The sequence below is a fragment of the Micromonospora sp. NPDC005305 genome, assembly GCF_040607315.1.
In the GTDB taxonomy this organism is placed as follows: Bacteria; Actinomycetota; Actinomycetes; order Mycobacteriales; family Micromonosporaceae; genus Micromonospora.
Window position 1 is genome coordinate 281623 of record NZ_JBEXGL010000006.1, and the last position, 92654, is coordinate 374276.

A 92654-nucleotide genomic window follows, 5' to 3' on the forward strand; every position below is an offset into this window, starting at 1 on the left:
TACGCGCGGTGGGCGCGGGCGCTGCGGCTGCCCGGCGTGCGCGGCCTGGTCGTCGGCCGCGCGCTGCTCTACCCGCCCGACGACGATGTGGCCGCCGCCGTGGACCTGGCCGGCTCGCTGCTGCCCACCGGGCAGGACGCGTGAGGACCCCGGACGCCCACCTGCCCTGGGGCGGTGTGGCCCGGGGACCGTGGGCGCTGGAGGTCACCCCCGAGCGGGCCGGCTGGACCTACGCCGGGCTGCGGGTGCTCACCCTGCCCGCCGGCGGCGAGGCCAGCTTCGCCACCGGCGACGAGGAGATGCTGGTGCTGCCGCTGGCCGGCGCCGCCACCGTGCACTGCGACGGGCTGCGCCTCGCCCTGACCGGCCGGACGTCGGTGTTCGCCGCGGTTACCGACTTCGCCTACCTGCCCCGCGACGCCGAGGTGACGATCCGCGGCGCGGGACGCTTCGCGTTGCCGTCGGCGCGGGCCACCCGCCGGCTGTCGCCCCGCTACGGCGCGGCCCGGGACGTGCCGGTGGAACTGCGCGGCGCCGGCCCGGCCAGCCGGCAGGTCAACAACTTCTGCGCCCCGGACGCCTTCGACTGCGACCGGCTGGTCGCCGTGGAGGTGCTCACGCCCGGCGGCAACTGGTCGTCGTACCCGCCGCACAAGCACGAGCAGGAGCGGGCGTACGGCGACGGGCGGGTCGAGGCGGCGCTGGAGGAGGTCTACTACTTCGAGGTGGCAGGCGCGGCGCCCGGCGAGGGGCCGGTGGGCTACCAGCGGGTCTACGGCACCGACGACCGGCCCATCGACGTGCTGGCCGAGGTGCGCACCGGCGACGTGGTGCTCGTCCCGTACGGCTACCACGGGCCGTCGATGGCCGCACCGGGCTACGACCTCTACTACCTCAACGTGCTGGCCGGACCCGGGGCCGCCCGGACCATGGCCTGTGTGGACGATCCCCGGCACGGCTGGATCCGGGGCAGCTGGGCCGGCCAGCCGGTGGACCCGCGGCTGCCGCTGACCCGGCCCGGAACGAAAGAGGCGTGATGCCCAGGTTGACGGTGGCGCAGGCGGTCGTGGCGTTCCTGGCCCGGCAGTTCTCCGAGCGCGACGGGCGGCGGCAACGACTGGTCCCGGCCTGCTTCGGCATCTTCGGCCACGGCAACGTCGCCGGGCTCGGCGAGGCGCTGGCCACCGCCGGCGCCGACCTGCCGTACCACCTGTGCCGCACCGAGCAGGGCATGGTGCACACGGCCGCGGCGTACGCCCGGATGACCGACCGGCTCAGCACCCTGGCCTGCACCACCTCCATCGGCCCCGGCGCCACGAACCTGGTCACCGGCGCCGCCGGCGCCACCATCAACCGGCTGCCGGTGCTGCTGCTGCCCGGCGACATCTTCGCCACCCGGGTCGCCAACCCGGTGCTCCAGGAGCTGGAGGACCCGCGCTCCTACGACGTCAGCGTCACCGACGCGCTGCGGCCGGTCTCCCGCTACTGGGACCGGATCAACCGGCCGGAACAGCTGCCCGCCGCGCTGCTGGCCGCCATGCGGGTGCTGACCGACCCGGCGGACACCGGCGCCGTCACCCTCGCCCTGCCGCAGGACGTGCAGGCCGAGGCGTACGACTGGCCCGACGAGCTGTTCGCCGAACGGGTCTGGCACGTGCCGCGCCCCCGCGCCGACGAGACCGCGCTGGCCCGGGCGGCCGGGATCGTGCGGGCGGCCCGCCGGCCACTGCTGGTGGCCGGCGGTGGGGTGATCTACAGCGGGGCGACCGGGGCGCTGCGCCGGTTCGCCGAGGAACACGGGGTGCCGGTCGCCGAGTCCCAGGCCGGCGCCGGCGCGCTGCGGCACGACCACCCGCTCGCCCTCGGCGCGGTCGGGGTCACCGGCACCACCGCCGCCAACGAGATCGCGGCCGGCGCGGACGTGGTCATCGGGGTGGGCACCCGCTACAGCGACTTCACCACCGCCTCCGGCACCCTGTTCGGCGACGGCACGCGCTTCGTCAACCTCAACGTCACCCGCTTCGACGCGGCGAAACTGTCCGGCACGCAGATCGTCGGCGACGCCCGGGAGAGCCTCACCGCCCTCGGCGGGGCCTGCGCCGGCTGGACCACCGAGCCCGCGTACCGCGAGTCGGTGGCCCGGCTGCGCGAGCGGTGGACGGCCATCGCGGACCGCGCCCGGCACGCCGACCCGGACGCCCGGCCCACCCAGACCGCGGTGATCGGCGCGGTCAACGACGCCGCCGGCCCGCGCGGCGTGGTGGTGTGCGCCGCCGGGTCGATGCCCGGCGACCTGCACCGGCTGTGGCGCAGCGCGGATCCGAAGAGCTACCACGTCGAGTACGGCTACTCCTGCATGGGCTACGAGATCCCTGGCGGGATCGGGGTGAAGCTGGCCGCGCCGGAGCGCGAGGTGTTCGTGCTGGTCGGCGACGGCTCCTACCTCATGCTGCCCAGCGAACTGGCCACCGCGGTCGCCGAGGGCGTCAAGCTGGTCGTGGTGCTGGTCGACAACTCCGGCTTCGCCTCGATCGGCCGGCTGTCCGAGAGCGTCGGCGCGCACCGGCTCGGCACCGCCTACACCGACCGGGGCGGGGAGCCACTGCCCGTCGACCTCGGCGCCAACGCGGCCAGCCTCGGCGCCGACCTGATCCGGGTGTCCACCATGGCGCAGCTCCGGGCGGCGCTGGCGACGGCGAAGGCGGCCACCCGGACCACGGTGGTGCACGTGCGGACCGACCGGTTCGAGGCCGGACCGGACGCCGGCGCCTGGTGGGACGTGCCGGTCGCCGAGGTCTCGACCACGGTGGAGGGGCGGGCCGCCCGGGCGGCGTACGAGGCGGGGCGCAAGACCCGGCGCACCCACCTGCGGCCCGCCTGACCGGTTTCCTCGTTCTTCCGGTCCCGGGCCTGTCACGATGGGCCCCTGACCGGACATGGGATGGACGTGAGCTCTGGGAACGAGCATGAAGACCACTTCCGACAGGTCTACACCGCCGACTTCGAGCCGCTGCTGGCGTACGCCCTGCGGCGCGTCGCGCACCCCGAGGACGCGGCCGACGTCGTCGCCGAGACCTTTCTGATCGCCTGGCGTCGAAGACACGACCTGCCCGCCGGCGGCGAGGCCCGGCTCTGGCTGTACGGCGTCGCCCGCCGCGTGCTCGCCAACCACCACCGCGGCGGCGTACGCCGGCAGCGGCTGGGGGAGCGGCTCCGCCAACGGATCACCGCGGCGGTCGGCGCCGACCCGGGCAGTGAGGTGCCCGAACGGCTCGCCGTCCGGGCCGCGCTGGCCCGGCTCGGCGAGCTGGACCGGGAGGTGCTGCTGCTCACGGTCTGGGAGGGACTCGAACCGCGCGAGGCGGCCGAGGTCCTCCGGGTGAGCCCGGCCGCGGTCCGTACCCGCCTGTCGCGGGCGCGGGCCAGGCTCCGCGAACTCGTCGGTGACGACCTCGGCCCACCCGGACATGTACTCGACGTCCTGACCGCACCCGCCCCGAAGGAGGGCAGATGACCGAGGAGCACCTCGACCGGATGGTCCGCGACGCCGATCCCTACCGACCCGATGTCATCGGGCACCTCGACGGGGCGAAGCAGGCTCTCCTGGAGGAGATCATGTCCGAACCGACGCCCGACCGCGTCGTCGACGCACCGCAGCCACGCTCCCGGGCGCGGCGCGCCCTGGTTCGCCGCTTCGCCGGCCCGCTGACCGCGGCCGCGGCGCTCATCGGTGTCCTCGCCGTGTCCACCATGCTGCGGGACCGCCCGGACGACCGTCAGGCCGCCCCGACGGAGACCGCCGGGCCGGCCACCTCCGTCGTCTACTCCCCCGTGGCGTTGAAGGCCGCCGAGGAGAACCCGCGGCTGCTGATCGACGAGCCCGGTTGGAAGGTGACCAACGTCTGGGGGTTCGCCAAGCAGCAGGGCTCCATCGCGTTCCGCAACGGCGGACGGCACGTGGAGATGAACTGGTACCCGGCGGCCCAGTACGACGGCTACCACGCCGACCGGCTCCACGTCAGCCCACCGGAAGCGGTGAAGGTGGACGGCTGGCAGGGTGACCTGTTCCGCTACAGCGGCAAGGACTTCGCCGTCATGCTGCGACCCCGCGACGGTGTCTTCGTCGAACTCCGCGCCGAGGGCGGGAACCGCACCCAGTTCGACCGGATCCTCACCCACGTCGTCCGCGTCGACGTGCGCACCTGGCTGGCCGCGCTCCCGCCGGAGATCGTCACACCGGCCCGGGTGGACGAGCAGGCCGCGAAGGTGCTCGCCGACGTGCCCCTGCCGCCGAACTTCGACCGGGCCGCGCTGGCCGACGTCGGCACCAACGACGCCTACCAGTTCGGCGCCCAGGTGACGTCCCGGGTCGGCTGCGCCTGGATCGCCGAGTGGCAGCGCGCGAAGCGGGCCGGCGACGACGCCGCGCTCCGGCGGGCCGCCGACGCGCTGCGCAGCAGCCACAACTGGAAGGTGCTGCACGAGATGAACGACGAGGGCGACTGGCCGGAGGCGTTCTGGGAGACCGCGGACAAGGTTGCCGCCGGAGACCTGCCGCGCGGCTACGACCAGGGGTTGGGCTGCGACTGATCGCCTCGTGTCCCGGCCGTGCCGGCGCTCCCACGGGGGGAGCGCCGGCACGGCGGCCCGTAGGGTGGTGCCGTGATCACCTGCGTCGTGCACTACACCATCGACCCCGGACAGATCGAGGCGTTCGAACGCTTCGCCCGCGAGTGGATGCGCCTGGTGGCCAAGCACGGCGGCGTGCACCACGGCTACTTCCTGCCCGCCGAGGGAGCCAGCGACCGGGCCGAGGCGCTGTTCAGCTTCGAGAGCCTGGCGGCGTACGAGCGCTACCGGGCACGGTTCGGCGTCGACCCGGAGTTCGTGGCGGCCGACCGCATCCGCGACGACTCCGGCTGCGTCCTGCGCTACGAGCGCACCTTCATGCGCCCACTCCTGCCGACCGACTGAGCGTGGGCTCCCCGCCGCAGTCTGGTTCTTGTGCAGCCCCTGCCCGGTGGGTCACCGGTTGGCGGCCCGGGCCTCCGGTTTGATCCACCCGAAGGTGCGCTCCACGGCGCGCTGCCAGTTCTCCCGTTCCTCGGCGCGGATCGCCTCGTCCAGTTCCGGTTCCCAGCGGGCGGCCAGGTGCCAGTTGCTGCGCAGCCCCTCCAGGTCGGCCCAGTAGCCGACCGCGAGTCCGGCGGCGTACGCGGCGCCGAGCGAGACCGTCTCGGCGACCATGGGGCGCACCACCGGGACGCCGAGCACGTCGGCGACGAACTGCATGAGCAGGTTGTTGGCGGTCATCCCGCCGTCCACCCGCAGCGCCGTCAGATCCAGTCCGGAGTCGGCGTTCATCGCCTCGACCACCTCGCGGGTCTGCCAGCCGGTGGCCTCCAGCACCGCCCGGGCCAGGTGCCCCTTCGTGATGTACGAGGTGAGCCCGACGATCACGCCCCGCGCCTCGCTGCGCCAGTGCGGCGCGAACAGCCCGGAGAAGGCCGGCACGATGTAGCAGCCGCCGTTGTCGTCGACGGTGCGGGCGAGGGTCTCGATCTCCGGCGCGGTGGTGATGAGGTCGAGCTGGTCGCGGAACCACTGCACCAGGGAGCCGGTGATCGCGATGGAGCCTTCGAGGGCGTAGACGGCCGGCCTGCCGGCGATCTGGTAGCCCACGGTGGTGAGCAGCCCGTGGTCGGAGTGCACCGGCTCCTCGCCGGTGTTGAGCAGCAGGAAGCTGCCGGTGCCGTAGGTGCACTTGGCGTCGCCGGGCGCGAAGCAGGTCTGGCCGAACAGGGCGGCCTGCTGGTCGCCGAGCGCGGCGGCGATCCGCACGCCGGGCAGGACGGTTGTCGCGGTGCCGTAGACCTCCGACGAGGAACGGATCTCGGGCAGCATGGCGGCCGGGATGCCGAAGAAGGCCAGCGAGTCGGGGTGCCAGCGGAGCGTACGCAGGTCCATCAGCATGGTGCGGCTGGCGTTGGTCACGTCGGTCAGGTGCAGAGCGCCGTCCGGGCCGCCCGTGAGGTTCCAGATCAGCCAGCTCTCCATGGTGCCGAAGAGCACCTCGCCCCGCTCCGCCCGCTCCGGCAGGCCGGGGGTGTGGTCGAGCAGCCAGCGCAGCTTCGGCGCCGAGAAGTACGTGGTGAGCGGCAGGCCGCAGCGCTCCCGCAGGCCGTCGGCGCCGGCCGCCTCGGACAGCGTCTCCACCAGCGCGTCGGTGCGGGTGTCCTGCCAGATGATGGCGGGCGCCACCGGCACACCGGTGCGGCGGTCCCAGACCACGATGGTCTCCCGCTGGTTGGCGATGCCGATGGCGGCGATCTGGTCGACGCCGATGCCGGCCTCGACGAGGGCCCGGGGCACCACCTTGCCGACGTTGCGCCAGATCTCCAGGGCGTCGTGCTCCACCCAGCCCGGGCGGGGGAAGTGCTGCTGGTGCTCCCGCTGGGCCACGGAGACGAGGTTGCCGCGGCGGTCGAACACGATGCAGCGGGTCGAGGTGGTGCCCTGGTCGATGGAGACGACGTAGCTGTCGGTCATGTCCTCGTCCTCTCTGGCTCGGGGGTGGCGGTGCAGCCTGGACGGATCACCAGCGGGCGGCCCCGAGATCGCGGGACACCGCCCGGGCGGCGTCCCGGACGTACGCGACGAGCGCGGGCCGGGGGTGGCTCTTGCCGTCGCAGACCCGGTCGACCGGGCCGGAGAGCCCGATCGCGCCCACGACGAGGCCGCCGTAGCCGCGGATGGGCGCGGCGATGCCGGCCTCGCCGAGGGTCATCTCCTCGATCTCGGCGCCCCAGCCGTTGTCCCGGATCTCGGTCAGCGCGCGGGACAGGGTCCGCGCGGTGACCAGGGTGCGGCGGGTGTACGGCTCGGGTTCGCCCTGCAGGACGGCGTTGGCAGCGCCGACGTCGTAGGCGAGCAGGACCTTCCCGAGCGCGGTGGCGTGCGGGGGCAGCAGGGACCCGACGTCGAGCGTCTGCAGGGTGTCGTCGGGCCGGAAGACGTGGTGGACCACCAGCACCTTGCCGTCCAGCAGGGTGCCGATGCGGACGGACTCGCCGCTGCGCGCGGCCAGCGGGTCGGCCCAGTTGATGGAGCGGGAGCGCAGTTCGTTGACGTCGAGGTAGCTGGTGCCGAGGTGCAGCAGCGCCGCCCCGAGCTGGTACTTGCCGGAGGTCTTGTCCTGCTCCACGAAGCCGACGTCCTGAAGGGTCCGGACGATGCCGTGCGCGGTGCCCTTGGGCAGGTCGAGGGAACGGGCGATCTCCCCGATGCCGAGCCGGCCGGAACTGCTGGCCAGCAGGCGGAGAATCGCCGCGGCACGCGCGATGGACTGCACCTGACCCGGCATGGGGCGGAATGCTAGCCGCGTTCCACCAGTCGCAACAGTGTTCGACAATGTCGACCGGGGTTCGTTGACCCGACCTCGCGGCGCTCTCTACGGTTCAGCCACTCCCACCGCTTCTGGAGGCACCAGATGACGCAACGAGCAAAGGTTCCCGGACTTCTCGGTGAGTTGGCCGCCGAGTTCGCCGGCACCGCGATCCTCATCCTGTTCGGCGTGGGCGTGGTCGCCCAGGTGGCCGCCGCCGGCACCGGCGAGTTCGACAGCATCGCCTGGGCGTGGGGCCTCGGCGTCACGCTCGGCGTGTACGTGGCGGGCCGGATCAGCGGCGCCCACCTCAACCCGGCGGTCACCGTCGCCCTGGCCGTGTTCAAGGGCTTCTCCTGGCGCAAGGTGATGCCGTACGCGCTGGCCCAGACCGCCGGCGCGTTCGTTGCGGCCCTGATCATCCGCTGGAACTACAGCGAGGCGCTGTCCCGCTTCGACCCGGGCCTCACGGTCAAGAGCCAGGGCGTCTTCTCCACCCTGCCGGGCGCCGGCGTCAGCGAGTGGGGCGCCCTGCGCGACCAGATCATCGGTACGGCGATCCTGCTGTTCCTGATCCTGGCGGTCACCGACGCGCGCAACTCGCTGCCCGGCGGCAACCTCGCCCCGCTGATCGTCGGCCTGATCGTGGTGGCGATCGGGATGGCCTTCGCCGCCAACGCCGGCTACGCCATCAACCCCGCCCGCGACTTCGGCCCCCGCCTCGCCTCCTTCCTGACCGGCTACGAGACAGCGTTCCGGGATGCCGGCGGCTACCCGTACTTCTGGGTGCCGATCGTCGGGCCGCTCGTCGGCGGTGTGGTCGGCGCCGGTCTCTACGAGCTGATCGTCGGCCGGTTCCTGCCCGACGAGGACGCCCCGGAGCCGGGCGCCCTGGCCACCGAGGCCGCGCCGGGAGAGGCCGAGCTTTCCCGAGTCTGATCCGCCGACCCCGTATTTCCCGTACCGGAAGGAGACCCCCGCATGGCTGACTTCGTCGGCGCCGTGGACCAGGGCACCACCAGCACCCGATTCATGATCTTCGACCACGGTGGCAACGAGGTCGGCCGCCACCAGCTCGAACACCAGCAGATCCTGCCGCGGGCGGGCTGGGTCGAGCACAACCCCCTGGAGATCTGGGAACGGACCCAGACGGTGATCCAGACCGCGATGAACGAGCACGGCCTGGCCGGCCCCGACCTCGCCGCGCTCGGCATCACCAACCAGCGCGAGACCACGGTGGTGTGGAACCGCCGGACCGGCCGGCCCTACTACAACGCGATCGTCTGGCAGGACACCCGCACCGACCGGATCGCCTCTGCCCTTGAACGCGAGGGCAAGGGGGACGTCATCCGGCGCAGGGCGGGCCTGCCGCCGGCGACGTACTTCTCCGCCGGGAAGATCCAGTGGATCCTGGAGAACGTCGACGGGGTCCGGGAGGCGGCCGAGCGTGGCGACGCCGTCTTCGGCAACACCGACACCTGGCTGCTGTGGAACCTGACCGGCGGCACGGAGGGCGGTGTGCACGTCACCGACCCCACCAACGCCAGCCGCACGATGCTCATGAACCTGGAGACGCTCGACTGGGACGACGAGCTGCTGTCGTTCTTCGGCATCCCGCGGGCCATGCTGCCGGAGATCCGGCCGTCCTCCGACCCGCGCTCGTACGGCAGCACCGTGCCGCACGGGCCGTTCAGCAGCCCCGTCCGGATCACCGGCGACCTGGGCGACCAGCAGGCCGCCACGGTCGGGCAGGTCTGCTTCGCGCCGGGCGAGGCGAAGAACACGTACGGCACCGGCAACTTCATGCTGCTCAATACCGGCACCGACATCGTGCGGTCCAAGGCCGGGCTGCTCACCACGGTCTGCTACCAGTTCGGCGACGACGCGCCGGTGTACGCGCTGGAGGGCTCGATCGCGGTCACCGGCTCGGCCGTGCAGTGGCTGCGTGACCAGCTCAAGATCATCAGCACCGCCGCGCAGAGCGAGATCCTGGCCCGCCAGGTCGAGGACAACGGCGGCGTGTACTTCGTTCCGGCGTTCTCCGGCCTGTTCGCCCCGTACTGGCGCTCCGACGCTCGCGGCGCGATCGTCGGCCTGTCCCGATTCAACACCGACGCGCACATCGCCCGGGCCACCCTGGAGTCGATCTGCTACCAGAGCCGGGACGTGGCCGAGGCCATGGAACAGGACTCCGGGGTGCACCTGGAGTGCCTGAAGGTCGACGGCGGCGTCACCGTCAACGACCTCTGCATGCAGCTCCAGGCGGACATCCTCGGGGTGCCGGTCAGCCGGCCGGTGGTCGCCGAGACCACGGCCCTGGGCGCGGCCTACGCGGCCGGGCTCGCCGTCGGGTTCTGGAAGAGCACCGACGAACTGCGCGAGAACTGGAACGAGAGCCGGCGCTGGCAGCCGACCTGGTCGCCGGAGCAGCGCGAGACCGGCTACGCCCGGTGGAAGAAGGCGGTCGGCCGCACCCTCGACTGGGTCGACGTCGACTGAGCCGTATCCCTGTCCCACCCCCAGGATCCGGGCGGCCGGCGCCCCCTCGCCGGCCGCCCACCCCGTGCAGAAAGAGAAGACGGATGCATTCCGCGACACTGTCACCGGCCGCCCGCGAGCGGTCCCTGGCCGCGCTCGGCGGCGGCCAGGAACTGGACGTCCTGGTGATCGGCGGCGGCGTCACCGGCGCCGGCTGCGCGCTCGACGCCGTCACCCGCGGCCTGTCGGTCGGGCTCGTCGAGGCCGGCGACTGGGCCAGCGGCACGTCGAGCCGGTCCAGCAAGCTCATCCACGGCGGCCTGCGCTACCTGGAGATGCTCGACTTCGGGCTGGTCCGGGAGGCGCTGCGCGAGCGCGGGCTGCTCCTGCAGCGGCTCGCCCCGCACCTGGTCCGCCCGGTGCCGTTCCTCTACCCGCTGCGGCACCGCGGCTGGGAGCGGCTGTACGCGGGAGCCGGCGTCCTGCTCTACGACACCATGAGCCTCTCGGGCAGTCACGCGCGCGGCGTGCCGGCCCACCGGCACCTGACCCGCCGGGGCGCGCTGCGCGCCTGCCCGTCCCTGCGGCCCGAGGCGATGGTCGGCGCCCTCCAGTACTACGACGCCCAGGTCGACGACGCCCGGCTGGTGACCTTCCTGGTCCGCACCGCCGCCGCGTACGGGGCGCATCCGCTGTCGCGGGCGCGGGTGGTGGGTTTCCTCCGCGAGGGCGCCCGCGTCACCGGGGCACGGGTGCACGACCTGGAGACCGACCGGGTGTTGGAGGTGCGCGCCCGGCAGGTCGTCAACGCCACCGGCGTGTGGACCGACGACAGCCAGGCACTCGTGGGCGAGCGGGGCCAGGTCCAGGTCCGGGCCTCCAAGGGCATCCACCTGGTCGTTCCGCGGGACCGGATCCGGTCCCGGACCGGCCTGATCCTGCGTACCGACACCAGTGTGCTGTTCGTGATCCCGTGGGGCCGGCACTGGCTGATCGGCACCACCGACACCGACTGGGACCTGGACAAGGCGCATCCGGCGGCGACCAGCCGGGACATCGACTACCTGCTGGGGCACGTCAACCAGGTGCTGGCCACCCCGCTGACCCGCGACGACGTCGAGGGGGTGTACGCCGGACTGCGCCCGCTGCTGTCCGGGGAGTCCGACGCCACGGCGAAGCTGTCCCGCGAGCACGCCGTGCTCAGCCCGACGCCCGGGCTGGTGATGGTGGCCGGCGGCAAGTACACGACGTACCGGGTCATGGCACGCGACGCGGTCGACGAGGCCGTGCGCGGCCTCGGCGGCGGGGTTCCCGCCTCGTGCACCGACCGGGTGCCGTTGCTCGGCGCGGAGGGCCACGTCGCGCGATGGAACCAGCGACGCCGGCTGGCGCAGCAGTTCGGCCTGCACACCGAGCGCGTCGAGCACCTGTTGCACCGCTACGGCGCCGCCGTTGACGAGGTGCTGGAGCTGCTGCGGGAGGACCCGACGCTCGGCCGGCCGCTCGACGGCGCGGAGGACTACCTGCGGGTGGAGATCGCCTACGCGGCCTCCGCCGAGGGAGCGCTGCACCTGGAGGACGCGCTGACCCGGCGTACCCACATCTCGATCGAGAGCTTCGACGGGGGGCTGACGGCGGCCCGGCCGGCGGCGGAGCTGATGGCTCCGGTCCTCGGTTGGGACGAGCAGCGGGTCGACCGGGAGGTGGCGCACTACCTGGACCGGGTCCGGGCCGAGCGGGCCGCGCACGAGCAGCCCGACGACACGGCGGCCGACGCGGCCCGGCTGGGCGCCCCCGAGGTGGTGCAGCAGGCGGCCGTGGCGGTCTGACCGGTCAGCTCAGCGCGATGGTGACGGTGGCGGTCAGCCCGTCGGCGCGGCGGCGCAGGCTCAGCGAGTCGGCCAGGTGGTCCGCCAGCCAGAGGCCCCGGCCGCCCGCCGCGTCCCCGGCGACCTGCCGGATCGGCGGCGCGTCGACGCCCGCGCCATGATCGATGACGTCGCAGAGCAGGAGGTGGCCCTGCCGCCGCAGGTGCAGGTGGCCCGTGCCGCCGCCGTGGCGTACGGCGTTGGTGGCCAGCTCGTGGACGGCCAGGACGAAGTCTTCGGCGGGCTCGCCGGTCAGCCCCGTCGCCGCGACAGCCGCGGCGACGGCATGCCGCAGCTCGGTGATGCTGGCCATGGTGAAGGCCCGGGCCAGCAGCGACGACGCCTCACGTCGCGTATGCCCGGCCCCCGTGGAATTGATGTCGGCCGGCGGTCCCGAACCGCCCATGGGAAAGAGGCTACCCGCATTCCGATTTTCCGCCCGCGACGCCCCGGCCTCGCCCGCCTACCCCGGTGTGCCGGCGGGCTCCGGCGGAATCCGCAGCACGAGCAGGGCGATGTCGTCGTCGCTGCTGGCGGCGAAGCGGGCCAGCAACTCGTCGCAGAGCTGCTCGGCGGTCGACCCGTGCCGGCCCGTGAGGCTCCGCACCAGCTCCGCCAACCCGTCGTCGATGATCGCGTCGCGCCGGTCGATCAGGCCGTCGGTGTACAGGACGACGGCGCTGCCGGGCGCGAGGGTGACCCGGTGGTCGGCGCGCGCGACGCCGGCCTGGACGCCCAGCAGCATCTCCGGCGGCGTGCGCAGCAGGGTCGCGGTCCCGTCGGGGGCGACCAGGACCGGCGGCGGGTGTCCGGCGTTGGACCACGACAGCGTGTGTACGCCGCTGCGGGCCTGCTCCTCGTCCTGCTCCAGCCGGGCCAGGACCGCGGTCGTCAACGCGCTCACGCCCAGGCCCCGCGTCGTCGCCTCCAGGCCCTCGAGCACCCCGCCCGGCGGCTTCCCCACCGTGTACGCGACGCCACGGAGCACGTTGCGGATCTGCGCCATGGCCGCGGCGGCCTGCTGGTCGTGGCCCGCCACGTCCCCGATGACCAGGGTGAGGGAGCCGTCGGGCAGCAGGAACGAGTCGTACCAGTCACCGCCGATCCGCGCGCGTTCCGCCGCCGGCTGGTAGCGGACCGCCACCTCGGTCCCGGGCGGCTGGGCGGGTGGGGTCAGCAGGCTGCGTTGCAGCCGCTCGGACAGGTCCCGTTCGAGGATCGCGACCCGCCGCTCGGCCTGGCGCGCCTGGGCCCGCTGCAGCGCCTGCGCCACCGTCGCGCCCAGCAGCCGCACGAACCCCACGTAGCCGTCGTCGAGGGGCAGGTGCTGGCTCAGCCGTGCCACCAGGACCGTCTCCGCGGACGGTGCCAGGCCCGGCAGGCGCATCCGCATCACGGGGACGTCGGCCATCGTCTCCAGCGCGAAGTCCCCGTCGCGGAGGATCGTCGACGGCAGCGCGGGCAGCGGTGGGCGACCGGCGTCGCCGGCGGCGTCCAGGACCAGGATGTCGACGTCCGGCAGGTCCTGCGGATCGGTGCGCAGCACCCGCAGCGCCAGGTCGAGGATCTCCGCCGGGTCCTCGATGCCGCTGAGGGCGTCGCTGAGCCCGACCAGCATGATCAGCCGCCGCTGGGACAGCACCTGCGTGGTGGTCTCCGTCGCGATGTCGATCACGCCCTCGGCCCGGCCGTCCGGATCGCGGACCGCGGAGTAGGAGAACGTGAAGAAGCACTCCTCGGGAAAGCCGCGCCGGTCCATGAGCAGCCGCATGTCCCGCGTCCAGGTTGCGCGCCCGGTCGACCGCACCGAGCGGAGCATCGGCCCGATGACGTCCCAGATCTCGGCGAACACCCGCGCCGCGGGGGCGCCGAGCGCGGCCGGATGCTTCTGCCCGATCAACTCGACGTAGGCCTGGTTGTAGACCATGACGAACTCCGGTCCCCAGAACAGCGTCACGGGGAACCGGGAGTGCAGGGTGAGGTCGACGGCCGCGCGCAGTGTCGGACTCCAGTCGCGCACCGGGCCCAGTGACGTGGATGCCCAGTCCACCGCGCGGTACGCCGTGCGCAGCGTCCCTGCCGGCGCGAACAGTTCATCCACCGCCCGACCATAGCCGCACCGTCGCGCCCCGGTCGGCCGCCGGGCTCAGGGGGTGCCCGAGCCCACGGCATCGTCCGGGCGGAGTTGCCGCTCGGGCGCCGGGCCGGCCCCGATCGGCTCGTCGCCGGTCGGGGACGGTCGGCGGTGCAGGCGGGCGAGCCCGGCGGCGACCGTGCCGAGGGCGATCGTGGCCGCGGCGCACAGCAGCAGCGTGTGACGGGCGCCGATCGTGGCTGTCAGCGGGCCGCCGAGCATGGTGCCCAGCGGCACCGCCAGCACGATCACCGCGCCGTAGGCGGCCAGGGCCTGCGGGAGCCTCGCGCCGGTGGTGCTGCGTTGGAGCAGCGCCATCGACGTGGACGTGTAGGGAGCCCAGAGGAGGCCGGCCAGGGCGAAGGCCGGCAGCGAGAGGCCGACGGGCGCGTCCAGGCCGAGCGGCAGCATGGCGGCGCCGAACCCGACGACGATGCCGATGGTGGTGGGCCACAGCGGCCAGCGGCGCAGGTGACCGGTGACGAGACCGCCGAGGAGGGAGCCGGCGCCGAAAGCCGTGTAGTAGAGACCGAGGGTCGTCGCGGAGCCGTGCAGCTCCTCGGTGACCACGACGGGCATGGCCACGTAGAACGGGCCGAAGAGGAGGAAGAACCCGAACGTCAGGGCCAGCAGGCCGCGCAGGGTCCGGTGCTGGCGGATGACGCCGAGGCCGGCCGTGCGGGACGGGACCGCCTCCGTCGGGTCCGCGCGCGTGCCGCGGGGGAGGGCGAGGCGGTAGGTGAGGGCCAGCACGGCGAAGGTGAGCGCGTCGAGCGCGATGACCCAGACCGGACCGGCCGCGCCGATCAGGATGCCCGCCAGCGGGGGCCCGACGATGGTGGCGGCCTGCCCCATGATGCCGAGCACCGCGTTGGCCGGCAGGTGATCCCGTTCGGGCAGGAGTTCGGCGATCAGCGCGTAGCGTCCGGCGGAGCCCCACGAGTGCAGCAGCGAGGACGCGGCGAGCAGGGCCACGTACAGGCCGATGGTGAGCGTCCCGGCAAGGTGGGCGGCGGGGATCGCCGCGAGCGCGCCGGAGCGCAGGACGGCGTCCCAGCCGGCGAGCTGCGCCCCGCTCCGGCCGGCCAGGAGCCGGCCGAAGACGATGGTGCCGGCGGCGCTGGGCAGGGTGTACGCCGCCACCGCGACGGCTGTCCACGTGCCGCGCTGACCGTGGGGCGCGAGCTGCAACGCCAGCCAGGTCACCGCGACCAGGGCCATGCCGTCGCCCAGGGCGGACACCGCCAGCCCGGGCAGGACCCGGCGCAGCAGCGGATGGGTCACCACCGGCCAGTAGGGCGAGGAACGCGGGAATCGGGGCGTCGCGGTGTCGGGCGGCATGTCGCCACCCGACACGACGGGGGCGCTGCACCACAACGAAATCGCCTGAGGGCAGAAGGCCGAGCGGATCGGGCTCCACGCGAAGTGGTGGCGCGCCGAGGCCGGATGTCGGCCTTGCGACATGGTGACATACGCGCGAAAAGAGGACGGGACAGAGCATTGTGAAAAGGCGGTTACGAGTGCGCGACGGCGCCCCCGGAAAAGCGAGTGGTCGTTCAATGTGGAGCACTTTTCCGACAGTTTACCGGGATTGCCGAGAAGCGTTCCCGGCAGGTGTCTTCCCTGCTCAGTGTTCGTATGTGGGAACCGGCAATGATCGCACGCCGACCGAGCATCCGTAAATGGCTGAGTCCGCTTGGTAGCAGGAGACTGGTGAATGGGATTCATCGCGCAGAATTCGAGGTCGACCGGGGAAATTGTCACCCCGGCGGCTCTCACCTCCAGGAGGTAAATCTCTATGAGTCCAATGACATCGGGCGGACGCGGGGGCACGGTCATGCGCCGTACCCTTTTCGCGTTGGCCGCCGCGATCGTCGCCACCGGCGCCCTCGGGACCCCGGCGATGGCCGAGGGCAAACCCGTCACGCCGTCGACCCAGCCGGCCGAGGCCGTGCCGGGCGGGTTCGCCAGCTGGCGTGCGCTCTTCGCCGAGCAGGACCGGCTCAACGCTGCGGCCGGTGAGATCACGGCCGCCCGCGGCGAGGGCTTCGCCGGCGTGGTCGCCGCGCCCGAGGCCCGCAGGCTCACCGTCTACTGGAAGGGGCGGGTGCCCGGGTCGGTCCGCGACCTGGCCCGGCGGCTCTCCGTGCCGGTGAAGTTCAAGCCGGCCCGGTTCCACCAGCGCGAGATGGTCGCCGAGGCGCAGCGGCTCGCCGCCGACCCGCGGGCCGTCTCGGTGGCCGCCAAGGTCGACGGCAGCGGGCTCGCCGTGACCGTCACCGGCAAGGCGCTGGCGTCGGGCAAGCGGGACGTCCTGCGTACCGCGCGGCTGCCGCTCACCGTGAGCACCACGCCGAACGCGACGCCGCTCAACCGCCAGAACGACTTCGCCCCCTACTGGGGTGGGGCGCGCTACTACGCCAGCGGCGGCTGCAGCACGGGCTTCGGGGTGTACTGGAACGACGCCCGGCAGATCCTCAGCGCCGGGCACTGCGGCTACAACGGCCAGGTCGCCTACGACGGCGGTGGCGTCACCAACACCATGGGCCCGATCATCAACGACTGGAACCCGCGGGACACCTTGATGATCCGGGTCGCGGCCGGCGGTCGGATCTACACCGGGCCGTACAACGCGGCCACCAGCATCGGGGTCGGCGGCGCCGCCTCCGACTACGTCGGCAACTACGTCTGCACCGGCGGCTCCTCCAGTGGTGAACACTGCAGCCTGCGGGTCGACGTGGTCAACCAGTTCGTCAACATCGGCTACGTGATCGGGCCGGTGACGCAGGCCAACCACATCGTCGCCGGGGGCTGCGCCGCCGCGCCGGGCGACAGCGGCGGGCCGGTGTACTCGTACCGGTCGGACGGCCGGATCGACGCGCGCGGCACCGTCTCCGCCGGCGTGCTCGGCACGGCGGCCTGCCCCGGCGTGAGCCCCAACGGCTCCCGCACCGTCTGGTACGCCCCGCTGCTGCGGCCGGTGGGTGACGCCCAGATCGGGTCGCTCACCTACTACGGCGCCTCGCTCATCCAGGGCTGAGGCCCCGGCGCCGCAACTGCCGGCGTACCGCAGATCCGAACAGCGTGGGCCGGTCCATCCAGGACCGGTCCACGCCGCTGCCCGGGGCGGCCGGCGCCTCAGGCGGCCGTCAAGAAGCGGTTCCGGCCGGTTTCACCCGCCGGGCGGCGCTGGCAGACTGGGGCGATGCCCTCCGCCGAAACGCCCGTTCCGCCCGTTCCCCGCCGCCGTACCCGGGCGCTCGTCGCGGTCGTCGTCGCGCTCGCCGTGGTGGCCGGGGTCGGCGCCTGGTCGCTGCGCGACCGGGTCGCCGGCACCGGTGGCGCGGCGGAACCGGGGAGCGCCACCGCCGGCCCGGCCGGCGGTGGCCGGGACTGCGCGGGCCGGCCGGCCCGGGCGACCCGCGAGCTGCGCGGCATGTGGATCACGACGGTGAACAACATCGACTGGCCGAGCCGGCGGGGGCTGCCGGCCGACGCCGCCCGGGCCGAGTTCCGCGGCTGGCTGGACCTGGCGGTGCGGCGCCACCACAACGCCGTCTTCGTGCACGTGCGACCGAGCGGGGACGCGCTCTGGCCGTCGAGCTACGCGCCCTGGTCGGAGTGGCTGACCGGGCGCCGCGACGGCCGCGACCCGGGCTGGGACCCCATGGAGTTCATGGTCGCCGAGGCGCACGCCCGCAACCTGGAGTTCCACGCCTGGTTCAACCCCTACCGGGGCGGCCAACCCGCCACCGTGGGCGGGCCGGGCCCCCACCTGGACCAGCTCGCACCGACGCACCCGCTGCGGCGGCACCGCGACTGGGTGGTGACCTATCCCAGCGCCGACAAGCCCGGCAGCCGCCTCTACTTCAACCCGGGCATCCCCGAGGCGCGCCGGTTCGTCGAGGACGCGATGCTGGAGGCCGTCCAGCGGTACGACGTCGACGGGGTGCACTTCGACGACTTCTTCTACCCCTATCCGGAGGCCGGGCAGGACTTCCCGGACGGCGCGGCGTTCGCCCGCTACGGCCGGCGGTTCGCCGACCGGCACGCCTGGCGCCGGGACAACGTGAACACCCTGGTCCGGGAGATGAGCGAGCGGATCAAGGCGATCAAGCCGTGGGTGAAGTTCGGCATCAGCCCGTTCGGCATCTGGCGCAACAAGCGCACCGACCCGGCCGGCTCGCCCACCGCCGGTCTGCAGAGCTACGACGACATCTACGCCGACACCCGGCTGTGGGTACGCCGGCAGTGGCTGGACTACGTCGTGCCGCAGCTCTACTGGCACATCGGGTTCGGCAAGGCCGACTACGCCAAGCTGCTGCCGTGGTGGGCGGCCACGGTGCGGGGCACCCGGGTGCAGCTCTACATCGGCCAGGCCGACTACCGGGTCGGTGAGCGCGGCGCGTGGCGGGATCCGGCCGAGCTGGACCGGCAGCTCGCGTTGAACCGGCGGCACGGGGTGAGCGGGAGCGTGCACTTCAGCGCCCGGCAGGTGCGCGCCGACAAGCTCGGGGCGGTCAGCCGGTACAGCCGCGCGCACTACGCCGCCCCCGCGCTGCTGCCCACGATGGCCCAGCTGCCGGCGGCGCCGCCACCCGCACCCGCCCTCACCGGCGCGCGGCGTCAGGACACCGGCGGTGTGGCGCTGACCTGGCGGGGCGACGCCGCGAGCTTTGCCGTCTACCGCGTGGACGGTGGCGTCGCCCGGCTGATCGGCACCACCCGGAGCGGTGACTGGGTGGACACCACCGCCCCGGCCGGTGGGCCGCTGGCCTACTGCGTATCCGGGCTGGACCGCAGCGGCAACGAGGGCGGGCTCAGCGCGTCGGCGTCGGCCGCCTGACCCCTCGGTGACGGCCTGCCGCAGGGCAAGGTCTCCACCACGGCCAGGTGGGGGCATCGGCGGGCGCTGGACGCCGCCACACCGGCGAGGTGGCTCAGTGCGGGACGGCGGCGTGCGGCGCGTCGGTCGCGTCCGCCGGGGTGGCCGGCCGGTCGTCGGGCGGCTGCGGCGGCGAGATCCAGGTGACCAGCACCACCGAGATGATCATGAGAAGGAACCAGGAGGCGAGCTTCGCCGGCGAGACCAGGTGCCAACCGCCCAGCTGGCTGGGGTAGAGCCAGGCGTTCGACCAGGTGGCGATGTTCTCGGCGAGCCAGATGAAGAAGGCGACGAGGAGGAAGGCCAGCAGCAGCGGCATGCGCCACCGGAACCGGAAGATGCGGAACTGCATGACGCAGCGCCCGAACACGAGCGCGACGGCGGCGATGAGCAGCCACCGCACGTCGACGACGTAGTGGTTGGTGAAGAAGTTGGCATAGATCGCCGCGGCCAGCAGCGCCGTCACCCAGCGCCTCGGATAGCGGGTGAAGCGCAGGTCGAACAGCCGGTTCACCCGGACCAGGTAGGAGCCGACCGCGGCGTACATGAAGCCGCTGAACAGGGGCACCGCGCCGACCCTCAGCAGGCCGTCGGAGGCGTAGGACCAGGAGCCGACCTCGGTTTTGAACAGCTCCATGGCCGTGCCGACGAGGTGGAACAGCACCACCACCCGCAGCTCGCGCAGGGTTTCCAGGCGGCCGGCCACCATCGCGACCTGGATGGCGACCGCCGCGAGCGTCAGGAAGTCGTTGCGGGCGAACCCCGCATCCCCCGGATACCAGAGGTGCGCCGCGAAGATGACCGCGAGCAGCGCCCCACCGAACACGCAGGCCCAGGCCTGTTTGAGCCCGAAGACCGCGAACTCGGTGAGCCAGCCGGCCGGCCCGTGCCGGGGCAGCCGGGCGAGGATCGCGCGCGAGCGGGTGTCGATGGCGCGTTCGGCCGTGGTCAGGGCGGCCGGTCCGGACGGGTTGGGCATCAGCTGCGACGCTATCGCGCGCCCGCCGGGGCCGTCCGGGCCGTCCCGCGCAGCCCCAGCAGGGCGACCACGGCCAGCACGATGACGGCGACGGCGTACTCCTCGGCGGTCCGGCGCAGGCCGCCGCCGTGGACCACGAGGAAGCCGGCGATCACCGTGGGCAGGCCGAAGCCGACGTAGGACACGATGTAGAGCAGGGAGAGCACGCTGGCGCGCTCGTGCGCCTCGACCAGCGGCGTGACGGTCTTGAGGCTGCCCTGGAAGCCGCCGCCGAAGCCGACGCCCCCGAACGCGAGGCCGACGAAGAAGCCGGCGATGGAGTCGGCGGAGACCGACACCAGTGTGATGATCATGCCGATCACGAGCGCGGTGATGCCGGTGAGCATGACGGTCCGCGCGGGCCGGTCGCGCAGCACGAGGATGGCGACCGACCCGAAGACGGCGAAGACGAAGATGCTCAGACCCCCGGCCACGATCGAGGAGTTCATGAGCGCACGCACGAGCGCCGGGCCGAGCGCGGCGAAGAAGCCCGCGAGGGCCCAGACGGCGAAGGCGACCGGCGCGACGACCAGCAGCGGCCCGCGTACCGCGCGGGGCAGCGTGATCTCCGGCCGCAGGCTCCGCAGCGCTCCCGCCATGGGCGTGACCGTCTCCGGCATCAGCACGACCCCGACGCCCTGGATCACCAGGACCACGAGCAGGACGACGTAGACCAACCGCGTCGGCGCGGGCAGGAACTGGACGAGCAGCGCGGAGAGCAGCGCACCGACCCCGGTGCCGATGCCCGGGGCGATCGAGTTGGCGAGCGTGCCGCGGGCACGGTCGATGTCGAGCATGGCGGCGGCCGCCGCCCCGGTGGCGGTGCCGGCCGCCAGGCCCTGCACGACCCGGGCGGCCACCAGCGTGGGTACGCCGCCGGCGAGGACGAAGATGACCAGCGAGACGATCTGGACCGCGATCGCGGCGAGCAGGACCGGACGCCGCCCGACATGGTCGGAGAGCTTGCCGACGGTGAGCAGCGAGGCCAGCACCGCGACGGCGTAGACGGCGAACACCGCGGTGGTGGTGACCGGCGAGAAGTGCCAGCGCGACTGGTAGATCGCGTACAGGGGGGTCGGGGCCGCCGACGCCGCGACGAAGGACACGATGATCGAGGCGAGCAGGAACAGGGCGGCCCTCGACGTGGGCCGCCTCGACTCGGCGATGCTCATCAGGCGTGCTCCTCCGGCGAGCGGCGCGCGGGCGGGCTCAGGCGGACACGTCCACGGCCGCCGCGCCGACGACGGCCCGCTCGCCCTCCTGCTGCACGTAACCGACCACCGACGCCTGCGCGGGATCGAGGTCCGGCGGCACGGACAGGTCCACCCGGCCCTCCTCGGCGCCGAGGCCGACCGAGGTGAAGGCGCGTACCACGTTGTCCTGCCGCAGCCGGCGGCCGGCGTTCTCGCCCCGGGGCACGTCGTTCTCCAGGCCACGCTCGACGACCGCCACGTGCAGCATGCCCCGCGCCGGCGGCCGCTGCGCCCGGTAGTCCACCACCACGTGCCCGCCGCCCGCGTCCCCGACCGACAGGGCCAGCGGTGTGATGGCCGCGGCCGACAGCGCGGACGTGATGGCCTCGGCGGCCCGCCGCCGGTCGGAGCCCACGAACTCGGCGGTGCCGTTGACGACCATCTGCGGTGTGTAGAGGTGTCCGGTCCCGAAGGCCCGCGCGTACGCCTCCTGCCGCGCCGTGTACGCCCCGGCGGCGTACGGGTCGGGCCAGCCCAGGTGGTCCCAGTAGTCGACGTGGAAGCCCAAGGCGAAGACCGGCTCCCCCCGCTTGCGGGCGTCCCGCTCGATCTCGGTCAGCACCTCCTCGGCGGGCGGGCAGCTCTCGCAGCCCTGCGAGGTGAACATCTCCACGACGGCGAAGCCGCCGTTGCCGGCCTGGGGCGACCCGGTGGGCGAGAGGTCCGTCATGGCGTGGCTCCTGGCGTCCGTCGGTCCTGCTGGCGGCACTCCGATTCCCGTTGCGGCCCGGACCATGCGCCGACGTCCGCCCCGCGTCAGGTCGGCGCCGTGTCCAGCGCCGCCAGGAAGTCGTCCACCAGGTCGGCCGTGTCCTCGATGCCGGTGGACACGCGGACCAGGCCCTCTCCGATGCCGGTGGCCGCCAGCTGGCCGGCGTCCACGATCCCCGCCCACATCGACCGGGGATGCACCACGAGGGTGCTGACGCTGCCCAGGCTGGCCGCGCGCTTCGCCAGCCCCAGCCCGGCCAGCAGGGCGGCCGCCCCCGCCCGGCCTGCCGCGAGGTCGACGCCGAGCACCCCGCCGAAGCCGGTCATCTGCCGGCGCGCGAGATCGTGCTGGGGGTGCGACGGCAGCCCCGGATAGCGGACCCGGGCGACCGCCGGGTGCCCCTCCAGCGCCTCGGCCAGGGCGATCGCGTTGGCGTTGTGCCGCTGCACCCGCAGCGGCAGCGTGCGGATGCCGCGCAACAGCAGCCAGGCGTCCACCGGGCCGAGCGTGCTGCCGGTGACGATCGAGGTCCGCCACACCCGCTCGACCAGCCCGGCGGAGCCGACGACCACCCCGGCCGACACGTCGGAGTGACCGCCGAGGAACTTGGTGCCGCTGTGCCACACCAGGTCCGCCCCAGCGCTCAGCGGGCGCTGGTTGACCGGCGTGGCGAAGGTGTTGTCCACCACCACCAGCGCGCCCGCCGCGTGGGCCGAGGCGACCACGGCCGCCAGGTCGGTCAGCTCCAGCAACGGGTTGCTCGGCGTTTCCACGAGCACCAGGCGGGTCTCCGGGCGCAGCGCCCGGTCGAAGGCCCCGCCGTCGGTCTGGTCGACCTGGGTGCAGGACACCCCGAAGCGCGCCAGCAGGCCGGTGGCGAGCGAGGTGGTGCCGCCGTACGTGCTGCGCTGCACCACCACGTGGTCGCCGGCCGAGAGCAGGGCCAGGGCGACCGTGCTGATCGCGCCCATGCCGGAGGCGGTGACCAGGCCCGTCTCCGCCCCCTCCAACTCGGCCACCACGGCGGCCACCTGCGCGTGGTTGGGGTTGCCGTAGCGGGTGTAGAAGGCGCTGCCCCGGGCCTCGGTGGCGATCTCGGTGAACCGCTCGTCGGACTCGGCGCTGAACGTCGCGGTCTGCACGATGGGCGGCGCCACCGCCCCACCGGGGACCAGACCGTCGTCGCCGTGCACGGCGGCCGTGCTGAAACCGGTCACGAGCGCGCCACCCGGTCCACCAGCGCGCCGTAGCTGCCGAGCGCCGCGAACTCGGGCAGCGTGAGGTCGCTGCCGTGGCGCTGCCGCAGCACGGTGACCAGCCGCAGGGCACGCAGCGAGTCACCGCCGGCGGCCAGGAAGTCGGTGGCCGGGTCGCGCGGCGCGGCCCCGAGCACCTCCTGCCAGGCCCCCGCCACCCGGGTGGCCCACTCGCCGCGCCCGTCGCCGGCCGCAGGCCCCGCGGGGGCGACGGGCGGCAGCGGCGCGGCCGGGTCGGCGGCGAGCAGCCGGCGGAAGCCGTCGGCGAGCGCGTCCACCCGCTCCGCGGGCACGTGCCGGTGGTCGTACTGGACGGTGAGGGCCAGCCGGCCGGTCCCGGCGTCGAGTTCGGCGTCGACGGCGAGGCTGAACGCCACGTCGACCGTGATGCCCCGGCTGTCCACGATGCGGCTGCCGCCGTCGGCCGGCCCATGCGGGAAGTGGGTCCAGTTGAAGAAGTGGTCGAAGCGGGGGCCGCCGCCGGCACGGACGATCTCGGCGAGCGGGAAGCGGTGGTGCCCCATCAGCTCCCGCTCGGCCCGCCACACCTCGGCGGCCAGCTCGGCCGGCGACCGGCTGCCCAGCGCCACGCTCACCGGCAGGGTGTTGAGGAACAGCCCGAGGGTGGCGTCACTGCCCGCACCCTCCGGCCGGCCGCCGACCACCAGGCCGCTGACCGCGTCGTCCCGGCCGGCCAGCTCGCCGATCAGTCGCAGGTGGAGGGCGAGCAGCCAGGACTTGACCGGCACCCCGGCGGCCCGGGCCGCCTCGGCGACGACCTCGGTGGTGTCCGCCTTCAACGGCACCCGCTGGGTGGTGGTGGTCCGGGGCTGCGCCCCGCCGAGCAGCAGCGGCCGCGCCGCGCCCGCGCCGTCCAGCCAGAACCGACGGGTGACCGGGTCGGCCAGGGCGCGCCGCTCGGCCGCCACGTACTCCCGGAACGGCAGGCCGGGGTCGGCCGGGTGGGTCCGGCCGGCCCGCTCGGCGTCGTACGCGGCGAGCAGGTCGGTGAGGAACCGGTGCAGGCTCCACCCGTCGAGGATGCCGTGGTACTCGGCGACGACCAGCGTGAACGCCTCGGCGTCCTCCCGCACGGCGTGCAGCCGCAGCAGCGGCGGGCGGGCCCAGTCGAAGGGGCGTACCCGCTCCTCGGCCACCAGGTCGTCGATCCGCGCCCGGCGGGCCTGCCGGTCGGCGCCGGCCAGGTCGGTCACCGGCACCTCGACCGGCACGTCCGCGTGCACGAGCTGCATCGGCTCGGAGTAGGCGCCCAGCGCGAACCCGGTCCGCAGCACCGGGTGGGCGGCCACCAGCCCGGCCAGCGCGCGGCGCAGCGCCGCCGCGTCCAGCGGTGCGGCGATCCGGTGCGCGGTGACGTTGTGGTACATGGCCGGGTCGCCGGTCAGCTCGCTGTGGTAGACCATGCCCTGCTGAAGGGCGGTCATCGGGTACGCGTCCGCGAGCCCGTCGGGCAGCCGCTCCCGGTCGGCGGCGGCCACCAGGGCGAACCCCCCGGCCTCCACCGCGCCGGGCCCGGCCTCGACACCGTCGACGGTGAGCCGCCCGTGCGCGACCAGGTCCCGGATCGTCTGGTGGGCGAAGATGTCGTTGAGCTGGAAGGACAGCCCGCGCCTCTGCGCCGCCACCTGCATCTGGATGCTGCGGATCGAGTCGCCGCCCAGGGCGAAGAAGCTGTCGGTCACTCCGAAGTCCGCCACCCCGAGCACCTCGCGCCACGCCTCGACCAGGATCTCCTCGGCCCGGTTGGCGGGCGAGACGCCCTCGCCGGCGCCGGGCCGGACCAGGCGGGGCGCGGGCAGCGCCGCCCGGTCGAGCTTGCCGTTGCGGGTCAGCGGCAGCTCGTCGACGAGCACCACGGCGGCCGGGAGCAGGTGAGCGGGGAGCCGGTCGGCCAGCCAGCCGGGCAGCCGCTCCGCCAGCGGGCCGGCCGCCGGTGCGGCCGGCGTGACCACCGCCGGACGCGGGTCGGCCGCGTACTCGGGGCGCACGGCGTGCAGGGTGTGCCGGTCCGTGCCGGCCAGCAGGTCGTCCTGCCGGGTGACCACGGTGAAGCCGCGCGCCTCGAAGAACGCGACCAGCTCGGCCAGCCGGCCCGCGGTGTCGGTGCCGGGCGCGTCGTGCACCTCCATGGCGACCTGCGCGATCAGCGGCCAGTGCCGTTCCTCCAGCCCGGCCAGCACGTCGGCCTCCGCGCGCTGCACGTCGATCTTGAGCAGGTCGATCCGCTGCGGGGCGAGCTCGTCCAGGACGGCCGACAGCGGCCGGACCGGCACGGTGAGCCGCCGGCCGGCGAAGCGCTCGGCGAGCAGCTCGTCGACCCGGCCGAGCAGGACGTCCCGCTCGCCCGCGCCCGCGTCCCGCTCGTTGGTGAGGTAGCGCTTGATCACCGCGACCTCGGCGTCCGCGTCGGCGTACGCGGCGTGCCCGGACATCATCGAGTAGCCGGGGTAGTAGGTGAAGGAGACCTCCCCGGCCGCCCGGGACAGCCCGAACCCGTGCACCGTGGCCGGCACGCCGAACTCGGCGACGTTGCGCCGCAGCACGTCGACCACCGACGGCACCGGCTCGAACGCGTGGATGGTCGCGTCCGGGCAGACGGCGTGGACGAAGAGCGAGAACATGCCGATGTTCGCGCCCACGTCGAGCACGGTCGCCCCGGGCCGCAGCACGATGCCGTCGCGCAGGTAGACCTGCTGGACGAAGATCTCGTCGTACAGGTAGCGGGTCTCGTGCGGGTTGACCCCGGCGATCCGGTCCACCTCGACGGTCGGAGCCGGGCCGGCGCCGGGCCGGACGTAGGCGACGAGGCGGTCGCCGTACCCGTCGTCGTCACGCGCGACCACGGCCGCGTCGGCCACCTCGGGGTGCCCGCGCAGGACGGCCGCCACCTCGCCGGGCTCCACCCGGAACCCGTGGATCTTCACCTGGTCGTCGAGGCGGCCCAGGTAGCGCAGCCGCCGGTCGGCGTCGAGGCGCACCCGGTCGCCGGTCCGGTAGACCCGTGCGGTCCCGGTGGGCAGGGCCACCTCCGGGAAACGCCGCGCCGTGGCCTCCGGGTCGCCCAGGTACCCGTCGGCGAGCTGCGGGCCGCTGACGCAGAGTTCCCCGGCCACGCCCGGCGGCACCGGCCGCAGCCGCTCGTCGAGCACCCAGACCGCGACGCCGGGCAGCGGCCGGCCGATGGTCGGCGCGTCCCCGGCGCGGATCTCGGCCGCGCTGGTGTCCACCGTGCACTCGGTCGGGCCGTACAGGTTGACCGCGCGGACGCCGGGCAGCGCCGCCACCGTCTCCCACAGGTCCGGCGGGATCGCCTCGCCGCCGAGCAGCAGCAGGCCGGGCAGCCGGGTGTCCCCGGCGCCGGCGAGCAGGATGCGCAGCTGGGCGGGGGTCAGGTCGAGCACGTCCACGTCGTTCGCGGCCAGGGCGGCGGCGAGCGCCGCGCCGTCCCGGCGGATCTCCTCCGGCACCAGGTAGAGGGCGCGCCCGTGGCCGAGCTGCACGAGCTGCTTGACCGAGGCGTCGAAGGTGAGCGGGGCGTTGACCGCCACCCGCAGGCCGGGGCGGCCGCCCGCGTACACGGTCTGCTCCAGCGCCCCGGCGAGGTGCGTGGCGGCGCCGTGGGACACCCGCACCGGGCGGGGCGTACCCGTGGAGCCGGAGGTGAAGATCACGTACGCCGGGTCGGCCGGGACCGGCGCCGCGGGCGGCGGGCCGCCGGCCGCGACCAGGTCCTCGACGGTGACGGTCGCCGGGCCGCCGGCGCCGACGACGACCTCCGCGCCCACCGCCCGGAGCTGGGCGGCGAGACGCGACGGCGGGGCGTCCGCGTCCAGCGGCACGAACACCGCCCCGGCCCGCAGCACGCCGAGGAACGCCACGACGGTGTCGCGGGAGCGGGCGGCCAGCACCCCGACCGGCGCGCCGGCCAGGCCGCGCGCCGCGAGGGCGCCCGCCACCCGCTCGGCCCGCTCGCGCAGCTCACCGGCGGTGTACGCGCCGTCCGCGGCGACCACCGCCGGAGCCTCCCCGGCCATCCCGGCCAGGCCCGCGTCGAGCAGGTCCACGAGCGTACGCCCCGGCGCCTCGGACGTGGTGCCGGCCGCGTCGGCCAGCCAGCCGGCCTCCCCGTCGCCGAGCAGGGCCAGCGGGGCGTCCCCGGCGAGCGCGGCGGGCAGCGTGCGCAGGACCGCCAGCAGCGCGTCGAGCAGCCACTGCCCGCCGACCACGCGCAGGGTGATCCCGTCACCATCGGTCAGCGCGGTGAGCTGCGGGCCGGCGACCGGCGCCGGGTCGGCGACCGTCACCGTGGCGGAGCCGAGACCGGCCACCGAGGACGGGTCCACGGCGGACCGCAGCGCGAAGGCGGCGACCGCCCCGGACTGCTCGTCCACCGGGTCGACCAGGTGGAACGCCTGGTCGGCGGCGGCCTCGGCGGCGCGGACTCCCGCCAGCAGGTCGGCGGGGGAGGCCGGCAGCGGCAGGGGCAGCCGGAGCGGGCCGTAGGCGCCCAGCGGGCCCACCACCTCCGCGGTGCCGTCGGCCTGCCGGCCGTCGCTCCACCGGGCCAGCACCAGGTCCGCCTCGTCGGCCCCGTCCGGCGCCTCGGCCCGCCGGGACACGACGAGGGCCCAGGCGGCGAGCAGCACGGTGCCCGGCTCCACGCCTGCGGCCCGCGCGGCGTCGGCCAGCGCGGCGGCGGGCACCGCCGCGGTGACGACCGGGCTCGGGTCGTCGCCGTGCGGGGTGACCAGCCGCGCGGCCGGCGCGGTCGGCCCGGCGGCCCGGGCCTGCTCCCGCTCCTCCAGCAGCCACTCGGCGACGTCGAGGAACTGCAACGCCTCCGGGTCCTCCGGCAACGCCTCGCCGGCGTAGGCCCGCGCCAGGTCGGCGAGGACCAGCCGCAGGCTGGCCGGGTCGGCGATCAGTGGGGTGGCGGCCACCTCCAGCGCGTCGTCGGTCAACGTGACCGACAGGTCGCCCTGCGCCCCGACCGTCACGGCGCGGGCGTCGTCCACGTCCTGCAACGGCACCCGCAGCCCGGGATGATGCACCAGGGTCAGCCGGAGCGCCTCGTGGCGGGCCACCACCGCGTCGACGGCGGCCTGCAACCGGGCCCGGTCCAGCGGCCGGTCGAGCCGGACCCGCGCCCGGACCAGGTCCTGCTTCCCGGCCCAGGCCAGGCGCTGGATCGGCGACAGACGGTATCCGTTCACACCACACTCCGATTGACGTAGAGGTCGGACATGGCGACCAGGATCTGCCGGTCGCCGCTGAAGGGTTCCCGGCCGTGGGTGGCCAGGAAGTTGTCCACCACCAGCACGTCGCCGCGCTGCCAGGGCACCGAGACGGCGTGCTGCCGGTACAGCTCGCGGATGCCGGTGACCACCTCGTCGGGGATCGGCTCGCCGTCGCCGTAGTAGGCGTTGCGGGGCAGCCCGTCCGGGCCGTACTCGCGCAACAGGGCGCCGGACACCTCGGCCGGCATGTTGGAGACGTGGAACAGGTGGGCGTGGTTGAACCAGACCGTCTCCCCGGTACGCGGGTGCGTGGCCACCGCCTGCCGGCGGGCCCGGGTCCGCAGCCCGTCGGAGCCCAGCCAGGTGAACTCGGTCGCCGACGCGGCGCAGTACGCCTCCACCTCCGCCCGGTCGCTGGTCTGGAACGCCTCCTGCCAGGGCAGGTCCAGGTGCGGGCCGTAGTTGCGCACGTAGCTGACGCCGGCGCGGAGGAACCGCTCCCGCACGTCGGCCGGGATCAGCGGGGTGATGACCCGCTCGCTGGCCAGCGGGGTGGCCCCGCCGCTGCCGGTGGCCGGCTGCGCGCACCAGAAGTAGAGGTGCGTCGGCCAGTTGTGCGAGTACGACATCTCGTGGTGCAGCGGGATCCACTGCTCGGCGTTGAACTCGGTGGAGGTGAACACCCGGTCGGCGACCTCGTGCCGGGGCGCGGCCCGCTCCAGGTAGCCGAGCAGGTCCGGGCTGACCGCCCGGGCGGCCAGGCTGAAGTCGTCGGCGGTGCGCACCTCGAAGCCGCGGAAGAACACCGCGCCGTGACGGTCCAGGTCGGCCAGCAGCTCGTCGCGGCGGCCGGCGAGCCAGCCGGCCAGGTCGAGGTCGGGCACGGCCGCCTCGACGAGGAGCACGAACTCCTCGTCCACGAGGACCCGCCGGGTCACCGGCGCGGTGACCGTGCCGGTGGCGCGCCGCCGGGGCGCCGGCCCGCTCATGCCTGGCCTCCCGTCGCGACGGCCCGCAGCGCCTCGGTCAGCTCGGGCGCGGCGACCGGATCGGACATCGCGGTGAGGATCCGGCGGGGCGGGGTGAACGGCTCCCGGGCGTGCGCGGCCAGCATGTTCTCCACCAGCAGCACGTCGCCGCGCTGCCAGGCGAAGGAGCGGGTCTCCGCGGCGTACGCGGCCCGCAGCTCGGCCAGCACCTCGTCTCCGATGGGCGTGCCGTCCCCGTACGCGGTCTGGTAGGGCAGGTCCTCCTCGCCGAGGGCGGCCCGCAGGCCGGCGCTCACGTCGTCGGGCAGCGAGGTGACGTGGAAGAACAGCGCGTGGTTGAACCAGGTCCGTTCGCCGGTGACCGGGTGCCGGCGCACGGCCGGGCGGACCTGCCGGGTGCGCAGCTGCCGGTCGCCCACCCACTCCACGTCGATGAGCGCCCGCGCGCAGTACGTCTCGACGTCCTCGCGCCGTCCGGTCTGGAACGCGGTCTGCCAGGAGAGGCTGATGCCGGGCAGGTAGTTGCGCCGGTAGAGCACGCCCCGCCGCTCGAACTCGGCCACCGTCCCGGGGCGGAGCCGGGCCAGCACCCGGCGGCTGTCCGCGAGGGGGGTGCGCCCGCCGGCGGCCGGCTCGACCTCGCAGTGGAAGACGATCCGCAGTGGCCAGTTCACCGTGTACGACTGCTCGTTGTGCAGCACGATCGGCTGGTCGGCCGGGTGCTCGGTGGAGGTGTACACCCCCTCGGTGACCTGGCTGCGCGGTGAGGAGCGTTCGCCGTAGGAGAGCACGTGGTCGGAGAGGGCGGCCATCACGGCGCGGAAGTCGTCGGCGCCGGCCACGGCGAAACCGCGGAACAGCACCGCCCCGGCGCGCCGGGCCAGCTCGTCGACCTCGTCGCGGTGACCGGCCAGCCAGCCGGTCAGGTCGACGTCGGGCACGTTGGCTCGCACCAGCGCCGGCAGCGGCCCGCCGGGCCAGTCGGGGCGCACGTCCACCAGGTTCCGTTCGCGGCCGCGTCGGGGGATGGTCCGCGCGACCCGGTTCTGCTCAGTCATCTTCACTCTCCAGCGGTGTCGGCGCAGTCGGCGAGACTGCGCCGGGGGTCGGCGGCGGCGGTACGCAGCACCGTGCCGAACCGGCGGTGCCACGTGACCACGCCGTCGTGGTCGAACAGGTCGGTGCGGTAGGTCCAGAGGGCCGCCAGCCCGTCCCGCCGCTCGTCGAGCCAGAGGGTCAGGTCGAGCCGGGCGGTGTCCGGGGTCAGTTCCACGCCGCTGAACTCGACGCCGGCGGCGCTACGGTGCCGGGCCGGCGGGGCGTTCTGCACCCCGAAGGCGACCTGGACGAGGGGGTTGCGCCGCGGCCGGCGGGTGGGCCGCAGCCGCTCCACCAGCAGGTCGAACGGGACGTCCTGGTGGGCGGCGGCGAACAGGGTGACCCGGCGGGCCTCGGCGAGCAGGTCGGCGAAAGTGCGGTCGGGCGCCGGCCGCAGCCGCAGCGGCAGCGTGTTGACGTGGCAGCCGACGCTCTGCTCGGCGGCGACGCTGGTCCGGCCGGCGAAGGCGACGCCGACGAGCAGGTCGCGCCGGCCGGTGGCGGCGCCGAGCACTGTGGCGAACGCGGCCAGCCCGACCATGTGCAGGGTGGCCCGCCCGGTCCGGGCCAACTCGCGCGCCGCGTCGGCGGTGGCGGCGTCCACGGTGGTCCGGAGCGCGGCGCCGGACGCCGAACTGGTCCGGGCCGCCCTCGCCGGAGCCGGGGACGGCGGACCGTGGCCGGGCCATGTGGCGGTCGGCGGATCAGGCCGGGCCGGAGCGGAGGCCGGAGCGGTCCGCCGGGGTGGGGCGGCGGGCAGGTCGAGCAGGCCCGGGGCGCCGCGCAGCTCGTCGAGCACCTCGGCCACCGCCCGCCGCCCCGCCGGCCCGGCCAGCCAGTCCCGCTGGGCCAGGGCGAACGTCGCCGGTCCGACCGCCGGCCGTTCGCGCGCCGCCGCGGTCTCGCCCTCGCGGTCGTACGCCCGGGCCAGGTCCCGCACGAGCACGCCGAACGACCAGTCGTCGCAGACGATGTGGTGTACGACCAGCAGCAGCGCGAGCGCGCCACCGGTGCCGTCCGGCACCAGGTGGACGCGGAGTAGCGGGCCGGCGGCCAGGTCCATGGGCGCCCGGGTGGCCTCGGCGGCGAGCCGCCGCAGCCGGGCGTCGAGCGGCGTGCCCGGGTCGGCCGGTGCGACGGCCGGCGCGATGTCGGCGGCGGGGCCGACGTGCTGCACCGCCCCGTCCGGGCCGGACGGGAAGACCGTGCGCAGGGCCGGATGCCGGTCGACCACCCGGCGCAGCGCCCGGGCCAGCCGGTCCGGGTCCAGCGGCGTGGCGAACCGGACCGCGAAGGCCAGCAGGTAGGAGGTGTCGGCCGGGTCGAGCCGGTGCAGGAACCAGAGCCGGGCCTGCGCGGCGGAGAGCGGCGCGGGCCCGGCCGGCGCGGCTGCCGGATCCGGGTCGGCGGCCGGCCCGTCGAGGTGGGCGGCCGCGACAACGGTGTCCGGGTCCGGCCCGTCGAGGTGGGCGGCCGCGGCGACGGTGTCCGGGTCCGGCCCGTCGAGGTGGGCGGCCGCGGCGACGGGTGACGCCCCGGCGGGCAGGCCGTCGAGGTGGGCGGCCAGCGCGGCGACGGTCGGGTGGGCGAAGAGGTCGCCGGGCCGGACCGGCCGGCCGGTGGCGGCGGCCAGCCGGGTGGCGCAGCGGACCGCGAGCAGGGAGTCGCCGCCGAGGGCGAGGAAGTCGCTGTCGGCGCCGGTCACCGGCACCCCGAGCAGCTCGTGCCAGATCGCGGCGACCGTGCCGGCCGTGCCGTCGAGCGTGGCGTGCCCGGCGGTGTCGTCGCCCAGGGTGGGTGCGGGCAGGGCGGCCCGGTCCACCTTGCCGTTGGGCAGGGTGGGCAGCCGGTCCAGCCAGACCACGGCGGCGGGGACCAGCGGGGCGGGCAGCGCCGCGGCCAGCCGGGCCCGCACGTCGTCGCGCCGCTCGCCCACCAGGTAGCCGACCAGCAGCGGGTCCCCGCTCGGACCGGGCCGCACGGCGGCGGTCGCCTCGCGTACGCCGGGCAGGGCGGCGAGGCGGGCCACCACCTCGCCCAGCTCGATCCGGTAGCCCCGCAGCTTCACCTGGTCGTCGAGCCGGCCCAGGTAGGCGAGCTGCCCGTCCGGCCGCAGCCGGACCCGGTCGCCGGTGCGGTACATCCGCTCGCCGGGCCGGAACGGGTCGGGCAGGAACCGGGCCCGGGTCTCCTCCGGCCGGTCGAGATAGCCCCGGGCCAGGCCCGCCCCGGCCAGGTGCAGCTCACCGGGCTCGCCGGGCGCGGCCGGCCGGCCGTCCGGGTCGAGGACGTAGGCGCGGGTCTGCGGCAGCGGCCGGCCGATCGGCGGGTCCCCGCTGTCCGGCGGCACCTCGGCCCAGGTGGAGTAGGTGGTGTCCTCCGACGGGCCGTAGAGGTTGCAGAGCCGGCGGACGTGCGGGCGGGACCAGACCCGGGCGGCCAGGGCCGCGGTCAGCGGCTCGCCGGCCAGGCAGACGGTGCGCACGGTCGCCGGCAGGGCCGACGCGGTGAGCAGTTCCCCCATCGCGGAGGGCACGGTGTTGACCAGGGTGACCGGCAGCCGGTCCGCGCCGGGAGCGGCGAGCGCCAGCACGTCGTCGACCAGCAGTACCCGGCCGCCCCAGCAGAGCGGGCCGAAGATCTCGAAGACCGACAGGTCGAAGCAGACCGAGGTGGCGGCGAGCAGGCCGCCCAGTTCGGCGTCGTCGAAGGTCTGCCGGACCCAGTGCATGAGCACCGACGCCGAGCGGTGCTCGATGGCCACGCCCTTGGGGCGCCCGGTCGAGCCGGAGGTGTAGATGACGTACGCCAGATCGGCCGGCGTGGCCGGCACCGCCGGATCGGTGCCGTCCTCCTCCGGGTCGAGCCGGTCGACCTCCACCGCCGCGCCGGGGAACCGGCCGGCGAGGTCGGCGCGGGTCAGCGCCAGCCGCACCCCGGAGTCGGCGGTCATGAACGCCACCCGGGCCGGCGGGTACGCCGGGTCGAGCGGCACGTACGCGGCGCCGGCCCGGAGCACGGCGAGCAGGGCGACCACCAGCTCGGGGGTGCGCGGCAGGCAGACGCCCACCCGGTCCTCCCGGGTCACGCCGCGCCGCAGCAGCACCCGGGCCAGCCGGTTCGCCGCCTCGTCCAGCTCCCGGTAGGACAGCGCGCGGTCGCCGTGCCGCACAGCCTCGGCATCCGGGGTGCGGGCGGCCTGCGCGGCCACCATCCGGTGCAGACAGTCGACGGTAGGCGGGCCGCCGGCCGTGCGCCGGCCGGTGCTCCGGCGGGTCGGGCCGGCGGGTCGGGTGGGGGCGCTCACCGGCCGGACCCCCCGCTCCGGAGCAGCGCGAGCCGCCGGTCGGCCTCCTCCTGGAGCCGGTCCTTGTCGGCGAGGATGATCGTGCCCGGGTCGTTGTCGGGCAGTTCGTCCTCCACGTCGCGGATCGGCCGGTACGCGATGCCGGCGGCGGCCAGGCCGAGCGCGCAGACCCCGGCCACGATCGCCGCGAGGGCCATGCCGCGCCCCGGTCCGGTGCCCACGACGCCGGCCAGCACGCCGCCGGGGGAGACCAGCGGGGCGAAGACGTGCTCGGCGAGCGGGCCGGCGGTCAGGAAGCCGGCCGGCACCATGAGCCAGGACAGCATCTGCCCCATGGACAGCACCCGGCCCTGGAGTTCGAGCCCCACCTTGGCCTGCACGATGGCCAGCCAGTGCGTGTTGACGAGCGCCGTGGCCAGGCCCATCCCGAACAGGCCGACCGCCGGGAACAGCGGGCTGGGGTGCAGGCCGACGGTGAGCAGCGAGACGCCCAGCAGCACGACGCTGGCCAGGATGCCGGTGGTCCGCCGGGCCGTGCCGCCCCACACGCCCATGAGCACCGAGCCGACCAGCATGCCGACGCCGCTGGCGGCGAGCACCCGGCCGAGGACCGCCGGGTCGCCGAAGGACAGGGTCAGCGGGGTGACCAGGACCTCGACCATGGCGAAGAAGTAGTTCAGCGACGCGACCAGCACCACGAGGGCGACCAGGCCGTGCCGGCGGACGATGAACCGCCAGCCGCCGAGGACGGCCCGCCGGAACGGCTCCTCCCGCTTGACGAACAGGGTGTCCGGGAAGCGGACCGACAGCGTGACGAGCACCGCCACGGCGAAGGTGAGCAGGTCGATGACGACGATCCCGCGCAGCCCGACCGCGATCACCAGCGCGCCGCCGACCAGCGGCGCCAGCACGGTGCTCGTCGCCGTGGCCAGGGAGACGATGCCGTTGGCCCGCCCGTAGTACCGCTTCGGCACCAGTTGCGTGACGGCCGCCAGGTAGGCGGGTTGCTGGAAGGCGGTGGCCACCGCCGTCACGCTGATCGCGGTGAACACGTGCCAGAGCTGGAGCTGCCCGAGCCAGAGCAGCAGCGCGAGGCTCACCGTGCCGGTGGCGGCCAGGCAGTCCGCGAGAATCATGATCCGTCTTCGGTCCCACCGGTCGGCGAGCGCGCCGGCGACGGGGGAGAGGACCACGGCGGGCAGCAGCGCCAGCACGGTGGCCGTGGCGAACAGCGACACCGACCCGGTGCGCTGGTAGACCCAGAGGCTCATGCCGAAGCCGGTCAGCCCGCTGCCGATGAGCGAGACGAGCTGACCGATCGCGATCAGGTAGAACACCGCCAGGCTGGGCATCGCCCGTCGTGCGGCGGGCCGCTGGGCGGCCGGGACGGCGGGCTCCCGCGGTTCCGTCGCGAGCGCCGCATCCGAGGTGGACGCCCGCGCCGGCGCGGCCGTCGGGTCGCAGGTCGCCAGGATGATCCGCGCCACCTCGTCGGGCTGGTGCTTGGCGAAGTAGTGGCCGGCGCCCTCGATGACCTCCAGCGACACCCGGTCGGAGAAGAACTCCCACTCCAGGTACCGCTCCTGGTACAACTGCGTCGCGCGGTCGCCGGTGCCCACGACGCAGACGATTGGGACCGACAGCTTCCGGGGCAGACCGGTCGTGTAGACGTCGGTGTAGTAGTCCTCGCCCTGCGCGGCGTCGGCCAGGACCACGCGCATCACGAAGTCCTTCTCGCGCTCGTCGAAGACCTCGGTGAAGAAGCCCATCGCGCGCAGCCCTTCCAGGGTTCGCCGCTTCGACGTCCAGCGCTCCACGGGGAACCGGCGCCGCAGCCAGGTGAACAGCCGGCCGGGCAGCCTGGGGGCGGGGAAGTGGGCGCCGATGACCACGCCGGTCAGTTCCACGCCGGCCGCCTCGAGCCGGCGGCTCAGCTCCACCGCCTCGGCGCCGCCCACGCAGTGCCCGTACACGGCCACCGGCCCGGTGATCCCCTCGACGACCTCGGCGACGCAGCGGTCCACCAGCTCGTCCATGCCGAGCAGGGGTTCGTCCGGGCGGTTCACGTCGTGACCCGGCCGCTCCAGCGCGTACAGCGCCACGCCCGCCGGGAGGGCGTCGGCAAGGGGCTGGAAGGTGATCGCGCTGCCGCCGCCGAACGGTACGCAGACCAGCGTCAGCCGCGTCGGCGCCGCCGGCCGGGCCGGGGTCAGCTCGTGCAGCAGCCGTCCGACGGAGCCCCCGGTCGCGTCCAGGTGCTCGGTCAGGGACCGGATCGTCGGGTGGCGGAACAGGTCGAGGACGCTGATCGCCGGGTCGTTCCCGGCCAGCGCCTTGATGGCCTTGAAGGAGTCGCCGCCGAGGTCGAAGAAGTCGTCGTCGATGCCCACGCTGTCGTACCCGAGCACCGCAGCCCACCGCTCGGCCAGTGCCTTGCGCAGCGGGGTGTCCGGCGGGGCGGCCCCGATGGCGGCGGCGCCGCGCCGGGGCGCCGGCAGGGCCGCCCGGTCGACCTTGCGGTTGGCGTTGAGCGGCATCCGGTCGAGCACCACGAACGCGGACGGCACCATGTAGTCCGGCAGGTAGGTGCGCGCGAAGGCCCGCCACGGCGCCGGGTCGACGTCGAAGTCGGGGGTGACGTCCGCCGCCCGGTCGGCGTCCGCGTCGGGCTCCGTCCCAGCGCCCAGCGTCAGGTACGCCACGATCGCCTTCTCGCCCTCGTCCTCGCGGACCACCACGGCGGCGTCGCGGACCGACTCGTGGCGGCGCAGCACCGCCTCGATCTCGCCGAGTTCGATGCGGAACCCGCGCACCTTCACCTGGGAGTCGCTGCGGCCGACGAATTCGATGCGGCCGTCGGCCAGCCACCGGCCGAGGTCGCCGGTGCGGTACAGCCGGCCCCCACCGTTCGGGTCGGGCACGAACCGCTGCGCGGTGAGGTCCGGGTCGTCGTGGTAGTCGCGGGCCAGCCCCGCGCCGCCGAGATACAGCTCACCCAGCACCCCGATCGGGACGGGGGACAGCTCCGCGTCGAGCACGTGGACGCGCATGTTGCCGATCGGGCGGCCGACGGTGAGGTGCGTGAAGCCGGGCTCGATCCGGTCCATGGTGGTCCAGACGGCGGCCTCGGTGGGGCCGTAGAGGTTCCACAACGCGCCCACCCGCTCGGCCAACCGCCGGGCCAGCGGCGCGGACACCGCCTCGCCGCCGCACACGGCCGTCAGGTCGGGCATCCCGATCCAGCCGGACTCGATCAGCAGCCGCCAGGTCGCCGGGGTGCCCTGGGCCAGGGTGACTCCTTCCGCGACGAGCAGGTCGGCCAGCCGGGTCGCGTCGTAGGCGACGTCGCGACCCACCATCAGCATCCGAGCACCGACCACGAGCGGCAGGAACAGTTCCGGCACCGACATGTCGAAGGCGAAGCTCGCCATCGCCAGCATCGTGCCGTCGGCGGTCAGGCCGGGCCGCTCGCGCATGGCGGCCAGGGTGTTGACCACAGCGCCGTGGGCCACCCGGACGCCCTTGGGGCGGCCCGTCGAGCCGGACGTGTAGATGACGTACGCCAGGTCGTCCGGCCCGGCCAGCGGCTCGGGGTCGGTCTCCGGCTCCGCGCCCGTCATCGCCGCGCCGTGCACCACCTCGCCGGCGAACCCGGCGAACCGGTCGGCGAGGTCGGTCTCGGTGACCAGGACCGCGGCCCCGCTGTGCGCCAGCACGTACCGCTGCCGCTCGACCGGGTAGTCGGGGTCCACCGGGACGTACGCGCCGCCCGCCTTGAGCACGCCGACCAGCGTGACCGGCAGCTCGTGCGACCGGTGCAGGCAGACGGCGACCGGGACGTCCGGGCCGACGCCGGCCCGGCGGAGCCGGTGGGCGAGCCGGTTGGCCCGGGCGTTCAGCTCCGCGTACGTGAGCGTGGTCGCCCCGAACGTCACGGCGGGCCGGTCCGGGTTCGCCGCTATCTGGTGTTCGATCAGCTCGACGAGGGTCGGCGCCGGGCGGCCCGGGGTGGCCCAACCGGGCTCGACGGCGGTGTCGTTCCACTCGGCGACCCGGGCCAGTTCGGCGGGGGTGAGGACGGCCACGTCCGCGAGCCGGACACCGGGGTCGGCGACGGCGGCGGCGAGCAGCGTCTCCAGGTGTCCCATCATCCGTTCGGCGGTCGCCGCGTCGAACAGGTCGGTGTTGTACTCCAACCGGAACCGCAGCCCCTCGTCCAGCTCGTACGCGTACAGAGCCAGGTCCTGCTGGGCGATGCCCGGCTCGACGTCGAACGGGACGATCCGCAACCGGCTCGTGCGCAGGTCCTGTTCGGGGACGTTGAGCATGTTGAACATGACCTGGAAGAGCGGGTTGCGGCTGAGGTCGCGGGGCGCGTCGACGAGGTCTACCAGCCGCTCGAACGGCACCTCCTGGTGGTCGTACGCCCCCAGCGCCGTGCGCCGCACCTGCCCGAGCAACTCCTCGAAGGTCCAGTCGCCGTCGATGACGGTTCGCAGCGGCAGCATGTTGACGAAGAAGCCGACCATCGGTTCGAGCTCGGCGCGAACCCGTCCGGCGACCGGGGTGCCGACGCAGATGTCGCGCTGGCCGGTGTAGCGCCAGAGCAGAGCCTTCAGCGCGGCCAGCACCGTCATGGCCAGGGTGGCGCCCCGGGCCTGGCTGAACCGGCGCAGCTCGTCGGCGACACGCGGGGGCAGCACGTGGGCGCGCACCGCGCCGTGGAAGGTCTGCACCGGCGGCCGGGGCCGGTCGGTCGGCACCTCCAGGACGCTCGCCACACCGTCGAGCTGCCGCCGCCAGTACCGCATGTCGTCGCTGTCGGCGTCCGCCATCCGGGCGCGCTGCCAGCGCGCGTAGTCGCCGTACTGGACGGCCAGTTCCGGCAGGGGGGAGGGACGGCCGTCGAGGACGGCGTCGTAGAGCGTGGCCACCTCGCCGGCCACGATGCCGAGGGACCAGCCGTCGGAGACGTTGTGGTGCATGGTCAGCGACAGCACGTGCCGGTCGTCGGCGACCCGGAGCAGAACGGCCCGGAACAGCGGCCCGCGGGCCAGGTCGAACGGGCGTCGGACGTCGTCGGCCAGGGCCGCGTGAACCCATTGCGGCACCGCGTCGGCGACCGCCGACCCGACGATGCTGCGCGGCCCCGCCACCCCGTCGTCCGCCCCGGCCGGCGCGGTGAGGACCGGCAGGTCGACCGGGCCCGGCGGCCGGACCTCCTGGACGGGGTCGCCGTCGGGGCCGAGCGGGAAGACGGTACGCAGCGACTCGTGGCGCCGGACCAGCTCGGCCAGCGCCCCGCGCAGCGCGTCGACGTCGAGGGCGCCGTCCAGCAGCAGCGCGGTGCTGACGGTGTAGGCGTTCTGCGTGTAGGCCTGGTCGAGGAACCACAGCCGGTGCTGCCCCGAGGAGAGCGGCGCCGGGCCGGCGTCGGCGGCGGCGCGGGGGATGCTCGGCGCGACCGGCGCGGCGGCGGCCGGCTCGGCGGCGGCGGCGGGTTCGACGGCGGCGACCGGCTCGACGGCGGCGGGTGCCTCCACGGTGGTCGGCAGCGCCGCCGCGATCCCGGCGACGGTCGACTGCGCGAAGACCGTCTCGAGCGGCAGCGCCACGCCGAGCCGGGCCCGGAGCCGCACGACGAACTGGGTGGCGAGCAGCGAGTGCCCACCCAGCTCGAAGAAGTTGTCGAGCGCGCCGATCGGCGAGATGCCCAGCAGCTCGGCCCAGATGTCCGCCACGCACCGCTGCTCCGGGGTGCTGGGGGCGACGTAGGCCGTGCTCAGGGCCGGGCGGTTGCCGGCGTCGACGGGCTCGGGCGCGTCCGGGGCCGCCGCGGGAGCGGCCGGCGTGGCGGGTGCGGGGCTCGCCGCACCCGCCCGCGGGGCGGGGTCCACCCAGTACCGGCGCCGCTCGAACGGGTAGCCGGGCAGGGCCAGCCGGCGGCGCGGGCCACCGTGGAACCGGCTCCAGTCGACCGGTACGCCGGCCAGCCACATCCGGCCGACCGCGTCGAGCAGCGTGACGAGGTCGTCGCCGTCCTGGCGTGGGTGCCGCATCGCCGCCACCGCCTGGCCGGGCGGCAGGCCGGCCAGCCGCGCCAGGCCGCCGAGGGCGTGCCCGGGGCCCAGCTCCGCGACGAGCACGTCCTGCTCGGCGAGGAGCGCGGCGGACTCGGCGAACCGCACCGGCTCGCGCATGTGCCGCACCCAGTACCCCGGGTCGGTGACCTGCCCGGGGGTGACGGGACCGCCGGTCAGGTTGCTCAGGTAGGGGCGCTCGGGTTCCCGGAGCGCGACCCGGCGGGCGTGGTCGGCGAACTCGTCGAGGACCGGATCGAGCAGGGCGGAGTGGTAGCCGCGCGCGACCCGCAGCGGCCGGCAGTCGACCCCGTCGGCGGTCAGCCGCTCGCGAAGTGCCCCGACCGCCTCCGGGTCGCCGGAGAGCACGCACAGCTCCGGGGCGTTGACGGCCGCCAGCGACACCCGATCGTCCAGCAACCCGGCCACCGCGGTCTCGGGCAGGCTCACCGCGAGCATCGCCCCGGCCGGGGTCCGCTCGACCAGCTCGCCCCGGGCGCTCACCAGCCGCAACGCGTCCGGCAGGGAGAAGACGCCGGCGACGCACGCGGCGACGTACTCACCGAGGCTGTGCCCCACCATGAGGTCCGGGGTCACCCCCCGGGTGAGCAGCGACCGGGCGAGCGCGTACCCGGTGACGAACAGCGCGGGCTGGACCAGCCGGGGGTGTGCGAGCAGCCGCTCGGCCTCGGCGTGGCCGTCGGCCGCCGGGCAGAGCACGGTACGCAGGTCGAGCCCCAGGTCGTCGCGGAGCAGCTCGGCGCACTCGTCCACCACGGCCCGGTAGGTCGGCTCCGCGCGGTACAGGCCGGCGCCCATCGCCACGTGCTGCGCGCCGTGCCCGGGAAAGGCGAACACCAGCGGTCGCCGGCCGCCGGGGTGGGCGGCGGTGAACTGCCGCTGCGGCGAGTCGAGCGCGTCCAGCGCGTCGGTGCGGTCCTCCGCGACGAGGAAACGCCGGTGGGGCATCGACTGTCGCCGGCCCAGGTTGGCCGCGACGTCCCCGAGGTCCACCTCGGGATGCGCGTCGAGCCAGGCGCCGACCTGGCGCGTCCCGCGCTCCAGCGACTCGACCGTCCGGGCCGACACGACCAGCAGCTGCGGCCCCGCGGTCGGTGCGGGGGGCGGCGCGATCGTCGTGGCCGGCGGTTCCTCCAGGACGACGTGGGCGTTCGTGCCGCCCATGCCGAACGAGCTGACCCCGGCCCGGCGAGGCCCGTCGTCGGCGGGCCACGGGCGGGCCGTCTCGTTGAGGTAGAACGGGCTGCCCGCGAAGTCGATCGCCGGGTTGGGCCGGCTCACGTTGATCGTCGGGGGCAGCGTACGGCTGTGCAGCGCCATGATCGTCTTGATCAGGCCGGCGACACCGGCCGCGGTGTCGGTGTGCCCGATGTTGGCCTTGACGGAGCCGAGGGCGCAGAAGCCGCGCTCGGCGGTGCCGCGCCGGAACGCCTCCGTCAGCGCGGTCACCTCGATGGGGTCGCCGAGGCTCGTGCCCGTCCCGTGGGCCTCCAGGTAGCTCATCGAACGCGGCTCCACGCCGGCCGCCGCCAGCGCCCTGGTGACCACGTCGACCTGGCCGTCGACGCCCGGCGCGGTGTACCCGGTGCGGCGGGCTCCGTCGTTGTTGACGGCGGAACCGCGGATGACGGCGTAGATCGTGTCGTGGTCCGCGACGGCGTCCTCCAGCCGCTTGAGCGCCACGATCCCCACACCGCTGGATTCGAAGCTGCCGCGCGCGTCCGCGCTGAACGGGCGGCAGTGCCCGTCGGGGGAGTACACCCCGCCGTCGTGGTACAGGTAGCCGCGCCGCTGTGCGGGCAGGACGTTGACCCCGCCGGCCAGGACCAGGTCGGACTCGCCGGCCAGCAGGCTCTGCCGGCCGAGGTGCACGGCCACCAGCGAGGTCGAACAGGCCGTGGCAACGGTGACGGCGGGACCGGTGAGGTCGAGCTTGTAGGCGACCCGGCTGAGCAGGAAGTCCTTGTCGTTGCTGATGGAGAGCTGGTGCTCGCCGATGGAGCTCAGCAGCTCGGGCCGGCCGATCAGGTGATCGAGGAGGTAGGTGTTGCGACCCGCCCCGGCGAACAGGCCGATCCGGCCGGCATGGGCGGCCGGGTCGTAGCCGGCGTGCTCCAGCGCGTGCCAGGCGCACTCGAGCAGGAGCCGGTGCTGCGGGTCGAGGGTCTCCGCCTCACGCGGCGTGAGGCCGAAGAAGGCGGCGTCGAACTCGTCGATCCCGGGCAGCCAGGTGCCGGCCCGGACGTACGCGGGGTCGTCGATCCGGGTCGGGTCCGCCCCGTCGGCCAGCATCTCCCCGACACTGAACTCCCGGACCGAATCCACCCCGCCGCGGATGTTGTCCCAGTACTGGTCGACCGTCCGCGCGCCCGGGAAGCGGCAGGCCAGGCCGACGACGGCGATCAGGCCGCCGGGCCGGCCGGTGTCGGCGTGCGCGCCGGTCCGGGGCAGTGCGACGGCGGCCGGCGCGGGGTGCCGGGCGGCCGCAGGGGGCGCCGCCCCACCGGTGGCGGTGGTCAGGAACGCCGCCAGGGACTCCACCGTGGGGTGCCGGAACAGGTCGGTGACCGTGACGACGTCGCCCAGCCGGGCGCGCAGCCGCTCGAGGACGGTCAGCAGGCGCATCGAGTGGCCGCCGAGGTCGAAGAAGTTGTCCCGCACCCCGACCTGGTCCACGCCGAGCACGTCGCGCCACACGTCGACGACCAGCCGGTCGAGGCGTACCCGAGCCGCGTCCCACCCGGCCGGACCGGCGCCGGCGGGCGCGGCCACCGGCGGTTCCGACGCCGCGGGCGGATCCTGCCCGGGTACGGACCGTTGCCGCGGCAGCTCCGGCGCACGACCGGGAGCGGGCAGCGCGGCGGCGTCCACCTTCCCGTTGCCGGTCAGCGGCAGCGCGTCGAGGAAGACGAACGCGCCGGGAACCAGGTACGGCGGCAGCTCGGTGGCCAGGTCTGCCCGAAGGGCCGGGGCGTCGCGGTCGTTCTCCGCCGCGCCCGCCACGTACGCGACCAGCTGCGGGTCGTCGGGGTCGTCCCGGCGCAGCCGTACCGTCACGTCGCTGTCCGGCAGGCGCCGCCGGATGGCCGCCTCGATCTCGCCGCACTCCACCCGGAAGCCGCGCAGCTTGACCTGGTTGTCGATGCGGCCCAGGTATTCGAGGTTCCCGTCGGGGAGCAGGCGGGCCAGGTCGCCGGTGCGGTACAGCCGAGCCCCGGGGACGGACGAGAACGGGTCCGGGACGAACCGCTCGGCCGTCAACCTCGGCTGGTTCAGGTAGCCGCGCGCCACGCCGGACCCTCCGACGTACAGCTCGCCGGTCACGCCCGCCGGGACCGGGTTCAGCCACGAGTCGAGCAGGTACAGCCCGGTGTTGGCGATCGGCCGGCCGATGGGGACGGAACCGGCGGTCGGCGTGGCCGGGCCCACCTTGTAGGCGGTGCAGGCGACCACGGTCTCCGTCGGCCCGTACTCGTTGAACAGCGCCGTCCCGGGCGCGTGGGCCTGCCAGGGCGCCACCTGGTCGGCGCGCAGAAGCTCGCCGCCCATGACGAAGCAGCGGGTGCGGTCGGCCATCTCCTCCGGGCCGAGCTGGTGGCTGACGAGGTCGAGCTGGGTGGGGGTGATCTTGATCAGCCCGAACGGCGTCCGTTGCCGGCGCAGCGCCTCGCCCAGCCCCGCGGGTCCGAGGTGCTCGCCGACGACCAGGACGGTGGCCCCGACGGACAGTGGGACCAGCAGGCTCGTGACGGCTAGGTCGAACGCGACCGACGACTGCAGCGGGACGGTGTCCCCGGGCCGTAGCCGGAAGGCCTGGGCGGCCCAGCGCAGGTGGTTGCACACGCCGCGGTGCGTGACCATGACGCCCTTGGGGCGGCCCGTCGACCCGGAGGTGTAGATGACGTACGCGAGGTCGTCCACCGACGGTGTCGGCCGTCGCCGCTGCCGTCGCTTCGGCCCGCCGCCCGGCCTGCCGGCGCCGGGACCGGGCTCGGCCTCCGGGATCGGTGCGTCCAGGTCCGGCACCAGCAGTGCCCTGCCGTCGGGTACCAGGTGCGCCAGATCGGGGCGGGTGACCACGACCGGGGTGGCCGTGTCGTCGAGGATGTGCCGCAGCCGGGCGGGCGGGTTGGACGGATCGATGGGTACGTAGGCCGCGCCGGTCTTCAGCACGGCGAGGATCGCCACGGCGAACGGGACCGAGCGCGGCAGGAGCACACCCACCAGGCCGCCCACGCCGACGCCGCGCCCGCGCAGCGTCTCCGCCAGCGCCTCGGCCCGGGTGTGCAACTCGTGATAGCTCAGCGCGGTGTCGCCGTCGGTCACCGCCACGCCGTCGGGGGTCCGGCGCGCCTGCCGCTCGATCAGCAGGTGGACCAGGTCGTCCGGGTCGGTGGGGATCCCGGTGCGGTTCCAGTCGACGACGAGCTGCCGGTACTCGTCGGGGGCGAGCATCGCGGCGGAGCCGACCGGCGCGCCCGGGTCGGTCACCAGCGACCGCAGCAGCGTCTGGAAGTGTCCGGCGAGGCGCCTCATCGCGTCGTCGTCGAACAGGTCGGTGCGGTACTCCAGCACGGTCCGCACGCCGTCGGCGTTCTCCCGTACCGACACCGTGAGGTCGAACTTGGCGGTGGTGGTGGGCACCTCGAGCGAGGTGACCTCAAGGCCGTCGAGGTGCGGGGGTGCCGCCTCGCGGCCGTACACGAACATCACCTGGAAGAGCGGGGTGAAGCCGGGCTGGCGGGCCGGACGCAGCGATTCGAGTAGCGTCCCGAAGGGAAGCTCCTGCCTGCCCAGGGCATCGAGGGCGGCGGTGCGCACCCGCCCGAGCAGCGTCTCGAACGATGGGTTGTCGTCCAGCCGGGCCCGGACGGCGACGGTGTTCAGAAGCAGCCCGACGAGTTTCTGCGCCTCGGCCCGCTGCCGGTTGGCCACCGGCGTACCCACCACGATGTCGCGCTGCCCCGTCCAGCGCGCCAGCAGCACGTGCAGCGCGGCGAGCAGGACCATGTACGGGGAGACGCCCATCCGTCGGCACAGCGCCATCAGGGCCTCCGTGGACACCTCCAGCGGGAGCGCCAGGCTGGCTCCCGCGCTCGACGGCACGGTGGGCCGGGGCCCGCGGGTGGGCAGCTCCAGCACGGCCGGCGTGTCCGCGAGCTGCTCGCGCCAGTAGTCGAGCTGGGCGGCCGCCTCCGGACCGTCGAGCCAGTCCTCCTGCCACGCCGCGTGGTCGCGGAGGTCGGCGCCGACCGGGTCGAGCTCGGCCGGCCGCCCCGCGCGGTGCGCGGCGTAGAGCCGTTCCCACTCCTCGTGCAGGATGCCGAGCGACCACTCGTCGACCGCGACGTGGTGGAAGGTCAGCAGGAGGACGTGCTGCTCCGGGGCGCAGCGCAGCAGGAGGGCCCGCACCACCGGGCCGCGTTCCAGGTCGATCGGGGTGCCCGCCTCGTCGTGCATCCGGGCCCGCAACTCCTGGTCGCGCTGCCAGGTGGGCAGCCCGCTGAGGTCGTGCACCCGCAGCAGCCCCGGGCGCGACTCGTGGACCACCTGGACCAGGTCCCGCGCCGGCTCGTCGCCCGTGGGTCCGGCCGGCTCGTCCGCGGCCGGCGCCAGGGTGGTGCGCAGCGCCGCGTGCCGGGCCACCAGCCTGTCGAGCGCCGCCGACAGGGCGGCCACGTCCAACGGACCGTGCAGCCGGTACGCCAGCGGCACCAGGTAGCTGGCCGTTCCGGGGTCGAGGCGGCTGAGCTGCCACATCTGGCGTTGCGCGGCCGAGGCCGGTGCCGGTACGGCGCCCACCGGGCCGTCCCGGAGTGGGGTGTCCGGCGTCGTTCGCCGGGACCTCAGGACGTCGGTCATCGCGTCCGCCTCCTCTGCTCGCGCACCGGCCGGCACAGCGCCGCCCACGCGCCGGCCCGGTCCACCAGTTGCTCGTGATCGGGTATCGGACACCTGTCGCTGACGGCCGGCCGACGTGCGGTCGGGTCGGCCCGGTCGAGCACCGCCGTGGGCACGGCGCGGGGCGGCGGGGACGCGGCCGACCGGCGGTCGGATCCGCAGATCGGAAATTGGCGCAGCCGGCCCTCGTGATCAGCTCATTCGTGCCACAGGTGCAGATCCCTCGATGGGAAATGCCTGTCCACATGATGGCATCGGTGATCTTCGGCCGGATCCCCGGATCGTGTCGGTCGTCGATGCGTTCGGCCAGCCAGGTCGCACGTTCGTCTATTTCTCGATTGGCGGCAACTTTTCTGACTGCGCAACGCGTCGCCGTCTGCCCGCCCGGCCATCCACCGCCCGCCACCTGCGTCTTCACCGGACCTACCGGCGTCTTCGGCAGGCCCGTCCACCGGGTGGTGAGGCGGCCGGGGCCGGTGAATGTCCGGAGGTTGACGATTGGCCGGATCGATGGGTGATGGCCTCTTCTAGGTCACCTGCGCCGCCCCTATCTCCATTTCGGAGGCAGTTTTTGTATTGCGCGCGGATGGTGCGCATGGCCCCGTTTCCACCCGACCGGATGCGCGAAGTCCCGGGCCGCGCGCGCGACGCGGGGCGCGGCAGGAAAGGATGTCGGCATGACCGACCCTCTGCCGCCCTCCCTCCCCGGGCGTGTCGTCGTCACCGGGGCCGCCGGAAAGCTCGGTCGCGCCGTGGTCGCGCACCTGCGCGGGGCGGGCGTCGACGTGCTCGCGGTGGACCGCGCCGGTGGGCGCGACCCGCGCGACGTCGACGGCGAGTTCCTCCTGGTCGACCTCACCGACTACGGGCAGGTGGTGGAGGCGTTCACCGGCGGCGCCGACGAGCACGCCGGCGGCGTCGAGGCGGTGGTGCACCTCGCGGCGGTCCCGGCGCCCGGCCTGCTGCCCAACGCGGTGACCTTCGCGAACAACTCGGCCGCGACGTACAACGTCTTCGCCGCGGCCCGGGCGGCCGGGATCAAGCGGGTGGTGTGGGCGTCGAGCGAGACCGTGCTGGGGCTGCCGTTCGACACCCCGCCGCCGTACGCGCCGGTGGACGAGGAGTACCCGCCGCGCCCGGAGTCGACGTACTCGCTGAACAAGGCCCTCGAGGAGGAGATGGCGCGGCACTTCTGCCGCTGGGATCCGGAGCTCGTCATGGTCGGCCTGCGCTTCTCCAACGTGATGGACGTCGAGGACTACGCGGAGTTCCCCACCTTCGACGCCGACCCGCGCCTGCGCCGCTGGAACCTCTGGGGCTACATCGACGCCCGCGACGGCGCCCAGGCGGTCGAGCGGGCGCTCGCCCACGACCGCCCCGGCGCCGACGTCTTCATCATCGCCAACGCCGACACCGTGATGACCAGGTCCAGTGCCAGCCTGATGGCCGAGGTCTACCCGGACGTCGAGGTCCGCAGGGAACTCGGCGAGCACGAGACCCTGCTCAGCATCGACAAGGCCCGCCGGGTGCTGGGCTACCGGCCGCGCCACTCCTGGCGCGACCACGTCGATCCCACCGGTTGATCCGCCGATCAGCCGGCCGGGGCTCCGGTGAGCAGGGCCGCGCCATCCGATCGGGCGAGTGGGTCTGGATCCGACGGTGGTGCGGCCCGCCGGTGCGGCCGGAATTGGTGCCGTGCGGTGGAATCCGGGTGCGCCGTGGTACCGCGAAATGGCCTTGCCTTCTACGGTGACGTCCGGCACGCGGGCGGGTGGACGTTGCCGGGGACCGACCCGGTGGTGCCGTCTCGGGCGTTCACAGGGAGTTGACTGGATGCAGGTCTGGAGTCGCACCGTCGCGGGTCTGGTCGCCGGGGCCGTCGTGGTGACGGGCGTACCGGCGGTCGCGGGCACCGTGGCGACCAAGCTCACCGCCACGGGCGCCGCAACCACCGCGCAGACCGGCGCGGCGGCGATGAACGGCGGCGCCGCGCTCGGCGCGGCGCGCACGGTCGCCACCGCGGCGCAGGTGGTGCCGGGGGACACCCGGCTGGTGCCGACGGCGCCGCGTACCGACACGCCGCGGATCACCAGCGGCGAGATCAAGGACCTGGAGGTGATCGGCAACCGGGTCTTCATCGCCGGCACCTTCACCTCGATCGCCAACGTCGGCGGGGCGACCATCGCGCAGAAGTCGCTGGCCTCGTACAACCTGGACACCGGGAAGGTCGACACCGGCTTCAAGCCGACGTTCGACGGGTCCGTCGAAGCCGTCGAGGCGTCGCCCGACGGGTCGGCGCTCTACGTCGCGGGGTCCTTCAACACGGTCGGCGGCGTCACGAAGCGGAAGATCGTGAAGCTCAACCCGACCACCGGCGCGCCGGTCGCGGCGTTCACGGCGACCGCGAACGCCCGCGCGACCGCGCTGGCCGTGAGCGGCACGGCGGTCTACGTGGGCGGCCAGTTCGCCACGGTCAACGGGGTGAGCCGCCCCGGCCTGGTCGCGCTCAACCCGACCACGGGCGCCGTGGACACCGGCTTCAACCTGCCGCTCACCGGTGGCATCGGGGTCGGCGGCATGCTCACCGTGCAGCAGCTCAAGCTGACCCACGACCGGAGCAAGCTGCTCGTGGTCCACACCGGCCGGCAGATCGCCGGCCAGGACCGCTACGGCGTCGCGCTGATCAACACGGCCACCAAGGCCCTGCTGCCGTGGCGCACCCGGCTCTGGGAGGACAACCTCTCCTTCGTGGGCGGCATCCAGCGGGTGTTCGCCGGTGACATCGCCCCGGACGACTCCTACTTCGTCGTTACCAGCGGCTCGGGCGGCGACCGCCCGCCGATCAACGACACCGCCATCGCGTACCCGCTCACCGGCGCCGACAACGTCCAGCCGCTCTGGGTGTCGCGGCACTTCGACAGCGTCTACTCGGTCGCCATCACCGCCACCGCCGTGTACGTGGGCGGCCACTTCAGCTGGCAGGAGTCGCCGACCTCCAACGTCCCGTGGCCCGGCCTGGACAACGTCGGGTACGGCACCGGCCAGGGCCTGAGCGGTTACGGCCTCGGCGACCAGGTGGTCCGCCGCGACCACCTCGGTGCGCTCGACCCGACGACCGGCACGGCGCTGGAGTGGAACCCCGGCTCCAACTCCTACGAGGGCGAGAAGGCCATGCTGGCCACCGCGCGCGGCCTGATCGTCGGCGGCGACGGCAACGTCAAGGGCGGCAAGACCGTCGGCCGGGTCGGCTTCTTCGACCTGAACACGGTGCCCGCGCCGGCGGCGGTCGACACCACCATCGTCACCCCCATCGAGGGCGCCGTGAAGCCGGCCAACGAGTCGTTCACGCTCGGCGGCCAGGCGCTCGCCCCGGCCGGCGTCATCCGGGTCCAGGTCGAGATCCAGAACAAGAACACCAGCCAGTACCTCCAGGACGACCTGACGACGTGGGGCGCGTCCAACAGCATCAACGCCACGGTCGCCGCGCTGAACGCCACCTCGACCACGTGGACGCTCCCGGTGTCGCTGCCCTCCGGCGTCTACCAGATCCAGGCGAAGACGTTCGGCCGCAACAACACCAGTGACCCCACGAAGGCGGTCAAGAAGATCGAGACGTTCCGGTTCGACGACCTGCCGCCGTCGACGCGGATCGGCTCGCCGCCCGGCGGCCTGCTCGCCACGAAGACCTTCGTCGCCACTGGCACCGCCACCGACGACAAGGGCGTCAGTGGGCTGACCTACTCGTTCCGCACCCCCGACAACCGCTACCTGCAGGACGACGGGACGGTGGCCGCGGTCTACAACACCTTCCGCGGCGAGCCGGACGTGATCGGCGCGCTCTCGACCACCTGGCAGGTCGAGGTGGCCCTGCCGATCGAGGGCCAGTGGAAGATGACCGCCACGGCCATCGACACCACCGGCCAGAGCGACCTGCGCGGCGACACCCGGGACTGGACCGTCTCGTCGACGGGTGTGCCGCCCACGGTGGCCATCACCGCGCCCGTGGCGATGACCCCGCCGACCGCGGCCGCACCGGTCACCGTCGGGCCGGGCGGCACCATCACCTTCGCCGGCACGGCGCAGGACGACGACGCCGTGCGGTCGGTCGAGATCTACCTGCGCAACAACACCACGCGGGAGGCGCTGGCCGCCGACGGCACGTGGGGCGCCGACTCGGTGGCGGCCTTCTACCGGATCTCCCCGACCAACCTCAACGCGGCGTCGTACGCCTGGTCGTTCACCAGCGTGCCGCTCACCCCGGGCGTCTACGACTTCCGGGTACGCGCCACCGACAGCCTGGGCCTGACGACCTCGGGCAGCAACCAGGGCCGGCTCAGCGTCACGGCCCAGGTGCCCGGCGACGCGTTCCCGGACGGCCGGCTGAGCTTCACGGGTGTCGACCAGAACGTCGACCAGTTGCACCTCAACCTGGCCGGCACGGCAACCGACGACAAGGGCGTGCAGAGCGTCCGGGTGGCGCTGCGCGACCTGGACACGGGCCGCTACGTGCAGCCGAACGGCACCATGGCGGCCGCCTTCGCCACGGTGAACGCCACGCTGGGCGCGCCGGGTGCGACGAGCACCCCGTTCACCCTGTCGATCGACCTGCCGACCAAGGGCGAGTACAGCGTCGAGGCGTGGGCCGTCGACACGGCGGGCCAGCAGGACGGCTCGACCTCCGGCGCGACGGCGCGGTACCTGGTCTACCCGGGTGACCTCGATCCGCGGCTGGAGCCGAGCATCACCCCGGTGGAGGGCGAGGTCTACACCGGCGGCCGGATCGTGGTGACCGGCCGGGCCGTCGACGACATCGGGATGCTCCGCGTGGAGATCCAGATCTCGAACAGCGCGGGTCAGGGGATGAACGCGGCCGGCACGTTCAACACGCCGGGCACCCCGGGGAACTTCCCGTGGATCGCGTCCTTCCTCACCAGCCCGGGCTCCCCGGGGTCGAACTTCGCGTACACCTCGCCGGCGGTCCCGGCGGGCACCTACACGGTCTCGATCCGGGGCGTCGACACGTACGGGCAGGTGCAGCAGCCGCCGAGGACGGTCTCGGTGACCGTCAACTGAGCCCGGTCCGCGGACCGGTCCGGCCCTTCGGGGGCGGGCCGGTCCGCGGCGTTCTCAACGGGGCACGACGAGGCACATGCCGCCGGCCGTCGGACCGTCCATGGTGGCCAGCGCGTCGGGCACCGCGTCGAGGCCGATGGTGCGGGTGATCAGCTCGCCGGGGCGCAGCACCCCGGCCGTGACCAGCCGCAGCAGCTCCGGGTAGGCGTGCGCGGCCATGCCGTGGCTGCCCCGCAGCTCCAACTCGTACGCGATCACCAGCTCCATCGGCAGCGCCGGGCGGCCCCGGGCGGCGGGAAGGAGGCCGACCTGCACGTGCCGGCCGCGCCGGCGCAGGCTCTCGATGGACGCCACGCAGGTGGCGTGACTGCCCAGCGCGTCGAGGGACAGGTGGGCGCCGCCGCCCGTCGCCTCCCGGACCGCCGCGGCCACCGCATCCGGCCCGTCGAACGCGCCGCCGTCGAGGCAGACCGCCGCCCCGAAGCGCCGGGCGAGGTCGAGCGCGCCGGGGGCGATGTCGACCGCCACGACCCGCGCGCCGCAGGCCACCGCGATCATCACGGCCGACAGGCCCACCCCGCCGCAGCCGTGCACCGCCACCCACTCGCCCGCGGCCACCCGCCCCTGGCCGACCACCGCCCGGAACGCCGTGGCGAAGCGGCAGCCGAGCGCCGCGGCGGTCGGGTGGTCCACGCCGTCGGGGAGCCGGACCAGGTTGACGTCGGCGTGCCGCACCACCACGTACTCGGCGAACGAGCCCCAGTGGGTGAAGCCGGGCTGCGTCTGCCGCTCGCAGACCTGCTGGTCGCCGGCCAGGCAGGTGGGGCACCGCCCGCAGGCGCAGACGAAGGGAGCGGTGACCGGGTCGCCGGTCCGCCAGCCCCGCACGTCGGCGCCGACCGCCGCGACCACACCGGCGAACTCGTGCCCCGGCACGTGCGGCGGGCGGATGTCGGGGTCGTGCCCCTGCCAGCCGTGCCAGTCGCTGCGGCACAGCCCGGTCGCCTCGACCCGGACGACCGCGCCGTCGGGCGGCGCCACCGGGTCCGGGACGTCGCGGACCTCGGGTCGGGCACCGAACTCGTCGAAGATCACGGCACGCATGCCGGCATCCTCACACGCCGCCGCCCGGGGGTTCCCACCGGCGGTGCCACCGCGCGCGACGGGCCCGCGCATACCGCCGCTCCGGCGCCTGGCGGGTGCCAGGATGTGAGCGTGGCTGCGCGGGGTTGGTATCTGGTGGGGGCGCCGTGGGACTGCTCGGGCCTCGGTCGGGGTGAGCGGCTCGCCCCGGCCGCCCTGCGCGCGGCCGGGTTGTCGGACCTCGTTCCCGACGACGCCGGGGACGCGCCGATCGTCATCGACGACGACCGGCGGGACGACGCCACCGGCGTACGCGCGCTGGGCCAGACCGGCCGGGCGGCGCGGGTGCTGGCCGACTGGCTCGACGCCGCGGCCGGGCGCCGGCCCGACGGCCGGCCGCTGGTGCTGGGCGGGGACTGCAGCCTGCTGCTCGGCGTCCTGCCCTGGCTGCGGCGGGACCGGGGTCGGGTGGGGCTCTGGTTCGTCGACGGGCACCCGGACTTCCTCGACGGACCCTCGTCGCCGACGGGGGAGACCGCCGACATGGACCTGGCCCTCCTCACGGGCTCCGGTCCCGAGCAGCTCACCGCGCCGGCCGGGCTGGCCGCGCCGCTCGTCGCGCCCGCGGACGTGGTGCTGCTGGGCCACCGTACCCGTGATCTGGACCCGGAGGCCGCCGCGGAGGTGGCCCGGCTGCCCGACACCATCCGGCGGTTCGACGCCCCGGCGGTCGTCGGCGCGCCGCGGCGGTGCGGCGAGAGCGCCGCGGCCCTGCTCGCCGGCGTCGACGGCGGCGTCTGGCTGCACGTCGACTGCGACGTCCTCGATCCGGCGGCCCTGCCGGCCGTCAGCTACCCGGAACCCGGTGGGCCGACCCCCGGACAGCTCGCCGACCTGCTGGAGCCGCTTGTCGCCTCGCCGCGGTTGATCGGCGTGAGCATCGCCGACTTCCGCCCGGACCTGGATGCGGGCGGCGCCCACGCGGCGGCGCTGGTCGCGTTGCTGGGACGGCTCCTGACCGAATCCCCGGACCGGTGATTTCTGCGTGAGCAGAGCGGGCGTGCCCCTTTTTGCCGCCTCTCGCGGTAAGGTCGTTCGCGCTGCTCAGTGAGGGTGTCGCTGCGCAATCGGCAGGGCGCAAGTTGCAGACCGGCAAGGAATTCGCAGGACCGGCGGAATTCAATTCCCAAGCAAATCCCATTGACGTTGACAAATCTTGACTTGATTCGTGGAGGGGCGCACCGTGAATGGTGCCGGCACCCGAGGGGTCGCCGGGTCGCCATTTCAGGAGGCGGTCATGCGGTGGAATCCGTTCGCCGGCGCGTATCTCGCCGACCCGGCGCAGGTGTGGCGGGAACTCCTCGACTCCCCGGGCGGGGTGCACCACGACGAGGACCTCGGGCTGTGGCTGATCACCCGGCACGCCGACGTGCGCCGGGCGCTCGGTGACCCCGAGAGCTTCGGCAACGCGCTCACTCTCGCGCCGGTCTACGACGTCTGTCCGGAGGCGCTGGCCGTCGTCATGCAGATCGACGCCCCGCCCACCACGGCCGCCGCCGACCCGCCGGTGCACCCGCGCACCCGCCGGGCGCTACGCGCCACCTTCGCCAACACCGCCGACCGTGTCGAGCAGCGGTACGGCGCGATCGTCCGGCGCCGGGTCGACGAGCTGGTCTCCCGTCTCGCCGCCCGTGCCGGCCAGCAGGTCGACCTGGTCCCCGAGTTCACCACCGAGCTGCCCCTGCTGGTCCTGCTCGACCTCCTCGGCGTGCCGGAGCGGGACATCGCCCGGGTCCGCGCCTGGGCGGACGGCCAGATCGCCCTGGTCTGGGGGCGGCCGGAGCCGGCGGAGCAGGTCCGGCTCGCCCAGGGCCTGCTGGAGTTCTGGCGCTACTGCCAGCAGCTCGTCCGCGACCGGCTCGACGCTGACCGGCCCGGCGACGGCTACGTCGACCAGCTGCTCGCGTACCGGAACGGCGACGACGAGGTGCTCACGGTCGCCGAGGTGTCGAGCATCGTGTTCAACCTCCTGGTCGCCGGGCACGAGACCACGGCCGGGCTGCTCGCCCACGCGCTGGACCAGGCGCTCGCCGAGCCCGACCGGTGGCGGGCGATCGCGGACGAGCCGCACCGGGTGCCCGGGTTCCTCACCGAGACCCTGCGCTTCGCGCCCGCCATCGACGGCTGGCTGCGGGTGACCAACCGGCCGGTCACGCTGGGCGGCGCCACCATCCCGGCCGGGGCGCGCTGCCTGCTGCTGATCGGCGCCGCGAACCGGGACCCGGCGGTGTTCGCCCACCCGAACCGGTTCGACCCGGGGCGGACGGACGGGACCGACCACCTCTCCTTCGGGCACGGGCCGCACTTCTGCATAGGCGCGGCACTGGCGCGGCTGGAGGCCGGGATCGCGCTCACCCGGCTCGCCGCGGCCGTGCCCGGGCTGCGGCTGGCACCCGGGCACCGCCGGTCGTACCAGCCGAACGTGGCGTTCCGCGCGCACCGCGGCCTGCCCGTGGTGGTCGACACGGCGGTGCCCGCCGTCCAGCGGCCGGCGGCCTGACCCGCGTCGCCGTGCCGGGCGCTGACCTGCGGAGGCGGTCACGGAGCGGAGTCATGTCTTCACACCCGTCGGTGAATGGGTTAAGAATTGTCCCCTGCGAATGCCCAGTCATCACCCCGCCCCGATCTCATGTCGACGCCGACCCGGTGTCGCGAAGGTGAGCACATGGATCGCACGCCCCCGTCGAGCGCCGCTCACTCCGCTGCCAGCCATCGCTTCCGGGCGGAGTTGCGTCGCTGGCGGACGCGGCAGGGGCTGACCCAGCGGGCGCTGGCGGAGCGGGTGCGGTTCAGCCGGGAGACGGTCGCGGCGGTCGAGTCCGGCCGCCGGTTCGGCAGCCAGGAGTTCGCTGTCCGCTGCGACGAGGTGCTCGGCACCGGTGGCCGGCTGGAGGCGTTGTGGCCACAGGTCGCCGCGGAGCAGTTGGCCGCGGACGGCCGCCGCGGCCCCCGGTTCGGCGAGGTGGCGCGGCTGGAGCCGGTGCCGGCCGCCCGGCGCGACGCGCGGGATCCGGAGGCGGTCGTGGCGGCCATCGACGAGTTGCGGGAACTCATCGGCCAGGTGCTCGGCCAGCCGGAGGTCGACGGCCCGCCGCCCGCGCCGCCCTCGCGGCGCTGACGCGGGGACGCCAGGCCGGCACGCACCGCCGGCGCTGCCAACTCTGGGTACAGATGCTGGTACGGGCTGTTTGTACCACCGACAGGTCTGGTCTGGGCGCACGGCTTCCGGCGCAATGAAACGTGCAATCCGCAAATGCAGATAGACCGTTGTTGATGAGTGCGGGGAGTCAGCCTTGGCGTCGAGCACGAGGTCCCACGCGGCCCGACCCTACCCGACCCGCCGCCGCGGCTGGAAGATTGCCGCCCGGATGCGCCTCATCGTCGCGGCTCCGCTCGTCGCCGTGCTGGGCTTCGCCGGCCTGGCGCTGACCGAGAGCGCCCGCCAGACCACCCGCGCCAGCGACCTCGGCCTCCTGGCCCAGCTCGGCGCCGAGGCGGGCGACCTGGCCCACCGGCTGCAGAACGAGCGCATCGTCGCCGCCGACCTGCTCACCCGGGGCGCGCCGGAGCAGCAGGACGCCTTCGCCGACGCCACCACCGCCACCGACGCCGCCGTCGCCCACTACCGCCGGCAGCGGGCGGAGCTGCCCGCCGGCTCCGCCGCCGACCAGGCCGTCCTGCCCCGGATCGACGCGGCGCTGGCCGGCCTGCCGCCGCTGCGCGCCCAGGTGCGCACGGCGGAGCGCGCCTCGGTGTCGGCCATGACCTTCAGCTACCGGATCGCCATCGCCGACCTGCTGAGCCTCCGCGAAAGCGTCACGCTCGGCGTCGTCAACGCCCGGATCGCGGACGGCATCCGCGCCTCCGCGGCGCTGTCCGAGGTGGCCGAGGCCATCGGCCAGCAACAGGTCGCCGTCCTGCGCGCGATCGCGGCCGACCAGCTGACCCCCGCCATGCAGCAGGACATCACCGCCGCCCGGGCCGGCTTCACCGAGTCGAGCCTCGCCTTCCTGGCGCTCGCCCGGCCCGCCTGGCGCGGCTGGTGGGAGCAGGCCGGCAGCGGCGAGAGCGCGCTGCTGCTGCAACGGATGCAGGACCAGGTGTCCCGGAGCGTCGCCGGCAGAGCACTGGAGCTGGACCTCGACACCTGGGTCACCGCCACCCGGCAGTGGTCCGTGCGCCTGGCCGAGCTGCGCCAGCGGGTCGACGCCGTGGTACTCCACGACGTTCGCGCCGCGCACACCGACCAGCGTCGGCGCACCCTGATGGAGGCGGCGGCCGTCGTGGTGGCCCTGGTGCTCACCACGCTGGTCACCTGGGCGGTGGCCCGGCAGATCACCCGGCGGCTGCGCCGGCTGCGGGACGCCGCGAACGCCGTCGCGTTCGAGCGGCTGCCCCAGGTGGTGGCCCGGCTCGAACAGCCGGACAGCTCCTCGATGGACCCCGACGAGCTGGCCCGGCGCCAGGCCGGCGAGGCCCTGGAGCCGTCCAGCGACGACGAGATCGGCGAGGTGGGGCAGGCCTTCACCGCGGTGCATCGGGCGGCGGTGCGGACGGCGGCCGAACAGGCGGTGATGCGCGCCAACACCGCCGAGATCTTCATCCACCTCAGCCGTCGGGAACAGCGACTCGTCGACGCCGTGCTGGCCCAGGTCGACAAGGTCGAGCGGGACGAGACCGACCCGGACCGGCTGCACCAGCTCTACACGCTGGACAACCTGGCCACCCGGATGGGGCGGATCAACGCGAGCCTGCTGGTGCTCGGCGGGGTCGGTGTCGGGCGGGTACGCCATCACGACGTGCCGCTGCAACAGGTGCTCCAGGCGGCGCAGAGCCAGATCGAGCACTACGCCCGCATCCGCCTCGGCCTGGTCGACGGCGACGTCGCCGTCGGCGCCGAGTCGGTCGACGAGGTCGTGCACCTGCTGGCCGAGCTCATGGAGAACGCCACCGGCTACTCCCCACCGGGGACCGAGACCTGGGTGACCGGCCGCAGCCTGGGCGACCGGGTGATCGTCCAGATCAGCGACGAGGGCGTGGGCCTGTCCCCGCAGCGCCGGCAACAGCTCAACGACCTGCTCGTCCGCCCACCCGCCATCGACGTCGCCGCGGTCCGGGCGATGGGGCTGGTCGTGGTGGGGCAGCTCGCCACCCGGCTGGGCGTGGCCGTGCAGCTCCGTCCCGGCCCGCGCCGCGGCACCATCGCCGAGGTGGCGCTGCCCGGGTCGATGATCCGGCCGCTGCCCCCGGAGGAGTTCCTGCTCACGCCCGGCCGACCGTCCCGGCGGGCCGCGCGGACCGCCGTCGCACCGCCCTACCGGGCGACGCCCGAGCCGTGGGCCGGCAGCCCGCCGGCCGACCAGATGCTGCCGGTGGCGCCCGTCTTCCAGCCCGCCACCGCACCGGACCGCGGCACCGTGCCCGCCGAGGAACTCGTCATCTACCACCAGGTCAACCACTGGTTCCAGGCCGACCACCCGGACGGCGGGAACGGCGCGCCGTGGGCCAGCCCCGCCGACGACGCCTGGCGTACGGCGGCCCGGGCCGACTCGCCCGAGGTCGTCGGCACCACCACCTCGGGCCTGCCCAAGCGGCAGCCGCAGCAGCACCTGGTGCCGGGCGGCGTCACCGTGCCGCGGCAGCGCTCGGAGCACCGCGACCCGGCACGGGTGGCCACCGCGATGGCCGCGTACGCCCGGGGGGTGGCCGGCCGCCGGCCCAATCTGATCAACAACTGACCCGACAGGGAGTGCACGTGACCGACCACCAGGATCTCGGCTGGCTGCTGGACGCCTTCGCCGAGCGCGCGACCGAGGTCAGCCATGCCATCGCGATCTCCAGCGACGGCCTGATGGTGGCCGCCACCCGGGGGCTCCCACCCGACCGGGCCGACCAGTTGGCGGCCACCGGCAGCGGGCTGGTGAGCCTGCTCCGCGGTGCGGCGGCCTTCTTCGACGCCGGCGCCGTGATCTCCAACGTCACCCAGCTCGAAGGCGGCTTCATGTTCTCCATGGCGTTCAACGACGGCGCCTCGCTGCTCGTGCTCGCTGACCCGCAGTGCGACGTCGGCAAGGTCTCCTACGAGATGACCGAGCTGGCCAACCGGATCGGCGACGCCCTGACCCCGGCGGCCCGGGCGGCCCTGAGCCGCAGCCGCTGACCCCGGCGCCCCCACGCCGAAACCCCACCCCTCATGTAGGAGCACACATGTCCCTCACCATGTCCCGGCGCGGCCGCGCCCACACGGCGGCGCTGCTCGCCCTCGTCCTGCTCGCCGCGCCCGCGTGCGCGAACGACGAGGGCGGGGCCGGCGCCGGCGCACCCGTCAAGATCGGCCTGCTGGCGTCGCTCTCCGGCACGTACCAGGCGGTCGGCAAGGACATCCGCGACGGCTTCCAGCTCTACCTGTCCAGCCACGACGGCAAGCTCGGCGGCCGGGACGTGGAACTCGTGGTCGCCGACGAGGGCAACGGAGCGGCGACCGCGGTCCCCGCCGCCACGAAGCTGCTCAAGCAGGACCGCGTGGTCGCGCTGACCGGCGTCGTCGGCGGCGGCTCGGTGGCCGCCGTCTACCCGCTGCTCAACGAGACGAAGGTGCCGTTCGTCGGCTCCAACGGCCGGCCCGAGCTGAAGGACGTCTCCCTGGTCTGGCACACGTCCTACCTGTCCGACGAGCCGGGGGCGGCGATCGCCCAGCACGTGCGCGACGACGTGAAGGGCAGCGTCTACGCCATCGGCCCCGACTACCAGGGCGGCTGGGACGAGCTGCGCGGCTTCACCGAGGCCTTCGCCAAGGTCGGCGGCACACTGGCCAACCCGGACGGCAAGGCCACCTTCACCCCGTTCCCGGCGACGACCAACTTCACCCCGTACTTCGCGCGGATCAAGGCCTCCGGGGCGAACGCCGTCTACACGTTCTACGCCGGCAGCGCGGCCGTCGACTTCGTGAAGCAGTACGCCCAGTCCGAGGTGAAGGACCTGCCGCTCTACGCCGCCGGGTTCCTGACCGAGGGCGGGGTGCTCAACGCCCAGGGCGAGGCCGCACGCGACATCTACTCGGTGCTCAACTACTCGCCCGACCTCGACAACGCGGAGAACCGCGCCTTCGTGGCCGCGTGGAAGGCCGAGCACGACGGCTCCCCGACGACGTACGCCATGGCCTCCTACGACGCGGCGGCCGTGCTGGACCGGGCCATCGCGGCGGCCGGGGACGAGGCGACCCCGGAACGCGTCAACGCGGCCATCGGCCAGCTCGGGCAGATCGCCAGCCCGCGCGGCACCTGGCAGTTCTCGCCGACCACCCACGCGCCCGTGCAGAAGTGGTACCTGCGCCAGGTGCGCCAGGACGGCCGGGCGCTGTCCAACACCGTGGTGGGCGATCTCGCCACCGTCGGCGGGTGACGCCCGTGGCCGTCGGCATCCGGTTCGACCCGTACGTCGTCCCCGCCCTCGACGGGGTCGCCTACGGTCTGCTGGTCTTCGTCGCCGCGGCGGGGCTGGTGCTCTGCTTCGGCGTCGCCGGCATCCTGAACCTGGCGCACGGCACCCTCTACGCGATCGGCGGCTACACGGCGGCCGCCCTGCTGGACGGCGGCTGGCCGAGCCTGGCGCTGGCGCTGGCCGTCGGGGTGGTGGCCGCCACCGCGTCCGGCGCGCTGGTCGCCGGGCTGCTCACCCGGGTCGCCGCACGCAACCACCTGACCCAGGCGCTGCTGACCTTCGGGGCGGCCCTGGCCGGCGGGAGCCTGCTGGTGAGCGCCTTCGGGCCGGACGACCCGCCGGTGCGCGTCCCCGCCACGCTGGACGGGTCGGTGGTGGTCGCCGGGCACCGCTACGCCGCGTACCGGCTGGTCTTCATCGTGGTGGCGGCGCTGCTCGCCGCCCTGATCCACCTCGTGGTGCGCCGCACCCGGGCCGGGATGCTGGTCCGCGCCGCCGTCGACGACGCCGAGATGGTCGCCGTCCTCGGGGTGAGCCCGGCCCGGATCCGGGTCGGCGTGCTGGCGGCCGCCGGGGCGCTGGCCGGCGCGGCGGGGGTGCTCGGCGCGCCGATCATCGGCCCCGGGCCGGACACGGCCGACGCCGTGCTGCTGCTGTCGCTGGTGGTGGTCGTCCTCGGCGGTCTCGGCTCGATGGTCGGCACCCTGCTCGCCGCGCTGGCCGTCGGGCAGATCCAGACCCTGGGCGTCGCGCTCGCCCCGTCCGCCGCCCCGTTCCTGCTCTTCGCCGCCATGGCGGTGGTGCTGGCGGTGCGGGCGCGGGGCCTGGCCACGGTCCGGAGGGCGACGTGAGGCGGGGAGCCGTCCGGGCGCTGCGCCGCGGCGTCGCCGCGGTGGTCGTGGTCGCCCTGGTGCTGGCGCCGTGGACGGTCGACGACTACACCGTCGCACTGCTCGCCCGCACCCTGGCGCTCGGCCTGGTGGCGGTGAGCGTGGCGCTGCTCACCGGCGTCGCCGGGCTGCCCACCCTCGGCCAGACCGCACCCTACGCGGCGGGCGCCTACGCCAGCGCGGTCGTCGGCAGCCATCTCTCCGACGTCGGCCTCGTGCACCTGGCCGTCGCGGCGGCGGCCGGGGCGGCGCTGGCCGCGGTGACCGTGCCGCTGGTGGTCTCCGCGCGGGGGGTGGTGCTCCTGATGATCACCCTGGCGGTCGGCGAGCTCGCGGTGACCGTCGTGGGGCGCTGGCGGTCCGTGACCGGCGGCACCGACGGGCTGGCCGGCGTCGCCGCGTCCCGGCCACTGTGGGGGCTGCCGGTGCTGGCCACCGACCGGGCGCGTTACGTCTACACGCTGGTGGTCGTCGCGGCGTTGGTCGGCGTGGTGCTGCTGGTACTGCGCACCCGGGTCGGGCTGCTGCTGCGGGCCGGCCGGGACGACGAGGCGCGGCTGCGGGCCAGCGGCCACCGGGTGCCGGTCCACGTGGCCGGCGTGCACGTCGCCGCCGGGGCCGTCGCGGGCGCCGCGGGCTCCCTGCTCGTGGTGGCCCAGCAGTTCGTCTCCCCGGCCGACTTCGGTTTCGACACCTCCGCCCTGCTGCTGCTCGGCGTGGTGATCGGCGGCACCGCCTCGGTCGGCGGCGCGCTGGTCGGCGCCGCGCTCGTCGTGGCCGCCCGGGACTGGCTGTTCGGCGTGCTCCCCGGGCAGGCGCCCCTGGTGCTCGGGCTGGCGTTCGTCGCCGCCGTCTACCTGCTCCCCGACGGCGGGCGCCGGCCGAGGGCACGCGGCCGGCTGCTCCCGGCCGTCCCGGCCCGCCGTCCCGCCCCGGAGAGCCCGACGCCGACGGGAGTACGCGCATGACCCCGCTGCTGTCCGCTGAGGGGATCACCGTCCGCTACGGGTCGCTGGCCGCGCTGGACGGCGTCGACCTGCGGATCATGCCGGGCCAGCGGCACGCCCTGATCGGGCCGAACGGCGCCGGCAAGACGACACTGCTGGACGTGCTCGGCGGGTCCACCCGGGCCGGCCGCGGCCGGGTGCTGCTGGCCGGCCGGGACGTCACCCGGCTGGGGCCGGCCGCCCGGGCCCGCCGGGGCGTCGGCCGGATCCACCAGCGCCCCGCCGTCTGGTCGACGCTGACCGTGCGGGAGAACGTGCTGGTCGCCGCGCTGCCGCGGGCGGTGCGGCCGGGCCCGTGGCACCCGTCGGCGCGGCGGCGGGCGGCCGCCCGGACGGCCGACGCGCTGCTGGCACGGGTAGGCCTCACCGGGCTCGCCGCGATCCCCGCCGGGCACCTGGCGCACGGGCAGCGCCGGCAGGTCGAGATCGCCATGGGGCTGGCCGGCAGGCCCCGGCTGCTGCTGCTCGACGAGCCGGCCGCCGGGCTGTCCGCCGTCGAGGTCGGGTGGCTCATGGAGTTCCTGCGGACGCTGCCCCGGGCGGTCGCCGTGCTGCTGGTCGAGCACCGGCTGGACCTGGTCTACGCGCTCTGCGACACGGTCACCGTGCTGCGCGACGGGCGGACGCTGGCCACCGGGACGCCGGCCGAGATCCGCGCCTCCGGCCCGGTCCGGGAGGCGTACGCCGAGGGGGTGGCCTGATGCTGCGGATCGACGGACTCTGCGCCGGCTACGGGGGCGGCACCGTGCTGCACGAGGTGAGCCTCGACGTGCGCACCGGCACCGTCCAGGCGGTGGTGGGGCGCAACGGCGCCGGCAAGAGCACGCTGGTGCACAGCGTGGCCGGCCTGGTGCGGCCGTACGCCGGCCGGATCGAGATCGGCGGCGTGCAGGTCGCCGGCCGGCAGCCGCACCGGATCGCCCGGTCCGGTGTCGGCCTGGTCCCGCAGGGCCGGCGGGTCTTCTCCCGGTTGACCGTGGCCGAGCACCTGGTCCTGGCGGCCGCGCCGTGGCGGGCCGCGACGCCCGGCGGCGAGGGCTGGACGGTGGCCCGGATCCTGGAGCTGCTGCCCCGGCTCGGGTCCCGGTTGCGCCACCGCGGCGACCAGCTGTCCGGCGGTGAGCAGCAGATGCTGGCCATCGCCCGGGCCCTGCTGGGCCAGCCCCGGCTGCTCCTGCTGGACGAGCCGTGCGAGGGCCTCGCCCCCGACCTGGCGGCCCGGGTGCGGGAGCTCGTCGACACGCTGGCCCGGACCGGGCTGACCGTGCTGCTCGTCGAACAGCAGCTCCGGCACGCCGTCGAGGTGGCGGACCGGATCGCGGTGCTGGAGTACGGCCGGGTCGTCTACGACCGGCCGGTGCACGAGGTCCGGGCCGACCCGGACGTCCTGGCGGCGATGCTCAGCGTCGCCGCGGTCCCGGAGCCGTCGGCTCCCCGACCGGTGCCCGGGCTCTGGTCCGACGCCGGGCACTGACCCGACCCGCAGCGACAGGGATGAGGAACGATGCCGACCCACGTCCATCACACCGACTACGCCTTCGACAACGGCGCTCCGGACGCCGTGCCCCAGATGCGGGCGCTGGAGTCCTTCCTGGATCCGATCACGGCGCGCCGGATCGCCCCGCCGGTGCTCGCGCCCGGCGGCGTGTGCTGGGAGGTCGGCGCCGGCGGCGGCTCGATCGCCCGGAGCCTGGCCCGGGCGGTCGGCCGGGGCGGCCGGGTGCTGGCCACCGACCTCGACACCGGGCACCTCACGGCCACCGGCAACCTCGACGTACGCCGGCACGACGTGCGCACCGAGCCGCCGCCCGGCGACGCCTTCGACCTGATCCACGCGCGGCTGGTGCTGCTGCACCTGCCGGAGCGGCGGCGCGTGCTGGCCTCGCTGGCCGGTGCGCTGGCCCCGGGCGGGTGGCTGGTGGTCGAGGAGTTCGACTGCACGGCGCCGCTGCGGGTGCTGACCGCGCCGAGCGACGACGCGGCGAAGCTGTTCGCCCAGGTGACCGACGCGATGCTCGACATCCTCCAGAGCCACGGCGCCGACCTGGCCTGGGCGCAGGACGTGCACGGCGAGCTGGTGGTGGCGGGGCTGGAAGAGGTGGACACGGTCGTCCACGCGCAGAGCTGGCCCGGCGGCTCCCTCGGGGCGTCGCTGTACGGGACGAACTCCCGGCAACTGGAGCCGGAGCTGCTCGACGCCGGGTTGTCGCCCGGTCAGCTGGAGGCGTTCCGCCGGCTGCTGCGGGACCCGGGATTCGCCGTGATGTCGTACCAGTTCGTGTCGACCCGGGGACGGCGGCCGGCGGGGCGGTGAGCGCCGTCGCGCCGCTACTGCCCGAGGAACTCCTCGATGACCGTGGCCAGCCGCACCGGGGTCTCGTACATGGCGTAGTGGCCCGCGTTGGCGAGCACCTCGAGCCGGGCGTTGGGGTAGTGGCGCAGCCAGGTCTCGCGCATCGTGTCGGCGCCCAGCGCGGGGTCGTGCTCGCCGACGACGGCGAGCGCCGGCACCGGGTTGCCCTTCACCTCGTCGGTGAAGTCGGTCCGCGCCCACGCGGTGAGGTACGCGCCGAACGCCTCCGGCGTGGAGTGGGCGAGGGAGAACCGGACCATCTCGTCGAGCCAGCGGCCGGACAGCCGGTTGCCGGTGGTCAGGTCGATGATCGCGCGCCGGTTGGCCGGCTCGGCGGCGGCCCCGTCGAACAGCGTCCAGCCCTGGAGGTCGAACGGCACGCCGCTCGCGGGGACCGGGCTGATGCCGACGAGGTGGCTCACCCGCCCGGGGGCGTCGGCGAGGACCCGCTGGGCGGCGCTGCCGCCCATGGAGTGCCCGACCACGGAGAAGCTGTCCCAGCCGAGGGAGTCGACCAGCGCCAGGGCGTCGCGGGAGATCTCCGCCATGGTGTGCTCGCCGGCCACGTCGGTGCGCGCGCCGTAGCCCCGGTAGTCCGGGAACGCCCAGGTGAAGCGCTCGACGTCGATCAGCTCCGGCAGCCAGCCCCAGCCCTTCGCCGAGCCGAACCACCCGTGCAGGGCCAGCACCCGGTGCGCTCCGTGACCCACGGTGCGGTGGCTGATCGTCATGTGCGGGACCCCTTCCACTGGTGCGGCGTGGCGACAGTGAACGGCCTGAGGCCGCGGCGGGGGAACACCGGCGTCGGATAGGCGACGCCAACCGCGCCCCGAGGTGACCGCCCGCCCCGGTCGGGGGTGGACGGTCACCTCGCGGTCGGACGAGGATCAGATGAGGCCGCCCATGGCCGGGTCGCTGATGCTGGGCTTGCCGTCCTCGACGTGACCGGCGTACCGGACCGCGAACGCGGCGTCGGCGGAGACCGTCACGGTGAGGTCGTACCAGCCGTGCGCCCGGGACAGCGACCATGACGGCGAGGCCGTCTCACCCGGCTTGAGCGCCAGCCTGGTGCGCTTCGACTGGTAGCGGTCCGCGACGGTCACCTCGACCCGCTTCGCGCCCCGGTTCACCAGGGTCAGGCCGACGTGGTGGTCGCGCTCGTCGTACCGCGCCCGGACGTCGACGCCGGCACCCGCGCCGCCGGTGAAGCGGCGGAAGAAGCCGTTGGGGCCGTGCACCTCGAGGTCGTACCCGGCGGTGGCGTCCCAGGTGTCGCTCACCTGCCGGCCCGGCTCCACCGTGTAGGTGCGGGGCGGCTGGGCCGGGTCGGCCGAGCGGACCCCGAAGACGCCGGTGGCGCCGCCGGAGTTGCGGAAGTCGAGGTGGAACGAGGTGCCGGCGGCCCGTCCGTCCACGTGCAGGGTGTACGGGAGGGCCCGGGCGGGCCGTACCCCCCGCTCCTGGCGGGGCAGGCGCTCCTCGGCCGGCGGCACCGGCACCTCGTCGGGCTGGCGGGTGAGGTCGACCGGCTTGAGGTCGGCGGTGTCGGGCAGCTTCACCCGCGGCGAGGCGTTCGGGGTCTGGAAGTCGAACGCGCTGGTCAGGTCGCCGACCACCGCGCGGCGCCAGGGCGTGATGTTGGACTCGACCAGGCCGGCCCTGCCCTTGGCGAACCGGGTCTCCAGGAAGCGGATCAGCGAGGTGTGGTCGAACACCTGCGAGTTGACCCAGCCGCCGCGGGTCCACGGCGAGACGACGATCATCGGCACCCGGATGCCGAGGCCGTACGGGCCGGCCGCCCGCCGGGCGTCACCGGCGAAGACCTCGTTGGTGGTGGGCACGGTGGACAGGCCCTCGGCGCGGCTCTGCGGCGGCGTCGGCGGCACCAGGTGGTCGAAGAAGCCGCCCTCCTCGTCGTAGGTGATGAACAGGGCCATCTTGCTCCACACCTCAGGGTGGCTGGCCAGGATGTCGACGACCTGCGACATGTACCAGGCGCCGTAGTCGGGACCCCAGTTCGGGTGCTCGCTGTAGGCCTCCGGCGCGACGATCCAGGAGACCTGCGGCAGCGTCCCGTTCGCCACGTCCCGCCGGAAGTCGGCCAGCAGCGCCTCGGGGGAGCGGTCCTGCTTCGAGATCTCGGTCCCGGTCTTCGCCCGGTCCGCCAGCGGGTTGCCGGGCCGGGCGTTCTGGTACTGGTGGAAGTAGAGCAGCGAGTTGTCCCCGTAGTTGCCGATGAACGGGTCCCCGGTCCAGCCCCAGTAGCCCTCGGCGGTCAGGCCCAGGCCGACGTCCTGGTAGACCTTCCAGGAGACTCCGGCGCGCTCCAGCCGCTCCGGGTAGGTCGACCAGTCGTAGCCCGCCTCGGCGTTGTCGATGACCGGGCCACCGCCCTTGCCGTCGTTGCCGACCCAGCCGGTCCACATGTGGTAGCGGTTCGGGTCGGTCGAGGCCAGCACCGAGCAGTGGTAGTTGTCGCAGACGGTGAAGGCGTCGGCGAGCGCGAAGTGGTACGGCAGGTCGCCGCGGGTGTGGTGGGTCATGGTGACCACGCCCTTGTTGGGCACCCACCGGTCGTACCGGCCGCCGTTCCAGGCGCCGTGGGTGTCGGCCCACCCGTGCGGCGGGTCCGGCAGGAAGGTCTGCCCGAGGTCCGGCACCTCGGGCCGGAAGGGCAGCAGGTCGGCGGAGCCGTTCGGCTGGTGCCAGACGCTCCGGCCGGAGGGCAGCGTCACCGGGTGCGGGTCCGCGAAGCCCCGGACCCCGCGCAGGGTGCCGAAGAAGTGGTCGAAGGAGCGGTTCTCCTGCATGAGGAAGATGACGTGCTCGACGTCCTCGATCGAACCGGTCCGGTTGTTCGCCGGGATGGCGAGGGCCTTGCTGAAGTCCACCGGCAGGGCGGCCGCCGCCACCGGAGCGCTCATCATCTTCAGGAAATTTCGACGGTCAACACTTGCCATGACAGAGCACCACCTGACTGACGCCGAACGATTGGCGGGTGGCACGCTATTGGCGCCAGATGGATCTCACGTGTCCGGAACGAGAGCGTTGCGCCAACGCCGTAAGATCCACGCACCCTGGCGAGTCCTCGCCTCCGCCCCCTCCGGAGCCCGCATGTCCGAGCCGCAGGACACCACCCCCGACGTACCCGGGGCGAGCCGGCCCCGACGGCGCTGGCTACTGCCGGCGGCCGGTCTCGCCGCGGCCCTCGCGGTGGCGTTCGCCGTGGTCGCCGTGACCGGGCCCGCTCCGGAGCGACCGGCGGCCCGCGCCGTCGCCGCGCCGACCTCGCTGCCGCCGAGCACCGAGACCGCCACCCCGAGCGCCGTTCCGGTCCCGGCGAGCCCGACGGCCACGCCCGCCCGTGCCTCGACGCCGACGCGGCGGCCCGCGCCGGCCCGGTCGACCACTGGTGCCGCCCCGCGGCCCCGCGCGACGACCCGCACCCCCCGGCCGAGCTGCACCCGGGCCGGCGTGGTGGACGTGGTCCAGGTGTTCACCGACGGCGTGGTGAAGGTCGCGGCCCGGACCGACGGCGAGTGGACCGACCAGCTCTGCCCGGGCGAGCGCATCCGGGTCTTCTGGGCCACCTACCGCCGCACCGCCGACGGCGGCGCGACGCTGTACCGGTCCCAGGTGCGCTACCTGGACCGGTCGTCGCCGACCTGGACCATGCGCCTGGTCACCCCGGACACCTGCGGGCCCTGGTACGTGGTGTCCGGCGGCGCGAGCATCCCGCAGACCCTGAAGCCGGGCGTGGTGCCCTTCGGTGGCAGCAAGATGCACTGGGAGACCGGCGAGCACTGCTGACCCGGCCGGAACCCGAGAGCGGCGACCGCCAGTGCGCTCAGAGCTTCCGGCCCCGGGCGTCGCGGGCGACGATCCCGTCCAGGGTCAGCTCCCCGGCGGGGGAGCGCCGGCCGGCGGACAGGCCGATCGTCACCCCGGGCAGCTCGGGGACGTCGACGGGCACCACGTAGAAGGCGAGCTTCCCGCAAAGGCTTGCCGCAACCCCAACGGGGAAATGTCGGTGACATCACGTGAGTCACGGGCAGAGGCCCCGGCCCGTTTCAGGGGTGGGGCTTCGGGCCGGGGACCTCTGCGGGAGGCCACGCGGGGCGTTGACCTCCCAGGAAAGGAAGTCACGGTTGCGGCACCGTGACCCCCCGTGGGGACTAGGTGACCTGCGCGAGGGCGGCGAACTGCGGTACGGCTTCGGCAATGCTGTGCTCCACGCCCCATACGGAGCACGACACGTACCCAGGGGCCAGCACGCGGCACCGTTCGGGGATCAGCGCTGGCACGGCGTCAGGGAACGCAGGTGCATCCTCGGTTCGAGCTTGGCGTTCCACTCCCGAGCGACGGCGCCGGCACGCTGACCATCCGGACCGGCCGCAAGGAGGACCGGCTGGTCGTGGAGATCGGTGACACCGGCGGCGGCATCCCGCCGGAGATCCGGCCGCGCATCTTCGAGCCGTTCTTCACCACGAAGCCCGTCGGCGAGGGCACGGGCCTCGGGCTGGACATCTCCCACCGGATCGTCGTCAACAAGCATCACGGGGACATCCGGGTGCGGTCGGAGCCGGGCGACACGCGGTTCGTCGTGCTGCTGCCGCTGACGCCGGCGTGACCGGGGCGCGGTCGGGTCAGAACAGCGTCGACGGGGCCACCGGCGCGGGCTCGGGCAGCGGCGCGACCTCGGGCAGGCGCGCCCGGACCTGGTCGTGGAAGCGGCGGGCGAGGTATGGCGCGTCGGCGTTGTCCGGGGTGTGCACGAACACGGTCGGGGAGCGGCCCTCGCGCAGCCAGCCGGTCACCACGTCGAGCCACGGCTGCCAGCCCTCGACCGTGCGTGCCGGGTCGTCCCGGCCGAGGTAGCGGACGATCGGCCGGTCGGTCAGCGCCCGGGTCCGCAGCGGGGTGCGCGGCTTCTTCAGCCACGCCTCGCGCTCGGCGTCGCTGGTCGGCGGGGTGCGGAAGAACGCGGTGGTGTCGAAGGGGATCCACTCGGCGTCGACCCGGGCGAGGGTGTCCTCCAGGGCGCGTGCCGCGCCGGCCTCGGTGAAGAAGGCGGGGTGGCGGACCTCGACGGCGTACCGGTGGGTGGTGGGCAGGCCGCGCAGGAAGCGGGCCAGCGTGGGCACGTCGCCGGGGCCGAACGAGCCCGGCAGTTGCACCCAGAGGGTGTGCGCCCGCGGGCCGAGGGGCTCGACGGCGTCGAGGAAGGCCCGCAGCTCCGCGTCGGCGCCGGTGAGCCGGCGCTCGTGCGTGACGACCTTCGGCAGCTTGGGCACGAAGCGGAAACCGGGATCGGTCTGCCGGGCCCAGGACGCGACCGTCTCCCGGGACGGGGTGGCGTAGAAGGTGGTGTTCCCCTCGACCGCGGTGCACCACTCGGCGTAGGCGCGCAGCCGCTCGTGGGCCGGCAGCGGGTGCGCCAGGTAGCGACCCTGCCAGGCCTTGTGCGTCCACATGGCGCAGCCGACGTGCAGGCGCATCCGGTCCCTCCCACCGTTCGACGGCCCGGCGCGCCACCCGCGCCGCGGCAACGGTATCCGGGCCGGACACTCCCGGCGGATTCGACCGGGCCGCCGCCGGGCAGGGGCGCCGGCGCGCCCGGATCCGTTCAGCCGCGACCGGTGCCGTCCGCGAGTAGCCGCCCCGCCGTCCGGCGGCGTTGCTGCTTCACCAGGTAGAGCCGCTGGTCGGCGACGTGCAGCAGCCGGTCGAGGGTGTCACCGTCGTAGGGGGCGGTGGCCGAGCCGACGCTGACGCCGGCCAGCCCGCGCACGGCCGCCTCGATCCGGGCCGCCGCGGCCCGCGCCGATTCCCGGTCGGCGTCGGACAGCACCACCACGAACTCGTCGCCGCCGATGCGGGCGAGGGCGTCCTCGGCCCGCAGCACGTTCCGGGTCGCCGCGACCACCCGGCGGAGCAGGTCGTCGCCGGCGGCGTGCCCCAGGCGGTCGTTCACCAGCTTGAAGTCGTCCAGGTCGAGGCAGAGCAGCGACGGGCCGGGTCGGCAGCCGGCGTGGAACAGGAACGTGGCCAGCTCGGCCAGGCCGCGCCGGTTCAGCGCGCCGGTGAGCGGGTCCAGGGACGCCAGGGCGCGCAGCTGGGACCGCTGCCGGGCGAGGGCCCGGGTCTGCGTCGAGCAGACCGAGGCCAGGACCAGCATGCCGGCCAGGTAGATGAACACGTGACCGGCGGGGGCCGGCGGCCCGGCGAAGGCGACGACGAGGTACGACCCGACGGTGAGCACCTCCAGCCCTACCATGAGCCGCAGGTGCGGTGTGTAGCCGGCGACGAACACGGACGTGGTCACGAACCCCAGCGCGGCCGGCGACGTCACGCCGCCGTCCCAGTAGGCGCCGAGCGCCGCCATCACCAGCGTGATCATCAGGAGGGTGAACGAGACGCGGTAGCTGGACGCCTTGCTGGTCACCCGGGTGGCCGCCCACGTTCCGACGACACCGGCGGCCAGGCCGCAGCCGTACGCCGTGAGCATCAGCTCCCGGTTCGGCGCGCCGAGCGTCAGGAGGCAGTAGACGACGGCGACCGAGTGGGAGACGGCGTGCAGGGCCGCGCTGACCAGGGTGCGGCGACGGCGCTCTCTCATCCCGCCGTCCACCGTGCCCCCGGCCCTCGGTCGCCCGCGTCCCTGTGGGCACGGCGTCGTTCAGCCGGCGGGATCGCGCCGACCGCCGGTGTGGACGCCACTCGGATGAGGCAGCTCACCACGTCGAAATTCAATGACCTGCATCAACCGACAGTCAAGAGACGAGTCGTTAACCAGCCGTTCATACTACGTACGGGAGCGCCCTGGTCACGCTGGGCTGACGGCAGGCGCCGGCGCCCGACCCGGCTGGTCACCGCCTGGCGTGTTCCTTCGCCATCTGCGGGCGTTCCCCCTTGCCGACCCGCCGCAGCGCGTCGCGCAACTGCTCCTCGGATATCTTGGAGTTTCCCTCGATGCCCGCGTTGTGGGCCTGCTGCCGCAGCTCGTGCAACCGATCGCGGTCACCCCTGTCGAGCTCCCTCCGCGGGCTGGCTCGGGCGGCTCCGCGCGCCACTCCGGCATCGGCTTCCCGGACCGGCCGGGACAAACGGCCGCTGCCCTCACCGGCGCCCGCCGCCGTCGCGCGTGATGACGCTGAACTGGCCCTGCGACTCCATCCGGACCTCCTTCACGTCGGTGAGGTCCTCGACGCCCTGCTGCCGGAGCTGGGCGTACAGCTCGTCCTCGGTGACCAGCTCGCGGCGCATGTTGCGGCGCAGCATGCGCCCGTCGCGCACCAGCACGAGGGACCCCGGCTGGATGATCCGGGCCACGGCGGGAAAGCGGTACGACAGCAGGTCGAGCAGGTACGCCCATCCGATGATCACGGCGACCAGCGCCACGCCGTCCGTGATCGAGGTGTAGTCGGCCGCCATGGCGTTCTGGGCGGCGTCGGCGATGAGCACGATGACCAGCAGGTCGGTCATGCCGGTGCTGCCGCTCTCGCGCTTCAGGAGCACCCGCAGGAGGAAGAACAGCGCCAGATAGATCGCGCTGCCCCGCACCGCGATCTCCCACAGCGGCGTGTCGGGCACCAGCAGCCTCTGCCAGTCGCTCACCCGGTGCGCCTACCCGGCGGATCCGCCGCTACACCGCCACGGGTCAGCGCCAGGGCTCGTCCGGGGTGCCGGTTCGCCGGTTGTGGTGGTCCAGCAGCCTGGACAGCAGCTCGGTCAACCGCTGTCGCTCCTCGGGTGACAGCGGAGCCAGCAGTTCGTCCTGACCCGCGGCCAGCTTCTTCTCCAGTTGCCGCAGCTGCCGCTTGCCGGCGGCGGTCAGCGAGATGATGTTCCGCCGCCGGTCGGAGGGGTCCGGGGCGCGCTCGACCAGTTCGCGGTCGGCGAGTTCGTTGACGGCCGCGACCATGTCGCTGAGGTGGATGCCGCTGCGGCGGCCCAGTGCGGCCTGGCTGGCCGGGCCGAACTCCTCCAGGGTCGCCAGCAGGCGGTAGTGGTAGCCGCGGGCGCCGACGGACGAGAACGCCTCGGCCACCAGGCGGTGCGCGTGGTTGGCGGTCTGGGTGAGCAGCCAGCTGGGCAGGCTCTCCCACCGGGCGGGCGTCTTCTCGGCGGAGGTCGGCATGTGAGGAGTGTAACGAACCGTTCGGTCGACTAACGGTTGTGCTAACGTTCGGGCTCCGAACGTTAGCCGTATAAACATTCATGCGGCGAATGAATCCGCTGGAGTCGAGACATGATCAAGCCGTTCCGCATCGACATCCCCCAAGCCGACCTCGACGACCTGACCGACCGGCTCGCGCGCACCCGCTGGCCCAACGAGGTCGCCGACGCCGGGTGGGACTACGGCTTCCCGCTCGCCCGGCTCAAGGAACTGGCCGAATACTGGCGCACCGGCTACGACTGGCGCGCGCACGAGGCCGAGCTCAACGAGCTACCGCACTTCACCACCGAGATCGACGGCCAGAACATCCACTTCGTCCACGTCCGGTCGTCGAAACCGGACGCGCTCGCGCTGATCCTCACCCACGGCTGGCCCGGTTCGTTCCTGGAGTTCCTCGACGTGATCGAGCCGCTGTCCCGCGACTTCCACCTGGTGGTGCCGTCCCTCCCGGGTTACGGCTTCTCCGGGCCGACCCACGAGCGCGGCTGGGATGCCTTCCGGATCGCGCGGGCCTGGGCCGAACTCATGCGCCGCCTCGGATACGAGCGCTACGGAGCCCAGGGCGGCGACTTCGGCGCGGGCATCTCACTGGCGCTCGGCGCGGTGGCGCCCGAGCAGGTCGTCGGCGCGCACGTCAACTACCTGCCGACCCGGCCGGACCCGGAGGCCGACATCGAACTGTCCGAAACGGACGAGGCCCGGCTGGACACGGTCCGGCAGCTGATGGCGAACCGTCCGCCCTACCAGGCGCTACAGGCCCTCACCCCACAGACCATCGGGTACGCGTTGACCGACTCGCCGGTCGGCCAGTTGGTCTGGATCGCCGAGCGCTTCGCGCAGTGGACGGACCCCCGCTCACCGGTCAGCGACGACCGGATGCTCACCGACATCTCGCTGTACTGGCTGACCGCCACCGCGGCTTCCTCGGCCCGGCTGCACCACGACGCGGCGCGGGGGCGGGCCCTGCCGTGCCGGGTGCCGGTCGGTGTGGCGGTGTTCGCACACGACATCACCCGGTCGGTGCGACCGCTGGCCGAGCGGCTGTACGACATCAGGCACTGGTCGGAATTCGACCACGGCGGCCACTTCGCCGCGATGGAGGTGCCGGACCTGCTCGCCGAGGACGTCCGGGACTTCTTCCTCACCCACGTCAGGTGACCCGAACGCCGGTCAGACGCCGGACGGCCAGGTCTCGGCCTCGGCGGGCGCCGGCCGGGTGGGCAGCGGCCGGACCGCTTGGGAGGTGTCGAACCAGCAGAAGGCGTCGTAGCGGTCCCCGAGCACGGTGGGCACGTAGTTGCCCTGGCTCTCCCGCTGCGGGTGGTAGACCACGCCGATGGCCCGGTGGTCGATCTCGTGGGTCAGCAGGTCGGGCCGGCCGTCGCGGGGGAAGACCAGCAGCGCCCGGTCCGGGGCGGCGGCGTGCAGGGCGTCCTCCAGCGTGTGGCGGCGTGCCGGCGGGACGGTCATCGTCTCCATGGGCGCGCCCCAGGCCGCCCCGGCGGTGACCGTGCCGGAGTGGGTGCCGAAACCGACCAGCACCACCCGCTCCGGCCCGTACCGCTCCCGGGCCAGCTGGCCGATGTTGACCTCACCCGCGTCGGCCATGTCGGTGGCCCGGGCGTCACCGACATGGGTGTTGTGCGCCCAGACCACCGCCCGGGCGCCCGGGCCGTAGTGGTCCAGGAGCCGGCCGAGGGTGTCGTCCATGTGCCGGTCGCGGACGTTCCACGACTCCCGTCCGCCCCGGACCATCGCCCGGTAGTAGCGCTCGGCGCCGGCCGCCACCTCGGCGTTCTGCCACGCGCCGAAATGCTCCGGCCCGCCGGCCGCCGCCCGCTCGCGCAGCCCGGCCAGCAGCGCGACCACCTCCTCCTCGCAGCGGTGCGGGACCAGGCGGGTCGCGAGGGCGTACTGCTGGGGGTCCTCGTCGTACGGCTCGAAGCAGCGGTACGCGGCCAGCGCGGCCGGCACCTGGTCGGGGTCGTGCTCGCGCAGCCAGGTGAGGATCTCCCGGAGCGACTCCCAGAGCGAGTAGACGTCCAGGCCGTGGAAGCCGACCCGCTCGGCCTCGCCCACCCGCGCGTTGCGGTCCCGCAGCCAGCGGGTGAAGTCGGCGACCTCCTCGTTCGCCCACATCCAGGTCGGCCACCGCTCGAACGCCGCCAGGGCCGCGCGCGGGTCGGCCGGCGCCTCGGGGCGGCAGCGGACGCTGCGGTCCACCCGGTCGCAGTCGGGCCAGTCGCCCTCCACCGCGACGAACGAGAAGCCTTGCTCGTCGACGAGCCGGCGGGTGACGGCCGCCCGCCAGGTGTAGAACTCGTGCGTGCCGTGGGTGGCCTCGCCGAGCATCACCACCCGGGCGTCGCCGACCCGGTCCAGCAGCGCGTCCAGGCTGTCCGGGCCGGTCAGCGGGGTCGCCAGCGCGGCCACCTCGTCGTCGTAGCGTCCCATCCCGGCTCCGTACCCGCTGCCACTCGCGCCATGCGCTCGTGTTCGCCCTGTCCGGTGTCGTGACTCGTGTGGTCCGCGACATCGTCGCCGACGACCCGGTCGTCCGCTGGCGGTCGCTGACCTACCTGCTGGTGCGGCCGCCCACCGGAGCGGCCGTCCCCGGCCCACTGACGCACCGGCGGCCCACTCCCGGAAGCGGGCGGTTTCGGGATCCACCGTGGGGCGCCGGAGCTGGCTAGGCTGCCGGCATGGCAGACGAGGCCGTGCCGCGCGCGCCCGCCGAGCCGGCGGCCCCGTCGACCGCCGATCCCGTGGTGGCGGCGCTCCGGCAGGTGCTGGCGACGATCCCGGCGGGCTGCACCTGGCTGCTGCCGGTGCGGGCGCCGGACGGCGCGGTGGCCGACTTCCTGGTGGCCGCCGTCAGCGCGCAGGGGCGCGACGTCCACGGCCGGGGCGCCGGGCGGGTCGGTCAACCGCTCAGCACGCTGTATCCCGGCATGGTCGCCGGCCCGCTGTGGCAGGCGTACCACCAGGTGCTCGCCACCGGGGAGCCCGCCCACCTGCCCGACTTCCGGTACGCCGGCCACGGCGCGGGCGTCGTCGCCGACTCGGCCTTCGACGTGAGCGTGCACCGGGTGCTGGGCGGCCTGCTGGTCTGGTGGCAGCGGCTCGACGAGCACCGCCTCCGGCTGGCCCGCACGGAGCTGCTGGGCAGCCTGGGCTGGGCGGAGTACGACCTGGTCAGCGGTCGCAGCGAGTGGTCACCGGGGATGTACCGCATCTTCGAGCGGGACCCGGCGCTCGGGCCGATGTCCCGGGCCGACCAGGGCGCCGCGCTCCTTCCCGCCGACCAGGGCCTGCGGGAGGCCGCCTGGCAGACGCTGGACAGCGGCGCGACCTCCGACGTCACGGTGCGGTTCCGCGCGGGCGGGACCGTCAAGCACCTGCGGATCCTGTCGGACGTGGCCCGCGACGAGGGCGGCGCGCCGGTGAAGGTCTACGCGGTGGTCCAGGACGTGACCGTGCGGGAGGACTCCCGGAGCGCCATCGAGCAGCTCCACGACCAGTTGCGGACCCGGGAGACCACCGCGCTGGCCGAGCACCGCCTCGCCGGGCAGCTCCAGAACCTCATCCAACCGGTGCCCCGCGAGCCGGTCGCCCTGGCCGGCCTGGAGGTGCTGGTCGGCTACCTTCCGGCGGAGAGCGCCCTGCGGGTCGGTGGGGACTGGTACCACGCCGAGACGCTGCCGGACGGGTCGGTCGTGCTGGCGGTCGGCGACGTGGCCGGGCACGGGCTGGAGGCGGCCAGCGGCATGGCGCACCTGCGTTTCGGGCTGGTCGCCTGGCTGTCGATCGGCATCCGCGAGCCGGCGGTGCTGCTGGGGCACCTGAACCGGCTCTGCGGCCAACTGGCGATCACCGGCACCGCGGTGCTCGCCGTCTTCGACCCGGCGACCCGGCGCCTGGCCTGGGCGCGGGCCGGGCACCCGCTGCCGATGCTGTCCCGCGCGGGGGCGACCGGCGACCTCGGCCGGCCCGCCGGGATGCTGCTGGGCGCCGACCCCGCCGCCCGCTACCCGGTGGTCACCACCGAGCTGCGCGGCGACGACGTGCTGCTGCTCTACACCGACGGGCTGACGGAACGCCGCGCCGGGAGCCCCGGGGACCGGTTGGCGGAGGTGCGCTCGGCCCTGGCGGCGCTCTCCGGCCGGCCGGGGGCAGGATCCCTGGCCCGGCTGCGCGACGCCCTGCACCGGCCCAGCCCGGACGACGACACCTGCACCCTGGCCGTCCGCGTGCTGCCCTGACCGTCCGCGGAGGCCGGACGGATCAGCCGGCCGTCTCCCCGGGGTGCCGGAGCAGGTCGCCGACGCCGGTGAGCGCCAGCAGGGCGGCCACCGCCCCGGCGGCGTTGACCAGGTAGAGCCGGCCGTCCGCCGCCCGCGCCCGGTGGTGCGCCGCCACCAGCGCGTGGATGCCGGTGGAGTCGAGGAAGTCGACCGCGGCCAGGTCGACCACCACGACCGGAGCGCCGTCCACGGCGGCCAGCAGGGTGCCGGTCAGCCGTTCCCGGGCGGCCAGGTCGCACTCGCCGGCCAGCCGGACCACCGTCCGTCCCGGTTCGCGGGAGGTCCTCGCCTGGAAGGACGCCATGGACAGCCACGCTTTCTCGCCTGGAGCACCGGCCTGGTCGGCGCCATCATGTCACCTTTCGGGGCGCCGGTCGCCGGCCCGTGGTGCGCGGAGCCGCGTCGGCCGCGGCGCGCGGCGTCGACCGTCATCGACATCCGGTCGTCCCCTCCATAGACTCCGGTCTTTCTGGTACCACGAGTCCAGGGAGGACCCACGTGTCGAGCGAAACCCGACCGCACGCCGCACCACCGCTGCTGGCCCGTCTCGCCGGGGTGGCGGTGGTCTCTGCCGCGCTGGTCGCCACCGGAGGTGTCGCCGCCTCCGCGGCGCCCGTCCCGCCGGCGCCCACGAAGGGCCCGTGCGCGTACACGCCGACGCCGGACGAGCCGGCCGCCCGGCCGGTGCCGCTGCCGCCGGACCCCCGCCGCACGCCCGACCGGGGCGCCGTCCGGGTCACGTTGCGGACCAACCAGGGGCCGATCGGGTTGACCCTCGACCGCGAGCAGGCCCCGTGCACCGTGCAGAGCTTCCTGCACCTGGCCCGGCACCGGTTCTACGACCGGACGGTCTGCCACCGGCTCACCGCGTACCCGACGCTGAAGGTGCTCCAGTGCGGTGACCCGTCGGGCACCGGCGAGGGCGGGCCGGGCTACCGGTACGCCGACGAGCTGCCCACCGACCTGCCGCCCGCGCCGACCGACCCGACCGGGGTCCGCCGCCTCTACGCCCGGGGCACCCTGGCCATGGCCAACGCCGGCCCGGACACCAACGGCAGCCAGTTCTTCCTGGTGCAGTCCGACTCGGCGCTGCGCCCCAACTACACCGTCTTCGGCACGATCGACGCGGCCGGTCTGGCCACCCTGGACCGCATCGCGGCCGGCGGGATCGCCGCCACGCCCGAGGACCCGGCGCCGGTCGACGGCGCGCCGGCCCGGCCCGTGGAGATCTGCAAGGCCACCCGGGGCCGCTGAGCCGGGACCGCCCGGCCGGGTCGGCTCTGCGCCGCTCCGGCCGGGCGTCCTCGTTGCGGTCGGTCAGCGCTGGGCGCCCGCCGTGGCGGGTGCCGGCCAGCTGCCGGTGAAGACCTGCGGCGTCGTCGCGCTGCGGGCGGCGGCGAAGCCGAACAGCTGGTCGACCCGGGCGGCCTCGGCGGTGCTCGGGTACGGGTTGGTGCAGCTGGTGCCGGCGCTGCCGCCGGACATCAGGATGGCGCAGTTCCCGTTGTAGTTGTCGGGCAGGCCGAGGATGTGCCCGATCTCGTGGGTCATGATCCGCAGCGGCGAGTACTGCTGCGCCTGGTAGTAGTCGATGACGACGCGGCCGTTGCCGAGGCTCGTGCGCTGGGCGTACGAGCCGCCGCCGTAGGTGTAGTAGATCATCAGGTTCGAGCCGCACTGCGCCATGTTGATGTTGTTCGTGCGGTTGTTCCAGATCGAGGCGGCCTGGACGGCGTAGCTGGCGAACGGCCCGGCCTGGCTGGTGTTGTAGCAGACGTTGCGGACGGCGGCGGAGGCCGGCGCCACATCGACGGTGACGGTGCCCAGCGCCGCCAGTGCCGCGGTGGCGACGGTGGCGAGGAACCGGGTGACCTTGGGTAGACGCATCGCTCACTCTCCTTGTGGGACGGGGTCGAGCGGGGGACCGGCACAGCCTATATATCGGCTACCGTCAATATCAAGCATCGACGGGAATCACTTCGGCGGATTGTCCGCGCGCCGGAGCCGGTAGCCTGCGTCGATGACGCACGAGCGGGAGATCACCGAGCCGGTCGACCTGTGCCGGCCGGACGGGCGGCTGAACCCGGCGGCGGTGGGCTGGAGCCGCCGCCCGCTGCACCGGGCGAACCTGCGCGGCTGGGGCCGGGCCAAGCGGTGGGAGCACTGGGGCGTCGTCACACCGACGCACATCGTCGGCCTGGTCGCGTCGTCGCTGGACTACGCCGGCGTGCACAGCCTCTACCTGCTCGACCGCCGCACCGGGATCGAGCGGACCACCGAGGCCGTCGTCCCGCTCGCCCGCGGCGCGGTGCTCCCGCCGGTCAGCGGCGCGGGCGCGGTGCGGGCCCGTGGTGGCGGCCTGGTGGCCGAGGTCGACCAGCGGCCCGACGGCAGCACCATCCGGGCCACCGCGCCCGGCGTCGAGGTGGACCTCGTGGCGCCCCTGCCGCCGGGGCACGAGTCGCTGGGCGTGGTGGTGCCGTGGAGCACCCGGCGGTTCCAGTACACGCACAAGGACGTCGGCCGGCCGGTGCGGGGCACGCTCCGGGTGGACGGCACGGCATATCCGGTCGGCACCGAGTCGTTCGCGGTGCTCGACCACGGTCGCGGCAAGTGGCGGTACGCGGTGAGCTGGAACTGGGCCGCCGGCAGCGCACCGGGCCGGGCCATCCAGCTCGGCGGCAGGTGGACCGACGGGACCGGCGCCACCGAGAACGCCGTGTTCCTCGACGGGCGGCTGCACAAGATCGGCGCGGACCTGAGCTGGACCTACGACCGCGCCGACTGGCTGCGGCCGTGGCGCGTCACCGGCGACCGGGTGGACGTGACGTTCCACCCGTTCCACGAGCGGGTGGCGCGCACCAACCTCGGCGTGCTGGCCGGGGAGACCCACCAGTGCTTCGGGCGCTTCTCCGGGTGGGCCGCCACCGACGACGGCGAGCGGGTGGACCTCGACGGCCTGGTCGGCTGGGCGGAGGAGGCCCGCAACCGCTGGTGACGCGTGTCCCCGCCGCGCCCGGGCCGGCGCGGCGGGGATCCCGGCCGGTGCTCAGACCGGCAGCCGCCAGACCTGGTTGGCGCCGCCGAAGCAGTCCCAGATCTGCAACCGGGTGCCGTTGGCGGAGCTGTTGTCGGTGGCGTCCAGGCACCGGTTCGACTGCGGGTTGCGCAGGGTGCCGTTGGACTGCGCCTGCCAGACCTGGGCGCCGCTGCCGTTGCAGTCCCAGAGCTGCACCTTCGCCCCGTTGGCCGTGGAGCCGCTGGTCACGTCGGCGCACTTGCCCAGCGCCCGCAGGGTGCCGTCGCCGGCCACCGTCCAGCTCTGCGCGGCCGTGCCGTTGCAGGTGTAGAGCTGGATCGCGGTGCCGTTGGCGGTGCCGGCCGCGGCGACGTCGACGCACTTGCCGCCGATGCCCGTGATCGGGCCGGTCCGCCCGCTCGGCGGCGGGGTGCCGCCGCCCATGACGGTGTCGTAGATGGCGCTGACCAGCGAGGTCGCGCCGGTGGTGTCCTGGGACAGTTCCCAGTTCATCATCCCGCCGGCGTTGGCCAGCGCCCACTGGGTCTTGCGCTTCACGGTCGGCACGCCGTTGTAGCACTGCTGCGCGCCGCTCACCGTGGTGCAGTCGCGGTTGGCGTTGGCCGGGTCCATGCCGACCAGCGCCGAATAGGTGTAGTAGCCGGGCCGGCTGTAGAAGGGCACGCCGAGCACCGCCTTGGCGGCCGGCAGCCCCCGCGACTTCCAGAGGTTGACGCTGTTGATCGACCAGTCGTAGTTGGCGTGCGGGCTGCCGCCGTCGTACGCCATGATGTTCAGCCAGTCGACCGAGCCGAAGACCGCCGGCGGCACCCCGTCGACGTAGTAGCCCTCGGAGACCACGGCGGCGGTGAGCAGCTTGCCGCGGCTGTGCAGGGCGCTGCCGAGCTGCTGCATGAGCGCCGTGTAGTTGGTCGCCGAGGCGCCCGGGTCGGGATACTCCCAGTCGATGTCGACGCCGTCGAGGTTGTACTGGTTGACGAAGTTGACCACGTTGCTGACGAACGCGCCGCGGGCCCCGGAGTTGGCGGCGAGCGCCTCGAACGCCGAGTCATTGCCGTCGTTCCAGCCGCCGATGGCGATCGACACCTTGACGTTGTTGGCGTGCCCGAGCGACACCAGCGAGGAGAGCTTGCTGGGGTTCTCCACCGCGCGCAGGCTGCCGTCGTTGTTGGGCAGCACGAACGCGTAGTTGATGTGGGTGAGCTTGCCGTACTGGATGCTGTTGACGCTGCCGCTCCAGGACGGCATGTAGCCGACGCTCTTGAAGTTGTTCGGCAGGACGACCGCCTCGGCGGCGGCCGGGGTCAGCGCGAGCGTCGCCGTGGCGGCGGCGAGCGCGAGGAGGCCGGCGGCCACGGGGGAGCGGCGGCGGGGGCGCGGTGCGGACATCGAGGGCCTTCCCGGTGCAGGGGGCGCCGTGCCGCCCGGCCGGCGCTGGTCGGGGCCGGCGCGGTCGGGCGGTACGGGTCGGACAGGGGACGGTGTTCCTCGAGGTGGACCAAATATTAAAGAGTATTAACTAAGCCGTCAACGATGCCTTTCGATGAATCCGGGCGCGGCTGGTCAGCGCAGCCGGACCGGTCCGGCGTCGATCCGGACACGGAACAGGGCGTACGGCTTGCGCCGCAGGTCGGTGCCGCCCTGGTATTTCGCCTGTCGGTGCAGTTGGTTGGCGGTGACGTAGAGATAGCCGTCGGCGGCCACCGACATCGTGTCGGGCCAGAGCAGCCGCGGGTCGTGCACCACGGTCTCGAACTCACCGTCCGCCCGGCGGCGCAGCACGGCGTTGTGCTCGTAGGAGGTCAGGTAGAAGGCGCCGGAGTCGTCGGTCTCCAGGCCGTCCGAGCCGCCGCCCTTGTCGCCCTCGTCCACCACCGTGGCCGCCACCTGCTCCTCGCGCAGCGTCCGGTCCGCCAGGGCGTCCGTCGCCACGCTGTACCAGCGGCGCGAGGCGAGCGGGCAGTAGTGCAGCCGGGAGCCGTCGGCCGAGACGGCGATGCCGTCCGAGCCCATGGCGACCGGCTTCGGCGGCCCGTCGGCGGGACGCTCCAGGAACGGCCGACCCTCGACGACCGGGCGGAACGACTCCAGCGGCTCCGCCTTCGTGGACGGGTGGTCGTGCAGCCGCCGCCACGACGCGCCGGTGGCCAGGTCCACCACGACGATGCCGTTCGGCCCCGAGTCGGAGGAGTCGGTGAGGTAGGCCAGGCCGGCGTCGCCCCGGCGCAGGTCGAAGCGCACGTCGTTCAGGTAGGTCGTGGGCAGCGCCACGTCGGTCGGGAAGGTGATCACCTGCCCGACGGTGTCGGTGTCCAGGTCGACCCGGACCAGCTTCGGCCCGCCCGGCTTCGTCGGCTGGAACATCGGGCTGCCGGTGTCGACCACCCAGAGCCGGTCGGCCGGGTCCACCACGATGCTCTGCACCGAGACGAAGGCGTGCGGGTCGTCGTCCCCGGACGGGCTGTTCCAGGACTCGTCCGGGAAGGGCAGCTCCCGGCCGTCGCGCAGCTCGACGACGGTGGCCGGCACCTCGTCCCCCCACTGGGGGAAGTTCACGAAGACCCGGCCGGTGTGCGACACGCTGACCCCGGTCGGCATCGGCCCGGTGAAGGTGTGCACGAGTTCGAGGTCGCCGACCGGCTCGCCGCCCATGGGCCCGTTCATCCGCTGCTCCTGACTGTGAGGCCCCGGGCCTTCCCGGTGAGGAGGGGCGCAAACGTTCACCGCTGCCGGGGCACGGCCACGGCGGTGACCACCAGCCCGCCGGCGACCAGCCACCGGCCCTGCAGCTCACCCAGCGGCGGGCCGCCGTCGGCCCGGGTGGCGTCGACCAGAACCCGGGCCGTGAAGCGACCCGCAGCCGGGTCGACGGACAGCTCGGCGTCCTCGAAGCCGAGCCAGCGCCCGGTCAACGGGTACCACGCCTTGTAGACCGACTCCTTCGCGCTGAACAGCAGGCGGTCCCAGTGCACGGCCGGGTGGGCGGCGCGCAGCCGCGCCAGCGTCGCCGGCTCGCCCGCCGTGGTGACGACCCCGGTCACGCCGTCGGGCAGCGGCTCGTGGGGTTCGGCGTCGATGCCGAGCCCGGCCAGCGCGGTGTCCCGGGCGACCGCGGCGGCCCGGTAGCCGTCGCAGTGGGTGATGCTGCCGACCACGCCGGCCGGCCACCGCGGCTCCCGCTTCGGGCCGGGGCGGATCGGCGCCGGCGCGTACCCCAGGCGGGTCAGGGCCTCCCGGGCGCAGCGGCGGGCCGTGACGAACTCGCGGCGGCGGGCCTCCACGGCCCGGGCCAGCAGGTCCGCCTCGCCGGGGTGGGGAGCCTCGCCGGGGACGTCGGCGAACGCCTCGACCGCGACCGCCCCCGGTGGGAGCAGGGCCTCGATCACGCGGCGCCGCCGAGGATCCGCCGCATCGGCCGGGGCTCGCCACCCCGCCGGCCCCACTCGCGCGGGTAGCCCAGCGACACCTCCTCGAAGCGCACCCCGTCGTAGTGGGTGGTGCGGGGGATGTGCAGGTGCCCGTAGACCGCCACGGCGGCCCGGTGCCGCACGTGCCAGTCGGCCGTGCGGTCGGTGCCGCACCACTGGGCGAACTCCGGGTACCAGAGCACGTCGGTGGGCTGGCGGACCAGCGGCCAGTGGTTGACCAGCACGGTCGGCAGCGCCGGGTCGACGGCGGCCAGCCGCCGCTCGGTCTCGGCGATCCGCTCCCCGCACCAGGACTCCCGGTCCGGGTGCGGGTCGGGGTGCAGCAGCATCTCGTCGGTGCACACCACCCCCGCCGCGTACGCCGCGCGCAGCGACTCCTCCTTCGAGTTCGTGCCCGGGGCCCGGAACGAGTAGTCGTAGAGCAGGAACAGCGGCGCCACGGTGACCGGCCCGCCATCGCCGTGCCACACCGGATAGTCGTCCTCCGGGGTGAGCACGCCCAGATCGCGGCACATCCCCACCAGCGCGTCGTAGCGGGCCCGGCCGCGCAGGGTCACCGGGTCGGCCGGGTGGGTCCACAGCTCGTGGTTGCCGGGCACCCAGACGACCCGGGCGAACCGGTCGCGGAGCTGCCGCAACGTCCGCTCGACATCCGCGAACACCTCGCCGACGTCGCCGGCCACGATGAGCCAGTCGTCCGCCGACTCCGGCCGCAGGCCGTCCACGACCGTGCGGTTCTCGGCGTACGACACATGGAGGTCACTGACCGCGAACAACGCACCCGTCACCCAACCGATCTTGCCAGCGCCGTTCCCGGTTGGACAGCCGCGACCTGGCCGGTGTCGGGGGTCCGACCCCGGACGGTCAGGTGAGCAGGTCGGCGAACCGGTCGGTGGCGCGGAGCAGTTCCCGGGCGATGCCCGGCTCGGCCGCCGAGTGCCCGGCATCGGGCACGATCCGCAGCTCCGCCTCCGGCCACCGCCGGGCCAGGTCGTAGGCGGACACCGGCGGGCAGCACAGGTCGTAGCGGCCGTTGACGATCACGGCGGGCAGGTGGCGGATCCGGTCCACGCCGTCGAGCAGTTGCGTCTCGGTGAGGAAGCCGCCGTGCACGGCGTAGTGGGAGAGGATCCGGGCGATCGGCAGCGCCTGCTCCTCGGCGGTGAAGTGGGCGAGCACCCCCGGGTCGGGGCGCAGTGAGGAGTTGACGGCCTCCCAGCGCCCCCAGGCGGCCGCGCAGGCCCGGGCCTGCGCCTCGTCCGGCCCGTGCAGCCGCCGGTGGTACGCCGCCAGCACGTCGCCCCGCTCGGCGGCGGGGATCGGGGCGACGAACCGCTCCCACTCGTCCGGCTGGAGGTGGCGCAGGCCGCCCTGGTAGAACCAGTCCCGCTCGCTGCGCCGCAGCAGCAGCACCCCGCGCAGGATCAGCCCGGTGACCCGGTCCGGGTGGGTCTGGGCGTATGCCAGGCCCAGGGTGACCCCCCACGACCCGCCGAACACCAGCCAGCGGTCGATCCCGAGCCGTTCCCGGATCGTCTCCAGGTCGGCCACGAGGTGCCAGGTGGTGTTGCCCCGCAGCCCACCGAACGGGGTGCTGCGCCCCGCGCCGCGCTGGTCGAACAGCACGGCGCGGTAGCGCCGCGGGTCGAAGAACCGCCGTGCCGCCGGCACCAGGCCGCCGCCCGGCCCCCCGTGCAGGAACACCACGGGTACGCCGTCCGGCCGCCCCACCTCCTCCACGTGGAGCTCGTGGCCGTCACCGACGGCGATCCGGTGGGTGGCGTACGGCTCGACGGGCGGGTACAGGCGTGGCTCGGTCATGCCGGACCATCCTGCCCCCTCGGCGCGAGCCGTGCGGGGACGGTCAGCAGGCGATGCTGCTGCCCAGGTTGTCGAGCAGGGCGTCGGCGACCCAGCCGGAGACACCGGTCGTGCTGTCCCTCAGGTAGGTCCAGGTGTAGGTGGTGTGGCCGTTGGCGCTGACCCGGTCGCCGTTGGTGTAGCAGTGGAAGTCGACGCTGTGGCTGAGCTGGCCGTAGCCGAGCGAGCCGCAGGTCGTGTGCGGGCCGGTGCGGATGTTGACGTTGGTGGCGTTGAAGAGCGAGCCCAACTTGGTGTCGATGTTGGAGTGCGCGTGGCTGCACGTCGCGCTCGCCGGGCCTGCCGCGCTCACCACCGCCACACCGGTGCAGCCCAGCGTCAGCGCGACCGCCGCCGCCATCGAGGAAAGCTTCCGCATGTCGATCAACCCCCGAACGTGACAACCCCCACACGTACAGTGATCCGAATATTCGCATCTTTCACGGTCCGGGGCAAGGGCGCCTCAGCGGGCCAGCAGCGCGCGCAGCTCCTTCACCACCTCGGCCGGGGCCTCCTCGGCCATGAAGTGGCCGTACGACACCGGCACGTGGCGCAGGTCCGGGGCCCAGGCCCGCCAGCGCGCCGCCGCGTCGAAGCCGAGCGCCGCGCCCCAGTCCTGCTGGAGCACGGTCACCGGCATCCGCAGCACGGTGCCCGCCGCCCGGTCCGCCTCGTCGTGCGCGAGGTCGACGCCGGCCGAGGCCCGGTAGTCCGCCACGATCGAGGGGACCGCCGCCCGGCAGGCCCGCAGGTACGCGGCCCGCACGTCGGCGGGGATCGCGTCCGGGTCGCCGGCCCACAGGTCGAGGAAGTGGCCGAAGAAGGCGTCCGGAGCGGCGCCGATCAACTGCTCGGGCAGCCCCGGCGGCTGGGCCATGAGATAGAGGTGGAAGCCGACCGCGGCGGTGACGCCGTGCATCACCTCCCAGGTGTCGAGGGTGGGCAGCACGTCCAGCGCGGCCAGGTGGGTGACCGTCTCCGGGTGGTCCAGGCCGGCGCGGATCGCCACCAGGGCACCCCGGTCGTGCCCGGCCAGGGCGAACCGGTCGTGCCCCAGCGCCCGGGCCAGCGCCACCACGTCGGCGGCCATGGTCCGCTTGGCGTACGCCGTGCCGTCGGTGTCGGCGGGCTTGTCGCTGTCGCCGTACCCCCGCAGGTCGGGGCAGATGACCGTGTGGTCGGCGGCGAGGTCCGCGGCGACGTGCCGCCACATCAGGTGGGTCTGCGGGAAGCCGTGCAGCAGCACGACCGGGCTGCCGCTGCCGCCCACCGCGGCGTGCAGGGCGACGCCCTCGGCGACGGTGACGCGGCGCGACTCGAATCCGTTGATCATGAGACGTCCTCTCGGGTGTGCTCGGTTCCCGTCGAGCCTGCCCGGCGCCGGTCAGCGGCCGATCAGCATCGGATGAGTGCCCTGGCCGGGCCGCCGGTGCGTGCGCACCGGGCTGCCTAGAGTGGGCGGGGTGACCGACCCGCCGCGCGTACCCGGAGTGACCTTCGGGGTGCTCGGGCCGCTGGTCGCGGCCGGCGAGCGGGGGCCGGTGGCGCTGAAGGGCCCCCGGCAGCGGGCCGTGCTGGCCCGCCTGCTGGTCGCCCGGGGCCGCGTGGTGCCGGTCGACCGGCTCGTCGGCGACCTGTGGGCGGAGCCGCCGGAGGGCGCGGTCGGCGCGGTCCGCACCTTCGTGGCCGACCTGCGCCGGGCCCTGGAGCCCGACCGGCCCCCGCGGCAGCCGGCCCGGCTGCTGGTCACCGCCCCGCCCGGGTACGCGCTGGCGGCCGCCCCCGGGGCCGTCGACGCGGGCCGGTTCGAGACGGCCACCGGTGCCGCCGGGGAACTCCTCGCGGCCGGGCGGGCCGGCCCGGCGCTGGCCGCCCTGGACGGCGCGCTCGCCCTCTGGCGCGGCCCCGCCTACGCGGAGTTCGCCGCCGACCCGTGGGCGCGGGCGGAAATCGACCGGTTGGACGAGCTGCGGATGCTCGCCGTCGAGCGGCGCGCCGAGGCTCTGCTGGCCCTGGGCCGGGCCGCCGAGGCCGTCGGCGACCTGCGCGCCCAGGCCGCCGCCCAGCCGCTGCGGGAGGAGACCTGGCGGCTGCTCGCGACCGCCCTCTACCGGGCGGGCCGGCAGGGCGACGCGCTCGCCGCGCTGCGGGAGGCCCGGGCCGTGCTGGTCCGGGAGCTGGGGGTGGACCCCGGCCCCCGGCTGCGCCGGCTGGAGGCCGACGTCCTCGCCCAGGCCCCGCACCTCGACCCGGCTCCGGTCGCCGTCCCGGCCGCGCCACCGGCCGGGGGCCCGGCGGAGGAGCGGCGCCCGTTCGTGGGGCGCGAGGCCGAACTGGCGAGCCTCGTGGGGCTGGCCGGGGAGGTGGCCCGCGACTGCCGGCCCGCGCTCGCGCTGGTCTCCGGCGACGCCGGCGCGGGCAAGACCGCGTTCGTCGAGACGCTGGCCGGCCGGCTCGCCGCCGCCGGCTGGACCTGCGCCGTCGGCCGGGTGCCGGAGTACGAGGGCGCCCCGGCCGCCTGGCCGTGGACGCAGCTCGCCGCGGCCCTGCCCGACGCCGGGGAACCGCCGACCGTTCTCCCGGACGGTGGCGAGCCGGCCGTGGCCCGCTACCGGCTGCACCGGATCGCGGGCGCCCGGGTCGGCGCGGCGGCGCGGCGGGGGCCCGTGCTGCTCGTCCTCGACGACCTGCACCGGGCCGACGAGGACACCCTCGACCTGCTGACCGCGCTGTTCACCGGCCCGGAACCGGTGACCGGCCCGGTGCTGGCGGTCGGCACGTACCGGGCCACCGGGATCACCCCGGCGCTGACCGGGGCCCTGGCCCGGCTCGCGCCCACCGAACCGGTCCGCGTCTACCTGGGCGGGCTCGCTGAGGCGGAGACGGGCGACCTGGTCCGGGCCGTTGCCGGTGCGGCGGACCCGGACACCGTGCGGGCGCTGCACCGGCGCAGCGGCGGCAACCCGTTCTTCGTCCGGGAACTGGCCCGGCTGCTCGCCGCCGAGGGGGCCGCCGCGCTGGACCGCGTACCGGCCGGCGTGCGGGACGTCATCCGGCACCGCCTCGCGCAGCTGCCCGCGCCGACCCGGACGGTGCTGGCGCAGGCCGCCGTGCTCGGCCGCGACCTCGACGCCGACGTGCTGGCCGCGCTGGCCGGCGAGGAGGCCACCCTGGACGCCGTGGACCGGGCCGCGCAGGCCGGGTTCCTCACCCCCGACGGCACCCGGTTCGCCCACATCCTGGTCCGCGACACCCTCTACACCGACCTGTCGGCGCCGCGCCGGGCCCGCTGGCACGCCGCCGTCGGGTCGGTGCTCGAACGCCTCCGGCCGGACGACGTCACCGCCCTGGCCCACCACTTCGGACAGGCCCCCGGCCCGGACGCCGCGACCCGGGCCGCCCGGTACGCCACGGCCGCCGCCGTCCGGGCCGAGCGGCGCTGCCACCCCCACGAGGCGGCCCGGCTCTGGGAGCAGGCCGTCGCCGCCCACGACCGGGCCGGCGGGACCGACGTACGCGGGCGGCTGGCGGCGGTCATCGGCTGGGGCCGCGCCCTCGCCGTCACCGGCCACCTCGACCGGACCCGCCGGCTGCGGGCCGAGGCCGTCGCCACCGTCGAACGCCTCGCCGGCCCCGGACTCACCGCGGACGTGCTGGCCGCGTTCGACGTGCCGGCCGTCTGGACCCGCAACGACGACGAGGCGCTGTCCCGCCGGATCGTCGCCGCGGCCGAGGCCGCCCTCGCCGCGCTTCCCGCCGACCCGGCGTCCCGGCGCGTCCGGCTGCTCTGCACCCTCGCCCTGGAGCTGCGCGGCGACACCGGCGACCGGGGCCGGCGGGCGGCCGCCGAGGCCGAGGAGACCGCCCGCCGCCTCGACGACCCGGCCCTGCTGGCCTTCGCGCTCAACGCCCGCTTCATGCACACCTTCGACCGGGCCGGCCGGGCACCGGAACGCGCCCGCATCGGCGCCGACCTGGTCGACCTGGCGGCCCGGCACGGGCTGGTCACCTTCGAGGTGCTCGGGCACCTCGTCGCGCTCCAGGCGCACTGCGCCCTCGCCGACCTGGCCGCCGCCGACACCCACGCGGCCGCCGCCGACGGCCTCGCCGTGCGCTACGAGCTGCCCCTCGTCGGCGTCTTCACCGCCTGGTACGCCGCCCTCCGGCTGGCCGTGACGGGACGCGGCGACGAGGCCGAGGCGGCGTACCGGTCGGCGGCCGTCCGGCTCGACGCCGGGCAGATGCCCGGCATGGCCGCCGGGCTGCTGCCGTTCGCGCTGCTCTGCCTGCGGCTGTCCACCGGCGACGACCCCGGGCCGGCGCTGGCCGATGCCGCCCACGCCGGCCCGTACGCGCCGTGGGTCCGGCCGCTGGCCCTGCTCGCCGCCGGGCGCCGGGGCGAGGCCGCCGCCGCGCTGCGCGCCCTGCCGCCCTCGCCGCACGACCTGCTGCGCGAGGCCCGGCTCTGCGTCGCCGCCCGGGCCGCCCTGGCCCTCGACGACCGCCCCACCATGGCCCGGCTGCACGCCGCCCTGCTGCCGGCCGCCGGCGAGCTGGCCGGCGCCGGCAGCGGCGTGCTCACCGCGGGGCCGGTGGCCCGGTACCTCGCCGACCTGGCCGCCGCGCTCGGCTGACCACGGCGGCGAGGACGGGTCAGGCGTTGGCGGGGACCCCACCCTCCGGACCGGCCGCCGGCTCCCCGGTGACCTCCGCCTCGGGCGCGGGCCGCTGCGCGGGGGCGCGCACCGCGAACGCGTCGAAGCTCGGCCGGTCCAGGGAGGCCCGCTCCAGGAACGGCTCGGCGGTGCGCCGGTCGCCGTCGGCCGGCTCGTCCGGCTCCGGGGCGGCCTGGATGGCCGGCGCGACGGGCACGGCCACCAGGGCCGGGGCGGGCACCACCACGGGGGTGGCCTCCGCCGCCGTCGCGGCCGGACGCGGAGCCACCATCGGGTACTCGGCCGTCTCCACCCCGCCCGCGGCGGCCGCCATGACCGCCGCGGCGGCCAGGTCGGCGACCCGCTTGGCCTCCCGCTGCACCCGCGCCCGCGTCTCCTTCGCGTGCTGCTCGGCCAGGTCCGCCGCCCGGCGGGCGTCCTCCAGCCGCTTGGTCTCCGCGGTCAGGTCCCGACGCACGGCGACCAGCTGCTCCTCCAGCGCGGCGCCCTCCTGCTCCACCGTGGCGATCTCCCGGCGGGTGTGCTCCAGCTGCTGGCCGACCGTCTCCAGCTCGGCCCGGAGCTCGGTGAGCGCCTCCTGCCGCTGCTGGATCTCCTGCTGCACCGTGGCGAGCTGCTCCTGGTGCGCCGCGTTCTCCTCGTCGGCCCGCTCGCGCACCTCGGTGGCGTACTGCTGGGCCTCGGCGACCAGGGCGGCGATGTCCCGCTCGGCGGCGGTGGCCCGGTCGGCCAGCTCCTGCTCGGCCGCGGCCCGCTGCTCGTCCAGCTCCCGGGACATGGTGGCCTGCCACTGCGCCAGTTCCTGCTGGGCCTTGCTCCGGTTGGCCTGCACCTCCTGCTGGATCTGCGTGCGCGCCGCCTTCACCAGCGCCTCCGACGCGGAGCGGGCCTGCTCGACCTGCTGGGCGCTCTGCTCGGCGATCCGCTTCGCCTCCTGCTGCGCGCGGTCGTGGGCCGCCTGCCCCTCGACCCGCAGCTTCTCGGTCAGCTCCCGGATCGCGGTCAGCTCCGCCTGCGCGGCCGTGTGCCGCTCCTCGTCCGCCCGCTCCTGCTCGGCCCGGCGGGTGGACAGCTCCTCGGCCAGCTCGCGCCGCTCCCGCTCCGCCTCGTCCCGCGCGGTGGCCAGCACCTTCTCCGCCTGCCCCTGGAGGTCGGCCGCGCGCTTCGCGGCCGCCTCGGTGATCTGCCCGGCCTGCTTCTCGGCCAGGTCGAGGATCTGGTCCACCATCGGGCCCAGGTCGCGGAAGGACGCCCGGTCCACCTGCGTGGGGCGCTGGCGCAGCTCGGCGGCCTCGGTCTGCGCCCGCTGCGCCTGCGCGGTCAGCTCCCGCATCTGGGCGTACGCGCGGTCCCGGTCGGCCGTCACGGCGGTCAGCTCGCCGTCCATCTGCTCGACGTACCGGTCCACCTGGCGTTTGTCGTAGCCGCGCAGCGCCTGGTCGAACCTCGGTCGCGCGGACACGTCGTCGTGGGGTGCGAACGGTTCCTCGCCGTTGGACATGCGCCATCCTCCGTCGGTTCGCCAGCGCCAGGCCGGCGGATGACCGCCCCGCAGGGCGTGATGAGGCGCAACGGTACCGCCGTCGGCGCGCGGGTTCCGCCCCGCCCCGCCCACGATCGCGAACGCGGGTCGACTCAGACCGGGAAGTACGGATTTCCGGCGGTCAGCCGGACGGTGAAGCCGTCGGCGTCCCGGTGCAGCGTCACGTGGTTGCACGACTGGTGGCTGATCCACAGACCCAGGCCACCGGCGGCGCCGTTGCCCGCGGGCAGCAGGCCGGCGTAGGGGTCGCTGGGGCCGGGACCCCGGTCGTGCACGGTCACCACCATCCGGTCCGGTGCGCTCCACAGCCGCATCCGCACCGGCGGCACGCCGTGCCGCAGCGCGTTGCTCACCACCTCGCTGACCGACACGACCAGGTCGTCGAGGTGGTCGGCCGGGAGCTGTCCCCGGTGTGCGGCACGGACGGCGTCGCGCGCCTGGGCGGGCGTCGGGTCGTGCAGCTCGACCGCCGGCGCCGTCCGCTGCACGGGGTCGGGCAGCACGAGGCGGTGCTCGGCCAGGTAGCTCGCCGGTTCGGTGTAGACGTCGGTCGGCACGTGGCTGCCGTCCGGCAACGCCACCCGGGGATGGGTCCGCGCCACGTCCGCGAGCACCCGCGACGGCGTGGCCCGGGTGTCGTACGCGCACATGCTCCACAGCGGGAAGTCGTCGTAGGCGTGGTTGATGGCCGACTCGTAGCGGGCCCACCAGTCCCAGGTGGCCCCGAGCACGGCCGGCGGCAGCTCGCCGACGATCCGGATCTGCCGGGCGCCGTCGGCCACGTACGAGCCCAGCAGCTTCCGGTAGGAGCGGATCGCCGAGGTGGGGCGGGCGTAGACGTCCCCGCCGGGCAGGAAGGTGACCGCGGCGCCGGTGGGCAGGGCCCGGCGGACCAGCTCCGCGTTGCGCGCGCCGAAGCCGACCACGGTCGGCTCGCCGGCCTCGACCCCGCCCAGCAGGAACGGCAGCACCACGGCCAGCAGGTGCTCGTCGGAGTCGTAGAGGATCGCCTCGTGGAAGTAGCCGACGTGCCCGGCGGCCGCACCCGTCCTCACCGGACCACCTCCACCCGCACCTCGTCGAGGTCCAACAGCTCGACCAGCCGGGCCGCGGCGGAGCGCGAGGTGCGCAGCACGGCGGTGGCGTCGTGCCGGCGGGCGTGATCGCGCAGGTGCAGCAGGCTGCGGTGGTCGACGAAGCGCAGCCCGGTGGCGTCGAGCACGAGCCGGCCGTCCACCGGTCGAGGGTCGGCCCGGTCCAGCGCGGCGGCGAAGAGCCGGTGGTTGGACGGGTCCAGCTCGCCGGCGAGCTCGACGACCGCGTCGCCGCCCCCGGCGTGCAGCCGGAACAGCACCTCCGTGTTGCTCTCGGGGTGCATGCAGGCCAGCTCGGCGACCGCCGCCCCGGTCAGCTCCCGCCGGTCGTAGGCGCAGACGGCCGACATGGGGTGGCGGCGCATCCAGCGGTCGATAAGGTGCTCGTAGCGGGTGAAGGCCTCGCGCTGGGCGGGGGAGCGCACCAGCGTGGTGGCCTCGGCGAACACCCGCAGGCCGGTGTAGCCGGCGGCCAGCGCGTCACGGGTGGCCGCCGCGTACGCCCGGACCTGCTTGTCCGGGTCGACGACCTCGTCGTGGCGGTAGGCGTCCTCGACCGGGAGCAGCCGGAGCGCGCGCCGGCGCAGCGCGGCGTCGAGACCGGGAAGGCGGTCGAGCCGGCGGACCAGGGAGCCGCGGTCGCCCGGCGCGACCAGCCAGACCTGCTCGCCGGCCGCGAGGCCCGCGGCCAGGTAGGCGACCGCCCGGGCGTCCAGGGCCGCCGGGTCGTCGTAGGCCAGGCAGGCGTGACCGTACGTCGTCGACGACGCGCTCCCGCTGGTCACTCGGCCTCCCCCACGCGGACAGTCTAGGTCCATCCGGCGTCCGGTCACCTCTCGGCCGCCGCCCACCCCGGCCCGCGGGGGTCCCACCGGGCCGGGCGGGGGCGACGCTCCTATGCCGCGTCAAGTGGTTGGGGTGGGGTTTCGAGGCGTCGGTAGAGCTCTCGGGCGATGTAGCGCTTGAGGCATCGTTTGATTTC

At 74.7% G+C, this 92654-nt stretch carries 66 protein-coding genes and 1 pseudogene (1 of these 67 running past the window's edge); 31 read left to right on the forward strand and 36 right to left on the reverse strand.

Features of this window, described 5'->3' with window-relative positions:
* The 6 genes from ABZS80_RS13480 to ABZS80_RS13505 all read left to right on the forward strand — a co-directional run.
* Positions 1-144: the final stretch of an aldolase gene (locus ABZS80_RS13480; protein ID WP_355055965.1), read on the forward strand. Its footprint begins 744 nt before the window's first position; the window shows 144 of its 888 coding nt (coding positions 745-888); its start codon lies beyond the left edge, outside the window; its stop codon occupies positions 142-144.
* Positions 141-1037, forward strand: coding sequence for a 5-deoxy-glucuronate isomerase (iolB, locus tag ABZS80_RS13485; RefSeq protein WP_355055966.1), 897 nt, complete (start codon positions 141-143; stop codon positions 1035-1037). The genes ABZS80_RS13480 and iolB overlap by 4 nt, the downstream gene beginning before the upstream one ends.
* On the forward strand, positions 1037-2881 hold the full coding sequence (iolD, locus tag ABZS80_RS13490) for a 3D-(3,5/4)-trihydroxycyclohexane-1,2-dione acylhydrolase (decyclizing) (RefSeq protein ID WP_355055967.1): 1845 nt from the start codon (positions 1037-1039) through the stop codon (positions 2879-2881). Before iolB ends, iolD begins: the two co-directional genes overlap by 1 nt.
* 60 nt (positions 2882-2941) lie before the next feature.
* Complete coding sequence (locus ABZS80_RS13495; protein WP_355055968.1) at positions 2942-3514, forward strand: RNA polymerase sigma factor; 573 nt, start codon at positions 2942-2944, stop codon at positions 3512-3514.
* On the forward strand, positions 3511-4590 hold the full coding sequence (locus tag ABZS80_RS13500; protein ID WP_355055969.1) for a hypothetical protein: 1080 nt from the start codon (positions 3511-3513) through the stop codon (positions 4588-4590). The genes ABZS80_RS13495 and ABZS80_RS13500 overlap by 4 nt, the downstream gene beginning before the upstream one ends.
* A 72-nt stretch (positions 4591-4662) precedes the next feature.
* A complete protein-coding gene (locus tag ABZS80_RS13505; RefSeq protein ID WP_355055970.1) occupies positions 4663-4974 on the forward strand; it encodes an NIPSNAP family protein in 312 nt (103 codons plus the stop codon).
* A gap of 51 nt (positions 4975-5025) precedes the next feature.
* Here ABZS80_RS13505 and glpK (ABZS80_RS13510) read toward each other — a convergent pair whose 3' ends face one another.
* Together glpK (ABZS80_RS13510) and ABZS80_RS13515 are read right to left on the reverse strand one after the other, a co-directional pair.
* Positions 5026-6549, reverse strand: coding sequence for a glycerol kinase GlpK (gene glpK / locus ABZS80_RS13510; RefSeq protein WP_355055971.1), 1524 nt, complete (start codon positions 6547-6549; stop codon positions 5026-5028).
* Between the two features lie 46 nt (positions 6550-6595).
* Positions 6596-7363 carry an IclR family transcriptional regulator gene (locus ABZS80_RS13515; protein ID WP_355055972.1) on the reverse strand — a complete coding sequence of 256 codons (768 nt, stop codon included), beginning with the start codon at positions 7361-7363 and terminating at the stop codon, positions 6596-6598.
* Positions 7364-7489: 126 nt separating this feature from the next.
* On the opposite strand from ABZS80_RS13515, the gene ABZS80_RS13520 reads away from it, so the two are divergent.
* The 3 genes from ABZS80_RS13520 to ABZS80_RS13530 all read left to right on the forward strand — a co-directional run bounded on the left by ABZS80_RS13520 (position 7490) and on the right by ABZS80_RS13530 (position 11691).
* Positions 7490-8323 carry an MIP/aquaporin family protein gene (locus ABZS80_RS13520; RefSeq protein WP_355055973.1) on the forward strand — a complete coding sequence of 278 codons (834 nt, stop codon included), beginning with the start codon at positions 7490-7492 and terminating at the stop codon, positions 8321-8323.
* Between the two features lie 42 nt (positions 8324-8365).
* Entirely contained in the window at positions 8366-9883 is a 1518-nt protein-coding gene (gene glpK, locus ABZS80_RS13525; RefSeq protein ID WP_355055974.1) for a glycerol kinase GlpK, read from the forward strand.
* 83 nt (positions 9884-9966) lie between these two features.
* Complete coding sequence (locus tag ABZS80_RS13530; RefSeq protein ID WP_355055975.1) at positions 9967-11691, forward strand: glycerol-3-phosphate dehydrogenase/oxidase; 1725 nt, start codon at positions 9967-9969, stop codon at positions 11689-11691.
* Between the two features lie 4 nt (positions 11692-11695).
* Here the strand turns inward: ABZS80_RS13530 and ABZS80_RS13535 are convergent, their stop codons facing one another.
* From ABZS80_RS13535 to ABZS80_RS13545, 3 genes are read right to left on the reverse strand one after another with little or no spacing between them, the layout of a single operon-like run.
* Complete coding sequence (locus ABZS80_RS13535) at positions 11696-12136, reverse strand: ATP-binding protein (RefSeq protein ID WP_355055976.1); 441 nt, start codon at positions 12134-12136, stop codon at positions 11696-11698.
* Positions 12137-12193: 57 nt separating this feature from the next.
* Complete coding sequence (locus ABZS80_RS13540) at positions 12194-13831, reverse strand: PP2C family protein-serine/threonine phosphatase (RefSeq protein ID WP_355055977.1); 1638 nt, start codon at positions 13829-13831, stop codon at positions 12194-12196.
* A 45-nt stretch (positions 13832-13876) separates the two neighbouring features.
* Complete coding sequence (locus tag ABZS80_RS13545) at positions 13877-15205, reverse strand: MFS transporter (RefSeq protein WP_355055978.1); 1329 nt, start codon at positions 15203-15205, stop codon at positions 13877-13879.
* A gap of 517 nt (positions 15206-15722) precedes the next feature.
* On the opposite strand from ABZS80_RS13545, the gene ABZS80_RS13550 reads away from it, so the two are divergent.
* Both ABZS80_RS13550 and ABZS80_RS13555 read left to right on the forward strand, forming a co-directional pair.
* Positions 15723-16904 (forward strand): S1 family peptidase, encoded by a 1182-nt coding sequence (locus tag ABZS80_RS13550; protein WP_355055979.1) that lies wholly within the window; start codon positions 15723-15725, stop codon positions 16902-16904.
* Between the two features lie 165 nt (positions 16905-17069).
* Positions 17070-18710, forward strand: a complete 1641-nt coding sequence (locus tag ABZS80_RS13555) for a family 10 glycosylhydrolase (protein WP_355055980.1) — start codon at positions 17070-17072, stop codon at positions 18708-18710.
* 94 nt (positions 18711-18804) lie between these two features.
* Here ABZS80_RS13555 and ABZS80_RS13560 read toward each other — a convergent pair whose 3' ends face one another.
* From ABZS80_RS13560 to ABZS80_RS13600, 9 genes are all read right to left on the reverse strand, one after another.
* A complete protein-coding gene (locus ABZS80_RS13560; protein ID WP_355055981.1) occupies positions 18805-19728 on the reverse strand; it encodes a DUF817 domain-containing protein in 924 nt (307 codons plus the stop codon).
* An 11-nt stretch (positions 19729-19739) separates the two neighbouring features.
* Positions 19740-20939 (reverse strand): MFS transporter, encoded by a 1200-nt coding sequence (locus ABZS80_RS13565; RefSeq protein ID WP_355055982.1) that lies wholly within the window; start codon positions 20937-20939, stop codon positions 19740-19742.
* A 37-nt stretch (positions 20940-20976) separates the two neighbouring features.
* Entirely contained in the window at positions 20977-21690 is a 714-nt protein-coding gene (locus ABZS80_RS13570) for a DUF1223 domain-containing protein (protein ID WP_355055983.1), read from the reverse strand.
* 86 nt (positions 21691-21776) lie between these two features.
* A complete protein-coding gene (locus tag ABZS80_RS13575; protein WP_355055984.1) occupies positions 21777-22949 on the reverse strand; it encodes an aminotransferase class I/II-fold pyridoxal phosphate-dependent enzyme in 1173 nt (390 codons plus the stop codon).
* On the reverse strand, positions 22946-28222 hold the full coding sequence (locus ABZS80_RS13580) for an amino acid adenylation domain-containing protein (protein WP_355055985.1): 5277 nt from the start codon (positions 28220-28222) through the stop codon (positions 22946-22948). Before ABZS80_RS13580 ends, ABZS80_RS13575 begins: the two co-directional genes overlap by 4 nt.
* A complete protein-coding gene (locus tag ABZS80_RS13585) occupies positions 28219-29235 on the reverse strand; it encodes a TauD/TfdA family dioxygenase (RefSeq protein ID WP_355055986.1) in 1017 nt (338 codons plus the stop codon). The genes ABZS80_RS13580 and ABZS80_RS13585 overlap by 4 nt, the downstream gene beginning before the upstream one ends.
* Positions 29232-30293, reverse strand: a complete 1062-nt coding sequence (locus tag ABZS80_RS13590) for a TauD/TfdA family dioxygenase (RefSeq protein WP_355055987.1) — start codon at positions 30291-30293, stop codon at positions 29232-29234. Before ABZS80_RS13590 ends, ABZS80_RS13585 begins: the two co-directional genes overlap by 4 nt.
* A 2-nt stretch (positions 30294-30295) precedes the next feature.
* A complete protein-coding gene (locus tag ABZS80_RS13595) occupies positions 30296-33640 on the reverse strand; it encodes an amino acid adenylation domain-containing protein (protein ID WP_355055988.1) in 3345 nt (1114 codons plus the stop codon).
* Positions 33637-45603, reverse strand: coding sequence for an amino acid adenylation domain-containing protein (locus tag ABZS80_RS13600; RefSeq protein ID WP_355055989.1), 11967 nt, complete (start codon positions 45601-45603; stop codon positions 33637-33639). The genes ABZS80_RS13595 and ABZS80_RS13600 overlap by 4 nt, the downstream gene beginning before the upstream one ends.
* Positions 45604-46319: 716 nt before the next feature.
* On the opposite strand from ABZS80_RS13600, the gene ABZS80_RS13605 reads away from it, so the two are divergent.
* Entirely contained in the window at positions 46320-47225 is a 906-nt protein-coding gene (locus ABZS80_RS13605) for an NAD(P)-dependent oxidoreductase (protein WP_151460838.1), read from the forward strand.
* A gap of 250 nt (positions 47226-47475) precedes the next feature.
* The gene (locus ABZS80_RS13610; protein WP_355055990.1) at positions 47476-50715 is read left to right on the forward strand and encodes a hypothetical protein; all 3240 of its coding nucleotides are present in this window, start codon (positions 47476-47478) and stop codon (positions 50713-50715) included.
* 54 nt (positions 50716-50769) lie between these two features.
* Here the strand turns inward: ABZS80_RS13610 and ABZS80_RS13615 are convergent, their stop codons facing one another.
* A complete protein-coding gene (locus ABZS80_RS13615; RefSeq protein ID WP_355055991.1) occupies positions 50770-51819 on the reverse strand; it encodes a zinc-dependent alcohol dehydrogenase family protein in 1050 nt (349 codons plus the stop codon).
* 111 nt (positions 51820-51930) lie between these two features.
* Between ABZS80_RS13615 and ABZS80_RS13620 the strand changes: the two genes are divergently transcribed.
* The 11 genes from ABZS80_RS13620 to ABZS80_RS13670 all read left to right on the forward strand — a co-directional run bounded on the left by ABZS80_RS13620 (position 51931) and on the right by ABZS80_RS13670 (position 63509).
* Positions 51931-52836 (forward strand): arginase family protein, encoded by a 906-nt coding sequence (locus ABZS80_RS13620; protein WP_355055992.1) that lies wholly within the window; start codon positions 51931-51933, stop codon positions 52834-52836.
* Between the two features lie 259 nt (positions 52837-53095).
* Positions 53096-54358, forward strand: a complete 1263-nt coding sequence (locus ABZS80_RS13625) for a cytochrome P450 (RefSeq protein ID WP_355055993.1) — start codon at positions 53096-53098, stop codon at positions 54356-54358.
* A 165-nt stretch (positions 54359-54523) separates the two neighbouring features.
* Positions 54524-54976 (forward strand): helix-turn-helix transcriptional regulator, encoded by a 453-nt coding sequence (locus ABZS80_RS13630; protein WP_355055994.1) that lies wholly within the window; start codon positions 54524-54526, stop codon positions 54974-54976.
* Between the two features lie 250 nt (positions 54977-55226).
* The gene (locus ABZS80_RS13635) at positions 55227-57596 is read left to right on the forward strand and encodes a nitrate- and nitrite sensing domain-containing protein (RefSeq protein ID WP_355055995.1); all 2370 of its coding nucleotides are present in this window, start codon (positions 55227-55229) and stop codon (positions 57594-57596) included.
* A gap of 17 nt (positions 57597-57613) precedes the next feature.
* Positions 57614-58018: a roadblock/LC7 domain-containing protein gene (locus ABZS80_RS13640; protein WP_121398599.1), complete on the forward strand. Its 405-nt coding sequence runs from the start codon at positions 57614-57616 to the stop codon at positions 58016-58018.
* 47 nt (positions 58019-58065) lie between these two features.
* Positions 58066-59259, forward strand: a complete 1194-nt coding sequence (locus tag ABZS80_RS13645) for an ABC transporter substrate-binding protein (protein ID WP_355055996.1) — start codon at positions 58066-58068, stop codon at positions 59257-59259.
* The gene (locus ABZS80_RS13650) at positions 59256-60149 is read left to right on the forward strand and encodes a branched-chain amino acid ABC transporter permease (RefSeq protein ID WP_355055997.1); all 894 of its coding nucleotides are present in this window, start codon (positions 59256-59258) and stop codon (positions 60147-60149) included. The genes ABZS80_RS13645 and ABZS80_RS13650 overlap by 4 nt, the downstream gene beginning before the upstream one ends.
* On the forward strand, positions 60146-61156 hold the full coding sequence (locus ABZS80_RS13655; protein ID WP_355055998.1) for a branched-chain amino acid ABC transporter permease: 1011 nt from the start codon (positions 60146-60148) through the stop codon (positions 61154-61156). The genes ABZS80_RS13650 and ABZS80_RS13655 overlap by 4 nt, the downstream gene beginning before the upstream one ends.
* Complete coding sequence (locus ABZS80_RS13660; RefSeq protein WP_355055999.1) at positions 61153-61896, forward strand: ATP-binding cassette domain-containing protein; 744 nt, start codon at positions 61153-61155, stop codon at positions 61894-61896. Before ABZS80_RS13655 ends, ABZS80_RS13660 begins: the two co-directional genes overlap by 4 nt.
* Positions 61896-62669 (forward strand): ABC transporter ATP-binding protein, encoded by a 774-nt coding sequence (locus tag ABZS80_RS13665; RefSeq protein WP_355056000.1) that lies wholly within the window; start codon positions 61896-61898, stop codon positions 62667-62669. Before ABZS80_RS13660 ends, ABZS80_RS13665 begins: the two co-directional genes overlap by 1 nt.
* A gap of 30 nt (positions 62670-62699) precedes the next feature.
* On the forward strand, positions 62700-63509 hold the full coding sequence (locus ABZS80_RS13670) for a methyltransferase domain-containing protein (protein ID WP_355056001.1): 810 nt from the start codon (positions 62700-62702) through the stop codon (positions 63507-63509).
* A gap of 14 nt (positions 63510-63523) precedes the next feature.
* Here ABZS80_RS13670 and ABZS80_RS13675 read toward each other — a convergent pair whose 3' ends face one another.
* Positions 63524-64279: an alpha/beta hydrolase gene (locus ABZS80_RS13675; RefSeq protein WP_355056002.1), complete on the reverse strand. Its 756-nt coding sequence runs from the start codon at positions 64277-64279 to the stop codon at positions 63524-63526.
* Between the two features lie 156 nt (positions 64280-64435).
* Complete coding sequence (locus tag ABZS80_RS13680) at positions 64436-66508, reverse strand: phosphocholine-specific phospholipase C (RefSeq protein WP_355056003.1); 2073 nt, start codon at positions 66506-66508, stop codon at positions 64436-64438.
* A 154-nt stretch (positions 66509-66662) separates the two neighbouring features.
* On the opposite strand from ABZS80_RS13680, the gene ABZS80_RS13685 reads away from it, so the two are divergent.
* Positions 66663-67358 (forward strand): hypothetical protein, encoded by a 696-nt coding sequence (locus tag ABZS80_RS13685; RefSeq protein ID WP_355056004.1) that lies wholly within the window; start codon positions 66663-66665, stop codon positions 67356-67358.
* Positions 67359-67395: 37 nt separating this feature from the next.
* On the opposite strand, the gene ABZS80_RS13690 is transcribed toward ABZS80_RS13685, so the two are convergent.
* The gene (locus ABZS80_RS13690; protein WP_355056005.1) at positions 67396-67521 is read right to left on the reverse strand and encodes a hypothetical protein; all 126 of its coding nucleotides are present in this window, start codon (positions 67519-67521) and stop codon (positions 67396-67398) included.
* Positions 67522-67911: 390 nt separating this feature from the next.
* Here ABZS80_RS13690 and ABZS80_RS13695 point away from each other — a divergent pair.
* Positions 67912-68178: pseudogene (locus ABZS80_RS13695) on the forward strand (ATP-binding protein); the annotation flags it as partial.
* 16 nt (positions 68179-68194) lie between these two features.
* Here ABZS80_RS13695 and ABZS80_RS13700 read toward each other — a convergent pair.
* The 5 genes from ABZS80_RS13700 to ABZS80_RS13720 all read right to left on the reverse strand — a co-directional run bounded on the left by ABZS80_RS13700 (position 68195) and on the right by ABZS80_RS13720 (position 71688).
* Positions 68195-69022: a DUF72 domain-containing protein gene (locus tag ABZS80_RS13700; RefSeq protein ID WP_355056044.1), complete on the reverse strand. Its 828-nt coding sequence runs from the start codon at positions 69020-69022 to the stop codon at positions 68195-68197.
* A 152-nt stretch (positions 69023-69174) separates the two neighbouring features.
* Positions 69175-70167 carry a GGDEF domain-containing protein gene (locus tag ABZS80_RS13705; protein WP_355056006.1) on the reverse strand — a complete coding sequence of 331 codons (993 nt, stop codon included), beginning with the start codon at positions 70165-70167 and terminating at the stop codon, positions 69175-69177.
* 250 nt (positions 70168-70417) lie between these two features.
* On the reverse strand, positions 70418-70558 hold the full coding sequence (locus ABZS80_RS13710; RefSeq protein WP_355056007.1) for a hypothetical protein: 141 nt from the start codon (positions 70556-70558) through the stop codon (positions 70418-70420).
* A 109-nt stretch (positions 70559-70667) separates the two neighbouring features.
* Positions 70668-71165 (reverse strand): YetF domain-containing protein, encoded by a 498-nt coding sequence (locus ABZS80_RS13715; protein ID WP_355056008.1) that lies wholly within the window; start codon positions 71163-71165, stop codon positions 70668-70670.
* 43 nt (positions 71166-71208) lie between these two features.
* Positions 71209-71688 (reverse strand): MarR family transcriptional regulator, encoded by a 480-nt coding sequence (locus ABZS80_RS13720; RefSeq protein ID WP_355056009.1) that lies wholly within the window; start codon positions 71686-71688, stop codon positions 71209-71211.
* 111 nt (positions 71689-71799) lie between these two features.
* On the opposite strand from ABZS80_RS13720, the gene ABZS80_RS13725 reads away from it, so the two are divergent.
* A complete protein-coding gene (locus tag ABZS80_RS13725) occupies positions 71800-72885 on the forward strand; it encodes an epoxide hydrolase family protein (protein WP_355056010.1) in 1086 nt (361 codons plus the stop codon).
* Between the two features lie 12 nt (positions 72886-72897).
* On the opposite strand, the gene ABZS80_RS13730 is transcribed toward ABZS80_RS13725, so the two are convergent.
* Positions 72898-74079 carry an erythromycin esterase family protein gene (locus ABZS80_RS13730; RefSeq protein WP_355056045.1) on the reverse strand — a complete coding sequence of 394 codons (1182 nt, stop codon included), beginning with the start codon at positions 74077-74079 and terminating at the stop codon, positions 72898-72900.
* Between the two features lie 350 nt (positions 74080-74429).
* On the opposite strand from ABZS80_RS13730, the gene ABZS80_RS13735 reads away from it, so the two are divergent.
* Positions 74430-75989 (forward strand): SpoIIE family protein phosphatase, encoded by a 1560-nt coding sequence (locus ABZS80_RS13735; protein WP_355056011.1) that lies wholly within the window; start codon positions 74430-74432, stop codon positions 75987-75989.
* Positions 75990-76011: 22 nt separating this feature from the next.
* Here ABZS80_RS13735 and ABZS80_RS13740 read toward each other — a convergent pair whose 3' ends face one another.
* A complete protein-coding gene (locus ABZS80_RS13740) occupies positions 76012-76335 on the reverse strand; it encodes an anti-sigma factor antagonist (RefSeq protein WP_151460812.1) in 324 nt (107 codons plus the stop codon).
* A 194-nt stretch (positions 76336-76529) separates the two neighbouring features.
* Here ABZS80_RS13740 and ABZS80_RS13745 point away from each other — a divergent pair, with 194 nt between their 5' ends.
* A complete protein-coding gene (locus ABZS80_RS13745; protein ID WP_355056012.1) occupies positions 76530-77285 on the forward strand; it encodes a peptidylprolyl isomerase in 756 nt (251 codons plus the stop codon).
* A gap of 63 nt (positions 77286-77348) precedes the next feature.
* Here the strand turns inward: ABZS80_RS13745 and ABZS80_RS13750 are convergent, their stop codons facing one another.
* On the reverse strand, positions 77349-77918 hold the full coding sequence (locus ABZS80_RS13750; RefSeq protein ID WP_355056013.1) for a snapalysin family zinc-dependent metalloprotease: 570 nt from the start codon (positions 77916-77918) through the stop codon (positions 77349-77351).
* A 133-nt stretch (positions 77919-78051) separates the two neighbouring features.
* Between ABZS80_RS13750 and ABZS80_RS13755 the strand changes: the two genes are divergently transcribed.
* On the forward strand, positions 78052-79029 hold the full coding sequence (locus tag ABZS80_RS13755; RefSeq protein ID WP_355056014.1) for a DUF2804 domain-containing protein: 978 nt from the start codon (positions 78052-78054) through the stop codon (positions 79027-79029).
* 51 nt (positions 79030-79080) lie between these two features.
* Here the strand turns inward: ABZS80_RS13755 and ABZS80_RS13760 are convergent, their stop codons facing one another.
* The 7 genes from ABZS80_RS13760 to ABZS80_RS13790 form a co-directional block, all read right to left on the reverse strand.
* Positions 79081-80460 carry a glycosyl hydrolase family 18 protein gene (locus ABZS80_RS13760; protein WP_355056015.1) on the reverse strand — a complete coding sequence of 460 codons (1380 nt, stop codon included), beginning with the start codon at positions 80458-80460 and terminating at the stop codon, positions 79081-79083.
* A 174-nt stretch (positions 80461-80634) separates the two neighbouring features.
* Positions 80635-81735, reverse strand: a complete 1101-nt coding sequence (locus ABZS80_RS13765) for an L-dopachrome tautomerase-related protein (RefSeq protein WP_355056016.1) — start codon at positions 81733-81735, stop codon at positions 80635-80637.
* Positions 81736-81791: 56 nt separating this feature from the next.
* On the reverse strand, positions 81792-82457 hold the full coding sequence (locus ABZS80_RS13770) for a 4'-phosphopantetheinyl transferase superfamily protein (RefSeq protein ID WP_355056017.1): 666 nt from the start codon (positions 82455-82457) through the stop codon (positions 81792-81794).
* On the reverse strand, positions 82454-83287 hold the full coding sequence (locus tag ABZS80_RS13775; protein WP_355056018.1) for a metallophosphoesterase: 834 nt from the start codon (positions 83285-83287) through the stop codon (positions 82454-82456). The genes ABZS80_RS13770 and ABZS80_RS13775 overlap by 4 nt, the downstream gene beginning before the upstream one ends.
* Before the next feature lie 76 nt (positions 83288-83363).
* The gene (pip, locus tag ABZS80_RS13780) at positions 83364-84320 is read right to left on the reverse strand and encodes a prolyl aminopeptidase (protein WP_355056019.1); all 957 of its coding nucleotides are present in this window, start codon (positions 84318-84320) and stop codon (positions 83364-83366) included.
* 43 nt (positions 84321-84363) lie between these two features.
* Positions 84364-84738 (reverse strand): hypothetical protein, encoded by a 375-nt coding sequence (locus ABZS80_RS13785; RefSeq protein WP_355056020.1) that lies wholly within the window; start codon positions 84736-84738, stop codon positions 84364-84366.
* 84 nt (positions 84739-84822) lie between these two features.
* Positions 84823-85692 (reverse strand): alpha/beta fold hydrolase, encoded by an 870-nt coding sequence (locus tag ABZS80_RS13790; protein ID WP_355056021.1) that lies wholly within the window; start codon positions 85690-85692, stop codon positions 84823-84825.
* 130 nt (positions 85693-85822) lie between these two features.
* Here ABZS80_RS13790 and ABZS80_RS13795 point away from each other — a divergent pair, with 130 nt between their 5' ends.
* Positions 85823-88993 carry a BTAD domain-containing putative transcriptional regulator gene (locus ABZS80_RS13795; protein ID WP_355056022.1) on the forward strand — a complete coding sequence of 1057 codons (3171 nt, stop codon included), beginning with the start codon at positions 85823-85825 and terminating at the stop codon, positions 88991-88993.
* Between the two features lie 19 nt (positions 88994-89012).
* On the opposite strand, the gene ABZS80_RS13800 is transcribed toward ABZS80_RS13795, so the two are convergent.
* From ABZS80_RS13800 to ABZS80_RS13810, 3 genes are all read right to left on the reverse strand, one after another.
* Positions 89013-90536, reverse strand: coding sequence for a hypothetical protein (locus ABZS80_RS13800; protein ID WP_355056023.1), 1524 nt, complete (start codon positions 90534-90536; stop codon positions 89013-89015).
* 134 nt (positions 90537-90670) lie between these two features.
* Positions 90671-91633 (reverse strand): sensor histidine kinase, encoded by a 963-nt coding sequence (locus ABZS80_RS13805; protein ID WP_355056024.1) that lies wholly within the window; start codon positions 91631-91633, stop codon positions 90671-90673.
* The gene (locus tag ABZS80_RS13810) at positions 91630-92457 is read right to left on the reverse strand and encodes an MEDS domain-containing protein (RefSeq protein ID WP_355056025.1); all 828 of its coding nucleotides are present in this window, start codon (positions 92455-92457) and stop codon (positions 91630-91632) included. Before ABZS80_RS13810 ends, ABZS80_RS13805 begins: the two co-directional genes overlap by 4 nt.
* Between the last annotated feature and the right edge of the window lie 197 nt (positions 92458-92654).

Coding starts and splice junctions, on each gene's coding strand:
- iolD (WP_355055967.1), top strand. CDS start 1,037: ATGCCCAGGTTGACGGTGGCGCAGGCGGTCGTGGCGTTCCTGGCCCGG.
- ABZS80_RS13495 (WP_355055968.1), top strand. CDS start 2,942: ATGGACGTGAGCTCTGGGAACGAGCATGAAGACCACTTCCGACAGGTC.
- ABZS80_RS13500 (WP_355055969.1), top strand. CDS start 3,511: ATGACCGAGGAGCACCTCGACCGGATGGTCCGCGACGCCGATCCCTAC.
- glpK (WP_355055971.1), bottom strand. CDS start 6,549: ATGACCGACAGCTACGTCGTCTCCATCGACCAGGGCACCACCTCGACC.
- ABZS80_RS13515 (WP_355055972.1), bottom strand. CDS start 7,363: ATGCCGGGTCAGGTGCAGTCCATCGCGCGTGCCGCGGCGATTCTCCGC.
- ABZS80_RS13520 (WP_355055973.1), top strand. CDS start 7,490: ATGACGCAACGAGCAAAGGTTCCCGGACTTCTCGGTGAGTTGGCCGCC.
- glpK (WP_355055974.1), top strand. CDS start 8,366: ATGGCTGACTTCGTCGGCGCCGTGGACCAGGGCACCACCAGCACCCGA.
- ABZS80_RS13530 (WP_355055975.1), top strand. CDS start 9,967: ATGCATTCCGCGACACTGTCACCGGCCGCCCGCGAGCGGTCCCTGGCC.
- ABZS80_RS13535 (WP_355055976.1), bottom strand. CDS start 12,136: ATGGGCGGTTCGGGACCGCCGGCCGACATCAATTCCACGGGGGCCGGG.
- ABZS80_RS13545 (WP_355055978.1), bottom strand. CDS start 15,205: ATGCCGCCCGACACCGCGACGCCCCGATTCCCGCGTTCCTCGCCCTAC.
- ABZS80_RS13555 (WP_355055980.1), top strand. CDS start 17,070: ATGCCCTCCGCCGAAACGCCCGTTCCGCCCGTTCCCCGCCGCCGTACC.
- ABZS80_RS13560 (WP_355055981.1), bottom strand. CDS start 19,728: ATGCCCAACCCGTCCGGACCGGCCGCCCTGACCACGGCCGAACGCGCC.
- ABZS80_RS13565 (WP_355055982.1), bottom strand. CDS start 20,939: ATGAGCATCGCCGAGTCGAGGCGGCCCACGTCGAGGGCCGCCCTGTTC.
- ABZS80_RS13570 (WP_355055983.1), bottom strand. CDS start 21,690: ATGACGGACCTCTCGCCCACCGGGTCGCCCCAGGCCGGCAACGGCGGC.
- ABZS80_RS13585 (WP_355055986.1), bottom strand. CDS start 29,235: ATGAGCGGGCCGGCGCCCCGGCGGCGCGCCACCGGCACGGTCACCGCG.
- ABZS80_RS13590 (WP_355055987.1), bottom strand. CDS start 30,293: ATGACTGAGCAGAACCGGGTCGCGCGGACCATCCCCCGACGCGGCCGC.
- ABZS80_RS13600 (WP_355055989.1), bottom strand. CDS start 45,603: ATGACCGACGTCCTGAGGTCCCGGCGAACGACGCCGGACACCCCACTC.
- ABZS80_RS13605 (WP_151460838.1), top strand. CDS start 46,320: ATGACCGACCCTCTGCCGCCCTCCCTCCCCGGGCGTGTCGTCGTCACC.
- ABZS80_RS13610 (WP_355055990.1), top strand. CDS start 47,476: ATGCAGGTCTGGAGTCGCACCGTCGCGGGTCTGGTCGCCGGGGCCGTC.
- ABZS80_RS13615 (WP_355055991.1), bottom strand. CDS start 51,819: ATGCGTGCCGTGATCTTCGACGAGTTCGGTGCCCGACCCGAGGTCCGC.
- ABZS80_RS13625 (WP_355055993.1), top strand. CDS start 53,096: ATGCGGTGGAATCCGTTCGCCGGCGCGTATCTCGCCGACCCGGCGCAG.
- ABZS80_RS13630 (WP_355055994.1), top strand. CDS start 54,524: ATGGATCGCACGCCCCCGTCGAGCGCCGCTCACTCCGCTGCCAGCCAT.
- ABZS80_RS13635 (WP_355055995.1), top strand. CDS start 55,227: ATGCGCCTCATCGTCGCGGCTCCGCTCGTCGCCGTGCTGGGCTTCGCC.
- ABZS80_RS13645 (WP_355055996.1), top strand. CDS start 58,066: ATGTCCCTCACCATGTCCCGGCGCGGCCGCGCCCACACGGCGGCGCTG.
- ABZS80_RS13660 (WP_355055999.1), top strand. CDS start 61,153: ATGACCCCGCTGCTGTCCGCTGAGGGGATCACCGTCCGCTACGGGTCG.
- ABZS80_RS13665 (WP_355056000.1), top strand. CDS start 61,896: ATGCTGCGGATCGACGGACTCTGCGCCGGCTACGGGGGCGGCACCGTG.
- ABZS80_RS13670 (WP_355056001.1), top strand. CDS start 62,700: ATGCCGACCCACGTCCATCACACCGACTACGCCTTCGACAACGGCGCT.
- ABZS80_RS13675 (WP_355056002.1), bottom strand. CDS start 64,279: ATGACGATCAGCCACCGCACCGTGGGTCACGGAGCGCACCGGGTGCTG.
- ABZS80_RS13680 (WP_355056003.1), bottom strand. CDS start 66,508: ATGGCAAGTGTTGACCGTCGAAATTTCCTGAAGATGATGAGCGCTCCG.
- ABZS80_RS13685 (WP_355056004.1), top strand. CDS start 66,663: ATGTCCGAGCCGCAGGACACCACCCCCGACGTACCCGGGGCGAGCCGG.
- ABZS80_RS13700 (WP_355056044.1), bottom strand. CDS start 69,022: ATGTGGACGCACAAGGCCTGGCAGGGTCGCTACCTGGCGCACCCGCTG.
- ABZS80_RS13705 (WP_355056006.1), bottom strand. CDS start 70,167: ATGAGAGAGCGCCGTCGCCGCACCCTGGTCAGCGCGGCCCTGCACGCC.
- ABZS80_RS13720 (WP_355056009.1), bottom strand. CDS start 71,688: ATGCCGACCTCCGCCGAGAAGACGCCCGCCCGGTGGGAGAGCCTGCCC.
- ABZS80_RS13725 (WP_355056010.1), top strand. CDS start 71,800: ATGATCAAGCCGTTCCGCATCGACATCCCCCAAGCCGACCTCGACGAC.
- ABZS80_RS13730 (WP_355056045.1), bottom strand. CDS start 74,079: ATGCTCGGCGAGGCCACCCACGGCACGCACGAGTTCTACACCTGGCGG.
- ABZS80_RS13735 (WP_355056011.1), top strand. CDS start 74,430: ATGGCAGACGAGGCCGTGCCGCGCGCGCCCGCCGAGCCGGCGGCCCCG.
- ABZS80_RS13740 (WP_151460812.1), bottom strand. CDS start 76,335: ATGGCGTCCTTCCAGGCGAGGACCTCCCGCGAACCGGGACGGACGGTG.
- ABZS80_RS13750 (WP_355056013.1), bottom strand. CDS start 77,918: ATGCGTCTACCCAAGGTCACCCGGTTCCTCGCCACCGTCGCCACCGCG.
- ABZS80_RS13755 (WP_355056014.1), top strand. CDS start 78,052: ATGACGCACGAGCGGGAGATCACCGAGCCGGTCGACCTGTGCCGGCCG.
- ABZS80_RS13760 (WP_355056015.1), bottom strand. CDS start 80,460: ATGTCCGCACCGCGCCCCCGCCGCCGCTCCCCCGTGGCCGCCGGCCTC.
- ABZS80_RS13765 (WP_355056016.1), bottom strand. CDS start 81,735: ATGAACGGGCCCATGGGCGGCGAGCCGGTCGGCGACCTCGAACTCGTG.
- pip (WP_355056019.1), bottom strand. CDS start 84,320: ATGACCGAGCCACGCCTGTACCCGCCCGTCGAGCCGTACGCCACCCAC.
- ABZS80_RS13785 (WP_355056020.1), bottom strand. CDS start 84,738: ATGCGGAAGCTTTCCTCGATGGCGGCGGCGGTCGCGCTGACGCTGGGC.
- ABZS80_RS13790 (WP_355056021.1), bottom strand. CDS start 85,692: ATGATCAACGGATTCGAGTCGCGCCGCGTCACCGTCGCCGAGGGCGTC.
- ABZS80_RS13800 (WP_355056023.1), bottom strand. CDS start 90,536: ATGTCCAACGGCGAGGAACCGTTCGCACCCCACGACGACGTGTCCGCG.